A 113,973-nucleotide genomic window follows, 5' to 3' on the forward strand; every position below is an offset into this window, starting at 1 on the left:
TGACCATCACCCCGGGCTCCGTCGTCAACCAGAACAACAGCCATCAGGTCGCCATCGTCGACAGCCTCACCAACAACGGAACATGGAACGTCAACGGGTTCAACATCCCCACCACCATCACCCTCTCCGGAACCAGCACCAGCCTCACCGGTGACGGCGAAATGGTCCTATCCAACACCACACTCAACCAGGTCTCCGCGCCAGGCGCAACCCTCCTCAACGACACCAACCACACCATCCGAGGCGCAGGCAACCTCCTCCTCGACAACTCCGGAATGACCAACAACGGAACCATCCTCGCCCAGGGGTCCATCGCTCTCACCATCAACCCCGACGCCACAGGATTCTCCAACCTCGGAACCCTCCGCGCCGAAGGCACAGGCGGACTCGTCTTCGGCGACGGAACCTTTGAACTCAATGCCACCACCGTCGAGGTCCTCGACGGCTCAAAACTCCAGACCTCCAACGGAACCACCATCGCCAACGGTTCCCTCAGCACCCAGGGCACCGGCGTCATCAACCTCGAGACCGCCACCACCCTCGACAACATCACACTTGACAATGCAAGCCTGACCCGAGTCGGCAACGCTGATACCGTCACCATCGCCAACGGCCTCACCAACAACGGACGCCTCGAAGTCAACGGCTTCAACATCCCCACCACCCTGTCCTTCGACGGATCACAAACCATCAGCGGCACCGGCGAAATCGCCTACAGCAACTCCAGCCTCAACCGCCTGATCGCTTCCTCAGGCAGCACCATAACCAACGCCGCCGGGCACACCATCTCAGGCGTCATCCCCACCTTCCTCGCCAACGACGCCGGCATGATCAACCACGGCACCATCATCGTCACCACAACCTCCGGCATCACCATCGACCCCGACGCCAACGGCTTCATCAACACCGCCACCGGAACCATGGGCGGCATCGGACGCTTCACCATGACCGACGGCACACTCGACTCCGACGGCACCCTCAGCCCCGGCTTCGACGATGACAACCGTGGAACACTCAACATCATCGGCGACGTCAACACCTCAGCCACCTCCCTACTCGACCTCAGCCTCGGTCAGGAGGCCCCCGCAAACGGCTCCGACCGCCTCATCATTGATGGAAACCTCGACCTTGCCGGAACCCTCGACCTCACCTTCGTCGCAGGCTTCGCCGGGACCGCCTCGAACCCTCACCGCATCGTCACCGCCGACAGCATCACCGGCAACTTCGACTCTGTCACAATCAACAACATCGAACTCGACAGCCTCGTGACCATCATCCAGACCGCCACCACCATCGACGTCGCTCTCGACGTGCTCCTCGGCGACGCCAACCTCGACGGAACCGTCGATCTCATCGACCTCTCCATCCTCGCCACCAACTTCGGCGGGACCGGCCCCTTCCTCTTCACCGACGCCGACTTCAACTTCGACGACGCCGTCGACCTCATCGACCTCTCCATCCTCGCCGCAAACTTCGGCACCTCCATCCCCGTCCCCGAACCCACCACCGCCACCGCCCTCACCCTCCTCGCACTCACCACCACCCGCCGCCGCCGAAACGTCGCCTGACCTGGGCCGACCAACAACCTTCCGGGTGCCACTTACGGGTGGCACATTGCACGCTAGAGACGTGCTGTGTGCAGAGACCTTCACGGTGCAGAGTCTTGAGTACAGTCACCTTGGACGCAGAGACTTCGGCGGGTGGCCGGGGTCCGGCGCAGCCGGCCCCCGGATCCAGAAGCAGCAAATCCTGTTTGATTAAAGTGAACAAGCCCCCGGTGCAAGCCGGGTGGACCTTCGCTCAAAATCACACCCCACGCGGAACCAAACCTCCCCCGTGCGCATCAAACCGGCCTCGTGCAGTAAGGATGCAGAGCTTAACGAAGGCTCGCTAACGGACCACACCGCGCGCACAAAGCACCGTCGTTCACACCCCATCGGTCACGTTTGATTGACGAGCACGGCCGCTTACCCGGCGATTCCATCACAAACTCGACCGCTTCAGACCCTCTTTACGACACTCAACCCGTAAACGCAGTCGGGCCGCCATACCCAAACAGGATGTAGTACATGTCCTTGAAGAACTTAGCCAGAAAGAAGTTAAGCACGATGATCGCAATAAAAGCCGTCACAAACGAGTCCGTCGCCGCCCGACCAACCCCCTGAGCCCCCGACCCGCAATGAAAACCCTTGTAACACGAGATCAACCCGATCGTTAAGCCAAAAATCAGCGCCTTGCCCAAACCCGTGAAAATATCCCAGTTCCCAATAAAGCGTTGTGAAAAGTCCCAGTACAGCCGCGAATCAACCCCGAACCCCCACACGCACACCACGTGCCCACCAAACACCCCCATCAGGTTCGAGAACACCGTCAGCACCGGCACCATCACCACACAAGCCACCACCCGCGGGACCACCAGATAATCCACCGGGTCCGCCCCCATCACCCGGATCGCGTCGATCTGCTCCGTCACCTTCATCGACCCCAGCTCCGCCGAGATCGCACCCCCCACCCGGCCCGCGATCATCACCGCCGCCAGCACCGGCCCGATCTGCCTCAGCACCGACAGACCGATGATCCCCCCCAGCCGCGACTCCTGACCAATCGCCTCAAACTGATCAAACGCCTCGATCCCCAGCACCGCACCCACAAACAGCCCCACCAGCCCCACCACCGGGATCGAACGCGTCCCGATCGAATAGAACTGAGGCAGCAACAACCCCACACGACTCCGACCGCTAAGCCAGTGCCCCGTCCACCACCCCGCCGACAGCGAAAATCGCGTAAATGCCCCGAACTGACCCAGGTTGTACTCGACCGCAGCGCCAAATCCCGCAACGGTTCTGAGCATCAGCTAACTCTCCGGCAGGGCCCGCCAACGACGGGCTCGCTACCCCACCCACACTGACTACCGCAGCCCAACCGGACGCAACAGCCTCGAAAAAGGGTGAACAACGGGGCTCGAACCCGCGACCTCCGCGACCACAACGCGGCGCTCTAGCCAACTGAGCTATGCTCACCATCCGCCGCGGGCAAGCAACTCGCCTGCGGCCCAAAAGCATAATCCCAACCCGCCCACCCGGTCAATCAGCCACGCCCCCCCAATTCCCCCACTCAATAGGGTATTCCCCTCTGGTATCCCCGCTAATCATCTGTCAAAATCAAACTCAGCGTTTGAATCTGTCGCATCTCTCAAAGTCTCACCTCAAACGCCCGGTTTCGAGCCCACAACCCATCTCAGTCAGAGGAGTGAGTCATGAACTTGAGCGCGCGCACGACCTTATCCATCGCACTGTCCGCCTTCCTCGCCTGCCCGCTGGCGGCCGCGCCGCTGGATGACATCGCCGAAGAAACCGTCACCGGCCGACAGACCTCGCCGCCCAACTACGGCTGGGGCTACGGCTACGACATCGAGTTCGAGGACTCGGCCCTCAACATCAGCATGGACATCAAACTCGAGTTCGACGACGGCATCTCCGCAGAAACCCAGGCCGCCCTCAAAGACACATGGGAAGCTGGCATCGAGAGCACCTGGAACGACAAGTTCGACGTCATCAAGGACGGCACCTGGCGCTTCCCCATCAACGTCGAGGTCAACTGGGTCGATCCCCACCACACCGTCCGCGTCCGGCCCGGGCCAGCGACCAGTACCTCGAACACCTGGGACACCAAGGACAACGGCAACGTCGCCGCCCACGAGTTCGGCCACCTCTTCGGACTCTTCGACGAGTACGCCGGAGGCGCCCTCGACGGCGACATGACCCTCGACGGCACCTCGATCATGGGCGTCTCCCCCACCGCGACCGGCGCGCCACCCAAATCACGGCACTACCAGGGCTTCCTCGACTGGCTCTCCGCCAAGAGCCCCACCCAGACCTTCACCCTCGAACCCCACGTCCAGGGCAGCGTCGAGGTCATCGGTGCCCTGAGCAACTTCGATGTCCGAAACAACTCCGGTATGAACGCCAACGATTTCGAGATCGAACTGGGTAACGTCGAGCCCGAAGACATCGAAGGCACCTTCCCCGGCTTTGGCGACCCCGATCCCGACATCACCGACACAGGCGATGGCGTCAAGATCCGCTGGGCTGGCTCCGACATCCCCAATGGCTCGCTCGAACACTTCGGCGTCAGCCTCAAAGACGGCACCCAGGCCGAGTCCGCCAAGGCCACCTGGACCAAAGATGGCGTGGAGATCGCTTTCAATCCGGGCACGGGCATCGACCAGTACTACGCCGCCGCCGCAGGACTCCCCGATGGCATGACCTCCACGATCCGCAACACCTCAAACCAGCCGCTGCTGGTCGCGTTCCGCCACTCCGACATCCTCGACGAGCCCCTGCTGCTGCCCGACCTCAACCAATCGCTGGAGCTCCCCTGGCTCGGCGGCGGGTTGTTCACCGAGCCGATCTTCCTTGAACCGGGACAGTTCCTCGTCGATATCTTCGACCTGGCCCAGCCCGGCGCGACCGAAGCGGGCACCGGCATCGGCCGTGCAGTGGTCAGCCAGATCCAGGTCCTCGACCCCGAAACCCTCGAACTACTCACGTTCTTCACCAATCAGGGCACCGCCGCCGCGCTCCCGCCCCAGTTCGACCTGGTGCTCGGCGACTTCAATCAGGACAACACCTACAACCAACTCGACATCGAGTTGTTGGAACTCGCCCTCAACGCCCCCCAGCTCTATCTCGATCAATCGGGCCTGTCGCCTCAGGACATCGTGACGCTCGGCGACTTCACCGGTGATGGCCTGTTCGATGTCAACGACCTACTCCTACTGCCCGACTTCCCCAATGACGACACCCTCGGCGTTCCCTCGATCTGGGGCGACCTCGACGCCAACGAACAACTCGACGAGCAAGACCTGGTCCTGCTCGCCCAGGCCATCAACAACGGCCTGATCGGGGCACCCTGGGACTTCGACCTCGATGGCGTCGCCACCCCCGCTGACACCCAGTTCTGGGTCGAAGTCATCTTCGGCACGCTGCTAGGCGACGCCAACCTCGACTTCAACGTCGATCTCATCGACCTCTCGATCCTGGCGACCCACTTCGGCCAGCCCGGTTTCTTCTTTCAGGGCGACTTCAATGGCGACCTCGTCATCGACCTGATCGACCTGTCGATCCTGGCCACCAACTTCGGCTTGGGCGGAGAGGTCATCGGCACCACGCCCGAGCCCGCCTCCGCCTCGCTGATCGGCCTCGGTCTCGCCATCGCCACCCGACGACGCCGGATCGACTGATCCGCTACGCTCCTGACACGCGCAACCCGTGAAAGGAGCTCACGATGACCCGTCTCGCCCTGATCCTCGTCGCCCTCATGGCCGTAGCAGGCTGTGAAGCCGTGAAATCCATGGATGTGAAGGACCTGATGGACCTGAGCTTTGGAGCCGATGTCGAGAAGTTCACCTTCAACACAGGCGGAGACACCCACGCTGAGGGCTTCGGCGGCTGGAAAGTCAGCTTCGACCGCGCAGGTTCCATCAAGCTCGCGCACACCCTTAGCGGGCAGAGCACCGACTTTGAGCCCTACGCCCTGACCCCGGATCAGGCCAAGACCCTCTGGGCGGTGATCGACCGCCTGCCGTTCAAGAAGCTCAGCAAATCGGCCAAGAACGTGGCGCCCGTCCCACCCGGCACGACGATGTACGCTTTTAACTGGACCATCGACGGCAAACCCCACACTGCCACGCTGCCCTCGACCGAAGCCCTGAAAAACTCAGGCGTCAACGCCATGGTCTCGGTGCTCGAACCGCTGATCCACGACGCCACCGGCATCCAGCCGACCCTGAAATAACTACCTGTCAGCCGCCTGTGAGGTGCCACCGGTTGCCGCTGCCCAGCCGCACAGGTATCGTCTTTTTACTCTGCCAGACAGGACCAGCGAAAGGACTCCGCGACATGGCACCACGATCGTGCCTCACTCTGCTTGCCGCTCTCACCCTCACCGCCATGCTCGCCGCGTGCTCGGACGGACCGATCTACGTCTACTCCGATGACGGCGTACTCCTTCCCAAGCAGGCCGGTGCCGGGCTCGTCCCGCGACTGCAGGAGAACTGGCTGATCCCCGATGTGCCGACACCGGTCGGCTTCCAGCCTGTGACATCGATGTGCTACGCCTCGTTCGACGGCAACGCCCGCACGATCACCCATGTCTACCAAGGACGGACTCATCTCTCGGACGCGGTGCGCTTCTTCCGCCAGAACCTCCGCGACCCGGCCCTCGGCTGGACCTTCGAGGGCATGGGTAGCACGGACAATGGCGTCCACATTCTCGACTACACCAAGGGCCCAGAGGCCTTGCAGGTGCGTATCCGCACGGAGAATGACCTCACAACCCTGAACATCGAGATCGTGTCGCGTGGGCTTGTCTCGGCCTACTGACCACGACTCCAAACTAGCGCTCGCGAACGAACACCCCATGGCCAAACGCCCACCCGTAGAACCCAACGACGCCAACGAGAGCCTGGAAGAATCGACACTGATTCAGCTCCGGGTCTTCTACACCCAGCACCGCAACAAGATCGCTGCGGCCCTGCTGATTGCTGCCGCCTGCTTCTTCGTGCTCTCCCTGTACCAGCAGCGTCAGCGGCAGGTTCTCGAGGATTCCTGGGGTCGCCTGGCGACTGCCACCAGCCCGGCGAGCTTCCGTACCGTCGCGGAGGACTATCCCGACAAACCGGTCGCGCAGCTCGCGCTGCTCAGTGCCGCCGACCTGCTGCTCGCAGAGGCCAGCAGTGCCCGCTCAGCCGACGCTGGTCAGGTTGACATCGAAGGCAACCTCGCCGAAGCCGCCAGGCTCTATCAGCAGGCGCTCGACAAGGCCACGCAGCCACTGATCCGCATCAACGCGCTGCTGGGGCTCGCAGCCGTCGCCGAGAGCCAGAAACAATGGGATGACGCCGAGACCTTCTACGTCCAAGCCACCGAAGCCGCTGGCGAGCGTTACCCCTTCCTCGTAAACATCTCCGAGCAACGGCTGGCGATGCTCCCCGAACTCCGTCAAGGGGTCGTCATCATCGAATCCTCGATCCTCGACGACCTTGGCATGACCGAGCCGACCAGTGAGCTCACGCCCGCGATCACGCCCGAGCCCTCCGCAACGCCGACCCTCTCGGCCCCGCCCGGGTCCCTCGCCGAGTAGACTCGGCGGACGATGCCCCCCAACCAGCCTGATGAACCCGATCAATCGCCGGACCCGATCGATCCGGCGGATTTCACCCAGTGGGAAGCCCGTGGCGGGGAATCGCACACCTACACCCTCTCCAAAAACGCCGCCCTCCGACTCGACCGCTACGTCCAGAATCGAGTCAAAGGCTTTAGCCGCAATCAGGTGCAGAAGCTCATCGCCCTCGGGGCCGTCACCGTCAACAGCAAGCAGGTCAAGCCGAGTCTGATGCTCAAAGAAGGCGACGTGGTCGAGATCAGCACCCCGCCCAAGCCCGGCGTCAACATCGAGCCCGAGCCCATCCCCCTCGATATCCTCTACGAGGACGATGACATGATCGTCATCAACAAGCAGGCCGGGATCATCGTCCACCCCGCCCGAAGCTATCTCTGCGGGACCATGCTCAACGCACTGGCCCACCACCTCATCGAGACCGGTCAGGCTCAGTCGGCGACCCTCCCGCAGCTACCTGAGGACGAATCCGATGAAGAGGAGGAGCTGACCCTGATCCCCGGCCTCTCAGCGGTCGGTGCGGATGATGCCCGCCCGGGTGTTGTCCATCGACTCGACAAGAACACCACAGGCGTCATCGTTTTCGCCAAACGCGACAGCTCCCACTGGCTGATCGCCAAGCAGTTCGAGAGCCGCACCAACCTCAAGGCGTATCTCGCCGTCGTCCACGGCTGCCCCGACCCGCATGCGGGAGCCATCGAGGAACCGATCGGCAAACACCCGACCATTCGTGAGGCCTATGCCATCCAGCAGGAACCGCGCGGCAAGCCATCGCTGACGCTCTACCGGGTGCGCGAACGATACCAGGGCTACAGCCTGGTCGAACTCGAACTCAAGACCGGGCGCACCCACCAGATCCGCGTCCATCTCTCTTACCTAGGACACCCGATCGCTGGCGACATCCTCTATGGCGGGGAACCCATCACGTCAGCCGAGATCACGACCCCGCCTATCCCGGCTGGCTACCGCCCCTACATGAACTACGCCCGAGAGAAAGACGAAGGCCGCCAGCTCGAACAAGTGGCCTCCGCCAACCCAGACTGCATCATCGCCCATCCAGCCCTTCACGCGGCACTGCTCCAGATCAAGCAGCCCGTCACCCACGAACTGATGACCTTCACGGCCCCGGTCCACGACGCGATGGCGAAGCTGATCCGCACACTCCGCCAACATCCCGAGAGCGGCCCCGTCGTGACTTCGGGCACGCACGTGGACCTGAATCAAGCTCTGCCAGACCATGGGGAATGACATCCATCCGTCCTCAGGTCTCGTCTTTGACCCCGCGCTGATTTATCATCAAGACACGCCACCGAGAGGAAACTCATGCGAGAACTAGTTCGTAGAACCGGTTTTACCCTCATTGAGTTGCTGGTGGTGATCTCGATCATCGCGATCCTCATCGGGATGCTGCTACCCTCACTCAAGAGTGCCCGAGATGCGGCCAGGGTCGTGAGCTGCCTCAACAATGAGAAGCAGCACATGATCGCGACAACGGTGTTCGCCATTGATCACAACGATCACTTTCCGTGGACAAACTGGGGAGACCACGGCGGCCCGGACACCGTGACCGATTTCCCCGCTGGCTGGCTCTACGACGGCAAGCATCGAGCCAACCCGGGTGGGGACTTCATCGAAACAGACCTCAAGCACGGCGAGCTCTTCGGTTACGTCCAGACCGCCAATCTCTGGCGTTGCCCCCAGGATGAACCGGCGCAAGACGCACCGGGCTCCCGCAAAATCACCAGTTACGTCATGAACGGAACGATCAACGGATTCGCCCGGCTCAGCGAGGGCGTCGTCCGGCTGAGTCAGTACCGCTCCGACGGCATGGTCTACTGGGAACTGGATGAGGATGCGCCGCCAGGGGCATGGAACGACGGGGCCAACTCTCCGAATGAGGGAATCACACGCAGACACCGCGGCTCGGGCACCGTGGCGGTGGTCGACGGTTCCGTCCGAACGGTATCTTGGGAAGAGTGGCTGGAACTCCAGCTCATCGCACCAGGTCCGCTGTGGAACGATCCTCGGCTGGCCGATGGCGGATTCAGCAGGTTCTACTGATCGCCCACGCGTGGTTTCCAAACCGTCTCCACATGACCATCTTCCTGATTGGCCAGACGGGCCAGCGCGAACAGCAGGTCAGAGAGACGATTGAGGTACACGACCAGTCGTGAATCAACCTGCTCCTCCTTCTGCTCGCCAAGCAACACCGTCATCCGTTCGGCCCTCCGGCAGACGGTTCGAGCGTGATGCAGACGCGCTCCGACTTCCGAACCTCCGGGAAGAATGAACTCCCGCAACTCCGGAACGGGCTGCGTAGCACGATCGATCGCTTGTTCCAGCCAGGTGACATGAGCCTGGGCAAAAGCCGGCAGCGCCGCGCGAACCGGCTCCGACGCATCCCCGGGCGTAGCCAGGTGTGCCCCGAGATCAAAAAGTTCCGATTGAACACGCGCCAGGACTTCTTCGACCAGCGGGTGCTTGCCGTGCTCGCTCGCAGCGAGGACCAGTCCCAGACAGGCATTAAGCTCATCAACCCCGCCATAGGCCTCGACACGCAGCGCCGCTTTAGGGACCCGATGGCCCCCAAACAGCGACGTCGAGCCATCATCACCCGTGCGGGTGTAGAGCTTCAAGCGTTTGCCCTCAAGAGATTTAGCATCTTCACATCACCTCACTTTTGACTGACTTTGACGCCAAGGGCCAGCTCCAGCACCTGATCGATGCTATCGACGAAAGCGAAGTTTAGGCGGCGACGCACCAGCGCGTCGATCTCTTCGAGGTCTCGCTCGTTCTGCTTGGGTAGCAGCACCCGTTTCACACCAGCCCGCTCCGCAGCGAGTGTCTTCTCCTTGATCCCGCCTACCGGCAGAACCTTGCCTCGGAGAGTGATCTCGCCGGTCATGGCCAGCCGTGCTCGGACTGGTTTATTGAGCAGAAGCGAGGCGATCGCCGTGAACATCGCTATGCCCGCAGAGGGTCCATCCTTCGGGATCGCGCCCGCAGGGACATGGATGTGAAGGTCAGTCTCAGCCAACTCACTCAGGTCGTAACCCATCGAAGCCGCGCGGGTTCGGAACAGCGACAACGCGGCCGTCGCCGACTCCTTCATCACGTCCCCGATCTGACCGGTCAGTTGCATCACGCCCTTGCCCGGATACGAGGTCGCCTCGATGTAGAGCACCTCCCCGCCAACAGGCGTGTAGGCAAGGCCGGTCGCCACGCCCGGAGGCTTGGCCCTGTCATCAGCCTCACGGACATAACGCTCGGGCCCCAGAGCCTGTCGGATCAGCTTTTCGGACACGATCTTAGCGCTCGACTTAGCCTTGCTTTTCCTGGCCCTCGACTTTCGTTTCGCCGGAGCCGAGGCGATGTCCGCAGCGACTCCCCGGCAGACCGAGGCGATCTGGCGATCGAGATCGCGGACGCCCGCCTCGCGGGTGTAGTGCTCGATGAGGTGGCGAATCGATCCGGCGTTCCACCGGCACAATGAAGGCTTAAGCCCGTGCTCCTTGAGCTGACGCGGGACCAGATACTTCCGTGCGATGGCCACCTTGTCGTGGTCGGTGTACCCGGGGATGTCGATCACCTCCAGCCGGTCGTGCAAAGCTGGCGGGACATGGCCCATATAGTTCGCCGTCGCGATAAACAGCACGCCCGAGAGGTCGAACGGTACATCCAGATAGCGATCGACAAACGCGTTGTTCTGTCGAGGGTCGAGCAGCTCCAGCAATGCCGATGCGGGGTCGCCACGGAAATCCGCACCAAGTTTGTCGACCTCGTCGAGCATCAGCACCGGGTTGTTGGTGCCCGCCCTGCGGATCGCCTGGATGATCCGGCCAGGCATCGCGCCCACATATGTCCGTCTGTGCCCGCGGATCTCGGATTCGTCGCGCACCCCGCCCAGTGACATCCGGGCAAACTTCCGCCCCATCGCGTCGGCAATGGATTGGCCAAGACTCGTCTTGCCCACACCAGGCGGGCCGACGAGACACAAAATCGGTCCCCGGCTCTGCGGGTTGAGCTTGCGCACGGCCAGAAACTCGATTAGCCGCCGCTTGACCTTGTCCAGATCAAAGTGGTCACGATCAAGAATCGAGCGCGCATGCACCAGGTCGAGGCTGTCTACGCTCGACTTCTGCCAGGGCAGGTCGGCGATCAACTCGAGGTACGACGTGATCACGGCGTACTCGGGGCTCGCGGGCGGGATTGCTTCGAGCCGATTCAGCTCTCGCGTCGCCTCAGACATGACGTCCTCGGGCGGACCAGCCTCCTCCAGCTGCTCGCGCAGCCTGTCAATGAGCTGCTCGCTCTCGCCCCCGTCCTCACCCAGCTCCCGCTGCATCGCCTTGATCTGCTCGCGCAGGTAATACTTCCGCTGGGTGTCGCCGATGGCGGTCTCGACATCATCCTGGATCTTCTGCTGCAACTCAGCCAGCTGCAGACGTGATGCGACGTGGTGATGCATCGCCCGGACGCGCTTGGCGATGTCCGTCAGCTCCAGCATGTCCTGCTTCTGGTCCACCGCCAGGTCAATGTTCGCCGCCAGGAAGTCAGCGAGATTCCCGGGGTCCTCGATGTTCAGCAGCACCGTCATGGCCTGCTCAGGGACGTTGGGCGACAGCTCGATCAGCTGACGAGCCTGCTCGCGCAACTGTGCCATCGCCGCATCAAAGCCCTTGCCGCCACCCGGTTTCTCCGTGGGCTTCTCGACATTAGCACGCAGGTACGGTGCCTTCTTGGTCGCCTTTTTGATGCGAACCCGCTTGAGCCCGTGGACGATGATCGACAGGTTCTCATCCGGCTGACGCACCAGCTTGAGCACCATCGCTGCGGTGCCCATCTCGTAAAGATCATCGACGCCGGGCTCGTCCTCGCTCTCCTCACGCTGGGTGAAGAGCCCGATGAACTTACTTGTCGATAGCGACTCATCCAGCAGCTTGCGCGAGCTGTCGCGACCGATCGATATGGGCGTGATCGTCCCAGGAAACACCACCGTGCCACGAAGCGGAAGGATCGGCAGCTCGCCGGGGATCTCGGGCGTCCCGGTGGCCGACTGCACGGCCCCCGCAGCACCGTTGCCTTCGACCTTGATCGCTCGCGCCTGCCGACGCGTGACCGCACGCTTCTTGGCAATCGGATTGCTTCGCTTCGACTTCTTCCGCGCAGGTTTTTTCTTGACCTGCGCCTTCTTTCGCACGGCAGGCTTCTTCTTCGTTCGCGATTCGCCGCGTTTCTTGGACTTCTTTACGCTCGCCACGGTTCCTCTTACTTCAAGTCAGATCCCCGGCCTGTCGGTCACTCCGACGCTGGCGGATCGGTTGGTTTGATCTCGACGCCGGGCTGCCGAATCAGCGGCAGCACCACATGCAGCAGGCCATGGTCATAGACCCGCCGCATCCCAGTTACCTTCATCCGCAACCCCACCTCAATCACACGGTGGAACGGACCATAATCGATCTCCATCGTCTCGATGCGCGCCTCACGCCCCGATGCGGATGCTGGCTGAGGGCACCGCCGCTCACCACGGATCGAAACCCGTCCGTCAGCGACCGCGATCTCGATCGTCGTCGGGTCCACGCCAGCGAGGTCCAAACAGACGTGGAGCTCACTGGGTGTACGAAACACATTGATCGCTGGCGACCACGAAGCATCAAACGAGCACGCCTCATCGCCGCGAAACCAGCTTGTCTCGACCAGGTCATCCATGGCGTTCCTCAACCTGCCTATGTTAAGGCCAACCGCCTCACCCTGCCGCCACAATGGCCCGAATCGATCCACGGTGGTCGTCTCAACGCAACCGGCCTACTATGAAGCATTCGCACCCATACCCTCCACGGAGTCAGCAGATGACCATGGCCGACACTCGCCCCGCCCAGACCGCCGATGCCATGCCCGACGTGCAGGGGGCTCGTGATGAGCGGAACATTTCCATCAATCGTGTCGGCGTTAAGGGTGTGCGCTACCCGATCACACTCCTCGACCGCAAAACAGGCGGCGAGCAGCACACCGTCGCCCAGGTCAACATGTACGTCGCCCTCCCGGCATCGCAGAAGGGCACACACATGTCACGCTTCCTTGAAGTCCTCAACAAGCACCACACCGCCATCCGATCCGATGACGTCATGGCGATGTGCCGCGAGATGAAGGAGCGCCTCAACGCCGAAGAAGCCCATCTCGAACTCTCCTTCCCATACTTCATCGACAAGCCCGCCCCCGTCTCCGGTCAGGTCGGCAAGATCGATGTCGAGGTCACGTTCTCCTGCTCCTCGACGACCATCGCCGATGACTTTGTCCTGGGCGTCAAGGTTCCCGCAACCAGTCTCTGCCCCTGCTCAAAGGAGATCTCGAAATATGGAGCCCACAACCAGCGATGCGAGATGACCGTCGAGGTCCGCGTCGCCGAAGATGCCATTGTATGGGTCGAAGACCTCGTCGCCGTCGCCGAACAGTCCGCTTCAACCCAAGTATTCTCGGTGCTCAAGCGTCCCGATGAAAAGTTCGTAACCGAAGCCGCCTACGACAACCCCAAGTTCGTCGAGGACATCGTTCGGGACCTTGCCATCGCGCTCGAACAAGACGACCGCGTGACCTGGTATCGCGTCGACTCAGAGAACTTCGAGTCCATCCACAATCACAACGCCTTCGCCGTGATCGAACGCGACAAGCGATAGCTCGCCGCCAGGCAGGTGCCTATTCCGCCCGGTCGCCACGCAGGAACTCGAAGTACGCCGAGTCGCCCGAGAGCATCAGCGTCGTGCCCTGACCCAGCGACTTGCGATAACTCTCCAATGTCCGCAGGAAGCTATAGAACTCCGGGTCGCGGCCGTAAGCCTCAGCGTAAATCCGTGTCGCCTCAGCGTCTGCCTGGCCGCGAATAATCTCGGCATCGCGCTGCGCCATCGAACGGATCTGCGCCATATCACGCTGGGTCTCGCCCTTGATCCGCGACGCCTCACCCTCACCCTCGGAACGGAACTGCTGAGCGACTCGTTGCCGCTCACTGATCATCCGGTCAAACACCCGGTTCTCAACGGACGTGACGTAGTTGACGCGCTTGATACGAACATCCACCAACTCGATGCCGTACTGCCCCATCCCACGCATAGCCTCGGTCAGGATCTCACGCTCGAGCTCCTCGCGACCCATCGCCGCCGAGTCCGGTGCAGGGGTCTGCTCGACTTCCACGGCCAGATCCTCAGCATCCAGGTCACCCGCCCAGCTCGACGACCTCACGATCTGCGGAAGATTCGTGCTCGAGATCGCGTCACGGACCACCGAATCGATCACGTCATCGAGTCGCGACTGCGCTCCCGACTCATCCCGCACCGATTGAAGAAACAGCAACGGGTCCACAATCCGCCAGCGTGCCGTCGTATCGATCTTGATGAACTGACGCTCGCGTGTCGTGATCTGATTTGGATCGCCATCCCACGCCAGGATTCGCTTGTCGAATCGGCGAACCTCCTGAATAAACGGCCACTTGAAGTGCAGCCCCGCCTCGGTAATCGGCTGCCCTACCGGCCGGCCAAACTGCAGGATGACCGCCTGCTCGGTCTCGTCCAGCGTGTACGCCGCCGACGCGCCAACCACAACAACGATCAGGATCACCAACAAAACTAATGACAACAAAGCATTCTGCATCATCGACCTCCCCTTGTTCCAGACACGCCCGTCGAACCCGCCTCAGGCGTCAGATTCAGCAACGGCAACGGACCGCTCTGGCCTCCCTCCATCACGAACACACGACCCACCGTGGGCAACACCTCATCGATCATCTCGAGGTACATTCGCCGACGCGTGACATCCGGTGCTTTCTCATAAGCCTCCAGCAGAGCCACGAAACGATCGGCCTCGCCGGTCGCCGCGTTCACGCGCTCGGCCTGATAACCCTCCGCCTCCGCGACGAGCTGCAGCGCCTCGCCCTTCGCACGGGCGATGACCTGATTGCGCGCCCGCTCGGCTTCGTTGATCAGCCGCTCACGCTCCTGCTGGGCCGCGTTGACGTCATCAAACGACGGCTTGACCCGCTCAGGCGGAAGCACGTCCTGCAACTCCACCGCCGTGATCGTCAGCCCGATGTCATACCCCGACAAAGACCGCGAGAGCTCCTCACGCATCCTGTTGGCAATCGATACACGCCCCACCGTCAACGCATCCGACGCCAGCCGATTACCGACGATCCGTCGCATCATCGCTTCCGACAGGTCCCTCAGCGTCTCAACCGGCGAGCGGACCGAGTGCAGATACTTCACCGGGTCCGAGATCCGGTACTGGACCACCCATTCCACATCAATCACGTTCAGGTCGCCGGTGAGCATCACCGACACCGCGCGGTCGCTGTCGGTCTTGTTGAATCGCGACTGCTGCCCGGCCTGCTGCGTGCTAAAGCCAAACTCCTCTTTCTGCACACGCTCGGTCTGCACGAACGTCGCCGTCTCGACCCCAAAAGGCAGCTTGAAGTTCAACCCGGGGTCCGCGACACGGACCACCTGACCGAACCGCTTGACCACCGCACGCCCCTCGGGCTCGACGGTATAGATCGACGACCAGATGCCCCCCAGGACGATCAGCACGACGATGACGATCGGCACCACCCCCGCCGCATAACGATTCCACAACAGCGCCAGCACCTCAGCCGGATCGATCTCAGGCGGGCCACCACGATTCGAGGGCGTTACCACAGGCAGGTCTCCAAAAAGTTAATCATCCCAGCAGTCTAGCCATTTCGAGCCTCCCGTCACTGCGCGAGACACCCGCCTTTGTCCCGGAACCGCGCCACATCACCCGCCCCGCTATCGTGTCCTTCTATGCAGACACCGGTCGCAGGCCCAACCAGACGCCCCCTCTGGCGCAACCTCAACTTCACCCTGATGTGGACCAGCACCGCCGCCTCGGGCTTCGGCGACCAGATCGTCATGCGCACCGCATGGGTCCTCCTCGGCGGGCTCACCGCCACCGCCGACTCCACCTCCCTCAAAGCCGGTGTCCACTTCTTCTTCTTTATCCCCTACCTCCTGCTGAGCCTCCCGGCGGGCTGGCTCGCCGACCGCGTGCCCCGCAAGTGGATCATGTTCGCCTGCGACCAGACTCGCGGGCTCGCCGTGCTCCTGGCCTTCTACATGCTCATGGGCGCAACAGGCCCCGCCCACGTCGATGAGTCCTACCACCTGCGCATCATCCTCATCCTGCTGCTCGCCGGTTCCTGCGCCGCCACGTTCAACCCCGCCCGCAACGCCGTCATCCCCGAGATCATCCCACGCACCCAACTCCAACCCGCCAACGCCGTGATCCTCGGCATCAACGTCGTCGCCTCGATGTGCGGGGTCCTCATCTTCAAGGCCATGACCTCCGCCGACGACATCGAGACCGTCCGCACCGGTCTCAAACTCTCCGCCTGCTTCTATTTTGTATCCGGCTGGTTCTTTGCCTTCCTCAAACCCATCACGCATCACCACGCCGTCGAAAAACCACCGAGCCACACGATGCGCGCTGCGGTCACCTATACCCGCCGACACCGCCGGCTGATCGTGCTCATCATCTTCAACATGCTCCTCTGGTCCGCCGCCGCACTCATCAACAGCTCGATCCCCGGCATCGCCCGCACCCACCACAACTACGATGGTGACAGACTCCTGAGCTTCGAGGCCTTCGTCTCCGCCGCCGTCGGATTTGGCATGCTCGCCGGGGCCATCCTCATCGGTACCCTAGGCCGCCGACGCGAATCCACGTCGACCCTCACACTCGCCACCGCCGGTGCCGGACTCTCCGCCGCCCTCCTGGCCACCGTTCCCGTCGTCTGGGCCTCGGTCTTCTTCGCTTTCCTCGTCGGCGTCTTCGGCAACATCGCCATCGTCACCTCCATCACCACCATCCAGTGCCTCACCCCCAACTACATCCGCGGCCGCATCATGGGTCTCACCGCCCTGTCCAACACCTTCATCAGCGTCCTCACCTACTGCATCATCTGGCGACTCCCCGATACCGACTCCATCGTCGTCATCGCCGTCGCCATCATGGGCCTGCTCATGATCCTGGTCGGGGCCATCGGCTTCTACCGACACCTCACCTCCGGCCCCATGGACGACGCCACCTCCAATGCCCTCTGGCGCTTCTGCCGGTTCTACATCCTCATCTATCACCGCTGCCGATGGGTCGGTAAACACCACGTCCCCTCCTCGGGCAAACTCATCCTCGCCGCCAACCACACCACCGGACTCGACCCGCTCACCATGCAGGGCCCGCTGCTCCGCCCGATCCGCTGGGTCATGCTCACCTCATACCTCTTCTGGCCCCTCAACCCCCTCTGGCGCGCCGCCCGACCCATCGCCCTCGAGCTAGGCGGGACCAACACCGCCAAGATCCGCACGATCGTTGCCACGCTCAACGATGAAGACGCCATGATCGGCATCTTCCCCGAAGGTGCCCTCCAGCGAACCGTCCGCGAACTCAAACCCCTCCAACCCGGCATCGTGATGATGCAGCGCCGCTCCGGCGCACCGATCGTCCCGATCTACATCCACGGCACACCCCTCAAGCACGCCATGGCCTGGCATTTCCTCTGGCCTGGCCGGGTCACCGTCGTCTACGGCCGCCCGTGGCTCCCGCCCGAAAACCTCAGCTCCGAGGACTTCCTCAAAGAACTCACCGACCGGATGAACGAACTCCAGGACCTCGTTCCCACCGCCCTCGACATCCCCTCGAACGCCTGACCATCGCCACCCTCATCCGCTAAACTCACGCACGGTTCAACCTCCACGCTTACCCACGGAGACTCTCTCATGGCACGCCCCGTGACCCTCTTCACCGGCCAGTGGGCCGACCTCCCCTTCGAAACCATGTGCGACAAGGCTGCCGGCTTCGGCTACGACGGCCTCGAACTCGCCTGCTGGGGCGACCATTTCGACGTCACCCAGGCCGCCGCCTCCGACGACTACTGCAAAGGCCGCTGGGACATCCTCAGCAAGTACGACCTCACCGCCTTCGCTGTCTCCAACCACCTCGTCGGCCAGGCCGTCTGCGACATCATCGACCAGCGCCACCAGGCCATCCTCCCCGAGAGCATCTGGGGCGATGGCGATCCCGAAGGCGTCCGCCAACGCGCCGCCCAACAGATGATCCTCACCGCTCAGGCCGCCCGACGGTTCCTCGACAACAAGCCTGGTGGACCCGGTCACTTCCCCGCCGTCGTCAACGGCTTCACCGGCTCCTCCATCTGGCACAGCATCTACGCTTTCCCGCCAACCTCCCAGGACTACTGGAACGCCGGCTTCGAGGACTTCGCCAGACGCTGGACCCCTATCCTCGACGCCTTTGAGAAGGCCAACGTCAACTTCGCCCTCGAAGTCCACCCCACCGAGATCGCCTTCGACCTCGCCACCTCGACTCGCGCGCTCGAAGCCGTCAACCACCACCGCCGCTTCGGCTTCAACTACGACCCCTCCCACCTCGGGTACCAGGGCGTCGACTACATCCGCTTCATCCGCGAGTTCTCCGACCGCATCTACCACGTCCACATGAAAGACGCCTGGTGGGGCCATGGCGACGGCACCGTCGGTGTCTTCGGCGGGCACACCACCTTCGCCGACCCCCGCCGCTTCTGGGACTTCCGCTCACTCGGCCGTGGCGACATCGACTTTGAAGGCATCATCGTTGCCCTCAACGACATCGGCTACGCCGGACCGCTCTCCGTCGAGTGGGAAGACGCCCGCATGGACCGCGAGCACGGCGCCGCCGAAGCCTGCGACTTCGTTCGCGCTGTCGATTTCCCCACCTCCGACCTCATGTTCGACGCCCAGTTTGACCGCTAGGAAACCACCTCCGTGACCCCATCCCTCTGGCTACTGCTGGCTCAGGCTCAATCCCAGGCTCCCGCCGCCGCGGCCTCGGGCAACAACACCCTCATCGGCTGGGGCGTCCTGCTCATCGCCATCGGCTTTGGCCTTGTGGTTCTCGAGTTCTTCGTCCCCTCCGCAGGCGTCCTCGCCATCATCGCCTCCACCTCGATCGTCGTCGGCATCGTCCTGCTCTTCCTGCAGGACACCACCATCGGACTGCTCGCCACCCTCTGCGCCCTGGTCCTGCTCCCCATCGTCCTCGCCACCGGCCTCAAGATCTTGCCCCACACGCCCATCTTCCGCTGGCTCACCCTCGACGACCCGAAACCAGAACAGGCCGACGCCACCAAACAGGCTACCCTAATCGGCCACGAGGGCGTCGCCCTCAAAGACCTCCGCCCCATCGGAACCTGCCTCATCGACGACCAACGCATCGAATGCCTCGCCCAAGGCGGGGTCATCGAAGCCGGCTCACGAGTCCGCGTCGTCTCCCACGACCGCTTCCAGACCAAAGTCACACCAATCGGCTAACCCGCCCTCAGCCCTGATGAAGCCGCAGCAGCTTGCTGCCATCCATCATCAGATTTCTTGCACCATCACGATCAAGTCGGCCAAATCGCTCGCCGATGCTCGCTCCACAACCTACGGGCAAACACCTAGACGCATGCCCTTTCTGGAGCAGGAACCATGAAGTTAACCATCGGACGCAAACTCGCCCTCGGATTCGCCGTTGTCACCTTGATAGGCGTCGCCGTCGGCGTCACCGCACAACTCTCCCTGAGCAACTTGGACAAGAACGCCGCCAAGCTCTCTGAGATGATCGGGGACAGCCAGGTCGGCACCTCCTCACAGACAACCCTCCTCAGCCTCCGCATGGCCGTCAAGGACTTCCTGCTCTCAAACAGCGACGAAGACCATGAACGCTACAAGACCTATCGCGACGAGTTCCTCTCCCTCTACCAGCAATCCGATGAAAACTTCCAGAACCCCGATCGACGCGCCCAACTCGCCGAGATCCAGGCCAAGTTCGCCCAGTACGACCAGACCTTCCTCCAGGTCACCGACATCATCAATCAACGCAACACACTCCGCGATGATGTCCTGCTCCCTACAGGCAAACGCCTCCGCACCAGCCTCCAGGCTTACGAGCACAAACTCCGCGACCGCGGGAACCATCAACACGCTGTCGATGCCGCCGACGCCACCGTCACCCTCATGCTCGCTCGCCTCTACGGCCAACTCTACACCTACACGACCGATCAGGCAGCCCTGTCCCGCGCGCGAGCAGAACTCCGGAGCTTCAGCGATCAACTCCTCGCATTACGCCAAGGCGCCTCGACATCAGACATCGGGACACTCGATCAGATCGCCTCAGACCTCAAGACCTACGAAACAAGCCTCGTCAAAGCCGACAAGCTCGTCAAGCAGCGCAATCAACTCGTCCTCCACACACTCGACGTGCTCGGCCCCCAGATCCACGGCCACTGGCAGACCATCGTCGAGTCTCTTGTCGCCGATACCCACGCCATCGAAACCCTGACCTCGCAGACGACCAGCCGCGATATCACTGTCGTCAACGCCGCCATCATCTTCGACGTGATCCTCGCCGCCTTGCTCGCCTTCTTTATCACCCGCAGCATCACAAGACCCATGAACAAAACCGCCGCCGTGATGATGAACATCGCCGAAGGCGACGGCGACCTCACCGTCCGGCTCGACGACAAACGCCAGGACGAGCTGGGCGACCTCGCCCGCGGCTTCAACCGCTTCGCCATGAAAGTCCACGACCTCGTCGCCTCCGTCCAGGGTGCCTCCCACGAAGTCGCCTCCGCCTCCACCGAGATCTCCGCCACCTCCGATCACATCTCCCAGGGACTCACCGACCAGCAGCGGCAGGTCTCCCTTATCGCCGCCGCCGCCGAAGAGATGTCCACCTCCGTCAGCGAAGTCGCCAACCGCGCCTCCGAATCACTCGGCAAAGCCAAGGACGCCGGCGACATGGCCACCCGAGGCGGGGACGTCGTCAAGCAAACCATCGAGGACATGCAGGAGATCGCTCAGGCCGTCAAAGCCACCGCCTCCTGCGTCGAAGACCTAGGCAAACGCTCCGAGCAGATCGGCGAGATCATCGAAGTCATCAATGACATCGCCGACCAGACCAACCTGCTCGCCCTCAACGCAGCCATCGAAGCCGCCCGGGCCGGCGAGCACGGCAGAGGCTTCGCCGTCGTCGCCGATGAGGTCCGCAAACTCGCCGACCGCACCACCAAGGCCACCGAAGAGATCGCCCAGTCCATCGAAGCGATCCAGTCGGGCACCAACCAGGCCGTCGAACGCATGCAATCCGGCACAGAACGCGTCTCCACAGGCGTCGAACGCGCCGGAGAAGCCGGACGCAGCCTCGAAGCCATCGTCTCCGGCTCCCAGGAGGTCTATAGCCTCGTCGAGTCCATCGCGACCTCATCCCGCGAGCAGTCCACGGCGTCCGAGTCCGTGACCTCCTCCGTCTCTGAAATCTCAACCGTCATCGCCAGCTCCGCTGAGGGTTCGCGAGAAGCTTCCGAGGCCATCACAATGCTCTCCCGCAAGGCCGAGCAGCTCTCCGCCCTCATCAGCAAGTTCAAGCTCCACGCCGATGACCGCCGCAAGAACGAAGGCATCGTCCCCAAGGACATCCAGGACAAACGCCTCGACGTCAAGAAGCATGGCATCGAACTCATGCACCGCCAGGGACTCGACCCCTCCAGCATCGAACATTAAACCTGTCCCATCCCCGCAGACCGGGCCTGACCTCACCGTCAGCCCGGTTTTTTAAGCGCCCAACGCCTCGATACGCTCCGCCGCCGTCGCCAACTTCTCGATACGCACCCCGAAGTTCTCGCCCACCTTCACCGCCTCCCCATCACCAACCTTCTTGTTGTTCACAAGCAGCGCCAACGACCCATCAGCCGACTTGTCCAACTCAAGAATCGCACCCGGCCCCAGCGACAAAATGTCATCCAGCGGAAAACGCTTGCGACCAATCTCGACAATAAAAGGCACCTTCAGCCGCAACAACGTCTTCACATCTGTAGCCATAACCAAGTTATCGGCATCCTCCCCATCGCCACCCCAAAACCAGCCCCAGACCCCGAAGTCCTATCTCAGCTACGCCTGAGCCCCAAACGCCCGCTCCGCCACATCCACCGCCTTGGCCAGCGCCGCCGCCTTATTCACCGTCTCCTGATGCTCCGCGTCAGCATCCGAATCCGCCACGATCCCGCCACCGGCCTGCAAATGCACCCGCCACGTCCCCGCCTCAGCCCCAGGCAGCACCACCATCGTCCGCAGCGCAATCGCCATATCGAGATTCCCCAGCAGGTCCGCGTACCCCACCGCCCCGCCGTAAGGCCCCCGCCGCGTCGGCTCCAGCTCATCAATCACCTGCATCGCCCGGATCTTCGGCGCCCCGCTCACCGTCCCCACCGGAAGCGTCGTCCGCAGCGCATCCCACGCCGTCAGATCACGCCGCAACTCACCCTCCACCGTCGAACTGATATGCATCACATGGCTGTACCGCTCAACCTCCATCAGCCGCATCAGCTCCACCGACCCCGACCGCGCCACACGACCCACATCATTCCGCCCCAGGTCCACCAGCATGATGTGCTCCGCCCGATCCTTCGGATCAGCCAGCAACTCACGCTCCAGCACCTGATCCTCCTCTGCCGTCACGCCACGCTTCCGCGTCCCCGCCAGGGGCCGATTCACGATCCGCCCCTCATGCACACGACACAGAATCTCCGGGCTCGAACCCACCAGCATCCCGCCCTCGATCTGCAGATAGAACATGTAAGGCGACGGATTCACCACCCGCAGCGCCCGGTAAACCTCAAACGGGTCCACCGACGTCACACGCTCAAAACGCTGACTCGGCACCACCTGAAACACATCCCCCGCCAGCACATATTCCTTGACCCGCTCCACCGCAGCTTGATACCCGCCTACCCCCAACGTCGAAACCGGCAACTCACTAGGCGGAGACGCTAGATCAATCCCCGCCTCCGCCAGCTTCAAGTGATCCCGACCCTCCGGATGCGCCTCACTGATCAGCCCCGCCATCGCCCGCAGATACGCCACCGCCCGGTCATACGCAGCCCCAACCTCTTCCTCTCGCTCAAGATCCACATGCGTGATCAGCGTCGCCGTCTTCTGAACCTGGTCAAACGCAATCACATCCAGATAAAGCTGCAGATGGAGGTCCGCCAGACCACGATCATCCGCTGGAGCATCCGCCAGCTTCTCCGGCTCCGCATACCGAACCGTGTCGTACCCCACATAACCCACCCAACCCCCGCAGAAATCCGGCAGACCCCCGACCGCCTGCGCCCGCATCCGCCCCGACCGCGCAGACACCTCCGCCAACGGGTCCTCGCAAGTGAAACGCTCGCTCTCCCCACCCTCCGTATGCCAACGCACCTCCACCTCGTGCCCCCGCGCGATCAGCTCCGCAGCAGGACGCGCCCCCAAATAACTAAACCGCCCCACCCGGTCACCATCCACCACCGACTCGAACAAAAAACTCGGCGCGTCCCGCGCATCCGGCGCTACTAACCGGCGATACGCGAGCACTGGCGTCAACAAGTCACTCAGCACCCGCATCGCCACCGGCACGTACCGACAACCCGAGGCCCGGGCCGCCTCCATCAGCCCCGCCAGCTCAGACTCGCTCGGTATCGTCTGCGGCATCGTTGACCACAACGCACTCAGGCGTCGCGTCGCTCCTCACCCGGCCCGAACATCGACGCCGACACGCCGGCCTTCTTCTTCTCGATGTACTTCTTCACCCACGTCTCCCAGCTCCGACCCGTCGCCGGATCTCGACCCGTCAACGCAATCGACTTCACCGCCGAGTACGCCACCACCTCACGAACACCATCAGGCAGCATCACCCGCAGTTCCCCCGCATCACGCCGACGGTCAAACAGATAACCCTCCACCGTCCGGCCGTCCGACAGCGCCAGCGTCACATCCCCCCGATAATCGAACGCATGGTCTACCGCGTCCGCCAACTCGAGCTCATCCGCCGGCTCAAACCGCCGACCCTCAAGTCCTGCCTCAGTCACAACATTCGTCTCCTGTGTCATGCACACTAGCGTAACCTATGCGATAGCCTAACGACGGCCAGAGCCCCGATCCGCCCAACGCCCCTCAAACGGAGCCTGCTGATGAATATCGAGAAGTTCCTCGGGCACCACGGCATCAACGCCAACCCCTTCGCCGCCGAAGAAGCCTCACTCGACCCCGTCCTCGATCGAATGATCGACGGCACCCCCATGCACCCCGACTACGCCAAAATCCTCGGCCGCCTCGACAAGCCCTCCTCCGCCGTCGTCTTCGGCGAAAAAGGCTCCGGCAAGACCGCCATCCGACGCATGATCGAACGCCACATCGCACGACACAATCAGGCCCAGGAGCACGACCGCGTCCTCCTGGTCCCCTACGACGACCTCAACCCCATCCTCGACCACATGACACGCCTCTACCGCGGCGACGAGCAAGCCATGCTCGACCACTTCGGACTCGCCGATCACCAGGACGCCATCCTCGGCAGAGCCGTCACACGGTTCCTCGACGCACTCCTCGCCCCGGACAGCGAAAACGCCGCCGACGCCCCCCTCCCCACCGACACCTGGACTCGTCTCCGAAAAACCGGACGCGACCAACGCGCCGATCTCCTGATCCTGGCCGCCTACTACGACCAGCCCGCCTCCGGCTCATCCGCAGCACGATTCAACACCCTCCGCAAACGACTACGCCTCGGCTGGAAAACGCCCCACCAGGCCACCCTCCAGGCCGGCATCCTCCTGCTCATCGCCGGAGCACTCCTGGCCATCGGCAGCGCCCTCGAACTCGGCAACCCCATCGCTCTGGTTCCCGCCACGGGCGTATCGCTCGCCACAGGAATCGCCCTCATCGCCCTCTGGACCTGGAAACGCGCCACCCTCTGGACCCGCTGCCGACACATCGCCAAGGAACTCCGGCCCATCGACCGCTCCGTCGAGGAACTCATGGCCATGCTCGGCAAAGTCTCACCCGCCGACCTCGCCCGACAACCCCTCACTCGAAAGCCCCTCCCCATCGACGGCCCCAAGCACGCCGATGACGGCCGCTACCGCCTGACCAAGCGACTCATCGACGCCCTCGAACTCCTCGACTACCGCGGGATCCTCGTCCTCATGGACCGTGTCGATGAACCCACCGTCATCTCCGGTAACCCCACCCGCATGAGACCCCTCATCTGGCCCATATTCGACAACAAGTTCTTCCAGCAGCCAGGCGTCGGCCTCAAACTCCTCCTGCCCATCGAGCTCCGGCACCTCCTCTTCCGCGAGTCCCAGGAGTTCTTCCAGGAAGCCCGCCTCGACAAACAGGGCCTCGTCGACCGCCTCTCATGGACCGGCGCCACCCTCTACGACCTCTGCTCTTCCCGACTCCGTGCCTGCCAGCCCTCAGGCGGGGGTGGGGGGACCGACTTCTACCTCGTCAACCTTTTCGACGAGGACGTCACCACGCCCATGCTCGTCGACGCCCTCGACCAGATGCACCAGCCCCGCGATGCCTTCAAGTTCGTTTATGACGTCATCCAGGAACACTGCCGCCGCGTCCCCGAAGATGAGGAAAACTTCCGCATCCCCCGACTCACCCTCGACAACGCCCGCCAACGCCAAGCCCAGCGCGTTCAGGACCTCTATCGCGGCCTCAGCCCCGCCTGACGACCGAAAACTCGACGAAACTTCAAGCCACAAGCCCGGTAACGTCGATTCACCAATCAAATGAACGGCGAACATGCGAACATTGATCACTTGCAGGCACCCCAACCACTGGACACACACCCACGAGGCCTCTACGCTATGCGCTGTGGAGAGTATCTTCGGCCTGCAACACGCTCACCCCAGAGCGTCCCCGAAGCCAGCAATCTCTTTCCCACTAAACTATGACAACACTTTCAGCAGCATCCCGCAGGTAATCTCCGCCTCAGACTGAGGCTTAATGTTGGGTCCGCCGCGTGAGCGGACCCGGCCTTCGCGGTGTTGAAACTCAAAGAAGGAGTGATTTCGATGTCACTGACCAAGAACTGGACCACAGCAACTCTCGCCGCGAGCGCTCTAGCTTTCGGCCTCACCACCACAGCCGTCGCTCAGGACGATGCCGAAGGCCCCGCTATCAACTCCGGCGCCATCAGCCTCGATCTTGGCATCGATACCACCAGTGCCTACTACTTCCGTGGTATCGCCCAAGAAAACAAGGGACTCATCCTCCAGCCGTGGGCGACCATCACCGTCGATCTCTACGAAGACGATCAGATCAACGTCGCTGGCTATGTCGGCACCTGGAACTCGGTGCACTCACACCAGCCCGGCGGCACCGATAGCTGGTACGAAGCTGACGTCATCGTCGGTGTGTCCGTCGGCCTGCCCGCTGGCTTCACCGTCGATCTCGCCTACATCAACCTTTACAACCCCCGTGGCGGAGCCAGCTTCGCTCAGGAAATCGACCTGACCGTCGCCTACGACGACTCCGAGTTCCTCGACGAACTCGCCCTCAACCCCTACGCCACCATCGCCTGGGAGTTCTCCGGCGGATCCGACGGCGTCTCCGGTGAAGGCACCTACCTCGAACTCGGTATCGAGCCCTCCCTCACCGTCCTTGAGAGCGAAGACTACCCCGTCTCCCTCTCACTCCCGGTCACCGCTGGTTTTAGCCTCAACAACTACTACCAGGATGGCGGCGGCAACGATCCGTTCTTCGGATTCGTCAGCGTGGGTATCGCCGCCTCAACATCCCTTAGTTTTGTCCCCGCCGAGTACGGTGACTGGTCAGCCTCCCTCGGCTTCGACCTGCTTCTCCTCGGCGACGAAGCCAACGACGTTGGCCGTGGTGTCACCGGCTCAAGCCTGGTCGTCCCCATCGTCTACGCCGGCATCAGCATGAGCTACTAAACCTCATGCCCGAGACTTCGGCGTAAGCCGAATCATCTCAACAACACACAAGACCCCGGCCACAAGCCGGGGTCTTGTTCTTTATAACCCCACACCACAATACTCAACCCAAAACCGCACTCAACGCACCCACCAACGCGTCCACCTCATCCCCCGTCGTCCCCGGCCCCACACTCACCCGCACCGCCCCCTCAGGCAGCAACCCCAGCGCCCCATGCACCCCTGGACTACAATGCAGTCCATCCCGCACCGCAATCCCAAACGAACTGTCCAACACACCCGCCAACGTCCCAGCCTCCATCCCCTCCGCCACGAAACTCACCACCCCCACGCAACCCTCACTCGACACCGGACCCAACACCCTCACCCCACCGATCCCCCGCAGACCCGCCACCAGTCGATCCCGCAACGCCCGCTCTCGATCCCACCGCCCCGCAACCCCCTCTGCCTCAACGATCTCGATAGCTGCCAGCAACCCCGCCAATCCGATCGTGTTCGCCGTCCCCGCCTCTAGCCTCTCCGGCAGCCCCTCAGGCTGTACAGTCGATATCGAATCCCCGCCCGTCCCGCCACTCCGCACCGCCCGCACCCGACCCGTTGCCCGCTCGCTCAGACACAACACCCCCGTCCCCGTCGGACCACCCAGCCCCTTGTGCCCCGAGAACGCCAGCAGATCAGCCCCCAGCCCCCCCATCTCAATCGGCACCACCCCTGCCGTCTGCGCCGCATCAACACACAACAACACATCACGACCCACCAGCCCCGCCGCCACCTCCTCAACCGGCTGCACGGTCCCCAGCACGTTCGACGCATGACTCATCACCACCAGCCGCGTCTCCTCTCGCACCGCCCCCAACACCTCCGATGCCGAAACAAACCCCTCCGCATCAAACTCCACCGCCGTCAACTCAACCCGCCCCGCCCGCCTCAACGTCTCCAACGGCCGCATCACCGAGTTGTGCTCCAACGCCGTCGTCACCACATGAAACCGCCCCTCAAGCCCCGCCGCCATCCCCACAATCGCCAGGTTAAGCGCGTCCGTCCCGTTCTGACCAAACACCACCCGCGACGGATCACCCACCCCCATCAACCGACTGATCGCCCCCCGTGCCCCCGACACCACCCGCCCCGCCGACACCGCCAGCCGATGCCCCGATCGCCCCGGATTCCCCGCCCCCTCACGCGCAAACCGCACCATCGCATCAAGCACCGCCTCCGACTTCGGCCAGCTCGTCGCAGCATGATCCAGATAAACTAGCGGGCGCTCCGCATCGGCCATAACTACACCGACGCCAACCCCTGCACCCTCCGCCACGCCGACAACTGACCCAGATGCGTCGCCTCATGCACCAGCATCACATAACCTAGCAGATCACTCACCTTCGCAAACCGAGTCGCCCAACGCTCAATCGGCATCGCTCGCTGCAACGCCGCCGCATCCGCGGCCTCCAACGCCGCCGTCACCTCCACATGCCCCGTCACAAACCTCGCCACCAGCTCCGCCGGATCGCCATAAACCGACGCATCCGCCTCCGGCTTCGACTGCATCCCAAACCGATGCCCCTTCGGGTCCTCAGGCGTACCGCCCCGAAGCAGCGTCACTAACACCCCGTGATACAACGACAAATGCGCCAGAATCCACGCCGGATGGTTCATCCCCGGACCTGGCTGCTTCACCCACTGATCCCCCTCAAGATCCGCCACTAGACGCTGCGCATAATCCCCATTCGCCGACCACCCGATCACCAGACTCTGCTTAAAACCAACCAACACATCCGCATCAGACATCACGTCACCCTTCGATCATCAGAACAATGGTGCAAAACCCGAAGCCCGCCGCCACGCCGACAACTGACCCACATGCATCGCCTCATGCATCGTCATCATAAACGTCACCATCCCGCCAATCGTCGGCATCCGGTCTCGCGCAAACTCAACCGGATTCTCACCCGCCAACTGCTCCGCCGTCACCTTCCCCGCCGCGTCCACCACCTCATCACCGATCGACTCATAAAGACTCAGCAATGCCTCCGCCGACGGATAAGCACTCAACTCCGACACAGGCGTACTACCCATCCCAAACAGCTTCGTGTACGACTCAGGACACTTCTTCTCCCGACCCAGCATCTTCAACATCCCATCACTCGCATAACAGCAGTGCCCCACAATCCACGCCGGCGGGTTGATCCCACTCGGCATTTCAGCGAATCGCTCCGCCGGAATCGTAGTCGCCAACTGCTTCATCATCCCCCGATTCATCTGATACGTCCCGATCACTTCCTGCTGCATCAACTCACTCCTCAAGAAAACAACACATCACCATCCAGCCCGACATCACCCACCCAGATAACGAGCATACAACGCCCGCGCCACCCCCGTTTGTTCCGTCCCCTTGATGAGCGCCCGACCGTCCGCAAACACCGTCAGCTCATACTCGCGATCACCCTCCTTCAACACCGCCCGCACCACAAACGTCGTCGCCTCAGCCCGACCATGCTCACGCAGCCGCTGCGCGCACGCCTCAAGATCAAGCCGCACCCCCTCCCGCGCCGGACTCACCTGCACCGCATGACGCCCACACAACACCACCGCCCCCGACTCACCCTGCCCCTCCAAAAACCGATACCGCCCCCCACGCCCATCAACCCCCTCCTCAAGCGCAGCTACATCCACCTGCCGGAAACGATTCGTACTCAAATCTACATGCAGCATCGTCCGCATCACCGATCCCCACTGCCCCGTCAGAATCTTGATCGTCTCCGCCGCCTGCACACTCGCCACCACCCCCACCACCGGCCCCAGCACCCCCGCCGTATCGCACGTCGCCGTCGACCCAGGCGGAGGCAACTCCGGAAAGATCGCCTCCAGATCAGGCCCCGCCACCCCCGCCACCTCCCACGCCCGATCCTCACCCCTCGTCCGAGGAAGCACCGGATACACCGCACCCGTCATCCCCACCGCTCCCCCATACAGATAAGCCACACCATGCTTCATCGCGACATCATTTAGCAAATACCGCGTCTCAAAGTTATCCAGCCCATCCACGATCACATCCACCCCACGCCCCTCACCCACCAGCCCCAGCAGCCGCTCCACATTCCCCGCCGTCACATCCGCCACCACACCCTCCACACGCACCGACCCGTTGATCGCGCCCAGCCGCCGCCGCGCCGCCTCCGCCTTAGGCAGCCCCTCCGCCGCATCCGCCTCATCAAACAGCACCTGCCGCTGCAGGTTCGTCACCTCCACCACATCCCGATCAATCACCACCACCTCACCCACACCCGCCCGCACCAACCACTCCGCCGACAGACACCCCAGCGCCCCGCACCCCACCACCACCACCCTCGAACCCGACAGCCGCCCCTGCCCCGCCTCACGCACACCCCCCAGCAGCATCTGCCGGTGATAACGCCATAGATCGTCCGTCGACTTCACGAACACATCCTATCCCCATAAAAAAACGCCGACCCAAAGGCCGGCGTCTCGAAATCTCAATCTACTCAGCCACCCAACGCAAGGGGGAGTGGGGGGGGGTCACCAGGCGAAGTGGGAGAACGCCTTGTTCGCGTCCGCCATCCGGTGCACCTGATCCCGCTTGTTCATCGCCTGACCCTCGCCACGCGAAGCGTCCAGCAGTTCCCGACCAAGACGCAGGTGCATCGGGCGACCCTTGCCAGCCCGCGCCGCATCAATGATCCAGCGAAACGCCAAACTCTGCTGACGCTTGCGATTCACCTGCATCGGCACCTGATAGTTCGAACCACCCACACGCTTCGACCGAACCTCCACCGAAGGCTTCACATTGCTGATCGCCTTATGGAACACGTCGATCGCCGTCGGCTCACCCTTGGTCTGCTTCTCGATCTCATCCAACGCGCCATACACCACACGCATCGCTACGGCCTTCTTGCCGTCGAGCATGATGCAGTTGATGAACCGCGACAACACCTTGTCCCCGTATCGAGGATCAGGACTAAGCTGCTTCTCAGACGCCGTAAAACGACCCATGGAGACCTCTAATATCGAGTTGCAAATCGGCTTACTTGCCGGTCTTCTTCACACCGTACTTCGAACGACCACGCTTGCGGCCATCCACACCAAGACAGTCAAGCGCACCACGCACAACGTGGTAACGAACACCAGGAAGGTCACGAACACGACCACCACGCACCAGCACAATCGAGTGCTCCTGCAGGTTGTGTCCCTCGCCACCGATGTACGCCGTCACTTCCTTGCCATTCGACAACCGCACACGAGCCACCTTACGCAGCGCCGAGTTAGGCTTCTTTGGCGTAACCGTCTTCACCTGCAAACAAACACCACGACGCTGCGGACTCTGATCCAGGTCCTTCACCTTCGACTTGTAAGCCGGGTCGCGTCGGGGATTGCGGATCAACTGATTGATCGTGGGCATAAGCTCATCTCATCGTCTGGGGCCAACCCGTCGCGGTCGGCCGAGCCCAAAACTATAACAAGACACGACCCCAACCCGCAAACCACAGCCTCCCTCAACCCCCAGAAACAGCAAAAAACACCGGTTAACGCCCTCTAACCCCCATGGCAGCTTGCAGTTGCGCCTCCAGACCCGAAGCCGCCACACCCACCCCGTGCGCCTCAACCAACGCCGCATCATCCCCCGCACCCACGCCCCCAGCCTCCAACACCCCCCTCACCGCCTCTGCCCACACCCCCGCACCCGATCCCCAAGCCACCACCCGCGTCCCCACGCCCGACCCCGGCACCCGATCAAGCCCCCCCACCCGATCCGAAACCACCATCGGCCGCCGCAGGCACAAACCCAGCGGAACCATCAACTCGCCCGCCCCGTCAAACGCCGGATGCACCACCGCATCCGCCGCACGAACCAGATCAGCCAACCGCCCAGGCGTACCCACCAGACGAACAGAATCCCGCACCCCCAACCTTGCCACCCGCTCATTCAACCCGTAACCCACCCACGTCGCCAGCACCAGCACCACCGGCAACCCCGCCCGCACAAGCCGCTCATGCGCCGCCAGCACCGTCGCCAACCCATCCTCATCAGGCCGCAGCGACGCGAACACCACCACCTTCTGATCCGCCCCAATCCCCAGCGACTCACGAAGCCGACCCACCCGCCGACCCGCCTCATCACCATCCACCAGCTCCAGCTCCAGCGGGGCCGCCAGACTCGCACTCGGCACCGCCGGACCATAAGCCGACGACGCCACCTGCGCCCACAGATCATCATCCATCGCCACCACACGCTTACTCGCCTGCGCCCGCAGCGCCGCCCGCTCCACCGACAACAACGCATGAATCCCCGGAAACAAGGCCCGCCGCAGTCCACGCCCCGGCCGCACCCCACGCTCACGCTTCAACCCCACACGCCACAGACTCCGCGTCGGCACCATCACATCCGCCGACACCAGCGTCGTCACCGACAACGACACATCAAAGCGCTCCCGCGCCATCACGCCCCGCGCCCACCGCGTAAACCGCACCAACGCCACACTCTCAGGCCCCCGCCGCTTCCGCTCCATCACCACCACCCGATCACCCATCGGCGAATCACCCGCCGCCCAACCCGCCACCACACAAACCTCATGCCCGCGAGCCTCCAACGCCATCGCCACCGACCGCAGGTCCCCCAACCGCCACCACGGATAACCCCCCCACGTTGGCGTCACCCACAAAATCCGCATCCACAATCCTTCCTGCAACCAGCAGCCCTCGAAAGAGTAACCACAAAGCCAGCCGCGTTGTGTCAACGCGGCCACCAACACCCAAACCCATCCACTAACCTATCCCCATGCCCAACATCACCGTCCTCATCTGCTGCGCCAACGCCGCCGACACCCTCGAAGACGCCTGCCGCTCCGCCGCATGGGCCGATGAACTCCTCATCATCGATTCCGGCTCAACCGACAACACCGAGCAGATCGCCAGACAACACGCCACCCGCTACATCCAGGAACCCTGGCGCGGCTTCGGCGAACAGAAAATCTTCGGCGCCGCCCAGGCCCGCAACGACTGGGTCTTCATCCTCGACCACGATGAACAAATCGACACTCAACTCGCCACCACCCTCCAGAACCTCACCGACGCCGAACTCGACGCCATCGACGTCGCCCACGTCCCCAGAAAAAACTACATCTACAACCGACACGCCCGCGCCTGGGACCCCGACCACCAAACCCGCCTCATCCACCGCCACCGCGCCCGCTGGAACGATGACGTCCTTCACGACTCCTGCCTGCCCTCAACCCCAAACCGAGAAAAGCATCTCACCGGCGCGTTGCTCCACAAACGAACCTCCTCCGCCGGCTTCGAGGACTACTTCTCCGGCCGCCGGCTCGACGCAAGACTCCTCCTCGTCGCAAGACAGCAATACGAACAAGGCAAACGCGCCACACCCCTCGACATCCTCCTCCGCCCGTGGATGACGTTTCTAAAACTCATGCTCCTAAAGGGAGGGCTCCTCGACGGAACCTTTGGCGTCCTCGTCGCCCAAAAAACCGCTCTCACCACCCAACTCAAATACGCCGCCCTCTGGGCCGTCCAAAACGGACACGACACACAAAACCCCGACCGCTCCAAATCCATCTAACCAACACCAATACCACCATCACCTCGACCGACCCAAGCTTGTCAAGAGCCGGGTGCCACGCACCTTCAGGTGCGTGCTCCATCAACCTTCCCGCCCCTCAAACACTCAGCGACCCGCCGCCACTATCTCCCCCTCCAACCGCTCCACATGCCGCTCCATCGAACACACCCCCGCCACCGCTGCAGCCGCCTCCGCGCACCCCCGCCTCACCCCCTCATCACACAACTCATCCATCGCCCGCACCAACCCCGCCACATCATCGGCATCATCCACCACCCGACCACGCCACCGACCATCCGCCAACCCCTCGATCGCCCCCGGCTCCACCAGATCACAAGCCCCGTTCGTCCGCGTCGTGATCACAGGCGTACCCGCCAGCAACGCCTCCGCCACCACCTTGCTCGCCGGATCGTAATAACTCGGCAGCACCACAACATCCGCCCCCGCATACACCTCTCCCATCGCCCGACTCTCACCCACCAACCGCACCCGCCCTCCCACACCACACCGCTCCACCCACGCTCGCAAGCCCCGCTCCTCCGGACACACCATCACCAACACCGCCCGCTCATCCTTCACCAACTTCATCGCCGCCACCAACGGCCAACCCCCCTTCCGACGCACCGCATGCGCCGGAAACACAAACACCACCTCACCCTCCCCCACACCCCACACCGCTCGAACGCGCTCCCGATCACCCTCGCCCATCACAGGTCGCTGCGCAGCGTTGGGGATCACCACCACCCGCTCCTCATCCACACCACCCGCCACCAACTGCTCCCGCATAAAACGACTCAGCGCGACAAACCGCTTCACCCCCGAGTCCCCAAGCGTCTCCGCCTCCGCCGCCCGCATCGCCCGCTGCTTCGGGCTCATCACCAGCCCCAGCCGCCGACCCAGCCGCCCCACACCTCCCGCCTGCCAACGCAGCGCCGCACGATGCAAAAACCGATACACCCCCGCCCGCGGCTCCACCACCGCCGCCGACGCCAGCGTCGTCACCGACAACGACCCCTCATACCCACCTCCCTTAATTAACCCCGCCACAAAACCCCGGTACCGCCACACCTCCGACCCCCTCTTGAGCTTCTGCATCCCCGCCGATTCGATCCGCACCCCCTCGATCGCCGCCCCCTCCATCACCACGCCCGCCGCCAGCGTCACCTCATGCCCTCGATCCCGCAAGCCCTCCACCACCTGCTGCGTCGATCGCTCCGCACCACCCTTCCCCGGATCAAAACGCTCAATCGTCACCAGAATCTTCACGCCTGATCCCCCTCAACCCTCAACACCCCCGCCGCCGCCTCAAACACCTCCTCCACTGTGATCGCCCCCATCGTCCCCCCAGCAAACCCATCCCCTATCCGCCGCCGATCCCGCGCAATCACATGCACATCCCGATCAAACGGAATCACCGTCCACTCCGGCCCCGTCGGACCAAACAACGTCACCACCGACGTCCCCACCGCCGCCGCCACATGCCGCGGGCCCGTGTCATTCGTCACCAGCAACGCCGCCCGCTCCATCAGCGCCTTGAGCAAACCCACCGACAACCGACCCGTCACATCCACCACCCCCGTCTCCGACGACGCCACCACCTCCCCCGCAATCCCCCGCTCCCCAGGCGACCCACTCACCAACACCACCACCCCAAACGTCTCCGCCAACCGATCCGCCAGCGCCCCATACCGCTCCGCAGGCCACCGCTTCATCACCTTGCTCGCCCCAGGATTCAACACCACCACCCGATCCCCCGCACCCACACCAAGCGCCTCCAGCCGCTCCCCCATCTCTCTCCGCTGCGCCTCAGTCACCACCAACCTCATCGCCGACATCCCCTCACCGCCACCACCAAGCCTCCGCACCAGCCTCAAGTAGTAATCCACCGCCGGCTCCGCTGCCCACTTCCCACCCTCTCGTCTCGCCTCCGCTCGATCCGTCAACAGCCACCCTCTCCCATCCCGCGCATACCCGATCCGTCGCGGAATCCCCGCCAGCCACACCACCAGCGCACTCCGAAAACTGTTCGGCAGCAGCAGCACCGCATCAAAACCCAGCCCCCGCAACCAGCACGCCTCCGCCCACAACCCCATCCCCGACCACCGACCAAGCCACCGATCCACACCCGCCAGCGGCTTGAACAACCCCCGCAACCCCCGAGGCGGATAACCCACCACCTCCCACTCATCCTCCGAAAACACCCCACGCAACTCCGACAGCGCCACCGTCGCCATCACACCATCCCCCAGCCACGTCGGAAAATAAACCAGCAACCGCTTCCGGCCAGACCGACCCATCACGATGACCGCTCGTGCATCAACAACGCCACGATCGCACCCAGCTGAACCATCACACCCATCCACGCCCACCGCCAGAACAACTCGCTATCACCCGCCGCCATCCACAACGCCCCGATCACACACACCACCGCCACCACCTCCAACAACATCGCCACCAGATGCAAAGGCGACACCCCCGTCTTCACCACCCGCTGACTCCGCAGCTCACCCAGAATCTGCTTGAGCAAACGCCCCTCTGCCGTCACCTCCCCACGCCCCTCAACCCGACCGTCTTTCTCAACCTCCTCACGCTTGGCCTCATCCTTCTTCGCCTCGACACGCGGCTCCAACTCCACCTCCTCAACCTTCGGCCGCGACACCGACGGCAACACCGTCGTCACCGCACCACCCTCCCGCGGCTTCGCTCGCTCCGGCGCCTCCACACCCGCCGCCCGCGCCGCCGTCTCCAGATCCTCCTGCGTCAACGGCTCCTCCCTCGCCCGCTGAATCCGTGCGATCGCCGCCACGTCCCAACGCCGACCCCCTTGCTCCGCCTTATGAATCTCCTCCTGCACCTCCGGCTTACGCTGCTGAGCCACTATCCGCACCGCCTCCACCAACGACCCCGACCGGTACGCCGCCATCACCCCCGAACCCGCTGGCGGAACCACACCCTCCGACGCCGCATCCAACAAAATCGTCCGCACCCCACGAGCCAACCCCGCCTCAATCTGATCCTCCTCCACACCAATCAACCAACTCCGACCCATATCGATATTCAGGTCCACCGCCAGCTGCTCAACCGATCCCGACAACGCCTCCGCCACCTTCACCTTCCGCTTGCGACCCGCCACCACCGCCGCCGGATAACGACACACCTGATCAATCCGCGCCCCGTTCGCCGCGTCCTCGATCAACCGACCGATCTCCGCATCACGACGCCCCTCATCCGCCGTCTCAGGTGCCAGCATCACCACCCGATACCCCAGCCCACAGATCGACGCCACCGCCGACGCCGCCCCCTTCGCCAACACAATCCGACCCTCCTCCGCCAACCGCTCATCAGCCAGAATCGCACCGTCCCGCGCTAAGAAAACCGCTGCTCGCATCCCCACACAATACCCGCAGCCAACTCACCCCGCCCCCACCAGCCGCCCACGGATCGCCTCATCCGTCTTCTCCACCGCCTTCGCCAAATCATCATTCACCACAAAAACGTCATAAACCCCGCTCGACTTCGCATCCCGGATCTCCCGCGTCGCCTCCGCAAAACGCCGCTGGATCTTCTCCTCCGACTCCCGCTTGCGCTCCCGCAGCCGCGTCAACAACGCCTCCTCACTCGGCGGCTCAACAAAAATCGCCAACGCCTCCGGGTAATGACCTTTCACCTGAATCGCCCCCTGCACATCAATCTCCACCAGGATCAAACGTCCCTCACCCAACGCCGCCTCCACCGGGCCCTTAGGCGTCCCGTAGCAGTTCCCAAAAACCTCCGCCCATTCCAACAACTCACCCGCCTCCACCGCCCGACGAAAATCATCGTGACTCACAAACCGGTAATCCGCGCCATCCTTCACCGTCTGCTCACGAGTCGTTAGCGACACGCTCCACTCCGCACCCAAGCCCTCCCGCATCGCCCGCGCAATCGTCGTCTTACCCACCCCACTCGGTCCCGACAAAATCACCAGCAAGCCTCGTGTTTCAGCCACACTCAAACCTTCACCACACCCGTCGCCCGACACACCAGCAGCAGACACGCCATCCGCACCGCTAAACCATGCGTCACCTGCTCCAGAATAGCCGACCGCGGACCATCCGCGACCCCACTCTCGATCTCCAGCCCTCGATTCATCGGACCCGGATGCATCACCACCGCACGATCACCCAGCCGCCGTGCCCGCGCCACCGTCAACCCATACAACGCCTGATACTCCCGCGTCGACGGAAACGCCGGACCACTCAATCGCTCAAACTGCACCCGCAGCATGTTCACCACATCCACCCCGCCCAGCACCGCATCCAGATCATGCGACACCTCCACCCCCTCACCGGCCAGCCCACTCGGCAGCAAGGTGGGGGGGGCCACCAGCACCACTTCCGCCCCCAGCGTCCTCAGTGCATGCAGATTCGACCGCGCCACCCGGCTGTGCGCAATATCCCCCACAATCGCCACCCGCAGCCCCGACAAATCAAAATCAGACCGCCCAAAACGCTGCGCAATCGTGAACGCATCCAGCAACCCCTGCGTCGGATGCTCATGCTGACCATCCCCCGCATTGATCACCGCACAACCCACCGCACCCGCGATCTTCGCCGACGCCCCGCTCCGACCATGCCGACACACAATCACGTCCACCCCCATCGCCTCGATGTTCCGCGCCGTATCCACCAGCGTCTCCCCCTTCGAAACACTCGACCCCTTCGCCGAGAAATCCAGCACATCCGCCGACAACCGACTCGCCGCCAGACTGAAACTCGCCCGCGTCCGCGTCGAATCCTCAAAAAACAGATTCGCCACCACGCACCCCCGCAAGTCCTGACGCTTCCACAAACTCCGCCGCGACACCTCCCCAAACCCCGCCGCCGTCCCCAGCACCGCCACCAGCTCCCCCCGCGTCAAACCCTCCAGCCCCAGCACATGACGACGCCCCCACCCCTCAACCACCCCCGACATCATCGAACCCTGCTGCTCCATCCCCCGATCCTACAACAACCCAACACCCTCCACCCACCCTATCCCTCTCACCCATGAGCCGGGTGCCACGGGTCATCGAGCCGCAGGCGAGTGACCCGTGCCCAAACGCCCATCACCGCCCATCCCCTCTCAACCAACCCACCCCCAATCACCAACCCCAGCGCGACACGAGCCGCGGGCGCAAGACCGCGGGCAAAACCCCGTACACCCACTCAGGTACTCTGCTCCACGCACACGCAACGATCAAAGATTCCGTTCTCAAGATCCTCTACGGAAATCGCAAAAAACAACCGCCCACAGTCTCCCCAGGTCCAGTTTGGGGTCGAGTATTCCGTGTCAATCTGAAACAACAACCGCCAACGGTCCGCGTAACGCTGAAAAACGCTGACCATCTCCTCCTGTGTCAAGCCGACCAGCTCCTCCTGCAGCCTATCACCCTCACCAAGATTGGCAGCTTCGAGGAGGACATCACTCAAGGGCTGCAAACCCAAAGCGCGCCCTAGAAGCCAATGACGCGAGTTTTTCTGATCCCGTGGGTAGCCCGTCAGCCTCTCCAGGAGACTCTGAAGGATCTCATTGATGGCTTGTATCTGCTCTACGTCTTGCTGATCAGCCTGGCCAAAATCCACCAACTGACCATCCGAACCAGGAAAATACAAAGTCCAGATCTTCCTAAATCCAAGTGCACGACACGGGCTGGGCTCATCATCAGGGTGCTGGGCCTGATCCTCAATACGTTTAAGCTCATCCACTCGTACATCGTGATACCGAACAGCATAGGTGTCGGGCCCGTCCGGACCCGAAAGACCAAGATTGAACTCTAGATCCTCCCCGTACACATCCTTGAAGAAATACAACCAACCCCGACCCGGTAGCCCCCCTCGAACCCCGGTCTGCGCCACCTCCTCAAGATTGATCTGCGCCAGAAAAACCAAGGCTCGACCGTCTTCCGTCTCCGGCCACTCGAATCCCTCCGGCACATCGGGAGTCCCGCTGAAACGACTCGCTCCGATCGCCAAGCGATCCAGCGACTCCAACCGCGACTCAACAGCCACAGCTTCCTCTAGTGTTCCTTCCAACGCCATGGCCATGGCTTCAGGAAGCTCCCGAAGCAACGCACACGCTTCATCCCGGGTCATCACATGGTCTCCAGAGAAAATCGTCGTAACTGCTACTTGGTGCAAGCTAAAGCAGATTACAAGAGCTAGCGATCAGAGCACAAGAACTACCGCCCCACCCCCACCGCACTCGACCGCACCCGCTCCACATCCGGATCACGCTCCACCAGCCCCGCATCCGCCACCACACTCAAATCCACCATCTCCTCCGACAATGTCTGACCCAGCTCATCCTTCACCCGCGCCTTGAGCCGATACTCACCCACCGTCAGATTCGCCGGCAGCCGGATCAGCTGCACCACAAAAAAATCCCGCCGACGATTCCGCGACGTGTCCACGATCGACACCGGCTCCTGACGCCACACCATCAACCCATCCCGCCGCTCATACAACCGGATCTCCTGCGTCACCCGCGTCTGATACATCCCCGCCACGCTGTCCACCTCGCTCCTGAAACCATCCAGCTCCAGATACACAATCATCGGGTTCTCACGACCCGCCAGCAGCTTCCGGCTCGCCAGCGGCTCATAAACCCCGTAACCCGACACCGACCGGCACACCTCCATCCGCGTGATCTCGATCGGTCGATCCTCCGCACCCCGAAGCTCATGCGCCAGATAATCCAGGTCCAGCAGATGATCCTCCGCCGCCTGCCGCTCCGCCTCCAGCAGCACCCGACGCAGCCGCTCAATCTGCGCCCGTTGCTGACGACTCAACCCCTCAAGACCCTCCGCAGACACCGCCGCGTTCGGCTCCGCCACCATCCGCGCCGAGTCCGACAGCGCCCGCAACATAGGGTTCTGCCGCGACTCGTAAGTATTTTCTGGCCGCGCATGGGCGCTCAATGGAGCGTCGTTCGAGGCCGTTTGGTCACGTTTGATTGACGAGTTCGGTTCGATTTCGATCGAAACCGGCTCAAAAACCGCCGTTCTCACCACAGTTTCGCCAACCGCTGGCGTTGCCCGCCTTTCCCCCACCTGATCCACCCAAACCACCTCCGGCGGCGGAACCCAGTCCTCCTCATCACGCACCGACACCGCCCCAACCGCCCGCGACCCCTGCCGGTCCACCGCCAACCGCTGCCGCTCGATCACCGACTGCTGCTCATTAAAAGCCGCCAACTCCTCATCCGTCGGCACCTCCCGTGACACCCCAGGCGAACCAGCCCCCGCGCAGCCCGAGAGCAGCACAACCAACATCAGCAAAACAAAGTGTTTATATCCACGCATGATGCCTCCTTGCATCGACCACGAGGGCAACGAAACCAGGCCCAAGCACTCGGCTGACTCAGACCCACAGGCGTTCCACGCCCTTACTTAGACACATCGGCCAGCCGCACACACAGGGTTTCGAGATTACGCCGTGCACTCCCAAATCCCGACTTCGACCGCGCATCCGATTCCACCGCCCGATCAAACAACCGCCCCACCGCTTCAGGGTCCAACCGCCCCGCCGCCTCCAGAAACACCCGCGACCGCGGACCCCACAACTTAAGACGCTTCGCAATCTCCCCGGCACCCACCCGACGAGCAGTTAAACGCTGCGCCAGACTCAGCTTACGAACCCCATCCGCCACGAAATACGTCACCAACACCTCCGGCTGCCCCGCCAGGTCAATCAACTCCGTTATCCCCTCCAATGCATGGTGCGCACGCCCCGACACCAAACTCGCCAGCGCCGCATCCTGCACCGCCCACGCCTGCTCCTCACTCGTCCGACCCACCGCACGCTCCACATCCCCAGGGAGAATCGTCTCCCCCTCCACCATCGCCGCCAGCTTCCCAAGCTCCATATCCAGCCGCGACAACGCCACCCCCATCCGCTCCACCAACAACGCCCCCGCCGCCGGGCTGATCGCCACCCCGTGCTGGGCCTTCGACCGCTTCACCACCCACCCCGCCGCCTCCCGAACACTCAGCGGGTCACACCCCACGATCGCCCCCACCTTCGCGATCCGCTTGTCCAGATTCCCCTTCCGCCACACCGGGCTCCGCAGCACCAGCGTCGCGTGCTCAGGCGGGGACTCGGCGTAACGCTCCAGCGCCTGCCGATGCTCCTTCACAAACGCCTCCGCCTCCTCCACCACCACCAGTTTGTGGCTCTGCATCAGCCCAAACGTCCGCAACTCGTCAAACACCTCCGCCAGCGTCGCCGAGCGGCCATCAAAGATCATCGGGTCGGCCTCCCCGTGCTCATCCCGCAGCGCCCGCATCAGCTCGTGGAGATACAACTGCTGCAGCAACCGCTCCTTGCCATGCAGCACCACGATCCGCTGGGTTGTATCGAGTTTCACACGGGATGTGCTTTTCTTAGGCGGCATTAGGAAATTATCCCAGGAACCACGTAGCCAGGAACAGAGCAAAGAAGAACCCGCACAGGTCCGTAATCGTCGTCAGAATAGGCCCCGACGCCATCGCCGGGTCGATCTTGAACCCCTTGAGGATCAGCGGGACCGACCCCCCGATCGCCACCGCGATCACCGTATTCATCGCCAGCGCCGCACCCACCACCACTCCGATCCACACAAACTGATCGCCCCGCATCGCGTAGGCAATACACCCAAGAAAAACACCGAGCAGGATGCCGTTGATCGCACCCACGATCACTTCCTTCCAGAGCGTGCGCAACACCTCATTGGTCTTCACCAGCCCCAGCGCCAGCTCACGCATCGAGATCGCTACCGCCTGATTGCCCGAACAGCCCGACATATCCGAGAGGATGGGCAGGAAGATCGCCAACGCCGTCACTTTCGCAATCGTCGGCTCGTAAAACGCGACCACCGAGGCGGCAATAAGGTTCAGGAAGATGTTGGGGGTGAGAAACGCCAGCCGCCGCGCCGCCCGCGACCAGGTCGGCATCGAGCGCGATTCCTCACCCGCGATGATCCCGCCGAAACGCAGCAACGCCTGACTCGATGCCTCACCCACCGCCTCCTCCACCGCAGCCCTGCGCACAACACCCACCAGCTTGTTGTTCCCATCCACCACCGGTGCCGCCTGAAAGTAGTTGCCGTCGAAAAACTGCTCAAGGCTCGGAAGATCATCTGAATCATGCACAAACACCGGCGTGCTGATCATGATCTGCTCGATCTTCGTCTCCCCCGTGGTCAGCACCAGGTCACGCAACCGCACCACACCTCGCAGTTCTCCGCCCGCCCCGATGATGTACACATACTGGACGTCGTATTCCTGATAACTCGCCGCGTTGGTCCGTAGGTCATCCACCACCTCAGAGACCGACATCGTCTGGAAAAACGCGAGGTACTCCGCCGCCATGAGCCCACCCGCCGTGTCCGGGTCGTAGCTGGTGAGCCTGCGGACCTCCTGGGCGTCATCCGGGTCGAGCCTGGCTAGAATCGCCTCGACCTCATCGTCCCCAAGCTCTGCCATCAGGTCGGCCTGAGCATCCGACGGCAGCGGGTCCACCATCTCGGCGGCCTTCTCCGCCGAGACCGAGGAGAGCAGGTCGGAGGCCTGCGTGACACTGAGTTCCTCAACCAGATACGCCCCACACTCGGTGGGCACCAGGTTGATCAGCCGCGAGCGATCATCCTCATCCAGACGCGAGATCGCGCGAGCCATCTCCCCCGCTGGCTGGTCATAGACAAAGCGCTGCAACGCCTCGACATCGCCAGAATCGACCAACTGAGCAAGCTCAACCGACGGATCGATCGGCTCGGACGCCTGCGGATCGACAACGGGTTGCTCGGTCTGGGGGTCGGTCATAGGTCTTCCTTAGGGAAGATTGTACGCTCAAAGCGGCAGACCATCGGTAAGCCAAAACGTATCGCACATACCCCCTGCCCGTCTTACTGCATGTTGCGATCAGGTTTCGACGCCCACCGGCGAGAAGTCCACGTTGGCGTAGTACCCGGCGGCCCGACGGACGCGATCGATTTGCCCCGCCGTCAGAAGCTCACGGCCACGCCCGGCCCGCCCGACATTAAACCGCGTTTCCGACGGCTTGAGCCCGCTGAGCACCTCATCCACCCGAGCGGATTCATAGCCCACGTCAAGAAAATCAAGCGCTTCGCGGATCGCCGTAGGCGTGTCGCCCACCAGGTCGTCGTAGTTGATCCAATGCGTGGCAATCGCTCCCTGACCTCGAGTCTCGACCCAGGTCGCAAAGAACCGGAGGTACCACGCCAGATGCAGGTCCATCACCGCGTCGATCTGCGCCACCGGGTCGAGGGCGCGGATCGCGGTGGCCAGACCCGAGCGATCAGGCCTGTCCGAGAGGTCCTTGATGATGTGATCACGGGCGCTCACGATGACATCAAACAGGTTGCGCGTCTGGATGATCGGCGTGATGTTGAAAGCATGCAGCAACGCGACGTTAGCCGGCGTCGCGCAAAGGTGGAGCTTGGCGACGCCGGTCCGCAGCAGGCAATCCCGAGCGAGCTGGGGCAAATAGAGGTCCTGCTCAGGATTATCAAAGCTGTAAACCACCTGGGTCTGAGGGCGATCCAGGATGCGGGCGATCGCGTTGAACAGCAGCGTTGACCCGGTCTTGGGATTCGCCGCGATCAGCACCTCACGGTTGGGCGGCAGGCCCGAGCGCAGCGCTTCACCGATCGCCTTGAGCTGAGCCTCCTGATAGAAGGCCTGCTGGAACATCTGGAAGACTTGCTGGGGTCCGACCGTGTTGCTCGCCGTGGTCATGTGAGGGATTCCCTTGGGCTATACCAAGGTTATCGGCCCATCAAACGCTGCGCGGGCACGAAAAAACCCGGCCACGGGGCCGGGTTGATCGGTTCTGTTCAACCTGCATCAACGACGCAGGGCGAGCGGCTTACTCTTTATCTTCAGCAGGGGCCTCGGGCTCGGCCTGCTCAGCGGGGGCGGCCTCTGCCTTGGGCTCATCGGCCTTCTTTCCCTTGCGCAGGGCGGCGGCGACTTCCATCCGCTTGTTGGCCTGGTCGCGGCGACGCGAGTAGCGGCCGGTGACCTGCGGGCCATCCTCATCGCCCACGAGCTGCAGCACACAGAGCTGCGTACCGTCACCGATGCGATGCTTGTCGAGACGAACGATCCGGGTGTACCCGCCAGCGCGGTCAGCGTAACGGGGAGCGATCTCATCGAAGATCGTCTTGACGACCTTGGGCCCGCCCACCAGCTCGCCGTACTTGTTGCGGACCAGACCCTCGTCCTCTTCCGAGCGGACCATGATGCGGTCGCGGCCGAGCATGGCGATGACCCGACGGCGCGAGGCCAGGTCGCCCTTCTTCGCCGCGGAGATGATCTTCTCGACCAGCGGTTTCACGCTCTTGGCCTTGGGGAGTGTCGTGGTGATCTGCCCGTGGGTGAGCAGCGAGACGGCCATGTTGCGCCACATCGCTTTGCGGTGGGCGGTGTTGCGGCCGAGCTTCTTGCCTGCCATACCGTGTCTCATCTTGGTTCTCCTTTTTGGGGGCCTGGGCGAGAGACATCGCCGAGGCCGTTCCACTCCCGCTGATGAGCGGGGCAAGGGTCCCGACGCGGGACCTGAGGGCTTCGATGGCCCTGCTATGTAAAAAGAGACGCCCGCGTTAACGGGCGTCTCTCGTGAATGTCATCATCAGGATGCTGTCGCAGCAGGAATACCACCAACGACCTGCTGGCGGACCTCAGACGGGATATCCATCCCGAGTTCGAGGCCGAGGTCGGAGAGCTTGCGCTTGACCTCACGCAGCGAGGTACGCCCAAACGACCGGACCTTGAGCAGGTCCGACTCGGTGTGCGCAACCAGGTCGGCGACGATATCGACCTTGGCCGATTCGAGGCAGTTGCTGGCGCGGACCGAGAGGTCCAACTCGGTGACGGGCATCTGGAGCTTGCGGACCAGTTCCTCGTCGATCCGGGCAGCGGCGGCGGCCGACTCGCTGGCCACGGTGTCGCCAATCTCGAAATACTGAACGAAAGGGTTGAGGTGCTTGCGGAGAATCTTGGCGGCCTCGACCAGCGCCATCTCAGGCGTGACGGTGCCGTTGGTCCAGATCTCCAGCGTGAGCTTGTCGTAGTTAGTCTTCTGACCCACGCGGGTGTCTTCGACCTTGTAGCGGACGCGAGTCACCGGCGAGAACACGGCATCCACAGGAATCACGCCGACTTCCTGCTCGTCGGTATCGGTGTACTGCTCGGACGCGGGAACGTAGCCACGGCCCTTCTCGACCCGCATCTCCATGTCGAAGTCGATCTGCTTGGTCAGCGTCGCCAGCACCAGGTCCTTATTGTGGATGGTGACATTGAGGTCGGCGTCGATCAGCTCGCAGGTCACCTCGCCGGGGCCTTCGGCCTGCAGACGCATGGCCCGGGCCTCTTCGCCTTCGAGGGACACCACAATGTCCTTGATGTTGAGGATGACGTCGGTGACATCTTCCTGCACACCCTCGAGTGAGGTGAACTCGTGGGGGGCACCCTTGATCTTCACGGCGGTCACCGCAGCGCCCTCGAGTGACGAGAGCAGAATTCTGCGGAGGCTGTTGCCGATGGTGGTTCCAAAACCACGCTCGAACGGTTCGATCGAGAACCGGCCGTAACGCTCGGTGTTGACATCGTGGTCGGCGACCACACGGTGAGGCAGTTCGAGACCACGCCAGCGGATGCGCATCGATGGCTCCATTTCTATCCAGCAGGACCTTGGGGGAGGCAAGGTTTCGGATTCACGCTGGCCGAGGGTCTGCTGGGAACCTGAGGCCGCTTCTCTTCCGAAACCGGGAAGACGTTTGGATTGATGATTTAGACCCGGCGCTTCTTGCAGGGGCGGCAGCCGTTGTGCGGGATCGGGGTGTGATCCTCGACAGCGGAGATGCGGAGCCCTGCGGACTGGAGCGCGGTGATGGCGGATTCACGACCGGAGCCAGCCCCGCGCACGCGGACCTCGACCTCGGACATGCCCATCTTGCGGGCAGCCGACGCGGCCTCTTCACCAGCCCGGGTGGCGGCGAACGGCGTGGACTTACGTGAGCCCTTGAAACCAACGGTCCCAGCCGAGGCCCAGCAGAGGGTCTCGCCGTTGACGTCGGTGATGGTCACCTGCGTGTTGTTGAACGTGGCCTTGACGTGGACGATGCCCTTGGTCACGCCACGCCGTACTTTTTTGCTCTTTGCCATGGTCTTCCTTGAAGTTTCGTGCGTCGCCAACTCTCCGGCCGCGCCGGCGGGCGACTGACTTCGGTGGGTGGGTGCCTGCTCCGGAACGATTCCGGGTCAGGGCTTACTTCATGCCCTTGACGCCCTTCTTGCCGGCGACGGTGCGACGGCGGCCCTTGCGGGTCCGGGCGTTGGTCTGTGTCCGCTGCCCACGAACCGGAAGACCCCGGCGATGACGATCGCCGCGGTACGAGCGGATGTCGCGGAGACGGCCGATGTTCTGGGCCACCTGACGACGCAGAGCACCCTCGACAACGTAGTTCGCCTCGATGATGCCGGCGATCGCGGCGAGCTGATCCTCATTGAGGGTGTTGGCCTTGACCGTGCCGTCGATGCCAGCTTCCTTGAGGATCAACTCCGTGTGGTGCGGGCCCACGCCGTAGATGTACCGCAAGGCATAACGGATCTGCTTGTTGTCGGGAATGTCGGTGCCTGCGAGTCGGGGCATCGTGGTGCTCCTGGGTGCTGATGCGTGGGCTTAGCCCTGACGCTGCTTGTGCTTGGGGTTGATGCAGATCACGCGCACGACGCCCTTGCGTCGGATGATCTTGCAGTTCTCACAGATGCGGCGGATGCTGGAACGGACCTTCATCTCGAAATCCTTAGCTCTCAGTGTCGGTAAGTAATCCGACCCTTAGTCAGGTCGTAGGGACTGATGTCAACCGTCACCCGGTCGCCGGGGAGAATGCGGATGTAAAACTTGCGCATCTTGCCGGAGATGTGGGCGATAATCTCGTGATTGTTCTCCAGCTTCACGCGGAACATGGCGTTCGGCATGGCGTCGAGCACCTCGCCGTCGAGCTGGATGGTTTCTTCCTTCGGCACTCAATCGCCTAAAACACTGGGTAACAACTGGTTCCAAGGCCGGCACCGGCCCTGAAGGGACGATTCCCCTGAGGGAAGTCGAGCCGCGTAGTGTAGCAAAGAGATCCAAGTCAAGCGAATTCACCCGGTCATCGACCGTCGGTGAGGACATCCGCGCCATTCTCGGTCACGGCGACGGTGTGCTCGTAGTGAGCGGCCGGCTTGCGGTCCGCCGTCACCACGGTCCAACCATCGGACAGGGTCACCACGTCGGCGGTACCGAGATTGCACATCGGCTCAATCGCCAGCACCATCCCCGGCTTCAACAGAAAGTCATTTTGCAGCAGATGGTTATTGACGAAGTTGGGCACTTTCGGGTCTTCGTGCAGCTTACGACCGATGCCGTGGCCGACGAAATCCTGGACCACGCCGTAGCCCCGCGACTCGGCGTATCCCTGCATCAGCTTGGCGACCTGCGACCAGGAACGCCCCGGGCGGGCGTTCTCGATGGCGATCTGGAGGACGTGCTGAGTCGCCGTACAAAGGTCACGGACCTCGGGGGCGACATTCCCGACGAGAATAGTCGTGGCCGAGTCCCCGCACCAGCCATCGAGATTGACCCCGCAGTCGACGCCGACGATATCGCCATCCTGAATGACCCGCTCGTCAGAAGCGATCCCGTGGACGACTTCTTCGTTGACCGAGATGCACAGCGTCGCCGGGAAAGGTGTTGGTCCGGGGTAGCCGCGAAAAAGACCTTTTGCTCCAGCGTCATCGATGACCTTCTGCGCCGCATCGTCGATCTGCTGGGTTGTGGCACCGGGCTGACATATCTCGACACACCGATCCAGCACACGCCGGACAACGCGACCTGCATCGCGCATCTTCTTGATCTGGTCTGGCGTCTTAAGCGTGATCGGCATGGTCGCGCGGCCTTAGCGTCGGGCTTGCCTCTTGAGGTGAACGGAAAACTCGCCCGTGATTACTGGCAGTTCTGGCGGAATGTTAGCGGTCGTGCGCTCAGAGCGGGTGCGTTCAGCTCGCCGTGCCGCGGGTGCCGCGGATCTTCGGGCTGCGGCGTCCTCCGGAGCGAGGCGATCCCGACCCGCCGGAGGTGGACTGACTGAGGAAGCCCTCGTAGTTGCGCATCAGCAGGGTCGCCTCGATCCGCTGAACAAAGTCGAGCATCACCGAGACGACGATCAGCAGGCCTGTCCCGCCGAGGTACTGCGTCACGATAAATGGAATCTCGAAGACCCCCGCCACCACGGTCGGGATGACCGCAATCACGGCGAGGAAGCCCGCTCCGACGTAGGTGATCCGCTCCATCACGGTTTCGAGGTACTCAGCGGTTCGCGGGCCGGGGCGGAGGCCGGGGATGAAGCTGCCCGAGTCGCGCAGCTGCGTCGCCATCTCCTTGGGCTGGAACTGCACCGTCGTCCAGAAGTAGGCGAAGAAGAAGATCAGCCCGATGAACGAGAGGGTATAGAGGTAGCCCGTGTGCGCAATAAAGTCGGCGGAGAAGTGGTACCAGATCTGATTGACCGTGTTGGCAAACCAACCCCACGACGACAGGGACTCGCCTTCTGCGGGCACGACCCGTTCAGGTATCAAGAGGTTCTCGATCGGTGGCAGCAAGATGGTGGGGAAGATCATCAGCGAGCTGGCGAAGATGATCGGCATCACTCCGCCGTGGTTCACACGCAGCGGGAGGTAGCTGCGCTGCCCGCCATAGACCTTCCGGCCACGCGTATGCTTAGCCTGCTGGACCGGGATCCGCCGCTGAGCCTGCGTGATAACGATCGCACCAGCGACGACGACGATGAACGAAACGAGCAGGAAGACAATCGTGTCGAAGCCGTAGCCGTCGCCGGTCGTCGAGAAGTTGTTGGCGATCAGGCCGACGGCACCCGGAATACCCGCGATGATGCCAGCGGTGATGATCAGCGAGATGCCGTTTCCGATGCCGTACTTGTCAATCTGCTCGCCAAGCCACATCAGGAAGATCGTGCCCGCAGTCAGGCCGACGACGCCGCAGCCCCAGAACAGGAAGGTGCCCGAGTATTCAGCGTAGACCAGGCCATTGCCCTGGATGAAACGCATCCAGAACACCGCCTGCACCAGACAGAGGCCGACGGCGGCGTAGCGGGTGTATTCCTGGATCTTCTGCCGACCGGTCGGGCCCTGCTTCTGGAGTTCCTTGAAGGACTCGACGGAAGCCGTCAGTAACTGAAAGATAATCGCCGCCGAGATGTACGGCATAATCCCTAGGCCGAAGATGGTCGATTGCCCGAGGGCTCCGCCGGTGAAGATGCCGACGAACGAGATCAGATTACCGACCGCTCCACCCTGGGAGTTCTCGGCCCAGGTCTTGAGCGCGTCCTGATTGACACCGGGCAGGGGAATGAAGAAGCCGATGCGGTAGATCGCGAGCATCCCGAGGGTGAACGCGATCTTCCAGCGGAGTTCGGGGATCTTCCAGATGTTGGCGAGGGTGCGGAGCATCCGGTGGTGGCCGACCTTCCTTGATCAGGGCTGGCGGAGCCGCTGGTTTATTCGCCGTCTGCGGGTGATGGGGCGGGACGCCCCGTATCGACGGTGACCGATCCGCCGGCCTTCGTGATCTTGTCCGTGGCGGCCTGGGTGAACTTGGCCGCCGTGATGTTGAGCTTCTTGGTGATCTCACCGTCAGCGAGAATCTTAACCGGCAGCTTGGTGTTGCGGATCAGGCCGACCTTGACCAGCGTCTCGGGGCTGACCGATTCGCCGTCCTCAAAGCGCGCGTCGATGGAACGCAGGTTCACGGTCGCGAAGTGCTTACGAAACGCCGCGTTGGTGAAGCCTCGCTTGGCCATCCGGCGGAAGAACGGCATCTGACCACCCTCGCGGTGAGCGGGTGACGAGAATCCCGAGCGGCTGCCCGCGCCGTTGTGGCCTCGGCCAGAGGTCTTGCCGTGACCGGAACCGACGCCGCGACCAATGCGCTTGCGTGACTTGTGGGCTCCGACGATCTCGGTGATGTCATGAATCATCATGGCGGGGGTCCGTTTCTTCCGGCCTCAGCCGGCGATCAATCGCGTGGTGGACGGCGGGTGCCGGTTACTCGCTCTTGGTTTCCTCAGAGCTGTCGTTATCCGCGGGTGCTTCGGGCTCTGCCTGCTCGGCAGCGGGCGCCTCGGCTTTGGGTTCCTCGACCTTGGGTTCCTCAGCAGGTGCTTCGGCAGCAGCCTTGGGCTGAGCGGGTTCCGGAGCAGCGGGCGTGTGGACAATATTAGCCGCGGCCGCCTGGGCCTTGGCCTCGGCACGCTGCATGGCGAGCTTGCCGGACTCGATCATCTCATCGACGGTCGACATCTCGATGGTCACGCCGCGCACGCCAGCGATCTCGGCACGGGTCCGAAGACCACGCAGGCCCTCGATGACCGCTTTGGCCAGGTTCTTCTTGTTGGTTGATCCGTAAGACTTGGTCAGGCAGTCCTGCACGCCAGCCATCTCGAGCACGGCACGAACGGTTCCGCCGGCAATAACGCCGGTACCCGGAGCCGCAGGGATCAGTCGGACCTTCGAGGACAGGTAGCGCCCGGTGGTCGGGTGCGGGAGCGTTCCACCCTTGACCTGAACTTTGAAGAGCTGCTTGCGAGCGTCCTTCTGGGCTTTCTCAATAGCCGCGGGGACACCCGGGGCCTTGCCGTAGCCGATACCGACGGAACCCTTGCGGTCCCCGACGACAACCAGCGCAGCGAAGCTGAATCGCCGGCCGCCCTTCACGACGGTCGCGGTTCGGAAGATGCCGACCGTGGTCGACTCGAGTGTCTGTCCTGCTTGTTCGATGACTTCAGCCATGGCGGGTCGTTTCCTGCCGGGGGGTGGCGGCGATGATTAGAACTTAAGGCCCGCTTCGCGGGCGCTGTCGGCCAGGGCCTTCACACGCCCGTGGTACCTGTATCCGTTACGGTCAAACTGAATAGCGTTGATGCCAGCAGACTTCGCCTTCTCGGCGATGGCCTTGCCGACGGCCTTGGCACCCTCGACGTTCCCGCCAGCGGTCTTCTCGACCACCGAGCTGGCCGACGCCAGAGTCTTGCCGGCCATGTCGTCGATGAGCTGAGCATAGATATGCTTCGAGCTGCGGAAGATCGACAATCGGGGCGTCTCGATCGTGCCGAGCACACGCTTGCGCACTCCCGCCTTCCGGCGTGTGCGACGCTGATTTTTTACATTGATCTGACTGGGATTCATCGGGTGAGCTCCTGGCGATGGCCTTAGTTGCCGAACGCCTTGCCGGCCTTACGGATGATCTGCTCGCCGGCGTAACGGACGCCCTTGCCGTTGTACGGCTCGGGCTTGCGGTGCGAGCGGATCGCTGCTGCGGTCTGCCCGACAAGCATCTTGTCGGGGCCGGTGATGGTGAGTTTCTGGGCCTCGACGGCGACATCCACGCCATCCGGGATCTTGACGACGCGCGTGTCCGCGTAGCCCAGCTTGAGATTGACCTGACGGCCCTGGACCTGCGCGTTCCAGCCGACGCCGACGATCTCGAGCTGCTTGGTGTAACCCTTAGTCACACCCTCGATCATGTTGGCGATCAAGGCTCGGGTCAGACCGTGCATCGCCTTAGCGAGTCGCGTGTCATCACGACGCTCGACGATCACGTTCTTGGCGTCATCGTCAATGCGAACGCTCACCTCCGGGCGGTGATCGTAGCTGAGCTTCTTGCCCGAGGCCTCGACCGTCACGGTGTTACCGCTGATCGACACCTTGGCGCCGCCTTCGATGGGAACTGGTTTTTTACCGATGCGTGACATCTCGTAATCTCGCGTTGGGTCGGCTTACTCGACGGTGCAGATCAGTTCGCCGCCGACGTTCTCGGTTCGGGCCTCGCGGTCCGAGAGAACGCCCTTCGGCGTGGTGAGGATGGCGATACCCAGACCCGCGAGCGGACGGGGGAGGTCGTCTACCTTGCTATAGACGCGGCATCCGGGTTTCGACTCCCGCTTGAGCAGATTGATCAACTGCTCGCCACGGGGGCCGTACTTAAGCTCGATGCGGAGGATGCCCTGACGGCCGTCCTCGATGACATCGAAACGGTTGATGTAGCCCTCGTCACGGAGCACGCGGGCGATGCCGCGGCAGACGTTGGAGTTGCGGCAGTCAACGCGCGGGTGTTTGGCCCGGGCCGCGTTTCGGACTCGCGTGAGCATGTCGGCGATGGTGTCGCTTAGAGACATCTGAGTTCTCCGGGGCCGCGCTTCGCTGGGTGATGCGGCCCTGATGGTTCCTTGTGCTTACCAGGAGGCCTTACGCATGCCGGGGATCTTGCCCTCAAGGGCCAGTTCCCGAAGGACGATGCGCGAGATACGGAACTTGCGGTATACACCCCGGGATCGACCGGTGAGAGCACACAAGTTGCGCACCCGGGTGGGGCTCGCGTTGCGTGGGAGCTGCTGCAGGCCGATGTAATCCTTGTCGGCCTTTAGCTGACGCCTGCGCTCCGCGTACTTGGCCACCGTGGCCTTGACCTTGTTGTTCCGAACGACGGTTGATTTTGACGACATATCAGCTTCCTGCTCGGTTATTTATTCTCGGGCTTGATGAACGGCCAACCGAGTTCTTCGAGCAGGAAGCGCGACTTGGTGTCGTCAGACTGCTCAAAGACCATCGTGATGTGCATGCCGTGGGTGAACTGGGCAGAAGTCATGTCCACCTCAGGGAAAATCGCCTGCTCGGTGATGCCGAACGAGTAGTTGCCGCGACCATCAAACGACTTGGCCTTGAGGCCACGGAAGTCCTTGATACGAGGGATCGACAGCGTGATCAAACGATCGAGGAACTCCCACATCCGGTCGCCACGCAATGTCACCATTGCACCGACCTCGTAACCCGCTCGCAGCTTGAAGTTCGAGACCGACTTCTTGGCCTTACGCATCACTGGCTTCTGACCTGCGACCGTCTCCAGCGTCAGGAGCACCTGCTCTTTAGCCTTCGGGTTGATCTTAGTGCCCTCAAGCTGCTTGCCCAGACCCACATTAAGGATGATCTTCTGGAGCTTGGGGGTCGCCATGACGTTCTTAATGCCAAACTGCTCACGCAGCTTCGGGGCGATCTCATCGCCAAAGCGCTGCTTGAGCCGCGGTGCGAGGCCGGCTGGTGCCGAGGCCTTCATCGCCGCCGGGTCGAGGGTTTCTTTGATCTTGTTCTTCGCCATGGCGAGTTCCTGTTCGTGCTTTCGCTTACTTGGCCTTGGCCTTGCGGAGTTCCGGACCAATCTGCTCGCCATTGCGTGCAGCAACGCGGACCTTCGAGCCGTCATCACGGGTCTCGAAACGTACCCGCGTCGGCTTGCCATCAGCAATCGGCGAGACGTTGGAGATGTGAATCGGCATCTCACGGCTGACCACCCCGCCACGCGGGTTCGCCTGCGTCGGCTTGAGGTGCTTCTTGCGGACGTTCACGCCCTCGACCAACACCTGGTCCGTCTCGGTGAGCACACGCAGGATCTTCTTAGGACGAAGGTCCCGGGTCTTGTTCACCACGCGACCCTCAGCATCGTGTTGGCGAATCCACGCGCCGTTGCCGGCGGTGACAATCACCATGTCGCCTGATCGGATGTGCCTGGCCATGCTTAAGTCCTCGTATCGCCGCCCCAACGGGCGTCCTTGTTCCTGGTATCCCGAATCGTCTTACACAACCTCGGAGGCGAGGGAGACGATCTTCATGTACTGCTGCTCGCGAAGCTCTCGGGCCACCGCACCAAAGATGCGTGTCCCACGAGGCTCGCCCTTCTCGTCAATCAGAACGATCGCGTTCTTGTCAAACCGCACGTAGCTGCCATCAATCCGGCGGACCGGGTAGTTCGTCCGGACCACCACGCCCCTGACGATCGTGCCCTGCTTCATGTCGCTGCCGGGCAGCGACTTCTTCACCGAGCAAACCACCTTGTCGCCCAGCGACGCGGTCTTGAGGGTCTTGCGACCACGGCCGGTGGACCCGCCGAGCACGCGGATCACATAAGCGATCTTCGCTCCGGTGTTGTCTGCCACGTCGACACGTGATTCGGCCTGGATCATGATCGTTGCTCCCGAGCCTCACGATGGAGGCTCCTGATGGCGTTCTGCTTGGGTTACTCGGTTACAGCAGCGGACTGCAGGATCTTGTGCAGACGCCAGCTCTTGGTCTTGGAATACGGCCGACACGGCGCGATCTCGACGCGGTCGCCCACTTTCGAGGTGTTGCCCTCATCGTGGACATGGAAGCGGAGCTGCCGGTGGATGTACTTGCCGTACTTGGGGTGACGGACCTGGAAGTCGACCTCGACGGTCCGGGTCTTGTTCCGCTTGTCGCCAGTCACCACACCGATCTTTGTGCCGGCGAGCTGACGTTGGGGTTGTTCTGTCGTCGTGGTCACGTTCGTGTCCTCAGGCTTGTGCGGTCTGTGCGTTGGCGCGGGTGGTCTGCTCGGTCATCAGTCGGGCGATGTCCTTCTTGAGAACCGAGAACTGTCTGGGGTTCTCCAGCTTCTCGGTCACTGCCTTCGTCCGGAGATCAAAGACCTCGCGGCGGAGACGCTGGATCTCGTGGACGATCTCGGCGTCATTAAGTTCGCGGATTTCACTGGGCTTCATGGTCATGTGTCCTGTGCTCTTAGACCGCGGGGCGGCGCTCAACAAAGCGGCAGCGGAACGGCATCTTGTGGGCCACACGGGTAAACGCCGCGCGGGCCAGGTCCTTGGGAACACCGGTGATCTCGTAAAGGATCGTCCCGGGCTTCACGCACGCGGCCCAGTATTCTGGCTCCGCTTTGCCCTTACCCATGCGTGTCTCGAGAGGCTTCTTCGAGATGGGCTTGTCGGGAAAGACCCGCACAAACAGCTTGCCCTCGCGGGAGACGTACTGCCTGGCGGCAATACGACCGGCCTCGATCTGCCGTGCCGTGAGCCAGCCACCTTCGGTGACCTGCAGGCCGAACTCGCCGAAGGCAACGTGGTTGCCCCGTGAGGCGACACCGCGCAGCTTGCCTCGCTGCTGCTTGCGGAACTTGACTCGTTTTGGCATCAGGGGCATGGGTTATCCCTCTGGGTCCTTGGTGTTCTAACGGTTTAGTGACGGCCTCGGGCACGCGGTCGAGCCCCTGCGGCCTTCGACTCGATCTGATCTTCGGAAACCTCGGAGTACGGGCCGTTGTAGACCCACACCTTGATACCGAGGGTACCGTACGTCGTGAGACTCTGGGCAAAGCCATAGTCGATGTTCGCCTGAAGCGTCGAGAGCGGGATCGCACCGAGACGGATGTCCTCGGTACGGCTCATCTCGTGACCACCAAGACGCCCGCCAATCTTGATCTTGACGCCCTTGGCACCTGCGTTCATCGCCGCTTCGGCCTTCATCTTGATGACACGGCGGAAACCCGCTCGCTTGGCGAGCTGCTCCGCGATGCTCATCGCGACGAGCTGCGCGTTCTTATCAGGGTTGTTCACTTCGATGCAGTTGATCGATACGTTTCGCCCGGTCAGACCCTGCAACTCAGAGGTCAGCCGCTCGATCTCGGCACCCTTGGGGCCAATGACCAGACCGGGCCGAGCCGTCTTGATGACGATCTTCAACTCTTCGCGAGTACGCTCAATATGAATGTCACTGACCGCAGCAAAAGGCGGGGTCTGGTTCAGCACACGATCGCAGTACCTGCGGATCTTCTGGTCTTCGACCAGCAGCTCGCCGTAGAGCGCCTTGGGGGCGTACCAGCGGCTCCGATGGGGCTCGGTGATGCCGACGCGGAAGCCGAATGGATGAACTTTTTGTCCCATGATTTAGATCTTCCTGTGGCTCAGGCCTGGGGCTGCTCGTCGACAGTGACGGTGATGTGGGAGGTACGCTTCAAAATGGCGTGGGCGCGACCGCGGTCCTTCGGCTGGAAACGCTTCATCGTTGGCCCGCCATCGACCTTCGCAATGGTCACGACCAGACTCCGCGTGTCAGCCTCGGCCGCATCGGCATTGGCGATCGCCGCATTCAAAGCCGCTTTGACCATCACCGCCCCACGCTTGGTGGACATGGTGAGCATGGTCAGCGCCTCGTCGATCGGCCGACCCTTGATCAGGTCCGTGACAAGCTTCGCCTTCTTGGGGCTGATGCGTGCGCCGCGATGGATGTTGGTGTAGGGCATCGTAAGGTTCACTCTCTGGATCAAACTCGACCCGCCGCACGCTGGGCCTTGGTGCCCGCGGTGTGACTCTTGAAGGTCCGCGTCAGGCTGAACTCGCCGAGCTTATGCCCGACCATATCTTCGGTCACAAACACCGAGTTGAAGACCTTGCCGTTGTGCACCATGAACGTGTGACCGACAAACTCGGGCACAATGGTGCAGGCGCGGGCCCAGGTCTTGATGGGCTCGTGCTTGCCCATCTGGGTCTGCTGCTCAACCTTCCGGTAGAGCTTGAAGTCAACGTATGGGCCTTTTTTCAGCGATCGTGCCATAGGGGTGTTTCTTTCGCTCGGGGTCGCTTACTTGAGCTTCAACTGGCCGTAACGCTTGGACACGCGACGACGCAGGATGCGCTTGTTGGAGTTCTTGCCATGCTTACGAGTCCGGCCGCCCTTGGACAGCACGCCGGTCTTCGACGCCGGCGGGCGGTTGCCCTTTGACTTGCCGTCACCACCGCCAAGCGGGTGATCGTGGTGGTTGCGGGCCACACCGCGCGTCTTGGGCCGACGCCCCAGATGTCGGGCACGACCGGCTTTACCAAGTTCAACACGGTTGTGGTCGGTGTTGCCCACCTGACCGATTGTCGCACGCGCATCAACCGGAACCTGACGGATTTCACCCGACGGCATCACGATCGTCGCCCACGAACCCTCACGGTTGGAGAGTCGGGCATACGTCCCCGCCGAACGACAGAGCTGGGCGCCACGACCGCGAATCAGTTCAATCGAGTGAATCAGCAGACCCGTTGGGATCTTGCTCAGCGGCATGTTGTTGCCGACCTTCGGCTCAGCACCCTCATTCGAGGAGATGACCGTGTCGCCATCCTTCAAGCCGATCGGAGCCAGGATGTATCGCTTCTCACCGTCGGCGTACTCAAGCAAAGCAATGTTCGCCGAACGATTCGGGTCGTACTCAATCCCCACCACCGTCGCCTGGATGCCGTCCTTGTCGCGACGGGCAAAATCGATCTTGCGGTAACGCTGCTTATGCCCGCCGCCACGGCACTGCACCGTGATCTTGCCGTGATGGTTACGGCCGCCCTTCTTGGGCTTGGGCGACAGGAGCGACTTCTCTGGCGACTTCTTGGTCACCTCGGAATAGAGGTTGACCGAAGCATTACGCCGGCCGTTGGTCGTCTTCTTATAGATGCGAATGGCCATGGTGTTCTCTCAGCCAAGCGTGCCGATGCCCCGAAGGGAATCAGAACAACTCGATGCGCTGACCTTCCTCGACCTGGACGGTCGCTCGCTTCCAGTCGGGACGCTTGGTGTATCCGTGCCGCGTCCTGCGGATGTCGCCCTTGCGGATCTGCGTTGCGACCCTCACCACCTTGACATCAAACAGGCTCTCGATCGCCTTCTTGATCTCCGGCTTACGGGCATCACGGGCAACCTCAAAGGTGTACCGGTTACGCTCGTTGCTCTCCCAACTGGTCTTCTCAGTGACAAGCGGACGCTTGACGATGTGAATGGGATCACGCATCGGTGGCACCCTCCGACTGCTGGGCGACGAGCTGGGTCTTGACCCGCTCAAGATAGTTCACGAACGCGTCCTTCTCCGCCACCAAATAACGGTGTGTAAGAAGGTCAAACACGTTGAGACGATCAATGTGAGTCAGGCTGACCGACGGCAGGTTCCGGGCCGACCGAGCACCCGGGCCGGTCGTCGAAGCCATCGCCACCAGGCAGGAACGATCGATCTTCATCGCCTCCAGCATCCCCGCAAACGCCTTGGTCGAGGGCTTGTCGAAGTCGAGCTTGTCGACCAGACGGATCTCGCCATCGATGGCCTTGGCCAGGATCGCGTTGCGGTTCGCCAGGCGACGCATCTTGACCGGCATGCCCTGACGCCACGACTTCGGCGACTTCGCCTTCGAGTGACCGCCACCCTTGAACAGGTTGGCTCGCACGGCACCGTGGCGGGCGTTGCCCGTCCCCTTCTGCTTGTAAATCTTTCGCGTGGAACCCTCGACCTGGCTGCGACCCTTGGTCGCCGACGTGCCCAGCCGCTTGTTCGCATGAATCCGCACATACGCCTGCTTGAGCAGGTCATGCCGGAGTTCACCACCCAGCAATGCCTCGTCCACCTTGACGGTGCCGAGTGATTCGCCGGTCTGGGAGAGAACTGGTAGTTCGATCATGGCTTTACCTCGCGGTCCCTTGAACGCCCCTTAGGCGTGGGTCCTGTTCGCCGGGACTTATGCCGAAAAACTCGGCTGCCGGACTCGGCCTCTATCACTCGGCTTGTCGCCGAAACGTAGTATCCACCTGGACTTACGCCTCGAGCTGCTTGGCCTTCCGCTTAAACAGCCGCTTGGCCTCGCGAACCATCAGCAGACCCGACTTCGGGCCCGGCACAGGTCCCTTGACCAGCAGCAGATTACGCTCCTTGTCAATGCCAATCACGGGCAGGCTACGCACCGTCACCCGTTCATTCCCCATCCGCCCGGCCATCCGGATGCCCTTCTTGGGCTTACCCGTGCCGAGGTTACTCGACCGGCCACCGATCGAACCCGGCGAACGATGCTTACGCTCCACGCCGTGACTCGCCTCTTGGCCACGGAATCGGTGACGCTTCATCACACCCGCCGTGCCCTTACCCTTCGAGGTGCCGATCACATCGACAAACTTAATCGCCTCAAACGCCTCAACGGTCACCGACTCACCCAACTCAACACCCTCAACAGGGCCGTCAAACCGGACTTCACGGTGAAAACGCATCGGGCCTGAACCGGCATTCGCGTCGTGCCCGATCATCGGGATCGTCGAACGCCGGGGACGAAGGTCTTCAAAAGCAAGCTGAACGGCCGCGTAGCCGTCCACTTCTTCCGTCTTGATCTGGCTGATCAGGCATGGCCCCGCCTCGATCACGGTGACAGGGACGTTCCGTCCCTCCCCGTCGTAGTACCGGGTCATGCCGACTTTTCTGCCAAGGATTGCTGTGGGCATCGTGTCAACCTCTCAGGGAGCTCTTTCGAGCGGGTCTTGGCCAAAGCCAGAGGACCATGCCCTGTTTGATTGCCTCGTGGTCAAACCACAAGACGGTTTATGGCTTCAAGGCTCAGGCCTTGATCTTGACGAACACGCCGGCGGGAACAACCAACCGGTTCAGAGCCTCGACCGTGCGAGCGTTCGGCTCGCTGATGTCGATGATCCGCTTGTGCGTGCGGATCTCAAACTGCTCGCGGCTCTTCTTATCAATATGAGGGCCACGGAGCACGGTGTATCGCTCGATCCGCGTCGGCAGCGGGACTGGCCCGGCAACCCTCGCGTTGGTCCGCTTGGCGTGGTCAACGATCTCCCGGGCCGAGGCGTCCAGGGCCTGGTGGTCGTAGGCTTCCATGCGAATTCGGATCTTACCAGCGGTCATGATCACTCCAACATCTGCGAAAACACCTCACGATGAGGCGAGCCGCACAGTGTAGCCCCGGCAGAAAGGCTGTCAACTTCTAGGCTCCGCATCCCCAACCCCTCAACACACCCACACGACCCCACCTCAGGCCGACCGCGTCGCCTCGTCCAGCACGTGCTCCTCGACGTAGATCGGCACCTCCGTCGCCACCCCGATCGCCAAAGCATCACTCGGCCGCGAATCCACATCCACCGCCCGTTCGCCCTGCCGTAAGTTCAGGCGAGCAAAGTACGTACCCTCTTTCAGGTCATTGATCGTCACCGACTCCACCGTGCTCCCGGTCGCCTCAATCACCGCCGCCAGCAACTCATGCGTCTGAGGCCGAGGCGGCAAAGCCCCCATCAGCCGCCGCTCGATCGCCCGAGCCTCCGCCAACCCGATCAGGATCGCGAACACCCGCAGACCATCGACCTCCCGCAGTTCCACGATATGCGTGTCCGCCGTCTCGCGGATCAGGATTTTCGAGAGCTCCATCCGAACCGCCATCGAGCCATATCCCTTCAATACTCATCACCCCACCCAAGTATATCGCTCGAGTCCCGCTGGATCGCCGCTTCGCAAAAAACTCAATCCAGCCACCCCACCATCAGCCCGCAAGAACCAGCCGGGCGTGGAACCCGCCATCCTGATACGTCGCCCCCGACCCCTCCGGCAGCGTCAACGCCTGGCTAACGATCGAAACCGCCCTCTTGCGCACCACCCGCTGAATCAACACCTCATTCTCCTCGGGCTCCAAGCTGCACGTGCTGTAAACCACCGCCCCGCCCGGCTGACACAAGTCCAGCGCCCGCAGCAGCAATCGTTGCTGCAACCCCCGCAGGTCCTCCACCGTCTTCTGCGTGAACCGGTACCGAGCCTCAAGACGCCGGGCCAACACCGCCGTATTCGAGCACGGCACATCCGCCAGCACCAGATCAAACCGCTGCCCCTCCAGCGCCCGATCATCCACCACCCGCAGCCGATCACGCTTCGCCGCCAGCGTCATCAGCGACTCCCGCCGCTGTTGATGGGGCTCATACGCCCAAACCTCCGCCCCGGGGTGCACCCCCAGCGCCTGCAGCGACTTAGTCCCCCGACCGGCACACAGGTCCAGCACTCGTCTGGGGTTCAGGTCAGACGTCCCCGCCACCGCCTTAGCCGCAGCCGGGTCCTGCACCCGCCACCCCGGATGCTCAGACAGCACACTCCCCAACGCCGACATCGCCCCCGTCCACACCACAAACCCCCCCAGCCGATGCGGGGTCATCCACTCACGCCCCTCCGCCTCACCTCCCGGAACCGCCACAATCGTTGGCGGAATCTCAAGACTCTGCCACAACAGCCGCTCCACAACATCCCCATGGTGCTTACGCCACCGATGCACCAAATCTCGCCGCAGACTAAAGGCCGCCGACGCATGACCCACCGCATCCTCAGTAGGCTCAGGCAGCACCGGCCACGGACTCAGCAACGCCTTGCCTCGCCCGATCGGCACATGCCGCGCACTCAAGACCGCTTCATCAACCACCTCCGCCTGCTCCCGCCAGGCCGACACCTTCCTCAGCACCGCATTCGCTAACCCCGCCGCACCCGGCCGGATCAGCTTCTTCGCGATATCGACATACGCCATCACCACTGCGGGCCGTGGCGTCCCATCCTGAAACACCAACTCAAAAGCGCCCGCCAGCAACAACGCCCTCATCAACGGCTCGAGCTTGAACAGCGGCTTGCTGCACACAGGCTCCAGAAGCGCCTCCAGCGTCAACCACCGCCGCACCACACCCTGCCGCAGCGCATGACCTGTACCACTCGATACACCCTCCGAAACCGCCCCTGACCCCGGATGAAGATCAGGAAAATCCTCCGCTAGCCCCGCCAGCAACCTGATCACCGCGATACGCGACCGATCCCGCGACCCAACACGCTCAAGCGTTGATAGCTCAACCACCGGCACGCTGCGTCGAAGTTGACTCGGAAGAAGTCGGCTCGAGTCCAAGAGCCTTACGCACCTCGTCGAGAAGCTGATCCACTTTAAACGGCTTGAACATCACCGAAGCCAACCCCTCCTGACTCGCCCGCACAATCGAATGATGTGGGTCATATCCAAACCCCGTCATCAACACCACCGGCAACCCATCACGCGACCGCTGCGCCGCCGCGAAAATCTCATACCCATTGCGATAAGGCATCCGGATATCCGACACCACCAGGTCGTACTGATCCTGCTCGAGCCGGCAACACGCCTCGTAACCATCCTTGCAGATCTCAACAGAACACCCCTGCCGAACCAGGATGTCGCGGATCGTCTCGCGAATATTCCGCTCGTCGTCAGCGACAAGAATCTTCCGCCCCGCAAAACGAGGGTCCACTTCGACATGCTTCCCATCACCCGAACCCAGCACCACACCAGGCCCCGCCGCCGCCTGCTTGATCGAATCACGCATCGACTGCACGTGCTCGATGATGCGACCTAGCCGCTCACGCATCGTGTCGTCGCCGATGTACTCCTCCATCAGCGTCTGCGCCTCGGTCACCACATCATTCAGAGGAGCCGTCAGACCCTGCACCACCGAGTCCGTCACCAGACCCGACGTGTTGCACCGCTCAATCAGCAGCAGGTCCAGCATGTGCAGCGCCTGCGCAATCGGACGAGCAAAAATCTCCGCAAACTGCCGGTCATCCTCCGTAAATGCCCCCACCGTCTCTGACTCGACGTTGTACACCCCGATCACCCGGTCATCGAGCATCAACGGGACCGTCAGCGAACTCTTCGAGTGCTCCAGACCCACCACATACCGCGGGTCCTTCTCCGTGTCGTGACAGATGTACGACCGGCCCGTCGCCGCCACAAAACCCGAAATCCCATTGCCCTCAGGCTGGGCGTACAGATCAATCTCCAACGCATCAGGCGGCAAACCCTCCGCGATCACCACCTCCAGCTTGTTCGACCGACGATCCAGCAAACGAATCGCGAAATGATCAAAGTGCATCAAGTCCTTCGAGTACTTGATGATCTTCTCCTGCAGCAGCTTGAGTCGCTCCGAAGGCGACAGCTTCGTCACCGCCTCACGATCGATCCGCGACAACTCTCGACCCGACGCGTCGATCGCGTCAATCTTGCTCTGGATCCGCCGACCCGAGGTCGCGTCCCACACCACCCCGACCACCTGACGGATATGACCCTCTTCATCCGGCACGCCCGAGCAGATCATCTCGAAGTACTGCTCGCCGACCTGAAACGTGAACTTCTTCGACCGCGGCTGCACCGCATCCGCCACCGGCGAACTCTGCGCCGTGAAAATCGTCAACGCCTGCAAACCGATCCGCTTCGCCTGCTCGAACACATCAGGGCGAAACGTCCGCATCTTCCGATTGCACCACGAACTCCGACCCTGGCGATCAACAACCAACACCCCCTCACCAATCGTGTTGAGCACCAGCGACGCACGATCCTCAACCAACGCCCGCTCCAACGGCAGAAAATCACCCACCGCCGCAAACACCGCGTCGTACTGACCGGTCTTGAGCGCGTCAATCGCATCCGTCACATCATCAATCCGATGAATGTCCAGCGACTCACCAAGATTGGCCAGCGCCGGCTCTTCGATCGAAAGGCCGTCACCAAGGACCAGAATTCTGGGACGCTCACTCATAGACAGCAGGCTCGCAGGCGGGGACAACCCAAAGTCTAGCCCCAGTTCGCCCAGAGAAAAGCGAGAAACCACTTTCCTCACAAGGAAATCGACTTAAACCCGCCTGTCAATCACTCGGTCAGCCAGTCCCCGCAACGCCCCCTTCGCCGAACTGTCCGATAAGAGCGCCAACCCCGCTTCCACACCCTCATCCAGCAACCCCTGAGCCTCCTCACGAGCCGTTTCCAACGCACCAGCCCGGATGATCCGGTTTCTGATCCGTTCAAGCAGGTCATCCGCGTCGTCTGGGCAAGCTGTGCCAACCTGCCCAAGCTCCTCCACCAACCCCCGCCGCTCAACCGCGTCCAGACCCTCCAGCGTGATAATCACCGGCAGCGTCAACTTCCCCTTCCGCAGATCAACCCCCAAGGTCTTGCCCACCTGCTCCGTATCCCCCGCGATGTCCAGCACATCGTCCGCCACCTGAAACGCCACCCCCAGACTCTCGCCAAACCGCCACAACGGACCCGCCACCCCGCCATCATCACGCCCAGGCGTCCCCGCCTCCTCACGCCACAAAGCCGCACCCAGCCAACAGCACAACCCGCACAAACTGCCCGTCTTCCGCCGAATAATCTCCAGATACGTCCGCCGATCCAGCTCCAGATTCTGCCGATTCTCCAGTTGGAGCAACTCCCCCTCACACACCGTATTCGTCACCCTTCCCACCGCTCGACTGATCCATGGCTGGTCAAGTGACGAACACAGGTGATAAGCATGACTGATCAGATAATCGCCCAGCATGACCGCGGCCTCGTTGCCGCGAAGATGATTGATCGTCGCCCCCCGACGCCTCAGATCAGCCTCATCCAGGATGTCGTCGTGCACCAGCGTCGCCATGTGCACCATCTCCACCACCGTCGCCGCCACCCGATGAGCCTCCGTCAACGACCGACCATCCGGCGAACTCGCGTACCCCGACAGCAACACCAGCGACGGCCGCAGCATCTTCCCCCGATACCGCTGCACATAAGCCGACAGCCAGTTGACGCACTCAAGCTCGCTGGCCAGCTCCGCCTCAAAACGGCTGGCCACACCCGCAAGCTCCTCATCCAGTCTGGCTCTCAGGTCGGGGTCCGTAGCGGTCAGCACAGCAGCCTCGCCGGTCAAAGGTCCAAACGCCCCCTGTCATCCGCAGGCAGGGGAAAAGTCTCGGCTTACACTCTAAGAATAGGTACTCTATCCCTTTCAGGTCTGCCTCTGAGTCTCGGATAAAGGGTTGTGCAAAGCAGCATGGCTGAAAGCAAACGCGCCAACATCGATTCCATGGTCGGCCGGCTGGTCGTCGAAAAGGGCCTCGCCAGCTCCGCCGACGTCCAGAAATGCATCGAAATGCAGCGGGCCGCCAACGACGGCTCCGACCCTCGCCACGCCAGCCTCGCCCACTTCCTCGTCTCCGAAGGCGTTGTCACCAAAAGACAGATCGAACGCCTCCGACCCATGCTCGAAGAGAGCAAATCAGACCAGCAGATCCCCGGATACGAACTCCTCGGACGCCTCGGGGCCGGGGCCATGGCGACCGTCTACAAAGCACGCCAGCTCAGCCTCGACCGACTCGTCGCCATCAAAGTCCTCCCCCGCAAGCACACCAACAACCCCCAGTTCGTCGAACGCTTCTACGCCGAAGGCCGCGCCGCCGCCAAACTCAATAACCCCAACATCGTCCAGGCCATCGACGTCGGCAAGGCCGGCGAATACCACTACTTCGTCATGGAATATGTCGAAGGCTCCACCGTCTACGACGAACTCACCGACAAAGGCAACATCTCCGAAGAAAACGCCCTGCCCATCGCACTCGCCGTCGCCAAAGCCCTCGAACACGCCCACGAAGCCGGCTTCATCCACCGCGACGTCAAACCCAAGAACATCATGCTCACCCCCGATGGCAAGGTGAAACTCGCCGACATGGGGCTCGCCCGAGCCGTCTCCGACCGCGAAGCCGCCGAAGCCGAGGCCGGCAAAGCCTACGGCACCCCCTACTACATCTCGCCCGAACAGATCCGCGGCGAACGCGATGTCGATTTCCGTGCCGACATCTACGGCTTCGGCGCCACCCTCTACCACATGGTCACTGGACAAGTCCCCTTCGACGGCCCCAACCCCTCCGCCGTCATGCACCAGCACCTCAAAGCCGAACTCGTCCCCCCCGATCACCTCAACCCAAGAATCTCAACAGGCCTCGGCGAAATCATCGAAGTCTGCATGGCAAAAGACCCCAACAAACGATACGCCACCACCAAAGACCTCCTCGACGACCTCACCGCCATCAGCAAAGGCGAACCCCCTCTCCACGCCCGCAAACTCTTCGACATGTCCTCCCTCTCCGTCCTCGCCGGTAAGGCCATCGAACCCTCACAACTCGTCGAACTCAATGAGGCCTCAAAAAACACCATGACCCCGGTGCTGCTCCTCGCCGCCATCGGCTGGGCCGTCGCCGGCGGACTGCTCCTCGCCCTCCTGCTCTCCCTGGCCTAGAGCCACGAAGACTTCAGGAAAGCCTGCAGTCCACCCACAAAAACCACATCAATCCCGGAATCACGGATGACTTCCTCCGCCCCCTCGGTTCTACCCCCGTGAAGACCTCACCGACCAACAACCGCCCCGCCCTCGGCCTGCTCGTGCTCATCGCCGCCGCAACCTGCCTAGCCTCGATCCTGAGCCTGGCCGCCAGCACCGACGCCACCCTCCACCCCGAGTTCTGGCTGCCCCCGGACCAACACCAAACACAAGACGCCGAACGCCCCACACTCATCGTCTTCTCCGCCGATTGGTGCGGGCCCTGCACAACCTTCAAACGACGGGCCCTCACCCGCCCCGAGGTCCAGCAGGCCATGACAGGCCGCCTCAACGCCATCCACGCCGACCTCACCGCCCCGGATAGCTCAGCCCGCGCCGCCGAAGTTCTCGCCAACCAATACGACATCACCGTTCTCCCCACCACCCTCCTGATCGGAACCGATGGCACCGTCATCCGCCGCCTCACAGGCGGGCTCGACGCCCATCATTTTCTCCAATGGCTCGAAGAAGCCCTGGCCACCCCCGCCAACAGCCGATAGAAACATCACAAGAAGACCCGACCTATCCGCCAAATGGACCATCATTAAAGGAACGCCCATGACCTCTCCCCTCCAATCCATCGTCGCCCAGGGAACTCGCCTCTGGCTGGACTCGATCGATCCCGACGAGATCACCCGCAACAAAGCCCTCGGGGCCTCCGGCGCCACCTCCAACCCCATCATCGTCGCCGACCTGATCAAGACCGGCCGCTTTGACGACAGCCTCAACACCTTCTTCGAGCAACCCAACCTCTCCGATGAAGATGTCGCCTGGGCCGTCACCGACAAACTCGTCAAACAGGCCATGGACCAGTTCCACGATGTCTGGAAGTCAACCAGCGGCAACGACGGCTGGGTCAGCTTCGAACTCGACCCCCTCCTCGAAGACACCGAGACCACCCTATCCTTCGACCAACGCGTCGCCCGCTACATCGAGCTCGGCAAAAAATGGTCCAAAGGCCACGACAACCGCATGATCAAGGTCCCCGCCACCGACGCCGGCATCGCCGCCCTCGAAGAACTCGCCGCCGCTGGCATCACCCTCAACGTCACGCTCATCTTCTCCAAACGCCAGTACCACGCAGCACGCGAAGCCGTCTGGCGCGGAGCCCAACGACGCCCAGGCGGACTCGACACCTTCAAGTCCGTCTACTCCATCTTCATCTCCCGCGTCGATGTCTACACCGAAAAACACGCCCCCACCCTCTCCTCCCAGGCCCAAGGCCAGGTCGGACTCGTCAACGCCAAACGACTCTGGCATGACAACCAAGCCTTCTGGTCCGACAAGAGCCTCAAACTCGATCAGGAAATCATCTTCGCCTCCACCGGCACCAAAAAGAAAGAAGACCCCGCCGACAAGTACGTCGGCGCCCTCGTCGGCTCCGATATCCAGACCAATCCCCCCGCCACAAACGCCGCCGTCGATAAACTCGGCAAAACCTACACCCGCACCGTTGACCAGATGCCCCCCCAGGCCGTCCTCGACGACATCGACGCCAAAGTCGATGATGATCACCTCGAACAGACCCTCCTCAACGAAGGCACCGCCAAGTTCGCCGATCCACACAAGCAGCTCATCGCCCTGATCGCCGAAAAACGCGGGGCATTAACCCAGGCCTGACCCCCCAACACCACCGCAATCCCGTCTCCTCCCACACCGGCGGCTTGACCGCCTTCCGGGGGGCCTTGATACTGCCAAGACGTTGTACCGTCCCAGGATCAAGAGGGGCAGCCACCCAGGCACCCCCAAGCCCCCACGCCCCGGAGACCCCCCAGCGATGCGTGTTGCGACTTTCCCCACCCTGCTGGTGTTCCTACTCGCCCTCTCACTCCCCGGCCTCACCGGTTGTGCGAGCACCAAACCACTCCCCAACGCGCCCCAACGCGTCGGACTCGTCGTCGAACCCGCCGACGCCGCCGCTCTCGGCTTCAGCGTCAACTGGGCTCAGCACCTCAGCGTCCCCGACTCAAACGACATCGTTGAAACCGCCCTTCTCGACGACCTCATGCTCGTCGTCGAGCACCCCGGCAACATTGTCAACGCCATCGAAATCGATTCCGGCAAAGTCCGATGGCGCAGCGCCGTCGGCGTAGGCGACGGACGACTCTTCAAGCCCATGGCATTCGAAGATCGCATCCTCATCAACTCCGTCAAAAGCCTCTATATCGTCTCCGCCGACTCCGGCAACGTCATCGACCGAGTTGAACTCGCCCACGTTGTCCAGACCCAACCCACCCTCCACAACGAACTCGCCCTCTTCGGTGCCGTCAACGGTAGGATCTTCGCCCACCAGATCCGCTCCGGATTTCCCAAGTGGGAATACGGCATGAGTGCATCGATCTCCGCTCCCATCGCCGTGCAAGGCGATCAACTCGCCGTCGCCGACGACAACGGCACCTCCGCACTCCTCGACGTCGACACCGGTGCCGTCAACTGGCGACGAAAATCCTACGACCGCATCTCCACCCAACCCCTCCTCACCGAAAACTTCGCCGGCTTCGGCTCGCACGACCGCTCCTTCTACTGCCTCGACCGCTCCACAGGCGACGACCTCTGGATCTTCCGCAGCGAACGTGCCCTCCTCCGACCCGCTGCCTTCCTGGGCAACAACGTCTATCTCCCCGTCGATGGCCGCGGACTCTTCTGCATCGACCCCAGCACCGGCGAGAGCAACTGGCTCTTCGACCGCGTCGCCACACCCCTCGGCATCCACGACAACCGCCTCCTCGCCTACACCCGGACCGCTCTCCTGCAAATCGATGTCCGAACCGGTGCCGTCGTCGCCGAAGCTCCCACCCGCCGACTCGCCGCCGTCGTCCAACTCCCGGACAACGCACTCGTCCTGGTCTCACCCACCGGCCGCGTCCTCCGCATCAACCCACAAAACTAACAACCCACCAGGGAACGACCATGATCGACCTCATCAAGGTCAACAGCGCCCTGCTCTCGGTCTCCGACAAAACCGACCTGGTCCCCTTCGCCCACCAGCTCGTCAAACACGGCGTCAAACTCATCTCCACAGGCGGAACCGCCAAAGCCCTCAAAGAAGCCGGACTCGCCGTCCGACTCGTCGAGGAACTCACCGGCTTCCCCGAAATGATGGGCGGACGCGTTAAAACCCTCCACCCCAACGTCCATGGCGGACTCCTTGCCCTCCGCGATCAACCCGATCACACCCAAGCCATGCAAGAGCACCACATCGAACCCATCGACATGGTCGTCATCAACCTCTACCCCTTCGAAAAAACCATCCAGCAACCCGACTGCTCACGCATCCAAGGCATCGAGCAGATCGACATAGGCGGGCCCTCCATGATCCGCAGCGCCGCCAAAAACCACCCCTTCGTCGTCTGCATCTCCAACCGAAAACAGTACGACCCCGTCAGCAACCAACTCGACGAACACGATGGCGCGACCACCCTCGCCCTCCGACAGGAACTCGCCGCCGCCGCCTTCAAACGAACCTCCGAATACGACAAAACCATCGCCACTTGGCTCGCCGGCTGAAAGAAACCTACCCCAGCGCCGCCCCCACCTCGTCACGCATCCGCTCCGCCGCCCCATGCACCCCCGCCACCCAGTCCGCCCCCTCTCCCGCATAGATCACCGAACGACTCGCCGTCACCAGCACCCCGCGCCCCTCCACCGTCGCATACCGCCGAAGTGACGACGCATCCCCACCCTGCGCCCCATACCCAGGCAGCAAAAACACCTGCCGCGGCATCAGCCCGCGCAGCGCCTCCGCATCCTCCACCTTCGTCGCACCCACCACCGCTCCCAACAGACTCAGCCCACTGGCTGAACTCACATGCTCCGCCCCCAACCGATCCACCATCCGCGCCAGGTGCTCAGCGACCGTCCCCCCCGACACCAAACGCTCCCCCTGAACCTCATCCGACCCCGGATTCGACGTCCGCACCAGCACAAACAGCCCTGCCCCCTCTCGCGCCGCCACCTCGACAAAAGGCGACAACGTATCCGCCCCCAGATAACCGTTCACCGTCAGCGCATCAGCATGGGACCCCGCCCCCAGCAGCGCCTCCGCGTAATGCGTCGCCGAGATCGCGATGTCACCACGCTTCGCATCGTTGATCGTGAGCAACCCCCGCTCCCGCGCCCCAGCCAGCACCTCCTCCAGCAACCGCACACCCCGCCAGCCATAACGCTCAAAACACGCCGACTGCGGTTTCACCGCCGCCGCCACACCCGCCACCCCGTCAAGCACCCCCATACAGAACGTGCGCACCGCGTCGATCGGATCATCCGCTCGCACCGGTAGCCTCTCGAGCACCGGATCCAGACCCACACACACCGGCGACCCCGTGCGCTCCACAGCCAACATCAACCGATCAGCAAACGACGCCATCAAAGCTGCCCTCCAGGCGTCGAACCCTCACGCCTCAGCAATACGATAAACAACGGACCGCCCAACAACGCCGTGAATATCCCGATCGGAAGCGCCCCCAAACCCTGACCAAAACTCAGCCCCGCCAACGCCAAACCGGAACTCAACGTATCCGCCAACAAAATAAGCGTCACCCCCAGCACCGCCGCCGCCGGCACCAGACCCGCATGACCATAACCCACCAGCAGCCGCGCCAGATGCGGGGCCACCAACCCCACAAACGCCACCGGACCCGCCAGCGTCACCGCAAGACCCGCCAGCACCGCCGACATCAAAAACAACTCCACCCGCAACCCACTCAACCCTACCCCCAGCGACCGCGCCTCCGATTCACTCAGCGTCGCGATATCCAGCCGCGACGCCCCCCACCACAAACGCACGCCGCACAACCCCGTCACACCCGCCAGCACTGCCACCGTCAACCGATCCGCCCACGGATCCAGGTAACCCATCACCCACCGCGCCAGGTCATCACGCACCGGCCCCGGACCCACCAGATGATTCAGCAACATCAGCAACGCCCCGCAGATCGTCGATACCACCACACCCACCAGCAGCAACGTCAACGGATCCAGCACACCCCGACGCCGACCCGCCAGCAGCACCAGCGCCATCGCACCCGACGCCCCAGCCGCAGCCGCCACCGCCCGATGCGTCACCACAAAGCCCAGCCGCGTCTCCGCCAACCCCTGCACCAACACACCTAACGCAGCCCCCGACGCCAACCCCAGAATGTAAGGCTCCGCCAACGGATTCCGCAGCAACACCTGCAAACCCACCCCACTCAGACCCAGCGCCGCCCCCACCACCGCGCCCACCGCAATGATGTCCAGCCGCGCCGTCAGAATCGCCGCCTGCTCAGGCAAACCCAGCATCGACGACCCAATTAACAACCTCGCCGCACAAGCCACCACCAAAGCCAACCCAAGCAGCAGCCACGCCCGCACCGGATGCTCAGCCATCAGGTGCCCCCTCATCCGCCACACCCGCCTCAAACGCCTCCGGGTGCAACACCCGCGCCATCTCCTCCACCACACCCACCAACCCCGTCGAGGGCAGCAACACCTCCCGCTGCGCAAACAGATACACCGCCCCATCCCGACCCGCTGGCGTCTCCGCACGCACCCACGGCACCAACCGCGCATCGTCCTCCGTCAACGCCGAAGCCCCCGGCAGCAACAGAAACACCACCTCCGGCGACGTCGTGTGCAACAACTCAAAATCCAGCGCCTGATAAGTCGCCCCCCGCTCACCCAACGCATTCCGCCCGCCCGCCATCACCAACATCTGATCCAGCACCGTCCCCGGACCCGACGCCGCCACCGGCTCGACCCCAAACACCAGCAACACTCGCCGACGCTCAAGCCCCGCCACCGCCGAACGCACCCGCTCCAGCCGCCCCTCAAGCTCTGCCCGCAGCGCCGCCGCCTCCGTCTCAAGACCGAGCACCCCACCAACCGTCACACGCTCCTCTACCGCCTCAGACGCCCCCACTGGAAGCGGGGAAGGAGCCAGCAGGTCCATCACTTCCTCAACCCGATTCGGATAAGCAAAACCATGAACCCGGCAGCCCAGCCGTTCCGCGATCCCCGACAGCCGCTCCGCCTGGCCACCCATCAACCCCATGTGCACCAGGTCCGTCGGCCGCGACGCGATCAACCGCTCCCGATCAATCGCCGCCATGCTCCCCAGCACCGGCAAGCCCTCCGGCGAAGCCGTGTCATACTCCGACACCGCCACCAGCCGATCCCCCGCACCCAGATCAACAATCATCCGACTCAGCGCCGGAGCCAGACTCGCAATCCGCTGCTCCTGCCCCCATACATCGCCTCCGAAAAGAAGAGTGAGCAGCACAAACCCCAAAGGGTGCCACACGGCGCGCCGAAGGCGTGCTATCTGTTCCTCAACGCAACGAGGCACCTCACCCCGCACCCGAACCCCCCTCACCCGCCAACGACACATGCGCCGCCGGAGCCGCAGGCCCCGACGCGGGCGCCACATCACTCACAGGCGTCCCGTCATACAACTGCCGAAGCGTCAGATACACCCACGTCAGACCCGCGTACACATACGCACACAACGCCGCTGGCAAAAGAAGTAACACCCCAAACACCCAGTACCACAACCACTCCGACGCCGCCGTACTCGACTCACCAGAAATCAAATATTCCGGCGGCAAACCACTGAAATAACTCAGCAACCACACCGCCCCCCACAACCCCGAGCCCAGCAACACCATCAGCAACCCTCCGCCTACAGCACCAAACACCACCAGCAGCAACACCGCACCCAGATAAGACACCGGCCGGCCCAAACCAAACGCGTAGACCCGCGATAGCGTGTCATACCCATCCGTCACCTCCACACTCAGCGACGGATAAAACAACGGACCCGCCAACGCCAGCCCCGCCAGGATCACCGCCGCGAACAACGCCAGCAGCAGCGCCGGACCCGCCAACACGACCCCCACCCAATCCAGCAGCGGCACCCGCAACATCCACCCCGCCAACACCAACGGAATCACCAGCAACCCCGCCAACGCCACCGGCAAGACAGGCGTGATCGTGTACCACGCAAACCGCCGCGCCACCACACCCACCGCCACGCCGATCCCCTGCTTCTCAACCCGACCCCACCGCTGCGCCGCCAACCGGCACAACACCCCACCAAAAAACGCCTTGTTCAAATAACACACCACACCCCAGATCACCCAAGCCCAAACATGGTCATCAAAAAAACGAATCGGCACGAGCAGATGCTTGAGCGCGTTCAAAATATGACCATCCGCACCTGGCAGCGTCTCTCGACCCACGATCAGAAAACCAATCAACGCCACCGACACCACATGCACCAGCAACGCCACATACGCCGTCGCCCACATCTCAAAACGCAGCGCCACCGCCCACGCCCGCGCCAACCGCAGCAGCGGCATCGCCTCGACCCACGACACACTCTCGACTCGCACGCGATAACTCAACGCTGGACTCCGTAAGTTGCAGACCCGCATCATGGCGAGTCGCACAGCCGAGGCAAGTGCGGGGTAGAGAGGAGGGCAGTCAAACCCCGAACCGAAATCGACTCGCGACCACTTCGTGCGCACAAAGCAGCGTCGTTTCGACACGTTTGGACGCGTTTGATTGACGAGTTCGTCAGAAACTGTACCGATCCAGCACCCGTTTGAGCAGGTTTTCCATCCGATCCGCCACCCCCTGATACACCATCGCCTCCCGCCCGATTGGATCATCAATGTCCCCCTCAGGATCCAGAAGTCCAGCCCTGTCACGGACTTCCGGCGCAATCGTCAGCAATCCCTCCAGATGCCCCCGCGTCATCGTCAGAATCAGGTCCGCATCCCGCACCAGCTCAGGCGTCAACGCCCGCGACACATGGCCAGATAAGTCCAGACCACGCAACGACATAGCATCCACCGCCTCATCACTCGCCGGCGAACCCCCAGCCGTCATGATCCCCGCCGAAATCACCCGCAACCCCGCATCATCCAGCCGCTCCACCTCCACCTTATGCTTCCGCGCCAACAAATCCTTCGCCAACGCCTCCGCCATCGGCGACCGGCACGTGTTCCCCGTGCACACCAGCAACAGCGTCTTCACTCGTGGATTCGCCTCGGGCATGGCGTAAGTATAGACCCTCAAAGACTTTCAGGTATCCCTCGGCTCGACCTGAGTCGCCACCGCCTTCAAAAAACCATCCAGGTAATCCCTGATAAACAGCATCACACCCTGGCTCGTCGTCTCGTGATTCACCCCCCAGATCGCCACCCGCAGGTCAGCGAAATCCGGGTCCATCTGCAGAATCACCTGATCCGGCAGGATCGACGCGTCCCCCTCCATCTGCTGAGCAAAATACGCCGAAAGCGCATTAACCCCTGGCCCACCAACACTAATGGTCGCCCGCGTGTGCAACGCCTCGTCATTGAGGTACAGCGCATCGGTACACACCATCGGCCGCAGGTTCTCCTCCAGCCGCTCCTCGTGCTCCTCCACCCACGTCTCGATCTCGCTCATGATCTGATAAGCGAGCGCACGATCCGCCTCCTCCGCACGCAGGTGCGCCCCCACAACAATCAGCACGACCCGGGTGAGGTCGAATGGCACAGGATCGGGGTTGGATTCCGGTGCGGGCTCGGGTGTCGGTTCGGTCATGCACCCTCCGGGCGGAAGGGGGTCCATCGATCGCCCCACCCTGGTCGGTAGCCTAGCACAGCAGCTCCGCCAACATGCCCTTCTGGGCGTGCAGCCGGTTGTGCGCCTGCGGGATCGCCCGGCTCCGGGGCCCGTCGAAGACCTCCGCGGTGATCTCCTCCCCGCGGTAGGCGGGCATGCAGTGCAGCACGATCGCGTGGTCAGCAGCGTGGGCCAGGAGGCCGCCGTTGACCTGATAGCCGTAAAAAATCTTCTTGCGGGCTTCCTTCTCCTCCTCCTGACCCATCGACGTGAAGGTGTCGGTGTAGACGACATCGACCCCGCGGACAGCCTCGGCGGGGTCCTCGGTCAACAAGGGCTTGAGCCCGTCGGCGGCGAGCTGAACGACGAACGCCTCGTCGAACCCGTAACCCGACGGCGCGGCCAGGCGGAAGGTCATACCGAGCTTGGCGCAGACAGCCGCGAGCGAGCGAGCGACATTGTTGCCGTCGCCGACGTAGGCGACTGACCGGCCAGCGGGGTTGTCGCCGAACTCGTCGATGATGGTCAGTGCGTCAGCGAGGGCCTGAGCGGGGTGAGCGAGGTCCGAGAGCATGTTGACGACCGAAACGCCCGAGGAATCGGCCATGGCTTCGAGGTCTTCGTGCTTGAAAACCCGTGCGCCAATGAGATCGACCATCCCGCCCAGCACCCGGGCGACATCTCCCACCGGCTCGCGGTTGCCGAGCCCGACTTCGTGCTGTCCGAGCACAGCGGGGTGCCCGCCAAGGTCGATGACGGCCTGCTCAAAGCTGACGCGGGTACGCAGACTCGGCTTCTGGAAGAGCAAAGCCATGGTGAGGTTGGCCATGGGCAGGCCGGTGGCAACGCCTCGCTTGCCACGCAGATCGCGGGCTTTGGCGAGCATCGTCTTGATCCGGTCGGCGGAGGTTTCGGCTATAGAAAGAAAGTGTTTCATGGCTGGGGTACTGCTTCTTCGAGGACAATCTCGGTGCCGATGCCGCGGTCGGTGTAGACCTCGAGTAAGAGGGCGTGGGGGATGCGGCCATCGATGATGTGGGCCTTGCGGACCCCGCCTTCGAGAGCCACGAGGCTGGCTTCGACCTTCGGGAGCATGCCCGCGCTGATGACGCCTGACTCGATCAGCCCTTCGATCTCTGATCGAGAGAGGTGGGTGGCGAGGTCGTCGGGGTTCTCCGAGCGGCGGATGCCGTGGGTGTCGGAGACGAGAACGAGCTTCTCGGCTTTGGTGGCGGCGGCGACGTAGCCTGCGACGGAGTCGGCGTTGATGTTGAGTTTGCCGCCCGCCCGGTCGCGAGCGATGGGCGCGATGACGGGGATGTAGTCGCCCTCGATAAGGGCTCTAAGCAGCTCATCGTTGACATGGGTGACCTGACCGACAAGGCCGATGTCGATTTTTCGCCCGCCCTCGGCTTCGAGCATCAGGCGTTCGGCAAAGACCACGCAGCTCGAGAGGCTGTGGAGCCCCATCCCGGGGGCGCGATCGTGGCGGAGGCGTTCGACCATGAGCCGGTTGATCTGCTCGACGAGGACGTGCTCGGCGATGGCGAGGGTTCGTTCATCGGTGTATCGGCGTCCCTGGACGAACTGGGCTTCGAGTCCAGCGGCGCGCATGGCCTCGGTAATGCCCTTGCCCCCGCCGTGGACGAGGATGGGGCGCATGCCGACGGTCCACATGAAGCTGACATCGTCGAGCAGGCGGTTGAGGGTCTCGGGCTCGTCCATGATCGACCCGCCAACTTTGATGACAACGATCTTGTCTTTGAAGTCGCGGATGTACTGGTGGGCTTCGACCAGTGCTTCGGCTTTTCGGATGGCTTGGTCCAACGGGTCGCTCCGGGGGGAAACTTTCTAAAATAACGGTCACAGGGGGTGTGGACAAGGCGGCGGAGCGTGACGCGGAGGTGCGGGTGGCGGTAAACTGGGGTGATGAAACGATGTTTGATGTTGTTAGCAGGGGTCGCGCTGCTGGGGGGCTGCTCGGCCTGGGATGCAACGGACACGAAGGTGGCGGAGTTGCCGCAGGCGCGGGCGATGCTGCCGCTGGGGGTTGATGACGGCGGGTCGCGTGCATCGTGGTCGACGACGCGGCTGATCTATCCCGGAGGGCGGGTTCGGCACCCGGTGAACTATTTTGATGACATCGGGCCGACGGATCACGATCCGATGAACGCGTCGTCGAGCGAGGGGATGCTGCGGCGGGCGATGGCGGGCGAAGAGCCAGCCCTGTGGAGTGCTGAGCAGGCGCTGGACACGGTGCTGCAGCCGGCTTCGTTTGGTGTTGATGTGGCGATGCTGCCGGTGCGGGCTTTGTTCTACCGGCCGTGGGAGCTGGCGGTCAGTCCAGCGGAACGGTAGCTGGGTCACTTACTCAGCGGCTTCTGCGGCGGCGACCTCGATTTGGCGTTCGACCAGTTCGCTGGCGCGTGGCGTGCGCAGGAGCACGCGTTGGCCTTCTTCGATGCCCTCGACGATCTGGACCATCGTGTCGTTGGCCTGTCCGATGCTGACAGGGGTGGCTTCGACGCGCCCATCGCCAGTGGGCGTGTAGACGTGGTATCCGCCGCCCTCGGCGTGGACGGCCTGGATGGGGACAGTCAGGGCATCGTCGATGCGACCGGTGAAGATCTCGCCTGAGAGTCGCATGGCCGGTTTGAGACTGGCGTCGAAGCCTTCGGGGAGGTTGATACGGACCTTGTATTCACGGAGATCGGGGTTGAGCCATCCGCCGGAGTCGGCGGTGACGCCGATGACCGAAACCTCGCCGTCGACCGGGCTGTTGGGGCGAGCGTCAATGTTCACAACGGCTTTCTGGCCGATCTTCACCTGGGGCAGGAGGGCCTCGTGGACTTTAAGGACGGCGGTCATGCGGTTGATGTCGGGGAGGAAGATGATGGTTTCGTTATTGCGGACTTCTCTGCCGACAGCCATCGGATCGCCACGTCGCCAAGAGTCACCAACGGAGCTGGCGTAGACCACGAGTCCGGGTGCGGGGGCTTTGATCACGGTCTTCTCGAGTTGGTCGCGGGTTTCGGCGAGTCCCTGTTCGCGGAGTTCGAGGGTGCGCTGTTTACTGCGGACATCGGATTCGTAGCGAGCCATCCTGGCTTCGTTTTTGGCGATGACTCTTTCGAGTTCGGCTTCGGCCTGCTCGACAGCGGTCTGCTTTTCCTGCTGTTGCTTGACAAACTCGAAGTTCTCGTAGATTTCGATGGCGAGTTTGGCGGATTCGAGGGCTTCGCGGGCCTCGATCTCGGCGATCTCGTCGTCATCCTTCTCGTTTTCGCTGATGAACTTTTCTTCAAAGAGTTGGACGCTAAGCTCAAGGTCTCGAGCGGCGCGGATGACGTTTCGTTCTGCTTTATCAAGGGCGAGCTGAAGATCTCGCTGCTTCTGAACGACATCGCCCTGCCGCCACTTCTCGATGTCGAGTTTCGCCGTCGCGAGTTTGACCTCTGCGTCTTTTCTGGCTGAATCGGCTTCGTTGCGCTGGATTTCGAGTTCGCGGTCGGCGGTGGTCAGGTCGAGTCGTGCGGATTCGACGTCGAGTTCCTGAGATTCGAGGCGATCACGGATTTCTCGGTCATCGAGTTTGACGAGGATGTCGCCCTCGACCGCACGGGTTCCCTCGTCGACGATGAAGGTGATGGCGGGTCGTCCGTTGACCAGGTTTCTGATCTCGATGCGTTCCTGGGATTCGAGTTCGCCGGTGGCGACGACGGTGAGGTCGAGGGGTTGGATGCGAACGTCGAACCAGTCATCTGAATCGCCCGATCGAGAGGAGGCGTCCCCGGCGGCTCCAGTCACGGCGAGCACGACGCCGATGAGCATGAGTGCGATGACGATGGCTCCGCCGGTGAACCACCATCGATTGTTGTTCTGAGTAGTGGATTCCATGGTCTTAGCCTCCGGTGGTTTGACTGGGGGTCTGGGTGTTGCGGGATGAGGTTCCCTGGAGGTCGATCTCGAGGCTCTGGGATTGCATCGGCAGGAGGCTGCCTGGTGCGAGCCAACTGCCATCCGAGGCGACGCGCATCTGTCCCGAGTTGAGGAGGTACTCGAGCACGCTGGTGCGAAGGTTCGAGGCGGCCTGGTCGCGGGCGTTCTCAGCGGAGAGGAGGTCTTCGGTGGCTTCGATCACGCTTCGGGGGCCGAGGGTTCGTTCGCGGAGTTTGACGCCTTGGAGACGACGTTCGTTGAGCTGGACGCCCCGAGTCTGGAGTTCGAGGGTGAACCGGGCCTGTTCGATGCCACGGATGGCATCGCGGACCTGGAGGAGGACGCGATCGCGTTCGACGCGGTAGTTGCGCTCGGATTGTTCGAGGTTGACCAGGGCTCTTCGGTAGCCGGCTTGTTCGATGCGGCGATCGATCGGCGCTCCGAACTGGAGGCCGAGGGTGTAGCGGCCTTCACCAAGATCGACGTCGCCGCCTGGGAAGTTGCGGTCGTTCTCGGTGGCTGCGGAGACCGAGGCGTCGAGGTCGAAGTCGGGGAGGAGCTGGTTGCGGGCGACACGGAGTCCGCGGCGGGCATCATCGACGCGGTCACGTTCGGTCTGGAGGTCGAGACGATTCTCGATGGCGGTGTTGATGGAGCTGGTGACTTCGAGCACCGGCTCGGGGACCAGAACATCGTTGGGAATGAGCACGACGGGCTGGTCGAGGGGGATGCCCAGGCGCAGCTTGAGCTGGTCGATGGCGGTGGCGTAGCGTTCTTCGTTGTTGAGGACATTGGAACGGTTGCTCAGCACGGTCTGCTGGGCGTCTTCGGCTTCGAAAGCGGCTTCACGGCCGGCTTCAGCGAGGGCCTGAAAGCGGGCGGCGAGGCGTTCGTTGGAGCGGAGCTGCCGGCGGGCGTTGTCGATCTGCTGCTGCTGGAAGATGAGGTCGAAGTAGGTGTTGGAGAGGTCGACGAGGAGTTCGCGGCGGAAGCGTTCGAAGCGGCGGACGGCGTAGACGAGGTCGCGCTCGGCCTGGACCCGGCTTTCCTGGGCGACTTTGCCGGCTCCGCGGAGGAGAGGGAGGTCGAGTTCGAGTCCGACCTCTGCGGATTGGGATTGCTGGGGTTCGGTGTTGGAGGATTCTTCGCGGAGGAGGTTGGTGTAGTTCACCAAGGCGGTCGCGGCGATCTCTCCGCCATAGGGCAGGCGTCGGGTGGCGCGGAACTCGTTGATGAGGCTCAGGGCCTGTTCGTTGTCTCCGCCTTCGGGTGTTCCGGAGATGCGGGCCGTGGTGGTGTTGAAGAACCGGGGCCCCCAGAGGTGGCGTTCGATAATGAGGTCGAGCGTCTGGAGGAAGAGGAGTTCTTTTTCGCGGCGGTATTCGGGGGCGTTCACGATCGCGTAGGCGAGGAGACCTTCGAGGTCGAGACGGAGGGCGTTTTCTTCGGGGTCGAGGGGTGAGTCGAACTCGGCGTAGATGAGTTCGTCGCCGGTGCGCATTTCCTGGTTGGAGGGTGTCGCGGGGAGTTGGGCGGCGGTGGTGTTGGTGGTGGGCGGGATGCGATCGTCCTGCGAGGCGGTCTTGCGTTCTCGGCCCGAGCCGATGTCCTCGATAGGCCCGCCGGAGGAGGCTCTGCTGCCGAGAGTTTGGCTCTGTTCGTCGCGGATGAGTTCGGCGAGGTGCCGGTCGAGGCCTTCGAGGGACCCGTAGCCGGTGCAGGCGGCCAGCAAGAGGCAGACCGAGAGAACGGCGGCTGATGAGATTCCGCACCACCCCTGGCGCAGAGTCAACTTCATACTCATGCCAATAGTCTAGCCGAGTTAGGGGGCGTGGCGGGAGGTTGTTGGGGCGACATAGGGGATTCATGGAGCTAGAGTTAAGGGATGAGTAAGACATCATCCAGAAGTGGTCCCCGGCTTGAGGTGGTGGAGCCGATCGGCAAGCGTGTACTAATCCGCAAGGATGAGGACCGGAAGCAGACGAAATCGGGGATTCACCTGCCTGACAAGATCGAGATCCCGACGCTGACGGGGCGTGTGGTGACGGTTTCGGTTGAGTTGACGGACGATCCGAACTATCCGATTGACCAGTACGACAAGGTGCTGTTTAACCCCAAGGAGGCGATCCCGGTTGATTTTGAGGGGGACAACCGGCTGTTTGTGGTTCCGATCGAGAACATCGTGGCGGTGTTTCGCAAGGCGGAGTGAGGTTTTGGGTTCGGGATCGTGCGAGGCGGCGATGCTCTATGATTGATGGGGTGAAGCGGACTTATCCAGACCAGATCACGATGGGTCCGGTGGCGGCGTTTGATTGTGCGGTGTCGCTGCCGGGGTCAAAGAGCCTGACCAACCGGGCGTTGTTGCTGGCAGCGTTGTCGGATGGGCCTTGTTATCTGACAAACGTGTTGTTTGCGGATGACACGGAGCGGATGCTCGATGGGCTGGTAGCGTTGGGGTTCAAGGTCGAGGTGCAGCAGCAGGCGGCGGTGGTGGTGGAGGGGTGTGCGGGGAAGATTCCGGCTGCTGAGGCGGAGTTGAAGCTGGGGAATGCAGGGACGGCGGTTCGGTTTCTCACGGCTGCGTTGTGTCTGGGGGAGGGACGGTATGGGGTGGATGGGGTCCAGAGGATGAGGGAGCGTCCGATTGGACAACTGGTGGAGCCGTTGCGGGAGCTTGGGGCGGAGATCGGGTACCGGATGGCGAAGGGCTGCCCGCCTCTGGAGGTTCGAGGTCGGGGGCTACAGGGTGGTGAGCTTGTGTTGTCGCCTACGTTGTCGTCGCAATACATCACGGCACTTCTGCAGGTCGGGGTTTACTGCCGGGAGGGTCTGCGGCTGAGGCTAGATGGGCCGATCACGAGTCGGCCTTATATTGAGATGACGCTGGGGCTGCTGCGGCATTTTGGGGTGCCGGTGGAGGCCAGTGAGGACCTGAGGCGGATTGATATCGAGGCGGAGTGGGTGCGGGGGACGGATTACGCGATCGAGCCGGATGCTTCATCGGCGAGTTATTTCTGGGCGGCGGCGGCGGTGGTTCCGGGCAGCCGTTGCACGGTGCTGGGGCTGGGTCGTGAGAGCCTGCAGGGGGACGCGCGGTTTGCGGAGGAGGTGCTGGAGCGGATCGGGGCTGTAGTGGAGGTTGAGGAGGATCGGACGACGGTGGCGGCGCCAGCGGATGGGGTGCTCCGGGGGATCGATATCGATCTGAATGCGATGCCTGATGCGGCCATGACGCTGGCGGCGATTGCGCCGGTGCTGGAGGGCCGGACAGTGATCCGGGGGATCGGGAACTGGCGTGTGAAAGAGACGGATCGGCTCGCGGCGATGCGGACGGAGTTGACGAAGGTGGGGGCGGCGGTGGCGATCGAGGGTGATGATCTGGTGATCGATCCGCCTGCGGATGGGCGGATCCGGCTGGCGGCGATCGATACCTATGACGACCATCGGATGGCGATGACGTTTGCGGTGCTGGGGTTAGCTCGGGAAGGGATCACGATCAACGATCCTGGTTGTGTGGCTAAGACGCTGCCTGATTTCTTTGAACGGCTCGGGGCGCTGCGCGGTGGCGCAGTGTCGGGGGCGTAAGCGACAGGGAGGTCTTCGTGCTCAAGGGTCCGTTCTGGACGAGTTGCCGGGATCTGCTGCGGTACCGGAAAGCGGTAGTGCTGGTGCTGGTGACGACGGTGCTGTCGGGGGCTTTTTTTGGGGCAGGTCTGTCGATGGTGCTGCCGGTGTTTCTGCTGTTTTTTGGTGGGGAAGAGAATGCCGCCTCGGGAGTCAACCCGCTGGCTGAGCGGGTGGAGGGTCTTACGGAAGTCGGGTGGGTTCCGACGAGCCTGCATGGGGTGATTCGAGCGGTGGCGGATCGGATCCCGGAGGACCCGTTGCTGGCTTTCGGGCTGGTGATGGGGGTGCTGCTAACGATGACCGTGTTGGCGAACGTGCTGCGATTTATCCAGCAACTGACGGTGAGTACGATCGCCGAGCGGCTAGCTGAGAGTTACCGGGATCGGCTTTACGGGCGGCTGATTCATGCGCCGACGGAGCGGTTCATGCGTTCGGGGGCCTCGGATCATGTGAGCAAGATCTGGATTGATGTGCGGCTGCTGGTCAACGCACACGTGTCGATCTTCGGGAAGGGTGCGGCGGAGTTGTTCCGAGGCTTGGGGATCTTGGTCTGGGCGTTTGCGATCGACCCGGTGCTGTCGGGAGCTTCGTTGCTGGTGGCACCCCTTGCGGCGGTGGTGATTCAGAAGCTGGGCAAGCGGATTCGGAGGCGGTCACGAGATGCGCTGAGCAACCAAGGCCTAGCGATGGCGAGGCTGAACGAAACCATGGCTGGTTTGCAGACGATCAAGGTGTACACGGCGGAGGGTTACGAGCGGCGGCGTTTTCGACAGCTCAACCGGGTGTTGTTTGGTCAGTTGCTGGCGATCCGTAAGACGAGGGACCTGGCGTCGGCGTTGGTGGAGGTCATCTCGACGGTCGGTGTGGTGATCGCGGCGACGTTGGCGGCCTGGTACATCCTGCGTCGAGGGGCGGACCCGAGTGCGAGTATTACGGTGCTGGTGCTGCTGGGTGGTGCGGCGGCGAGCCTCAAGCCGGTAACAACACTCAACAACGTGATCCGGCAGGCGGAACCGGCGGCGCAACGGATCCTGGAGGCGCTGGCTTTTGAGCCGGAACCGACGTTGTTTGACAAAGAAGGCAAGTTCATGCGGCTGGAGCGGCATGTACGGTCGGTGGTGTTTGATGATGTTGTCTACCGGTACCCCGAGGCGGAGAGTGATGCGTTGCGAGGCGTGAGTCTGGTGGTGGAGGCGGGTCGGAAAGTGGCGATCGTGGGCGGGAATGGGGCGGGCAAATCCACGCTGGTGGCGTTGATCCCGCGGCTGATCGAGCCGGGGAGCGGGCGGGTGCTGGTGGATGACGAGGACCTGTCGGGCGTGACGTTGCGGTCGCTGAGGCGGCAGATCGCGGTGGTTGCGCAGAAGACGGTGCTGTTCCAAGGGACGATCGCGGCGAACATTGCTTATGGGAGTGGGCATCGGAAACTGGCGGAGATCGAGTCGGCGGCGCGGGCGGCGTTGGCTCACGAGTTTATTTCGTCGCTGCCCGATGGCTATGACACCCTCTTGGGTGAGGGCGGGACGGGACTGTCGGGGGGACAGGCGCAGCGGCTGGCGATCGCGCGAGCGGTGCTGCGTGATCCGGCGATCCTGATCCTGGACGAGGCGACGAGTCAGATCGACGCGGACTCGGAGACCAAGATCAACCTGGCGATCGAGTCGTTCTCGAAGGGGCGGACGACGTTTGTGATCGCTCATCGGATGTCGACGGTCGTGAATGCGGACCAGATTGTGGTGATGGACGCTGGCCAGATCGCAGATGTGGGGACGCACCAGGAGCTGCTGGGGCGGTGCGGGGTGTACCAAAAACTGACGCAGACCCAGTTGAGTCCTGGACTTGCGTAGTTATTGCAAAGTCGGGGAATCAGATGGCCGTGTTGATCGTTGTGGAGAAAGTCTGGTTGCCCGGGGTCGAGGGCGGCTAGAATGTAGCAGCGTTCCAGAACCTGATCCTTTTGCATGGAGAATCGGATATGAGCTTTTTCAAACGAATCACGGCGGTGGTGTGTGGTCTGACTCTTTCGCTGAGCACGCTGGCGATTGCTGGCCCGACGGTGGGCGAAGCTGCGCCAGCGTTCGAGTTGAAGGATGTGCAGACGGGAGAAGTGGTCTCGCTGGAGGCTCATCGTGGCCAGGTGGTGGTGGTGGTGTTCCAGAGCATCCACTGCCCATGGGACCGGATGCGTGAGGATGGCGGGTACCAGCGGTACTTGAGCCCGCTATCGGAGAAGTATGCCGAGAAGGGCGTACAGTTTGTGGCGATCAACTCGAACAGCACCGAGAGTGTGGACGAGGTGGCGTCGTATGCCAAGGAGCACGCGATGCCTTATCCGATCCTGAAAGACCCGGGCAACAAGGTCGCTGATTTGTATGCGGCCCAGACCACGCCTCACACCTATGTGATCGATCGTGAGGGTGTGCTGCGATACATGGGCGGGATTGAGAAGACCCCGCTGACGCCTGGCGATTGTGGCAAGATGGACGAGAACTACCTGGTGCCGGTGCTTGATGCGGTGCTGGCTGGTGAGGAGGCTCCTCACACGGTCACCCGGAGCAAGGGCTGCTCGATCAAGCGTGGGTAATCTCCCTGTTTGATGAGCTTCTGTCATTCACATGATTGTGTGCAAGGCCGTGGCAACCGCCACGGCCTTGTTTTTTTAGCGATTGAGGAGGAGTCGGCTGAGCCCGGTGGCGGGCATGTCGTCGGGGCGATCGAGCGTCGCGAGGTTGCGTTGGTTGAGCACTGCATCGGCTGCGTCATATCCGCTGCGGACGGCACCTTCCATGGTCGCGGGCCAGCCGGTATCGACCCAGTCGCCGGCGAGCAGGAGGTTGGCGTTGGGGCCTGTGACAGAGGGGCGTAGGTGGACGAGTTGCGGGCTGGCGGTGAAGGTCGCGACTTTTTCCTTGATGACTCGGCCGTGGATCACTGGGTGCTGAGGATGACCGGGGAGGGCGTCGCGGATTTCTCGCTCGGCGATGGTAAGGATCTCGTCGGCGGAGAGGGACACGAGGTCGTGGGCCCCGCTCTTGAGGGCGTGAAGGTGCTGGACCGGGTCGTGGTGTGACGTGGTGGCGTCGGGCGGGAGTTCGGTGATGCCTTTGTTGAAGACCCAGTCGATCGGGCGATCGGGGGTGACCAGATGCGGGAGCTTGGTGATGGGGCCGGACGAGATGTCGAAGAAGAGGTGGATCGCGACGATAGGTGAGAAGGTCCACTGGTCGAGGTTGCGTAGGCGCGGATCGCGGTCGGCAAGGTCGGGGTCGATGAGTTTGGCGAGACGGTCGGGAGGGAGGGTCGTGATGACGGTGGGTGCGTGGAGGGTGCGGCCGTCGGTGGTTTCGACGGCGGTGACGCAGCCCTCGGTGTTGTGGAGCAGGCGCTTGGCAGAGGTGCCGAGTTCGACGCTCCCGCCTGCCGCTTTGATGCTGTTTTCGAGGGGTTGGTAGAGGTCGATGAGGGGGATGCGGGGAAGCCCGACGCCTACGGATTGGGGACTGGCCAGGAAGCCTTCCTGGAAGACCTTGAGGGCGAGTTCGGCGTCGACGTTCTCGGGAATTTCGTTGCAGGCGCTGATGATGATGACATCCCAGAAGCGGCGGCGGGCGGAATCGGGCTGCTTCCAGGCTTTGAGGAGTGAGGCGATGTCGGTGCCACGGAAGCGACGGCGGCCGGAGGCCCCCATGGCGAGCATACGCGACATTCCTCGGGCGATGGCGAACTTGTCGCCAAGCGACATGCCTCGCATCGAGAGGAAGGACCTTGTGAGGTGGAACGGGGCGGGGAGAGGATCAACGCGGAGGGTGTCGATGGCGTTGCGGCCATCGGAGAAGTGGATGTTGTAGTGCCATTCAATGACGTCGGTGAGGCCAAGACGGTTGTAGAGGTCGAGGATGTGGGTGCAGGCGGGCATGACCGCGTGCTGGCACTGGTCGAGGACGAGGTCGGTGGCGGGATCCACGAACGATGAGGCTCGTCCGCCGAGGCGTTTGCGGGTTTCGATAAGGTGGACGGACAGACCCCGTTCAGCCAGTCGGAGGGCTGCGGCCATGCCTGCGAGGCCAGCGCCGAGGATGAGGACATCGTGATTTGCTGGGGTGTTGGGGGTCACGGGCCTGCGAGTCTAGCCGCGGATGGCGTGCCAGAGGTGAGCCCGGGCGGCGATGGAGAGTTTCTCGAAGTTTCCCAGTCGGACACGGCTGCGGAGGACACGGCCTGGGTCGGCGGCGATGCGATCGAGGATCCCGCGATAGATGCGGGCCATCGCCCATGACGTCGAGCGACAGTCGGGTGCGAGGTGGCTTTCGAGCGAGGCGGACATGGCGTAGTGCGTGCGGGCACGTTCGATCTGGAAAACCATCATGCGCTCGAACTCGGGAGTGCTGACGCCTTGGTGTAGGTCTTGGGGGTTGACGGCGAAGCGGCGGAGGTCCTCCATGGGGAGGTAGATGCGTCCACGATTGGCGTCTTCGGCCTGGTCACGAAGGATGTTGGTGAGTTGGAAGGCGATCCCGCGGTATTCGGCGAGTTTATTGATCTGGAGGTCGCCATCGTGGCCCCAGATCGCAACGCAGATCAGGCCGACGACCGAGGCGACGTTGTAGCAGTAGCCGTAGAGTTCGTCGAAGGTTTCGTAGCGTGTGGTGGTGAGGTCGGCGAGCTGACCATCAAGCATGGCGTCGATGTGTTCCACCTGGACGGGGTGGTGCCGGACGACGTGTCGGAACGCCCGCCAGACAGGCTCATCGTCGATGCGGTCGGAAGGATCGGCGAAGACCTCGTGGGTCTTTATGCGGAAGGCTTCGATGCGAGCACGGCGTTCTGGGACATCGGTGGCAGCAGCGTCGTCGGCGAGGTCGTCGCAGGCGCGCATCAGGGCGTAGATGGCGTAGACGGCGGAGCGTCTGGGTTCGGGGGTGAGTCGGAGTCCGTAGTAGAAGTTGCGCGCGTGCTTGCGGGTGATCTCGGCACAGACGCGGAGGGCGGAGCGGACATCGGGCTCGAGCTCGGCTAGCGTCGGCGTATCGGCGGGTCGGGATGAGGTGATTCCCGGCAGCGTCATGCGGTTCCCTTCTTGATCGAAACTATTCAACCCCAGGGCAGGAAACGGCTCAGGCTGGCGCGGGAGACGAGCCAGGCCTTGCGGGATTTCGAGAGGGCTGGTCGGTTGGTGAGGGTGTCGTAGCCTTCGGTCTCGATCATGCGGAGGATCGACTCGCCGCCCCAGGAGAAGAGCTTGATAGCGGGTCGGATATCCCGGTCGAGGTGAGGCCAGAGCTGGCGGCCTTGTTTGAAGAGGGGCCAGGTGCGGGAGACGAGGTCGCGCATCATGGGGCGGTAGGTCTTGAGGCAGGCACGAACGCCTGCGTTGGCTCCGCCGCCGGAGCAGGCGCAGCGTTGGCCGTGGCCGTCGACGGCGTCGTGTTCGTGGTGATGGTGATGGCCTTCGTGGTCATGGACGTGGTGGTGATGATCGTGCTTGTGTGGTTCGCCGTTCTCGTCCAGCCCGCCATCGAGTCGGACGGACTTGATGATGAAAGGCATGCCGACGTGGTGCTTGGCGGCGATGTCGGCGGGGAGGTAGACGCGATCACGCTGAATGATGTCGCGCCGGACGTCCTGCCAGAAGTTGGCTAGTTGGAGGGCGGTGCAGGTGGCGTCGGAGAGCTCGTCGAGTTTGGGGTCGTCGTAGCCGGCGATTCGCAGAACGAGGCGGCCAACGGGGTTGGCGCTGCGGGAGCAGTAGTCGACGAGTTGCTCCCAGGATTGGTAGCGGGTGACTTCCTGATCCTGGAGGAAGGCATCGATGAGGTCATCGAAGGGTTTCCGCGGGAGGTTGCGGGACTCGATGGTGCGGGCCAGGGCGATGAAGACGGGGTGGCGAGGTGAACCGGCGTAGCAGGCATCGAGCTCGTCGCGCCACCAAGCGAGGAGTTCACGGGAGCGTTCGGGGCTGCCGGTCTCGTCGCCAAGGTCATCGGCCCAGCGGCAGAAGGCGTAGACGCGGCCGAAGTCGTCGCGATAACGTTCTGGGACCATCCGGCTGAGGACGGAGAAGTTCTCGTAGTGGGTGAGCGCGAGTTGGCGCGTGTAGTCGCTGGCTTCCTCAACGGTCATGTTGGGGCTGCCCTGGGGGCCGAATCGTGCGAGGTCCTGGATCACGACGCTGGTCATGCATGGATTCTACCCGGTTCCTGGGTCCGTTAATCAAGAATGTCGGAGGGTTCGGGGTGAGGGATGGGGCACCCGATAGATGGGAAGGAGCCCCGATTTGCCCTCAAAGCCCTTTTCAACCCTGGCCTCCGCGTCGCCGGTGATCGGTCTGGATGCCCGTACGCTCACGCGGCAGCCGCTTCGGGGGATTGGAGTGAGTACGGCCCGGTTGTATGCCCGGCTGACGGCTTTGCGTCCTGACTGGCGATTTATCGCCTTTCATCAGACGCCACGCCCCCCTGCCGGCGAGCGGCTGGAGGCCGAGAATCTGGGTTGGCAGAGGATCGATGTGCCGGGTGATCGTCTGGATGCGTGGACGCAGCTTCGGCTTCCCTGGCAGGCGCTGCGAGAGAAAGTGGACCTGCTGCATTGCCCGGCGAACTGGTGCCCCATATGGCAGCCGGTGCCGATGCTGGTGACTGTGCACGACCTGATCCCGTTGACGAGTAGTCAGCGAGCTGATCGTGAGCCGGTGATCCGGTTTCGGTTGGCATTGGAGGCGGCGAAGCGGGCTTCGGGGATCCTGACTCCTTCGAGCTATGTCGCGGGTGAGATTGAGAGACGGCTGCCGATAGTCAAGGGGCATGTCACTGTGGTGCCGTGGGGTGCGGATGCGGTGCGGGGCGTCGATCCTGATCCCGAGCATGTTCGGCTTGAGCCTGCGGGGATTGGTCAGCGGTTTGTGTTGCACCTGGCGGCACCGGACCTGCGGAAGAACACGCGGCGGGTGATCGAGGCGTGGTCGTTGCTACCTTCGTCAGTTCGATCGGAGGTGGCGTTGGTGCTGGTGGGGATGCGAGGGTCGTTCCGCGACGAGATGCTGGGGCTCACCCGGAGGCTGGGGGTCGAAACGAGTGTGCGGTTCCTGGAGCCGGTTGAGCGTGCACGGCTCGAATCGTTGATGCGTGAGGCTGAGGTGCTCGCTTATCCGTCGCTGAGTGAGGGGTTTGGGCTTCCTGTCATTGAGGCGTTTGCTCGTGAGACGGCAGTGCTCAGCTCGGATGTGACGTCGATCCCCGAGGTGGCGGGTGATGCAGCGGAGTTGGTCGATCCTCGGAACACCATGGCAATTCGCAACGGACTGGAGCGATTGCTGACGCAGCCGCATCGGCGTCGGTTTCTGGTGAACGCTGGGCGTGAGCGGGTGAAAGCGTTTCGGTGGGATGACGCTGCGATCAAGCTGGCGGGTGTGATTGAGCACACGCTGGGAATGGATCATGGCCTGCGGATGGCGGCATGAGGCTTGAGGAGCGGGTGATGACGAAGACGGATGTGCTGATACTCTCGGAGTTGGCGCCGTGGCCGCTGGACCATGGCGGGCGACTACGGGTGGCGTATCTGGCACCGGCATTAGCTCGGCTGGGGCTCCGCGTCGTGGTGGCGAGTCCGGAGGCACTGCCTGTGGAGGCACCCTCGTCACTTCGATCGCTTTGTGTTGACTGGCCAGCGTGCGTGGACGAATCGGATCAGCGTGCTTTCATCCAGAACTGGTCGGGGCCTTTGCGCGGACTGCGGCGGCGACTCGCAAGGCATCAGGGTATTGATACGGCTCGGTACGCGGGGGCGTTGGAGCTTGTTCGGCGGCTGCGACCTCGCGCGGTGATCGGTGTGGGTCAGCACGCTCCGGTGATGCTCAAGGGGCTGCCAAAGGACGTGAGCAGGGTGTGGTACGCGGCGGACGATGTGGTGGCGTTCCTGCTGTCCTGCATGGGCCGGGAGTCTCTGGATCGCTGGCCATCACGGTTGTATGGGGCTGCGCTGCACACGGGTCTGGAGGTCGCGTTTGGTGGGTTGGATGCGATCGTCGGGGTTTCGGATCAGGATCAGCGGTGGCTGTCAGTGTTGGGGCGGCCGGGCGTCGGTCGGGTGATTGCCAATGGGGTTGATCTTGATGTGTTTTGCCCGGCTGCGGAAACCGCGATTGAGGCGAACACGGCTGTGTTCTGGGGGCGGCTGGATTTTGAGCCGAATGTGGATGGGCTGATCTGGTTTGTTGATCGGGTGTGGCCGGGGTTGGTGAGACGTCATCCAGGGGCGAGGTTTCGTGTGATCGGGCGGGGGATGCATCGGTCACTGGAGCGTCTGCGCACGGCAGAGGGCGTCGAGTGGGTTGGTGCAGTGGATGACGTACGAGATGACGCGCGGTCTTCTGCTGTGACGGTGCTGCCGATGCGGTGTGGCGGCGGGATCAAGAACAAGTTGCTGGAGGCCTTGGCGATGGGGCGACCGGTGGTGTGCACCTCGCGGGCGCTGACGGGGCTTGCGGAGGATCACCGGATGCCGCCAGTACGGCTGGGAGATGATGCACTGTCGATGGTGAGCGCGATTGAGCAGTTGTGGGCAAACCCGGCTTCGGCGGCGCGACTGGGACGATCGGCCAGAGCATGGGCCGAGCGTCATGCGAGTTGGGATCAGGCGGCTCGTGCGTTTGCCGGGCTGCTGGATGATTGCGATCGGCGTGCGGGGCAACCGTCTGGGGTTGATCCACGTAGGCTGGATCGGGCTGCCTAGATTCACCAGGCGTTACAGGCTGACATCTTGCAGAAGACATGAGGGCTGAGCTGTGTTTCCTGTTGTGGGGGTCCGGATACCCCCCGATGAGATTCTCGAGGCGCGTTGTGTGTCTCGGGAGATCGCCGTGGCCTGGACGACCATGCATTTTGCAGTCGGGATGCTCGCGGGCGGAGCTGCGGGTGTAGCGGTCGCTGCGCTCCGAGGTCGAGGATCGCGCTGGGTTCCTGCGGCGATGACATTCGGGGGTCTATGGGCGCTGGCCCCTGATCTGCCTCGCGTGTTTCGGGAGGATTTCCCGTGGCTGCCGATGGCCTCAGTTTTGGGCAGTAAGGAACTGGAGCGGCAGCTTCATGCTTATGGCGATGTGTTTGTGTTGCACGCCCGGCTGGATGCGCAGCCAAATGAGTACGCGCTGCACGGTCTGATCCTCATCCTGCTGCTTTATAACGCGGCGCTGTTGTGGCAGTTGTTCTACCCGCCTCGGCCTTTGCTGCGAATGAGCGAGCGACGGAGCAAACGACGACGATCGTCACGATCGGTTTCACGGCGTCCAGTGCTCAGTGAGCATCTCGAGGACGGGAGCGATGCTGCTGAGCCTGCGGAGCCAGCCGTGATCGGGCGGATTGACCCGAGACAGGCAGCCGTCTCGACGCAGCGGCGATAAGTCTCACACGAATCAGTTGAGCATGGGGAGCATGTTCTCGACGCCTGGGATGTTGAGGTCGGCGGTCGCCTTCTGGATCTCGTTCTTGATCATGGCCTGGGCTTTGGCCATGGCGTCGTTGATGGCCTGACGGGTGAGGTCTTCGAGCATCGCGCGGTCGCTGTCGGAAGTTGTAGCGAGCGCGGTGGGACTGAATCGGACCTCCAGGACCTTGAGATGGCCGTTGACCGTGACACGGACGATCCCGCCTGCGGCTTCGGCCTCGACGGACTTCTCGCCCAGCTCGATCTTCAGGCGTTCGACACGCTCTTTGAGTTCGTCCTTGCGAGCCATGAGGCTGCCCAGTTCCTTCATCATTTTCATCTGCTCAAACATCGGGGTCCTCAGTGGGGTTGCTGCCATCCGCCGATTTCTCTGTCGGCTCGGGTGGAGGCTGCTGGTGGCGGTGGATGTTCATGATCGTGGCATCGGGGAAGACTTCGAGTGCGAGCTTGACGGCGGGGCTTGAGAGCGCGTCCTGCACGTCGGCTTGCCGGGGTCGTGTGGCGTTCGTTTCGGAACGAGCGTCGTGTGCAGCGGGCTTGGGCTTGTCGTAGCGGAGTTCGATGGGCTGGCCAGCGGCGGCGGAGATGAGGTGGACGAGCTTCTGACGGTTGGACGGGTTTTCGACAAAGCGGATCGCTTCGCGCTTGCTGGGGCGGGGGGCGATGGTGGCGATGTTCCCACGCAGCGTGAGGAGGTCGAGGTGGTCAATCCATGCGAGCGAGCTGGTCTCTTCGGCGGCTTCCTGGACTTTTGCCCACACCGAGCCAACGTCGCTGGGATCAGCGGCGGGTGTGATGACGGGGCCCGCGGGGGTTGGGGTGGTTGACCCAGCAGCAGGGCTGGATGATGGTGCTGAGGCTAGCGTGCGGTGTGGATCAGCTAACGCGCGAGGCGGAGCTTTTTTTTTTCGGCCGCCGTGGTGTCGCCAGCGAGGATGCCAGCAACATCGGCCATCTTCTCGGCGAGGGCCATGCGGACAAGGGTGGCGTCGAGCAGCGCCCGGGGGTTGGCGCTGGAGCGGGCGTGCCGCTGGAGGTTGTCGGCGAGCATCAGGAGGTAGACGAGTCCATCGGTATCGAATCGCGCGGACAGCTCAGCGGAGGTTTCACGGCCCTCGGCGGGGAGTTCAACCAGCTCACTTTCTGACCCGCACGCAGCGATGAGCATGAGTTGGCGGAGGCGTTCGATGATCGCGTCGATGGTCTGGTCCTGGCTGACGCCACGGTTAAGCAGATCGGCACCGGATTCCAGAGTACGGGCGACGTCACCCTCTGCCATCGCGAGGATCAGACCGTCGATGAGTTCGGCCTCGGGAAGCCCGAGGAGTTCTTCGAGTGCGGAGACGGTGAGTTTGCCGTCGCTGGCGGCGATGACGCGATCGAGGAGGGAGAGGGCGTCGCGCATTGAGCCGTTGCCGAGGCGAGCCACCCGCCAGAGCAAGTCGTCATCAGCCTTGATCTTCTCGGCTTTGACAATGGCCTTGAGGTGATCGGCTATGCGTGAAGCCGGGATGGAGGGGAAGTCGAATCGCTGGCAGCGCGACTGGATGGTCGCGGGGACTTTGTGAGGCTCGGTCGTGCAGAGGATGAACTTCACATGCTCCGGTGGCTCTTCCATGGTCTTGAGCAGTGCGTTGAATGCCTGCTGTGTGAGCATGTGGACTTCGTCGATGATGTAGATCTTGAATCTGGCTGCGCCGGTGGGCGCAAGACCGGCACCGGTGATCAGTTCGCGGGCTTCTTCGACGCGGTTGTTGGAGGCACCGTCGATCTCGATGACATTGAGGTCATCGCCACGCATGATCGCATCGGCCATGCGGTGCTGAACGTCGTCTTCGGGATAATCGACGGCATCGAGTTTGGGGGCGTCGGGCATGGACGCAGGGGCGTTGAGGGCGCGGGCGAAGAGGCGGGCCATGGAGGTCTTGCCGACGCCCCGGGTTCCGCAGAAAAGATAGGCGTGGGCGACGCGATCACGCTCGATGGCGTTGCGGAGGGTGCGCGCGACGGCGTCCTGGCCGACGACGTCGGCGAAGGCCTGAGAGCGGTAGCGTCGTGCCAGAACCGTGTAGGCCATGTCGGGCTGCTCATCTCCGAAGTCCGCATCGACCAATCGACCCGACAGGCGGTCAGGACACCGACGGCACCGGGCAGACGACGCTTAGGGCTGCTCCGGTCAAGGCCTGACCCGGTTCACGAGACCACCCGTGCATCGGGCCCGACCGCCTGTCCGATCGACGGGTCGAGCGAACCCGTTAGGGTAGAGGACGCTCGGGCGTCGGGCAAACGGCTTGCCGAGTCCTCGATAGAGCTTATCCTCTATCTTATTCAGACCTCTCTGCGCGGACCCCTCATGATTATTTATATCCTCCGCGGTTTGTTCATCTTGCTGGCGACGACGGTCACGGCGTTGTATGTGCTGCCGTTCCAGGTTGAGCAACAGACCAGCGTAGGGCTGGTGATTTTGCTTCTGGCGGGGACCGTCATCCTTTGCGGGAGCATCATTGCGATCGATGCAGGGGTCAAAGAGAAGAACCTGTCAGCGATCTCGGGTGTATTTCTGGGCATTGTGGTGGGGTTGCTGGCGACGTACGCGGCAACGTTTCTGGTGGACTTGATCCCGGTGCTGGTGGAGTTCAAAGAGCCCGAAGCGGTCGAGCGACTGCTCCGGGGCGTGAAGGTCTTGCTGGGGGTGATCTTCTGTTATCTGGGGATCACGCTGGTGCTGCAGACGAAGGACGATTTTCGGTTCATCATCCCGTATGTCGAGTTTGCCAAGGAACTGCGCGGCTCGCGACCGACGGTCCTGGATACCTCGGTGATCGTGGATGGTCGGATTGTGGACATCATCGAGACGCATGTGCTGCAGGGGTCGCTGATCATCCCCAAGTTCGTGCTCCATGAGCTGCAGCAGATCGCTGATTCGGCTGACAAGCTCAAGCGAGCCCGGGGGCGGCGGGGGTTGGAGACGCTGCAGAAACTGCAGGAGCGACCACTGGTCGATGTACGGATTGAGGACCGGGACGCGGAGGGATCGGGTGTGGATCAGAAGCTGATCAGCCTGGCTCAGCACCTGCGGGCTCGGGTGATGACCAACGACTACAACCTCAATAAGATCGCCCAGCTCCGCGGGGTGGAGGTCATCAACCTCAATGATCTGGCCAAGGCGCTGCGGCCGGTCGCACTGCCTGGCGAGCATCTGGAGGTGAAAGTCGTCAAGCCGGGCGAAAACCCCACGCAGGGTGTGGGCTATCTCGATGACGGCACGATGGTGGTCGTGGAGAACGGCCGGGCCCACCTCAACGAGCGGATTGATCTCGTGGTGACCTCGACGCTCCAGACATCAGCGGGCCGGATGATTTTTGGGCGGTTCGCGTCGGAGCAGGATGACGAGGGGGCGAGTGACTCTGAGGCTGTTCCTCTCTCAGAGCCGGTGCGGAGTGGGATGGACGATGGGGGTAAGGCGAGGGTCTCGAGGCGGAATCCGCGGCGGGGATAAGTCTCTGCTCAGCGAAGCTGAATAATCACCGTGAGTTTAAACCCCAAGCGCCTTGGCCATCGTCGTGCCCAGGTCGGCGGGGGATTCGGCGATGTGGCAGCCGGCGTCGCGGAGGGCGTTGAGTTTGCTGTCGGCTCCGCCTTCGCCGCCGGAGATGATGGCCCCTGCGTGGCCCATGCGGCGGCCGGGCGGAGCAGTGCGGCCAGCGATGAATGCTGTGACGGGTTTGGTGACGTGGTTCTTGATGTAGTCGGCGGCGGCTTCTTCGTCGGTCCCGCCGATCTCGCCGATGAGCACGACGCCGTCGGTCTGGCCATCGGCATTGAACTGGACGAGGCAGTCGATGAAGTTCATGCCGCGGACCGGGTCCCCACCGATGCCGACGCAGGTGGTCTGGCCGATGCCGAGGTTTGAGGTCTGCCAGACGGCCTCGTAGGTCAGGGTGCCTGATCGGGAGATGATGCCGACGCTGCGGTGGGCTTCGGCGTCCTCGGGTCGCTTGTGGATGTAGCCGGGCATGATGCCGATTTTGCACTGACCTGGGGTGATGACGCCGGGGCAGTTGGGGCCGATCAGCCGGGTCTGGCGATACTGCGGCTGGGCGAGGATGCGCTTGACCTTCATCATATCGACGACCGGAACGCCCTCGGTGATGCAGACGATGAGCTGGATGCCGGCGTCGGCGGCTTCGAGAATAGCGTCGGCGGCGAACGGGGGCGGGACGAAGATCATGGTCGCGTTGGCGTCGGTGGCCTCGACGGCCTCGTAGACGGTGTTGAAGATCGGCAGCCCGTTGGGGTCGGACTGCCCGCCTTTGTTGGGGGTCACGCCCCCCACCATCTTGGTGCCGTAGTCGAGGCAGCCCTTGGTGTGGAAGGAGCCGGCCGAGCCCGTGATCCCCTGGCAGATCACCCGCGTATTACTATCGACAAGAATGCTCATGGGGCAGGGAGGATACCCTTAGCCGTCGATGAGGACAAAGAAGGCTGAAAGATCCATGCAGATTGATCCGAATCTTCGGCGGTGCGGGTGGGCTCATGCCGAGCCTGAGCTGAGCTATCACGATCTGGAATGGGGGCGGGCTGTCCACGAGGATCGGCATCTGTTCGAGATGCTGATTCTTGAGGGGGCACAGGCTGGGCTGAGCTGGCGGACGATTCTTCTGAAAAGGATGCATTACCGGAAGGTGTTCGCGGGCTTCGAGCCTGCCAAAGTCGCTCGATTCAACGATTCGAAACTGGAGAAGCTGCTGCTGGATGCGGGCATTGTCCGCAACCGACTCAAGGTCTTCGCTGCCAGGACCAATGCTCGAGTCTTTCTCGAAATCCAGGAAGAGCACCGAAGTTTTGATCGCTACCTGTGGGGCTGGGTGGATCGCAAGCCTGTCATGACCCGTTGGACGAGCTATCGTGATTGCCCGGCAAAGACGCCGTTATCCGATGCGATCAGTAAGGACCTGAAGAAACGAGGGATGACATTTGTCGGCTCGACGATCATCTACGCCTACCTCCAAGCCGTCGGCGTGGTAGATGACCATGAGGCGGGCTGCTGGTGTGCGGGGACATAATCAAAAGCTAAAACGACACCGGCGGAATAAATCTCAGGATCTGGATCGGGTTCGTGCTGCTTCGAAGAAAAGAGGTTGGGTAATCCGCGGAACGGCGGGTCTCCTCAGGAAAGTAAGCGAGTTCGTAATCAGAGCCCTCTTGCCTCAGGATCATGGCGAAACGTGTCCCGATGAGGTCCTCATCCCATCCGTTCGTATAGACGGTCTCTAACCGGGAGAACGTCTCGCCCTGCTCCCAGTTGATCACTTGGTAGCGAGCTGCCTGCCAGTTGGTGGTGCCGATCCGTATCTCGTCAGGTCCGAGGACAACGGGCCAGCGATCAGTCCTGGCCCAAGGGCCAAGAATGCCAGATGCATCGGCATCTATGGGGATCGCCGTGTACTCAGGCCAGTCAGGAGGTGGTCGAACGCCAAACCAGGCTGGCTCGTTGGCCCCGAGTTGTTGGTCCGAGGCCAGCGGTTCTAGCCGGAGCCGGGCTTGAGGGTCGATGGCAAACCGCAGGTCGAGTTGCTCGCCAATGGTAAAGCGTGGCGGGCTGCTCGAGAGGGTCGTTTCGGCGAGGACGCGTGTTAGGATAACTGCGCTATCACCGACTCGATCCGTGCCGAGTCGTTCAAGGATCAGTTTGGCGATCTGATTTTCGATCGGGTCGTATGCGGTAATGAGCTCGATCCGATCCGCTCGGATCACCGCTCCGCCGTAACGGAAAGCTGGGTAGCTGTTCGAGATGAGTTCGAACTCGTTGCTGGGTACACGAGGCCGAGCCGGGCCGTAGTAGCCCTCTGCTGGGATCAGTTCAGTGGACTGATGTGATCCGGGTGAGAACAAGCCTGTGGACCACACCCCACCAACGAGCAGAATAAGACCTATGAGGATCGCGCTTGCCAGTGTGCCGGTCCCCTTGGTGGCAGCGAGAAGAACGCCGGTCTGGGCTATGCCCATCAAGCCGATCTTGATCAGAGAGGCACTAGGCTGGGCTACCCCAGCGGCATATGCCGGTGCGAGGCCCTGAGTTAGGGCGGCGAGAGAAGCAACCGCCACGCCCTCCTGCCGCAGCGTCGCGCGGAGCCGGTCGAGAGCATTCTGGATCCGACGGCTCATAGTCCCAGCATGTATGCCAGCCTGCCGAGCAAGCTCGGCCTGCGAACGGCCGACAAGGAAATGGGAAACGAGGATCTCGCGGTCGGGCTCGTTGAGGGCTTCGAGGGCCGCATCTAGTTTTGGTTCCAGTTCGCGCCAGATCAGGTTGACGTCCGGCTCGTCACGCGTTGCCGAGGATTCGGTCTGGTGGAGCTTTTGTTCGGCTCGGCGTCGTGCACCGAGACGTCGAACGTGGTCTATCGCGGTCCTGCGGGCGCAAGCATGTAGCCAAGCTGCGACGTTCGATCGTACCTTGCTGGCCCGCTGAGCGAGTTTAAGGAAGGTCTCTTGAGTGGCGTCCTCGGCATCTGCACGATTGACAAGCACTCGCTGACAAGTACTGAGGACCATGGCCTCATAGCGGGCGATGATTGCTTCAAACGCCTGGGGGTCGCCATTCCGGGCATAGGCCCGCAACGCCTTGAGGTCGTCAGTCCAGAGGCTTAGAGCCTGCGCTTGTGTGGTCACAGTAGGTCTCCTTACCCTTAGACGGGGCTCAGGACGCCGCGCTGCGCTACCGGCAAGAAAATCTATCGCCAGTCGTCATCACCCGGACGCTGGAGGGGACGGTCGTCGTCATCCTCATAGGCATCGGTATCGCCCCCAGGCCGTCCGCCGAACTCGACGGTGATGGAGGATCGGATCCCGCCTCGGCCGTGCCAGTCGGTTCGCAGCTCGATCCAGCGTGGGCTCATCGTCTTGCGGAGGTCATCGGCGATCTTATTGGTGACCGCCTCGTAGAAAATGCCCTCATTGCGGAACGCCTGAAGGTAGAGCTTGAGGCTCTTTAGCTCGACGCAGGTCTGGTCCGGGACGTAGCGGAGGCTGACGATGCCGAAGTCCGGATGGCCGGTTTTCGGGCAGAGACTGGTGAACTCCTCGGCGACGTGCTCGATGACGTAGTCACGATCGGGGGAGGGGTTAGGGAAACACTCAAGGAGTTTGGTATCGGGCATGGCGGAAGGATACCGCCCTCGACTGATTCTGGCATGGCAAGTGGACCGGCCAAGGGGTATCCTCCCTCGCATGTCAGAAACCAGCCCAATCAGCGAAGAGGACGTGCGGCAGGTCGCCAAGCTCAGCCGTCTGAGCCTCAGTGATGAGCAGGTGCACACGATGACCGGCCAACTCGGGGCGATCCTGGGTTACATCCAGAAACTCAGTGAGTTGGACGTCGAGGGCGTGGAGCCGTTGTCTCACCCCCTGGATCTAACCAACGCGCTCCGCGAGGATGTGGAAACGCCAGGGCTGAGCAATGACCAGGCTTTGGCGAACGCGCCAGCGGCAGACCCGCCTTACTTCCAGGTGCCGAAAGTGCTTGGTGACGGATCGAGTGCCTGATTATGAAGAGCGTGAAGAGAACCCATGGCCTTTGATCCGACCGCAACCACCCTGGATGAGACCCGGCAGCGGATCGCTGATCGGTCGGTTTCTGCCACCGAGGTGATGCAGTCGTATCTCGATCGGATCGAGACCCACGACAGCGAGTTGGGCACCTACGAGGAAGTCTGGGCTAATCGTGCTCTTGACCGAGCCGATGCGGTTGATCGTGGCGAGGTCACTGGCCCACTGGCGGGGGTACCAATCGCTATCAAGGCGCTGTTTTGCACGGAGAACGGGACGACCACGGCGTCATCAAGGATGCTCGATGGCTACCGCTCGCCCTTCACCGCGACGTGTATCGCTCGACTCGAATCTGCTGGCGCTGTGATCGTCGGTAAGACGCGGATGGATGAGTTCGCCATGGGCTCATCGGGTGAGACCAGCTATCTCGGACCGACGCGCAATCCGTGGGACCCACAGCGCGTGCCCGGCGGGTCGTCCAGCGGGAGTGCGGCGGCGATGGCGGCGGATCTCTGCGCTGGAGCCATCGGCAGCGATACAGGTGGCTCGATCCGCCAGCCAGCAGCGCTATGCAACGTCGTGGGACTCAAGCCGACCTACGGGCGGGTCTCACGATGGGGGATGGTCGCTTTTGCTTCGAGTCTGGATCAGGCGGGCCCGCTGACACACTCGGTTAAGGACGCCGCCCTGCTGCTCTCGGCAATGTCCGGGGCCGACGCTCGCGATTCAACCTGTGCCGATGTGCCCGTGCCCGGTGATCTGGCGGAGGTGGATGTGTCGCCGGGGCCGATTCGACTGGGCCTGCCCAAACAGTATTTCGGCACCGGGAACACGTCGGATGTCGAGGCTGCGATGGATCGGGCGCGAGCCATTTATCAGCAAGAAGGCGTCGATCTGATCGAGATCGACCTGCCCCACACCGACTACGGCATCCCGGTGTATTACATCGTGGCCACGGCAGAGGCATCGTCGAACCTCGCACGCTACGACGGGATTCACTACGGGCACCGGAGTCAGGCGACCGACGACCTCGTAGAGTTGTATGCCGCAAGCCGCTCGGAAGGCTTCGGGGATGAAGTCAAGCGTCGGATCATGCTCGGGACTTATTCACTCGCGAGTGGGTATTACGACGCTTACTACAACCGGGCCTTGAAGGTACGCCGTCTGATTCGCCAGGACTTCGATCGAGCGTTCGAGCAATGCGATGCGGTGCTCTGCCCGACGACGCCCGGTCCCGCGTTCAAACTCGGTGCCAAGACCGATGATCCGCTGGCGATGTATCTGAACGACATCTACACCGTCAACGCTCCTCTAGCGGGCCTGCCAGCACTCAGCATGCCCGGCGGAATGGATCAATCAGAGGGCAAGGTGCTGCCGATCGGCGTACAGCTCATCGGCCAACCATTCGACGAGGCCAGGCTGCTTCGCATTGCCAGGCTCTTTGAGCGCAACACCGATTTCAACCACCAGCGGCCAGCTCTCTCAACCACTCACTCGGCCTGAGCCGAGAACTAACCGGAGCAGACATGCCCAAGAGCAAGATGACCCTCGGCGTGGACCTTGGCGGAACTAACATCCAGGCAGGTCTGCTGGATGCAGAGGGGAAGCTACTGGCCCGTGACAGCACCAAGACCAAGGCCGAAGAAGGGGCAGAAGCGGTGCTCGGTCGTGTCGTCAAGCTCTGCGACGGCATCATCGATAAGGCCAAAGTCAGTAAGGGTGATGTTGCTGGGATGGGTATTGGGGCTCCGGGCGCGCTCGATATCGCGAACGGTGTCGTGCTTGAGGCTGTCAATCTCCGCTGGCGCGATTTCCCACTGGCCAAGAAGCTCGGCGAACTGGCGGGTGTCCCGGTGCTGGTTGATAACGACGTCAACGTCGGGGCCTGGGGCGAGTACCACGAGGGCGCTGGCAAGACCGGCAAGGACATGCTCGCCGTCTTCGTGGGGACCGGGATCGGGGGCGGACTGATCCTCAACGGCAAGCTGTTCCACGGCCACTACTTCACGGCGGGCGAGATCGGCCATACTACGGTCGCTGCCCACGCCAGCATCGGCCGGCGGACCGTCGAGAACCTGGCGAGCCGAAACTCCATCGTGCTGCTGCTGGCCAAGCTGATCGGGGCCAATCACCCCTCTTGGCTCGTCGAAGCCACGGGCGGTGATCTGGCAAAGGTGAGGTCCAAGCTACTGTCACAGGCCGTGAAGCAGGATGACCCCTTGACACTTGAGGTCATTGGCTATGCCGCAGAGGTCGTGGGGATCGCCATCGCCAACACGGTGACGATGCTCAGCCTCCCTCAGGTGGTGGTCGGTGGCGGACTGACCGAAGCGCTTGGCAACATGTGGATTAAGCGGATCAGCGATGCGTTTGATCGGCATGTTTTCCCGCCCCAGCTTCGAGACTGCAAGATCGTGGCGAGCAAACTAGGCGATGACGCGGGGGTCATCGGGGCAGCCCTGCTAGCCCGTGAGCTGCCCTGAGCCAGCTGAAACCAAAAAAATGTCAAATGGGGTAAACCTTGGGCTTGATAGACCTGCCCAGAACCACTAGATTGACACTTGTCAACTGAACATTGCCCATCTTACTTAACTTGCTTTCTCCCCTCCGCCCCGTTGCTGCTCTGCGGCAGCGGGGTTTTTTGATAGAAAACCGCGATAAAAATACATCTTGATATTAAAAAGTATCAGTCTGCACTGACCAAGGTCTTGACCCAGACTTTCCGGGTGCGAGGCCCGTCGAACTCACAGAACCAGATGCCCTGCCAGGTCCCGAGGCCGAGTCGTCCATCACGGATGATCACGGTCACGCTGGAGCCCATCATCGAGGCTTTGACGTGGGAGGCGGAGTTGCCCTCGCTGTGGCGGTAGAACGGCTGCGACCACGGCACCATGCGATCAAGCTGCCCAATCATGTCGTGTACGACATCAGGATCGGCGTTCTCGTTGATCGTCACCCCGGCGGTCGTGTGTGGGATGTAGACCACCACCGTGCCCGAGTCAATTCCAGAGTCATCGACGACGCGCTGCACCTCGCGGGTCAACTCAACCATCTGGTCGCGGGATTTGGTCTCAAGCGTGAGAGTCGTCATCCCCTCAGACTAGCGGATTCGTGACAACCGCTACTGCGTCGCGGCGGGTCGATCGATGGCGACCTTCATCATCGTCGGAAGCAGGTAGTTAGCTCCCCGGTATGAGAACACCTGACCGGAGACGATGAAGCTGATCTCGTGACCCCGCTGGGCCAGATAGTCTTCCATGTCCTCCCGGAGTGCACAGGGCTGAACGATCATCGGCAGCAGTGACTTGTCAGCATGCTGGGAATCAAACACAAACAGCAGGTGCGCACCATCACCGGAAGTCCGCAGGTGACCACGCCGACCGATGATGAAAGAGCCATCTCGCATCAGCGGCGGAGCGTCTTCCCCCGGTGCCAGCCCGAGGACAGAACGGTCGATGTCCACCGCCGTCACCGGCATGGTGACCGTACCTTCACCAGCCTCGCCAGAACGGGCAGGGGCGACACGCGCCGACTGGCTACGGCGCTCGAGCATCCTATCGACGACCTCCTGAGACTCGATGCGATCGGCGGCTGGCTGAGCCTGTGCAGGCTCGGGCTGTGTCTGGGCGATGCCCGTGGCAACACTCAGTCCGCCAGCCAGCACCGCCGCGGCGATGATGCCTCGCCAGGGTCGGATGGTTCGTTGATGGTCGGTTCCGTATCGTTTCATGGCTTGGGTCCTCGGGTGGCGTCCTGCTCCCTGACACCTCTTTATTCTACGGTCACACTCTTGGCCAGGTTGCGTGGCTTGTCCACATCGTGCCCGCGGAGCACTGCGGCGTGGTAGGCCAGAAGCTGCAGCGGGATCACAGTCACCAGCGGCTGCAGCGGCTCGCTGACATCCGGCACCTCAAAGACGAAGTCGGCGTACTTGCGGATGTTCTGGTCACCCTCGGTGGCGACCGCAAGGATCCGCCCGCCTCGGGCTCGGACCTCCTCGATGTTCGAGACCACTTTGTCGTACTGCGACCCACGCGTGGCCACGAAGACGACCGGCATCCCCTTGTCGATCAGAGCGATGGGGCCGTGTTTCATCTCCGCAGCGGGCATGCCTTCCGCGTGGATGTAGGAGATCTCTTTGAGCTTGAGTGCACCCTCCAGAGCCACCGGGTAGTTGAACCCCCGGCCAAGGAACAGCCAGTTGTCACGATCCACCACCTGCTCGACCACACCCCGGATGTGGTCGGACTGCTCGGTGACCCGTGCGATGTGATCGGGCACGCGGGATAGCTCACCGAGGTACCTCGCGACCTCACTCTCAGAGAGATAGCGTCGGCGTCCAAGATAAAGACTCAGCAGCGTCAACACGGCAACCTGGCCCAGAAAAGCCTTGGTCGAAGCGACACCAATCTCAGGGCCAACGTGGAGATAGACCCCAGCGTCGGTTTCGCGGGCGATCGTCGAGCCGACAGCGTTCACCACGCCGAGCGCCATCGCGCCTCGGTCGCGTGCTTCGCGGAGCGCGGCCAGCGTGTCGGCGGTCTCTCCCGACTGGCTGATGGGAACGATGATCGTGCCATCCTCGATGATCGGGTTTCGGTAACGAAACTCCGAAGCGTACTGAGCCCGCGAAGGGATCTTGGCCAGGTCTTCCATGAGATACTCGCCGATGAGACCGGCGTGAAAAGCTGTTCCCTGACCAGTCAGAATCATCCGCCGCACCCGAGTGATCGCTCTGGCCTGCTCGGCCAGCCCGCCGAGCACGACACGGCCCTCCCGCAGGTCGATCCGTCCCCGCAGACAGGTTCGCAGCGTCTCAGGCTGCTCCATGATCTCCTTGATCATGTAGTGCGGGTAACTACCCAGCTCGATCTGTTCGAGGTCCATCTCCAACTCGGAGACCTCCGAACTCACCGGCACGTTGTCGATGGTGGTGGTCCTGAAATCAACTGACCACGGTCCCTGCGCCGAGTCCTGCTTATCGTTGGGTCCGGCGCAGAGTCGGACCACCTGATAATCATCAAGCGTCACGACTTGCGTCGTGTGCGCGACGATCGCCGAGGGGTCCGAGGCCAGGATGTAGCTACGGTCGGCGATGCCAACGATCAGTGGGGAACCTTTGCGGGCTCCTACCAGCGTGTGTGGTTCGGCCGAGCAGATCACGCCAATGGCGTAAGCACCCGTTACCTCGCGCAGCGCTGTCTGAACCGCCCGCTCGAGATCATTTTCGTAAACCTCAGCAATCAGCTTGGCCAGCACCTCGGTGTCGGTCTGGCTGGTGAACGTGTGCCCCTTGCCTTCGAGATAGGTCCGCAGCGTGCGGTAGTTCTCAATGATCCCGTTGTGGACCAGCGCGATCGTGTGACCCTCGTGCGTGACCCCAACGTGTGGATGGGCGTTGACCTCGGATGGCTCGCCGTGGGTGGCCCAACGCGTGTGCGCAATACCGAGAGTTCCCGCGAGCCCACCGGCTTGGGCGAGCGTTTCTTCGAGCACCGATACACGCCCGACACTCCGCGCTAAGCGGACCCCATCGAGCCCACCGATCGCAACGCCTGCCGAGTCATAGCCACGGTATTCAAGCCGCTTAAGGCCTTCGACCAGCAGCGATGACGCCTGGTGAGAACCAACGTATGCAACGATTCCACACATCAATAAGGCTCCATATCCACCGAGGTTTATCGGCGAGTTGGCCGTGCAACATCGCACAGAGGTCTCAAGACAGCAGTCCATATCGACCGGCTGAGGCTATTACGATGCCCGGGATAGATCGGATCGATGAATCGTGCGGTCTGTGACGTTTAGGAGCCCTGGCGGAACCGATTATCCATCCGGGTGATCTGGCGTGCCCCGGGAAGCTCCGGGTACATCACCGCGGCGAGCATCATCTGGCCGTACTTCCGCCACAACTCATCTGAGGTGAGGTCCGTATCAGCCTTATAGAACTCAACGGTGATCGTCGGGATCTCCTGGTCGACACCAAGCCACGAGCCGAGTGAACCCGGCCGGCTCCCGAGCTTGTTGACCGGCAGTTGGCTCGTCGCGGCAAGTACTTCGGCGAGCGGCAGTGTCGTGGTCTCCGGTCCGTCGTAGTCGATGCACTCCAGCGGCTGATGCAGGGTGATGACCCGCGCCGGGCGGGGCAGCGATTTGAACAGATCGTAGAGCGCACGGCTTTCGGGCTCCGACAAGGGACGAATGCCGTGACGGTCGCGCTCGGTCGAGTGATTGCGAGCAGGGAAGTTGCGGTTCAGGTCAATTCCGTTGTTGTTAAAGCGCCTGCCCCTGGCCAGTCCATCCGGGTTGGCGTTGGAGACGATCACAACCCGCCTGCCTTCGAGCATCTCGGGATTCGCCTTGAGCACGGCGGCCATCTGACGCACCAGCGGGACACCCGCAGGCTCACTCCCATGAATCCCAGCGATGAAGACGATCAACTCCCGACCGTTACCCAGCTCGTGACACTCAATCCCTCGCCCTTCCAGCGAGCGGCCGATCACCTGATAGCGCTCATGGATTCCGGACACGGGCTTTGGCTCCAGGAGACGCGGATGGGCGGAGTGCGCACAACCGGTGAGTGTGGCGAACAGGAGCAACATCACAAGACCAGCAGGATGAATCATCAGGATCCTCCGAAGCGTTTAACCCAGGGGTGTGCAGGCCTCTTCGGCCCCAACGCCAGCATTCTCAGCCTCATGCTCGGCTACTGCAACCACGCCGGCCCCATCTTCTGCGTAAAAGCGATCCAGAACCGCATGCCAATCGGCCAAAGAACTCACGGCAATGAACCCCTGCTTGATCGCCTCACCCTCTGGGTGATGCCGCGAGAACTTGATGCCGAACTTGCGCATCATCCGTGAAGCCTGCTGCTCGCCATGCAACTCCAGACTCAGTTGGAAGTGACGCAGCAGCACAGACCGCTGTTCAGCGATCCCGGGTGGTCTTGACGCTTCGGCCTCATTCCCGGCCATCAACGCCCGCGCCTGCCTGAACAGCCAGGGGTTGCCGATGCATCCGCGAGCCACGCTGACCCAGTCCACCCCGGTCTGCTCAATCATCCGGAAGATATCCCGTGCGTTCCAGATATCCCCGGACCCGCCAATCGTGAAGCGACCCACCCGGTTCATCGTTCCCGAATAGTGCCTCGTCAAATCCGCCAGAAAAGCCCAGCGAGCCGGGCCAAGGTACTTCTGCTCCACTGTCCTGCCGTGAACGGTCGCGCCCGCAAAATCGTTCGCGATGGCCGACTCGAAGACCCGGTAGAATCGCTCGGCGGCCTCAGGCGAATCGTCTGAGCCTCTGCGGAGCTTGACGGTCAACGGGATTTCATCGGGAACGACCTGCCGGACCGCCTTGAGGATCGCCACAGCCGTCTGCGTATCCGAGAGCAGATGCCCACCACGAGCCTTCTTCTTGATCTTCTTGACCGGGCAGGCGAGATTGATGTCCACAGCGTCGTAGCCCAGATGAACAAGGATCTGTGCCCCCCGGGCGATATCTTCCGGAGCAGATCCCATAAGCTGTCCGGTGATCGGGTGGTCATCGTCCCTTAGCTCAGCGGCCCGGAGCCCCTGACCGCCAGCGACGAGAAAGTGATCGAGCATCGCCTCGGTCACACAATGCGGGCAGCCGTGATCGCGAGCCACCAGCCGCATCGCTGCGTCGGAGTAGCCCGCCAGCCCCGCCTGATAAAACGGGGCATCGATCTGAAGACTGCCGAGACGCATCATGACCCACAACTATAAGCCGTTTCTCCCCCTAATCCTCATTCTGACCCTCACCGCCAGCGTCCCGGGCTGCCAGGGCACAGCAGACCTCCTCGCGAGTGCTCAGACTGAGGAGCTCGCCCAGCTCCGCTACCCCGAAGAAGCTCAGTATGGCCCCGACCTCGATATCCAGCTCGAGCAGCATGGCCGCAACCTCACGGTCATCAACCTGGAGCCTCTGAGATTCCGCAGCATCCAGCTCTGGCTCAATGCTGAGTACGCCCGACCGATTGACCAGATTCGTATCGGCGAGAACACCTTCTCCCTGCGTCGCTGGATCAATCGCTACGGCGAAACCTACCCGACCGGCTCTTTCCTGGCCCCCGATCAACGCGTGCCCATCGCCCTCGCCGAGGTCTACGACCCCTCAACCAACCTGCGTCACAAGCTCGTGGTCCGGCCTATCGCGACCGAGCAACTCCAGGGCTCCACGCAGACCGGTATCGAGTAGTCTCGCCGAACGTCACCAACCCAACAGGAGCTGCCCGTGCAGATGATCAATGACAAGGCCGCGCTCTACCGATTCGCTCGCAAGCAGTCCTGCAGGGTGCCCAAGCTCGGCATGACCCTCGACATCTCGCGGATGGGCTTCTCCGAGAAGGTCTGGACCGACATGGCCGGACCGATGCGCGAAGCCTTTGATGCGATGGAAAAACTCGAGGCCGGCGAGATTGCCAATCCCGATGAGAACCGGATGGTCGGCCACTACTGGCTCCGCGCCCCGCACCTGGCACCCGAAAAAATCCTCGCCGAAGCCATCCAGCACACCATCAATGATGTCGCGTCGTTCACCGAGTCCGTCCACAAAAAACAGATCATCCCGGAGAAGGCCGCGAGGTTCACCGAAGTCCTAGTCATCGGCATCGGTGGGTCCGCACTCGGCCCGCAACTCATCGCCGATGCGCTCGCTGGTAAACGCAATAAACTCAACCCACACTTCCTCGACAACACCGACCCCGATGGCATCGAACGCACCCTCGCTGGCCTCAAGAGCCGACTCAAATCGACGCTCGCCATCGTGATCTCCAAGTCCGGCGGAACTCCCGAAACCCGCAACGGAATGCTGCTGGCCAAAGCCGCCTACGAGGCACAGAGCCTTAGCTTTGCCAGGCACGCGATCGCCATCACTGGCGAAGGCTCCAAGCTCGACCAGACCGCCAGTTCCGAGGGCTGGATCAAGCGATTCCCCATGTGGGATTGGGTCGGCGGACGCACCAGCCTCATGTCCGCCGTCGGACTCGTTCCCATGGCCCTGCAGGGCATCAACATCCGGCTGTTTCTCGACGGCGCGGCCGTGATGGACGAGGCCACCCGGACCCGTGACATCAACAAAAATCCGGCCGCCCGGCTCGCACTGATGTGGCACGTGGCCACCGGCGGGCAGGGCGAGAGACAGATGGTGATGCTTCCCTACAAGGATCGGCTGGTGCTTATGTCGAAGTATCTCCAGCAACTGGTGATGGAGTCTCTCGGCAAGTCCGAAACCCTCGACGGCCAACCGACCAAACAAGGCATTACCGTCCTCGGCAACAAGGGCTCGACCGACCAGCACGCCTATGTCCAGCAACTCCGCGATGGGCTCGATGACTTCTTCGCGACCTTCATCCTCGTGCTCCAGGACTACACCACGCCCGGCAAACACGAGGACACTGAGGTCGAGCCCGGCATCACGGCGGGCGATTACCTCCGGGGCTTCTACCAGGGAACCCGGACCGCCCTATACGAATCCGGGCGCCCCTCGATGACGCTGACGCTCGACAAGCTCGACGTCAAATCACTCGGCGCTCTGATCGCGCTCTTCGAGCGAGCCGTCGGCTATTACGCCACCCTGGTCAACATCAACGCCTACCACCAGCCGGGCGTCGAGGCTGGCAAGAAGGCCGCCGCGATCGTCCTCGACCTCCAGAAACTCGCCGTAAATCACCTCAAGAAAAAAGGCAGCGACGGCATGACCGTCGAGGCGCTTGCCGAAGCCATCGATCGCACCGACGCCATCGAAGACCTCAACCTCATCCTCGAACACCTCGCCGCCAACAAACGACAGGTCCGTCGCGTCCGTACCAGCACCTACGCACCCATTACCTGAACAACACCTCGATGGAGAGGAACACGATGAAGATTTTTCTGCTGTCCGCAGCATGGCTGATGCTCGCCGCCTGCCCATTGTTTGCGCAGGATGCGCCATCCATGAAAGATGGTGATGTTCGCATCCTGCGTCACACGGTCTGGAGTGAGATCCCGCCTGCCGGTGTCGATGCCGATGGCATCCGCCGCAATCTCGCCGTAGGCGACACCGTCGAGTTCAAGGCCCTGAGCCTCTCAGTCCTCGACACCACCCCTGCAGGCGAGCCGATGGAAGATGGCAGCCCCGCCACCGAAACCGATCGCGTCACCCTGCTGCTCGAAGACGCCGACGGCAAGCTGATCACCACCGTTGACGAAGGAGCTGTTCTCCATCGCGGATCACTCTACGTCGCGATCGTCGCTGTCTATCTCAAGGAGAATGAACTGGGTCGAGGTCTTACGGTGATCGAAATCGCAACCCTCGACTCACTCCCCGAGCAAGTCGCCCAGGCCAAGCACGCCAACGGGGCCGAGCAACGCCTCCGGATCCGCCACGACATCAACCGGCTGACTCTCCACCACAGCGCTACACCTCTCAAACCCGAAGATGATCTAGGGGCCAAGCTCGAAGCCATGCAACGCTGGGGAGCCAGCCAACGCAACTGGTGGGATGTCCCCTACCACTACATCATTGATCTTGACGGCACCGTCTATGAGGGCCGTGATCCTCAGTACCTTGGCGACACCAACACCCGCTACGACACCGCAGGCCACTTCCTCATTAACTGCTACGGCAACTACAACGAGATGGAGCCCAACGAAGCACAACTCCAGACCATCGTCGATCTCATGGCCTGGGCCGCCATTGAATACGGCGTCGATCCCTCAGAGATCTACGGCCACCGCGACATGGCAAGCACCAGTTGCCCCGGCGATAATCTTCAGAAGCTCATCGACGACGGCACGCTCGAAGCCCGCGTGCACGCACGCATCGATCGAGGTCAGCCCACGCTGCAGTGGGTCGGGCCTGATCATCTTGGAGACCTGGGAGTCGAAGTCGAGACCCCCGCGCCTTAACCTGTTGATCGAGACAGATACGACCCATCCGCCGTCGAGACCCGGATCTCTTCGCCCGCGTCGATGAAAGGTGGAACCCGTGTCGTGAGACCCGTCTCGCAGGTCGCTGGCTTGAGCTGATTGGTCGCCGTCGCTCCCTTGATCCCCGGTTCGGTCTCAGTCACCGTCAACACCACGACCGTAGGGGGCTCCACCGCCGCAGGGACCCCATCGATCGACAGAATCGTCGCCAGCGTATTGGGCCGCAGGTAAAGCATCACATCACCCAGAGCGGTCTCTGGCACCGTGATCTGGTCGAATGTCGTGGGATTCATGAATACCGCGCCATCCGTATCGGTGTACAGGTATTCAAGGTCCGATCGGTCCAGCGTGATGGTCTCAATGTCATCCGCAGGATTAAAACGCTTCTCGACATGCTTACCTGTCATAATGTCCTTGATCTTGATCTGAACAAACGCTCGCAGGTTCCCCGGCGTCCGGTGCTCGATCGAGGTCACGACGCACGACTTGCCATCCATCTTCACGCCCTGCCCGGGCCGACATTCACCAGCCTTCATAGCCTTATTCCTTGTCTGTATAGAGACCCGACCCGTGCCGGGGAGGACGCAAAGCATATCCTGCCACCTACCCTTTGCACGCTCGCCCGACCCGACTCGATCCGATACCCTGATCCCTCCAGGCCCTCGTAGCTCAGCTGGATAGAGCACGGCTTTCCTAAAGCTGAGGTCGCAGGTTCGAATCCTGCCGGGGGCATTTCATATCTCTGACCCGCGAGAAAATGGGAGCGGCAGGATTCGAACCCGCGACCGAGCGATTATGAGTCGCCTGCTCTAACCACTGAGCTACGCTCCCTGAAACGGCGAGTATAGTCACTCCCGACGGGAGCCCCACACCTCCAACGCTCCCCAACGGAGACCTGCCGTGCGCCAACTTCTCGCCATCCTGTCACTGATCACTCTAATCCTCACGGCCTGTGGGCCCACAACGCTGGTCGTCGGCATCACCCCCGGCGATCAAACCCTCACCGAAACCATCGTTGTCGATGAACCCGCCCGCCGAACCAAGATCGCCATGATTGACGTCAGCGGCGTCATCGTCAACGCCCGCAACAACAGCCTGCTCCAGCAAGGCGAGAACCCCGTCGCTGCTCTCCACGAGAAACTCGAACGCGCACGAAACGACGATCAAGTCGACGCCGTGCTGCTTCGGATCAACTCCCCAGGCGGGTCTGTCACCGCCAGCGAGGCCATGCATCACGAGATCAGACGATTCAAAGCCAGCTCCGGCAAACCCATCGTCGTCATCATGATGGATGTCGCCGCCAGCGGGGGCTACTACATCGCCTGCGCCGCAGACCGCATCGTCGCCTACCCATCCACCGTCACCGGAAGCATCGGCGTCATCATGCAGACCGTCAGCCTCAAACCCGCACTCGACCGATGGGGAATCGAAGCCACAACGCTCCGCAGCGGGGCCATCAAAGGCGCAGGCTCGCCGATTGACGTACTCACCGACGACCAGAAAGCTATCTTCCAGCAGATGATCGACACCTACCACCAGCAGTTCGTCAGCGTCGTCGATGCTGGCCGAACCTCGCTCGACCGTGCCACCATCGAGAAACTCGCCGATGGACGCGTCTACACCGGAAGACAAGCCGCCGATCTCGGCCTGATCGACGCTGTAGGCGATCTCTACCACGCTTTCGATCTCGCCAAACGCATGGCCCAACTCGAACAAGCCGACCTCGTCCTCTACCACCGCCCTCTCGATTACGTCGCTGGCCCTTACGCCTCGACGAAAACCCCGCCAACACCAGCCCAAACCACCATCAACCTGTTCTCACTTGACCTTGGTGGTGCCAACGGTATCGACGCCACCGGAGCCCCGGTCGTCTTCGGCTACCTCTGGACGGTAGATCGCTTGAACTAAAACTAATACGTTCTGCTTCCTAACCTGCCGGGTGCAACCGCAGAGATGGTCATTCATCCTCCGTTGGCATCAAGCAGCCTCCGCAGACTCGCCAGCGTGTCGGCCTCTCCCGGCTTCTTATCCTTCCGCCACCGCAGCATCCGGGGGAAACGAAGTGCAACCCCGCCGCGATGTCGACTGGAAGTCTGAATCCCCTCAAACGCGATCTCAAACACCAACTCCGGCTCCACGACATGCACCGGCCCCCGCCGACCAATCGAATGCTTCCTCACCCATCGCGTGATCTCATCGATCTCCTGATTCGTCAATCCCGAGTAAGCCTTAGTCACCGCAACCAGTTCACCCCCATCATCCCACACCGCAAACGTGTAATCCGAGAACACCCCCGCACGCTCCCCATGACCCCGCTGGGCATAGACCATCACCGCATCGATCGTATGAGGCGTCACCTTCCACTTCCACCAACTGCCCGCCTTCCGACCACTGACATAAAGCGAGTCACGCTTCTTGAGCATCAACCCCTCAACGCCACGCTCGCGTGACGACCCACGCAGCTCCGCCAGCTCTTCCCACGACCCGAAGCTCACCAACTCTGACAACTCAACCACTGGCGTCTCAAGCCCCGCCACGACCTGCTCCAAACCACGCCGCCGCTCATCAAACAACCGGCCGCGCCAATCCTCACCACCCCACTGCAATAGGTCATACGCCAGAAAAATCACCGGCACCTCCGGCCCAAAGAGCGTCGGCCGCACATCAACCCGGTTCAGCCGCTTCTGCAGCGAGGCAAACCCCAAAGGTTTCGCGTTCTCAAAATCCCAGGCAAGCAGCTCGCCATCCAGAACCGTCCCCTCCGGCAGCAGTCGCCCCGCATCAACCAACTCCGGAAACGACCGCTCAATCGATTCCTCACCCCGCGACCACAAACCTACACGCCCCTGCCTGTGGAGCAGCTGAGCTCTGATACCGTCCCATTTCCACTCAGCCGCTAACTCCCCGGGCTGACCCAACACCGAGGGATCGCCGTCATGCGCCGTCGCCAGGCAAAACGGATAAGGTCGCAACGCATCCAACGCCTCATCACCCTCGACGATCATCCTGTACGTCGATGCGGTCGGCTCCCACGCCCCGGTCAACCGATGCGCCACCACCTCTGGCTCCGCACCGACCGCCGCAGCAAACCCCCGAACAACCAGCCGCTGCGCGACCCCGAGCCGTAACGAGCCACCCAGCAACTTGTGGAACACGAAACGCTGCCAGGGGTCCAGCCGATCCCAGGCCTCGTTGATCAATCGCTTTCGCATCGCGTCATCACTCGCTGGCAACGGCAGCAGATAACGCTCGACTAACTCGTGCAAAGCTGGCGGATCAGCACATTCAGGCGGATCGAGCAGCAGCGAGATCGTCTCGCTCAGATCACCCACCATGCCCCGACACTCCCCCACCAACCATGCCGGCAACCCACATCGCTCTGTTGCCGCTTCCTGCAACAACCGGTACGACACCGCCCGTTTGATCTTCCGACCAGAAAGAAAGTAGA

120 protein-coding genes, 3 tRNA genes, 1 other RNA gene and 1 pseudogene (1 of these 125 only partly in view) are annotated in these 113,973 nt (G+C 62.5%); 38 read left to right on the forward strand and 87 right to left on the reverse strand.

Going from position 1 to position 113,973, the window contains the following annotated elements:
• Window positions 1-1,568 (forward strand): hypothetical protein (locus RIG82_03480; protein ID MEQ9459997.1); only part of this gene is annotated, 1,568 nt, incomplete at its 5' end.
• Between the two features lie 452 nt (window positions 1,569-2,020).
• On the opposite strand, the gene RIG82_03485 is transcribed toward RIG82_03480, so the two are convergent.
• Both RIG82_03485 and RIG82_03490 read right to left on the reverse strand, forming a co-directional pair.
• Complete coding sequence (locus RIG82_03485; GenBank protein ID MEQ9459998.1) at window positions 2,021-2,851, reverse strand: ABC transporter permease; 831 nt, start codon at window positions 2,849-2,851, stop codon at window positions 2,021-2,023.
• A 95-nt stretch (window positions 2,852-2,946) separates the two neighbouring features.
• Window positions 2,947-3,020, reverse strand: a tRNA-His gene (locus tag RIG82_03490).
• Between the two features lie 236 nt (window positions 3,021-3,256).
• Here RIG82_03490 and RIG82_03495 point away from each other — a divergent pair.
• The 6 genes from RIG82_03495 to RIG82_03520 all read left to right on the forward strand — a co-directional run bounded on the left by RIG82_03495 (window position 3,257) and on the right by RIG82_03520 (window position 9,240).
• Complete coding sequence (locus RIG82_03495; protein ID MEQ9459999.1) at window positions 3,257-5,242, forward strand: hypothetical protein; 1,986 nt, start codon at window positions 3,257-3,259, stop codon at window positions 5,240-5,242.
• A 44-nt stretch (window positions 5,243-5,286) separates the two neighbouring features.
• A complete protein-coding gene (locus tag RIG82_03500; GenBank protein ID MEQ9460000.1) occupies window positions 5,287-5,796 on the forward strand; it encodes a hypothetical protein in 510 nt (169 codons plus the stop codon).
• A 104-nt stretch (window positions 5,797-5,900) separates the two neighbouring features.
• Window positions 5,901-6,383 carry a hypothetical protein gene (locus tag RIG82_03505; GenBank protein MEQ9460001.1) on the forward strand — a complete coding sequence of 161 codons (483 nt, stop codon included), beginning with the start codon at window positions 5,901-5,903 and terminating at the stop codon, window positions 6,381-6,383.
• A 37-nt stretch (window positions 6,384-6,420) separates the two neighbouring features.
• On the forward strand, window positions 6,421-7,143 hold the full coding sequence (locus tag RIG82_03510) for a hypothetical protein (GenBank protein ID MEQ9460002.1): 723 nt from the start codon (window positions 6,421-6,423) through the stop codon (window positions 7,141-7,143).
• Between the two features lie 12 nt (window positions 7,144-7,155).
• Window positions 7,156-8,427, forward strand: a complete 1,272-nt coding sequence (locus RIG82_03515; GenBank protein MEQ9460003.1) for an RluA family pseudouridine synthase — start codon at window positions 7,156-7,158, stop codon at window positions 8,425-8,427.
• 75 nt (window positions 8,428-8,502) lie between these two features.
• A complete protein-coding gene (locus tag RIG82_03520; GenBank protein ID MEQ9460004.1) occupies window positions 8,503-9,240 on the forward strand; it encodes a prepilin-type N-terminal cleavage/methylation domain-containing protein in 738 nt (245 codons plus the stop codon).
• On the opposite strand, the gene RIG82_03525 is transcribed toward RIG82_03520, so the two are convergent.
• From RIG82_03525 to RIG82_03535, 3 genes are all read right to left on the reverse strand, one after another.
• Entirely contained in the window at window positions 9,234-9,815 is a 582-nt protein-coding gene (locus tag RIG82_03525) for a cob(I)yrinic acid a,c-diamide adenosyltransferase (protein MEQ9460005.1), read from the reverse strand. The genes RIG82_03520 and RIG82_03525 overlap by 7 nt on opposite strands.
• Window positions 9,816-9,853: 38 nt before the next feature.
• Window positions 9,854-12,379, reverse strand: coding sequence for an endopeptidase La (gene lon, locus RIG82_03530; protein ID MEQ9460006.1), 2,526 nt, complete (start codon window positions 12,377-12,379; stop codon window positions 9,854-9,856).
• A gap of 98 nt (window positions 12,380-12,477) precedes the next feature.
• Complete coding sequence (locus RIG82_03535) at window positions 12,478-12,888, reverse strand: Hsp20/alpha crystallin family protein (protein MEQ9460007.1); 411 nt, start codon at window positions 12,886-12,888, stop codon at window positions 12,478-12,480.
• Window positions 12,889-13,028: 140 nt separating this feature from the next.
• On the opposite strand from RIG82_03535, the gene folE2 reads away from it, so the two are divergent.
• Window positions 13,029-13,853 carry a GTP cyclohydrolase FolE2 gene (folE2, locus tag RIG82_03540; protein ID MEQ9460008.1) on the forward strand — a complete coding sequence of 275 codons (825 nt, stop codon included), beginning with the start codon at window positions 13,029-13,031 and terminating at the stop codon, window positions 13,851-13,853.
• Window positions 13,854-13,872: 19 nt separating this feature from the next.
• Here the strand turns inward: folE2 and hflC are convergent, their stop codons facing one another.
• Together hflC and hflK are read right to left on the reverse strand one after the other, a co-directional pair.
• Entirely contained in the window at window positions 13,873-14,826 is a 954-nt protein-coding gene (gene hflC, locus RIG82_03545; protein ID MEQ9460009.1) for a protease modulator HflC, read from the reverse strand.
• Entirely contained in the window at window positions 14,823-15,863 is a 1,041-nt protein-coding gene (hflK, locus tag RIG82_03550; protein MEQ9460010.1) for an FtsH protease activity modulator HflK, read from the reverse strand. The genes hflC and hflK overlap by 4 nt, the downstream gene beginning before the upstream one ends.
• A gap of 126 nt (window positions 15,864-15,989) precedes the next feature.
• Here hflK and RIG82_03555 point away from each other — a divergent pair, with 126 nt between their 5' ends.
• From RIG82_03555 to RIG82_03570, 4 genes are all read left to right on the forward strand, one after another.
• Window positions 15,990-17,891 carry an MFS transporter gene (locus tag RIG82_03555; GenBank protein ID MEQ9460011.1) on the forward strand — a complete coding sequence of 634 codons (1,902 nt, stop codon included), beginning with the start codon at window positions 15,990-15,992 and terminating at the stop codon, window positions 17,889-17,891.
• 69 nt (window positions 17,892-17,960) lie between these two features.
• Window positions 17,961-18,989 (forward strand): sugar phosphate isomerase/epimerase, encoded by a 1,029-nt coding sequence (locus RIG82_03560; protein MEQ9460012.1) that lies wholly within the window; start codon window positions 17,961-17,963, stop codon window positions 18,987-18,989.
• Between the two features lie 12 nt (window positions 18,990-19,001).
• Window positions 19,002-19,547 carry an NfeD family protein gene (locus RIG82_03565; GenBank protein MEQ9460013.1) on the forward strand — a complete coding sequence of 182 codons (546 nt, stop codon included), beginning with the start codon at window positions 19,002-19,004 and terminating at the stop codon, window positions 19,545-19,547.
• 156 nt (window positions 19,548-19,703) lie between these two features.
• Window positions 19,704-21,776 (forward strand): methyl-accepting chemotaxis protein, encoded by a 2,073-nt coding sequence (locus RIG82_03570; GenBank protein ID MEQ9460014.1) that lies wholly within the window; start codon window positions 19,704-19,706, stop codon window positions 21,774-21,776.
• Window positions 21,777-21,827: 51 nt separating this feature from the next.
• Here RIG82_03570 and RIG82_03575 read toward each other — a convergent pair whose 3' ends face one another.
• The 3 genes from RIG82_03575 to RIG82_03585 form a co-directional block, all read right to left on the reverse strand.
• Entirely contained in the window at window positions 21,828-22,094 is a 267-nt protein-coding gene (locus tag RIG82_03575) for a FliM/FliN family flagellar motor switch protein (protein ID MEQ9460015.1), read from the reverse strand.
• A gap of 69 nt (window positions 22,095-22,163) precedes the next feature.
• The gene (gene trpE, locus RIG82_03580; protein MEQ9460016.1) at window positions 22,164-23,744 is read right to left on the reverse strand and encodes an anthranilate synthase component I; all 1,581 of its coding nucleotides are present in this window, start codon (window positions 23,742-23,744) and stop codon (window positions 22,164-22,166) included.
• A gap of 17 nt (window positions 23,745-23,761) precedes the next feature.
• The gene (locus RIG82_03585; protein ID MEQ9460017.1) at window positions 23,762-24,142 is read right to left on the reverse strand and encodes a hypothetical protein; all 381 of its coding nucleotides are present in this window, start codon (window positions 24,140-24,142) and stop codon (window positions 23,762-23,764) included.
• 81 nt (window positions 24,143-24,223) lie between these two features.
• Here RIG82_03585 and RIG82_03590 point away from each other — a divergent pair, with 81 nt between their 5' ends.
• On the forward strand, window positions 24,224-25,771 hold the full coding sequence (locus RIG82_03590; protein MEQ9460018.1) for a hypothetical protein: 1,548 nt from the start codon (window positions 24,224-24,226) through the stop codon (window positions 25,769-25,771).
• Window positions 25,772-26,116: 345 nt separating this feature from the next.
• Complete coding sequence (locus tag RIG82_03595; GenBank protein MEQ9460019.1) at window positions 26,117-26,998, forward strand: hypothetical protein; 882 nt, start codon at window positions 26,117-26,119, stop codon at window positions 26,996-26,998.
• 103 nt (window positions 26,999-27,101) lie between these two features.
• Here the strand turns inward: RIG82_03595 and RIG82_03600 are convergent, their stop codons facing one another.
• The 7 genes from RIG82_03600 to RIG82_03630 form a co-directional block, all read right to left on the reverse strand.
• A complete protein-coding gene (locus RIG82_03600; GenBank protein ID MEQ9460020.1) occupies window positions 27,102-28,277 on the reverse strand; it encodes an aminotransferase class V-fold PLP-dependent enzyme in 1,176 nt (391 codons plus the stop codon).
• A 2-nt stretch (window positions 28,278-28,279) separates the two neighbouring features.
• Window positions 28,280-28,786 (reverse strand): DinB family protein, encoded by a 507-nt coding sequence (locus RIG82_03605; protein ID MEQ9460021.1) that lies wholly within the window; start codon window positions 28,784-28,786, stop codon window positions 28,280-28,282.
• Between the two features lie 18 nt (window positions 28,787-28,804).
• Window positions 28,805-29,287, reverse strand: a complete 483-nt coding sequence (locus RIG82_03610) for a DinB family protein (protein ID MEQ9460022.1) — start codon at window positions 29,285-29,287, stop codon at window positions 28,805-28,807.
• A gap of 45 nt (window positions 29,288-29,332) precedes the next feature.
• Window positions 29,333-30,436: a ThiF family adenylyltransferase gene (locus RIG82_03615; protein ID MEQ9460023.1), complete on the reverse strand. Its 1,104-nt coding sequence runs from the start codon at window positions 30,434-30,436 to the stop codon at window positions 29,333-29,335.
• A 99-nt stretch (window positions 30,437-30,535) separates the two neighbouring features.
• Window positions 30,536-31,009: a 30S ribosomal protein S7 gene (gene rpsG, locus RIG82_03620; GenBank protein MEQ9460024.1), complete on the reverse strand. Its 474-nt coding sequence runs from the start codon at window positions 31,007-31,009 to the stop codon at window positions 30,536-30,538.
• A 31-nt stretch (window positions 31,010-31,040) separates the two neighbouring features.
• Window positions 31,041-31,415: a 30S ribosomal protein S12 gene (rpsL, locus tag RIG82_03625; protein ID MEQ9460025.1), complete on the reverse strand. Its 375-nt coding sequence runs from the start codon at window positions 31,413-31,415 to the stop codon at window positions 31,041-31,043.
• Between the two features lie 124 nt (window positions 31,416-31,539).
• Entirely contained in the window at window positions 31,540-32,685 is a 1,146-nt protein-coding gene (locus RIG82_03630) for a hypothetical protein (GenBank protein MEQ9460026.1), read from the reverse strand.
• A gap of 107 nt (window positions 32,686-32,792) precedes the next feature.
• Between RIG82_03630 and RIG82_03635 the strand changes: the two genes are divergently transcribed.
• Complete coding sequence (locus tag RIG82_03635; protein ID MEQ9460027.1) at window positions 32,793-33,590, forward strand: glycosyltransferase family 2 protein; 798 nt, start codon at window positions 32,793-32,795, stop codon at window positions 33,588-33,590.
• 105 nt (window positions 33,591-33,695) lie between these two features.
• On the opposite strand, the gene RIG82_03640 is transcribed toward RIG82_03635, so the two are convergent.
• The 42 genes and pseudogenes from RIG82_03640 to RIG82_03845 form a co-directional block, all read right to left on the reverse strand.
• A complete protein-coding gene (locus RIG82_03640; protein ID MEQ9460028.1) occupies window positions 33,696-34,856 on the reverse strand; it encodes a glycosyltransferase family 4 protein in 1,161 nt (386 codons plus the stop codon).
• Window positions 34,853-35,887: a glycosyltransferase family 9 protein gene (locus RIG82_03645; protein ID MEQ9460029.1), complete on the reverse strand. Its 1,035-nt coding sequence runs from the start codon at window positions 35,885-35,887 to the stop codon at window positions 34,853-34,855. Before RIG82_03645 ends, RIG82_03640 begins: the two co-directional genes overlap by 4 nt.
• Window positions 35,887-36,978 (reverse strand): hypothetical protein, encoded by a 1,092-nt coding sequence (locus RIG82_03650; protein MEQ9460030.1) that lies wholly within the window; start codon window positions 36,976-36,978, stop codon window positions 35,887-35,889. The genes RIG82_03645 and RIG82_03650 overlap by 1 nt, the downstream gene beginning before the upstream one ends.
• A 24-nt stretch (window positions 36,979-37,002) precedes the next feature.
• Window positions 37,003-37,578: a guanylate kinase gene (gene gmk, locus RIG82_03655; protein MEQ9460031.1), complete on the reverse strand. Its 576-nt coding sequence runs from the start codon at window positions 37,576-37,578 to the stop codon at window positions 37,003-37,005.
• Window positions 37,579-37,580: 2 nt separating this feature from the next.
• Window positions 37,581-38,564 (reverse strand): aspartate carbamoyltransferase catalytic subunit, encoded by a 984-nt coding sequence (locus tag RIG82_03660; GenBank protein MEQ9460032.1) that lies wholly within the window; start codon window positions 38,562-38,564, stop codon window positions 37,581-37,583.
• Window positions 38,565-38,776: 212 nt separating this feature from the next.
• A complete protein-coding gene (locus RIG82_03665; protein MEQ9460033.1) occupies window positions 38,777-39,703 on the reverse strand; it encodes a YwqG family protein in 927 nt (308 codons plus the stop codon).
• Window positions 39,704-39,789: 86 nt separating this feature from the next.
• Window positions 39,790-40,911 (reverse strand): hypothetical protein, encoded by a 1,122-nt coding sequence (locus RIG82_03670; GenBank protein MEQ9460034.1) that lies wholly within the window; start codon window positions 40,909-40,911, stop codon window positions 39,790-39,792.
• Between the two features lie 83 nt (window positions 40,912-40,994).
• Window positions 40,995-42,002 carry a DNA polymerase III subunit delta gene (holA, locus tag RIG82_03675; GenBank protein MEQ9460035.1) on the reverse strand — a complete coding sequence of 336 codons (1,008 nt, stop codon included), beginning with the start codon at window positions 42,000-42,002 and terminating at the stop codon, window positions 40,995-40,997.
• 7 nt (window positions 42,003-42,009) lie between these two features.
• Entirely contained in the window at window positions 42,010-43,407 is a 1,398-nt protein-coding gene (gene mgtE / locus RIG82_03680) for a magnesium transporter (protein ID MEQ9460036.1), read from the reverse strand.
• A gap of 99 nt (window positions 43,408-43,506) precedes the next feature.
• A complete protein-coding gene (locus RIG82_03685) occupies window positions 43,507-44,343 on the reverse strand; it encodes a hypothetical protein (protein MEQ9460037.1) in 837 nt (278 codons plus the stop codon).
• Window positions 44,344-44,473: 130 nt separating this feature from the next.
• Window positions 44,474-45,073 (reverse strand): 50S ribosomal protein L17, encoded by a 600-nt coding sequence (rplQ, locus tag RIG82_03690; GenBank protein MEQ9460038.1) that lies wholly within the window; start codon window positions 45,071-45,073, stop codon window positions 44,474-44,476.
• A gap of 165 nt (window positions 45,074-45,238) precedes the next feature.
• Window positions 45,239-46,270: a DNA-directed RNA polymerase subunit alpha gene (locus RIG82_03695; protein MEQ9460039.1), complete on the reverse strand. Its 1,032-nt coding sequence runs from the start codon at window positions 46,268-46,270 to the stop codon at window positions 45,239-45,241.
• 128 nt (window positions 46,271-46,398) lie between these two features.
• Complete coding sequence (rpsK, locus tag RIG82_03700) at window positions 46,399-46,773, reverse strand: 30S ribosomal protein S11 (protein ID MEQ9460040.1); 375 nt, start codon at window positions 46,771-46,773, stop codon at window positions 46,399-46,401.
• Window positions 46,774-46,876: 103 nt separating this feature from the next.
• Window positions 46,877-47,260, reverse strand: a complete 384-nt coding sequence (rpsM, locus tag RIG82_03705) for a 30S ribosomal protein S13 (protein ID MEQ9460041.1) — start codon at window positions 47,258-47,260, stop codon at window positions 46,877-46,879.
• A 30-nt stretch (window positions 47,261-47,290) separates the two neighbouring features.
• Window positions 47,291-47,404, reverse strand: coding sequence for a 50S ribosomal protein L36 (gene rpmJ, locus RIG82_03710; protein ID MEQ9460042.1), 114 nt, complete (start codon window positions 47,402-47,404; stop codon window positions 47,291-47,293).
• Between the two features lie 17 nt (window positions 47,405-47,421).
• Window positions 47,422-47,637 (reverse strand): translation initiation factor IF-1, encoded by a 216-nt coding sequence (gene infA, locus RIG82_03715; GenBank protein MEQ9460043.1) that lies wholly within the window; start codon window positions 47,635-47,637, stop codon window positions 47,422-47,424.
• A 128-nt stretch (window positions 47,638-47,765) separates the two neighbouring features.
• Window positions 47,766-48,539, reverse strand: coding sequence for a type I methionyl aminopeptidase (gene map / locus RIG82_03720; GenBank protein ID MEQ9460044.1), 774 nt, complete (start codon window positions 48,537-48,539; stop codon window positions 47,766-47,768).
• 112 nt (window positions 48,540-48,651) lie between these two features.
• A complete protein-coding gene (secY, locus tag RIG82_03725; GenBank protein ID MEQ9460045.1) occupies window positions 48,652-50,121 on the reverse strand; it encodes a preprotein translocase subunit SecY in 1,470 nt (489 codons plus the stop codon).
• 47 nt (window positions 50,122-50,168) lie between these two features.
• On the reverse strand, window positions 50,169-50,651 hold the full coding sequence (gene rplO / locus RIG82_03730) for a 50S ribosomal protein L15 (GenBank protein ID MEQ9460046.1): 483 nt from the start codon (window positions 50,649-50,651) through the stop codon (window positions 50,169-50,171).
• Window positions 50,652-50,946: 295 nt separating this feature from the next.
• Window positions 50,947-51,459 (reverse strand): annotated as a pseudogene (gene rpsE, locus RIG82_03735) (30S ribosomal protein S5).
• A 36-nt stretch (window positions 51,460-51,495) separates the two neighbouring features.
• Complete coding sequence (gene rplR, locus RIG82_03740; protein MEQ9460047.1) at window positions 51,496-51,840, reverse strand: 50S ribosomal protein L18; 345 nt, start codon at window positions 51,838-51,840, stop codon at window positions 51,496-51,498.
• A 38-nt stretch (window positions 51,841-51,878) separates the two neighbouring features.
• A complete protein-coding gene (gene rplF / locus RIG82_03745) occupies window positions 51,879-52,421 on the reverse strand; it encodes a 50S ribosomal protein L6 (protein MEQ9460048.1) in 543 nt (180 codons plus the stop codon).
• Window positions 52,422-52,445: 24 nt separating this feature from the next.
• Window positions 52,446-52,844 (reverse strand): 30S ribosomal protein S8, encoded by a 399-nt coding sequence (gene rpsH / locus RIG82_03750; GenBank protein ID MEQ9460049.1) that lies wholly within the window; start codon window positions 52,842-52,844, stop codon window positions 52,446-52,448.
• A 57-nt stretch (window positions 52,845-52,901) separates the two neighbouring features.
• On the reverse strand, window positions 52,902-53,171 hold the full coding sequence (rpsN, locus tag RIG82_03755; GenBank protein MEQ9460050.1) for a 30S ribosomal protein S14: 270 nt from the start codon (window positions 53,169-53,171) through the stop codon (window positions 52,902-52,904).
• Between the two features lie 17 nt (window positions 53,172-53,188).
• On the reverse strand, window positions 53,189-53,821 hold the full coding sequence (gene rplE / locus RIG82_03760; protein MEQ9460051.1) for a 50S ribosomal protein L5: 633 nt from the start codon (window positions 53,819-53,821) through the stop codon (window positions 53,189-53,191).
• Between the two features lie 25 nt (window positions 53,822-53,846).
• Entirely contained in the window at window positions 53,847-54,236 is a 390-nt protein-coding gene (gene rplX / locus RIG82_03765; GenBank protein MEQ9460052.1) for a 50S ribosomal protein L24, read from the reverse strand.
• A 60-nt stretch (window positions 54,237-54,296) separates the two neighbouring features.
• Complete coding sequence (rplN, locus tag RIG82_03770; protein ID MEQ9460053.1) at window positions 54,297-54,683, reverse strand: 50S ribosomal protein L14; 387 nt, start codon at window positions 54,681-54,683, stop codon at window positions 54,297-54,299.
• A 53-nt stretch (window positions 54,684-54,736) separates the two neighbouring features.
• Window positions 54,737-55,021 (reverse strand): 30S ribosomal protein S17, encoded by a 285-nt coding sequence (rpsQ, locus tag RIG82_03775; protein MEQ9460054.1) that lies wholly within the window; start codon window positions 55,019-55,021, stop codon window positions 54,737-54,739.
• Window positions 55,022-55,031: 10 nt separating this feature from the next.
• Complete coding sequence (gene rpmC / locus RIG82_03780; protein ID MEQ9460055.1) at window positions 55,032-55,238, reverse strand: 50S ribosomal protein L29; 207 nt, start codon at window positions 55,236-55,238, stop codon at window positions 55,032-55,034.
• A 19-nt stretch (window positions 55,239-55,257) separates the two neighbouring features.
• Window positions 55,258-55,677, reverse strand: coding sequence for a 50S ribosomal protein L16 (gene rplP, locus RIG82_03785; GenBank protein MEQ9460056.1), 420 nt, complete (start codon window positions 55,675-55,677; stop codon window positions 55,258-55,260).
• A 35-nt stretch (window positions 55,678-55,712) separates the two neighbouring features.
• Entirely contained in the window at window positions 55,713-56,417 is a 705-nt protein-coding gene (gene rpsC, locus RIG82_03790; protein MEQ9460057.1) for a 30S ribosomal protein S3, read from the reverse strand.
• Between the two features lie 20 nt (window positions 56,418-56,437).
• Entirely contained in the window at window positions 56,438-56,776 is a 339-nt protein-coding gene (gene rplV / locus RIG82_03795; protein MEQ9460058.1) for a 50S ribosomal protein L22, read from the reverse strand.
• A gap of 20 nt (window positions 56,777-56,796) precedes the next feature.
• Window positions 56,797-57,087, reverse strand: coding sequence for a 30S ribosomal protein S19 (gene rpsS, locus RIG82_03800; GenBank protein MEQ9460059.1), 291 nt, complete (start codon window positions 57,085-57,087; stop codon window positions 56,797-56,799).
• A 27-nt stretch (window positions 57,088-57,114) separates the two neighbouring features.
• The gene (rplB, locus tag RIG82_03805) at window positions 57,115-57,975 is read right to left on the reverse strand and encodes a 50S ribosomal protein L2 (protein MEQ9460060.1); all 861 of its coding nucleotides are present in this window, start codon (window positions 57,973-57,975) and stop codon (window positions 57,115-57,117) included.
• 40 nt (window positions 57,976-58,015) lie between these two features.
• Window positions 58,016-58,297 carry a 50S ribosomal protein L23 gene (rplW, locus tag RIG82_03810; protein MEQ9460061.1) on the reverse strand — a complete coding sequence of 94 codons (282 nt, stop codon included), beginning with the start codon at window positions 58,295-58,297 and terminating at the stop codon, window positions 58,016-58,018.
• Window positions 58,290-58,955 (reverse strand): 50S ribosomal protein L4, encoded by a 666-nt coding sequence (rplD, locus tag RIG82_03815; GenBank protein ID MEQ9460062.1) that lies wholly within the window; start codon window positions 58,953-58,955, stop codon window positions 58,290-58,292. The genes rplW and rplD overlap by 8 nt, the downstream gene beginning before the upstream one ends.
• Window positions 58,956-59,088: 133 nt before the next feature.
• Window positions 59,089-59,763: a 50S ribosomal protein L3 gene (gene rplC, locus RIG82_03820; protein MEQ9460063.1), complete on the reverse strand. Its 675-nt coding sequence runs from the start codon at window positions 59,761-59,763 to the stop codon at window positions 59,089-59,091.
• Between the two features lie 112 nt (window positions 59,764-59,875).
• Window positions 59,876-60,184 (reverse strand): 30S ribosomal protein S10, encoded by a 309-nt coding sequence (rpsJ, locus tag RIG82_03825; protein ID MEQ9460064.1) that lies wholly within the window; start codon window positions 60,182-60,184, stop codon window positions 59,876-59,878.
• Between the two features lie 126 nt (window positions 60,185-60,310).
• A complete protein-coding gene (locus RIG82_03830; protein MEQ9460065.1) occupies window positions 60,311-60,712 on the reverse strand; it encodes a bifunctional nuclease family protein in 402 nt (133 codons plus the stop codon).
• A gap of 100 nt (window positions 60,713-60,812) precedes the next feature.
• Window positions 60,813-62,153 (reverse strand): transcription antitermination factor NusB, encoded by a 1,341-nt coding sequence (locus RIG82_03835; GenBank protein ID MEQ9460066.1) that lies wholly within the window; start codon window positions 62,151-62,153, stop codon window positions 60,813-60,815.
• Entirely contained in the window at window positions 62,146-63,858 is a 1,713-nt protein-coding gene (locus RIG82_03840) for a response regulator (GenBank protein ID MEQ9460067.1), read from the reverse strand. Before RIG82_03840 ends, RIG82_03835 begins: the two co-directional genes overlap by 8 nt.
• Window positions 63,859-63,951: 93 nt before the next feature.
• Window positions 63,952-65,007, reverse strand: coding sequence for a polyprenyl synthetase family protein (locus RIG82_03845; GenBank protein ID MEQ9460068.1), 1,056 nt, complete (start codon window positions 65,005-65,007; stop codon window positions 63,952-63,954).
• A 123-nt stretch (window positions 65,008-65,130) separates the two neighbouring features.
• Between RIG82_03845 and RIG82_03850 the strand changes: the two genes are divergently transcribed.
• From RIG82_03850 to RIG82_03870, 5 genes are all read left to right on the forward strand, one after another.
• Entirely contained in the window at window positions 65,131-66,372 is a 1,242-nt protein-coding gene (locus tag RIG82_03850) for a serine/threonine-protein kinase (GenBank protein MEQ9460069.1), read from the forward strand.
• A 98-nt stretch (window positions 66,373-66,470) separates the two neighbouring features.
• The gene (locus RIG82_03855) at window positions 66,471-66,953 is read left to right on the forward strand and encodes a thioredoxin fold domain-containing protein (GenBank protein MEQ9460070.1); all 483 of its coding nucleotides are present in this window, start codon (window positions 66,471-66,473) and stop codon (window positions 66,951-66,953) included.
• Window positions 66,954-67,011: 58 nt separating this feature from the next.
• Window positions 67,012-68,073: a transaldolase family protein gene (locus tag RIG82_03860; protein MEQ9460071.1), complete on the forward strand. Its 1,062-nt coding sequence runs from the start codon at window positions 67,012-67,014 to the stop codon at window positions 68,071-68,073.
• 157 nt (window positions 68,074-68,230) lie between these two features.
• Window positions 68,231-69,343: a PQQ-binding-like beta-propeller repeat protein gene (locus RIG82_03865; protein ID MEQ9460072.1), complete on the forward strand. Its 1,113-nt coding sequence runs from the start codon at window positions 68,231-68,233 to the stop codon at window positions 69,341-69,343.
• Between the two features lie 20 nt (window positions 69,344-69,363).
• The gene (locus tag RIG82_03870) at window positions 69,364-69,960 is read left to right on the forward strand and encodes an IMP cyclohydrolase (GenBank protein MEQ9460073.1); all 597 of its coding nucleotides are present in this window, start codon (window positions 69,364-69,366) and stop codon (window positions 69,958-69,960) included.
• A gap of 7 nt (window positions 69,961-69,967) precedes the next feature.
• Here RIG82_03870 and pyrF read toward each other — a convergent pair whose 3' ends face one another.
• The 8 genes from pyrF to argB form a co-directional block, all read right to left on the reverse strand.
• Window positions 69,968-70,819, reverse strand: coding sequence for an orotidine-5'-phosphate decarboxylase (gene pyrF, locus RIG82_03875; GenBank protein ID MEQ9460074.1), 852 nt, complete (start codon window positions 70,817-70,819; stop codon window positions 69,968-69,970).
• The gene (locus tag RIG82_03880) at window positions 70,819-71,820 is read right to left on the reverse strand and encodes an iron ABC transporter permease (GenBank protein MEQ9460075.1); all 1,002 of its coding nucleotides are present in this window, start codon (window positions 71,818-71,820) and stop codon (window positions 70,819-70,821) included. Before RIG82_03880 ends, pyrF begins: the two co-directional genes overlap by 1 nt.
• The gene (locus tag RIG82_03885; GenBank protein ID MEQ9460076.1) at window positions 71,813-72,712 is read right to left on the reverse strand and encodes an ABC transporter substrate-binding protein; all 900 of its coding nucleotides are present in this window, start codon (window positions 72,710-72,712) and stop codon (window positions 71,813-71,815) included. The genes RIG82_03880 and RIG82_03885 overlap by 8 nt, the downstream gene beginning before the upstream one ends.
• A 67-nt stretch (window positions 72,713-72,779) precedes the next feature.
• The gene (locus tag RIG82_03890; protein MEQ9460077.1) at window positions 72,780-73,835 is read right to left on the reverse strand and encodes a hypothetical protein; all 1,056 of its coding nucleotides are present in this window, start codon (window positions 73,833-73,835) and stop codon (window positions 72,780-72,782) included.
• 172 nt (window positions 73,836-74,007) lie between these two features.
• Window positions 74,008-74,490, reverse strand: coding sequence for a low molecular weight protein arginine phosphatase (locus tag RIG82_03895; GenBank protein MEQ9460078.1), 483 nt, complete (start codon window positions 74,488-74,490; stop codon window positions 74,008-74,010).
• A gap of 27 nt (window positions 74,491-74,517) precedes the next feature.
• Window positions 74,518-75,021: a hypothetical protein gene (locus tag RIG82_03900; protein ID MEQ9460079.1), complete on the reverse strand. Its 504-nt coding sequence runs from the start codon at window positions 75,019-75,021 to the stop codon at window positions 74,518-74,520.
• Window positions 75,022-75,073: 52 nt separating this feature from the next.
• The gene (gene argF / locus RIG82_03905) at window positions 75,074-75,979 is read right to left on the reverse strand and encodes an ornithine carbamoyltransferase (protein ID MEQ9460080.1); all 906 of its coding nucleotides are present in this window, start codon (window positions 75,977-75,979) and stop codon (window positions 75,074-75,076) included.
• On the reverse strand, window positions 75,976-76,869 hold the full coding sequence (argB, locus tag RIG82_03910) for an acetylglutamate kinase (protein ID MEQ9460081.1): 894 nt from the start codon (window positions 76,867-76,869) through the stop codon (window positions 75,976-75,978). The genes argF and argB overlap by 4 nt, the downstream gene beginning before the upstream one ends.
• 102 nt (window positions 76,870-76,971) lie before the next feature.
• Between argB and RIG82_03915 the strand changes: the two genes are divergently transcribed.
• Window positions 76,972-77,400 carry a hypothetical protein gene (locus tag RIG82_03915; GenBank protein ID MEQ9460082.1) on the forward strand — a complete coding sequence of 143 codons (429 nt, stop codon included), beginning with the start codon at window positions 76,972-76,974 and terminating at the stop codon, window positions 77,398-77,400.
• A gap of 9 nt (window positions 77,401-77,409) precedes the next feature.
• On the opposite strand, the gene RIG82_03920 is transcribed toward RIG82_03915, so the two are convergent.
• Window positions 77,410-78,939, reverse strand: coding sequence for an efflux RND transporter periplasmic adaptor subunit (locus RIG82_03920; GenBank protein ID MEQ9460083.1), 1,530 nt, complete (start codon window positions 78,937-78,939; stop codon window positions 77,410-77,412).
• Between the two features lie 4 nt (window positions 78,940-78,943).
• Window positions 78,944-80,785: a TolC family protein gene (locus RIG82_03925; protein ID MEQ9460084.1), complete on the reverse strand. Its 1,842-nt coding sequence runs from the start codon at window positions 80,783-80,785 to the stop codon at window positions 78,944-78,946.
• A gap of 81 nt (window positions 80,786-80,866) precedes the next feature.
• On the opposite strand from RIG82_03925, the gene RIG82_03930 reads away from it, so the two are divergent.
• The 4 genes from RIG82_03930 to RIG82_03945 all read left to right on the forward strand — a co-directional run bounded on the left by RIG82_03930 (window position 80,867) and on the right by RIG82_03945 (window position 85,192).
• Complete coding sequence (locus RIG82_03930; GenBank protein MEQ9460085.1) at window positions 80,867-81,190, forward strand: co-chaperone GroES; 324 nt, start codon at window positions 80,867-80,869, stop codon at window positions 81,188-81,190.
• Window positions 81,191-81,240: 50 nt separating this feature from the next.
• Entirely contained in the window at window positions 81,241-82,566 is a 1,326-nt protein-coding gene (gene aroA / locus RIG82_03935) for a 3-phosphoshikimate 1-carboxyvinyltransferase (GenBank protein MEQ9460086.1), read from the forward strand.
• Between the two features lie 17 nt (window positions 82,567-82,583).
• Window positions 82,584-84,455: an ABC transporter ATP-binding protein gene (locus tag RIG82_03940; protein MEQ9460087.1), complete on the forward strand. Its 1,872-nt coding sequence runs from the start codon at window positions 82,584-82,586 to the stop codon at window positions 84,453-84,455.
• A 128-nt stretch (window positions 84,456-84,583) separates the two neighbouring features.
• On the forward strand, window positions 84,584-85,192 hold the full coding sequence (locus tag RIG82_03945; protein ID MEQ9460088.1) for a redoxin domain-containing protein: 609 nt from the start codon (window positions 84,584-84,586) through the stop codon (window positions 85,190-85,192).
• Between the two features lie 75 nt (window positions 85,193-85,267).
• On the opposite strand, the gene hpnE is transcribed toward RIG82_03945, so the two are convergent.
• The 3 genes from hpnE to RIG82_03960 are packed head-to-tail and all read right to left on the reverse strand — an operon-like array spanning window position 85,268 to window position 88,785.
• Window positions 85,268-86,722 (reverse strand): hydroxysqualene dehydroxylase HpnE, encoded by a 1,455-nt coding sequence (hpnE, locus tag RIG82_03950; GenBank protein ID MEQ9460089.1) that lies wholly within the window; start codon window positions 86,720-86,722, stop codon window positions 85,268-85,270.
• Between the two features lie 12 nt (window positions 86,723-86,734).
• Complete coding sequence (locus tag RIG82_03955) at window positions 86,735-87,673, reverse strand: phytoene/squalene synthase family protein (GenBank protein ID MEQ9460090.1); 939 nt, start codon at window positions 87,671-87,673, stop codon at window positions 86,735-86,737.
• 26 nt (window positions 87,674-87,699) lie between these two features.
• Window positions 87,700-88,785, reverse strand: a complete 1,086-nt coding sequence (locus RIG82_03960; GenBank protein ID MEQ9460091.1) for a squalene/phytoene synthase family protein — start codon at window positions 88,783-88,785, stop codon at window positions 87,700-87,702.
• A 97-nt stretch (window positions 88,786-88,882) separates the two neighbouring features.
• Here RIG82_03960 and RIG82_03965 point away from each other — a divergent pair, with 97 nt between their 5' ends.
• The 3 genes from RIG82_03965 (at window position 88,883) to RIG82_03975 (ending at window position 92,002) form a co-directional block, all read left to right on the forward strand.
• Window positions 88,883-90,064 (forward strand): glycosyltransferase family 1 protein, encoded by a 1,182-nt coding sequence (locus RIG82_03965; protein ID MEQ9460092.1) that lies wholly within the window; start codon window positions 88,883-88,885, stop codon window positions 90,062-90,064.
• A 17-nt stretch (window positions 90,065-90,081) separates the two neighbouring features.
• A complete protein-coding gene (locus tag RIG82_03970; protein MEQ9460093.1) occupies window positions 90,082-91,335 on the forward strand; it encodes a glycosyltransferase family 4 protein in 1,254 nt (417 codons plus the stop codon).
• Between the two features lie 127 nt (window positions 91,336-91,462).
• Window positions 91,463-92,002 (forward strand): hypothetical protein, encoded by a 540-nt coding sequence (locus RIG82_03975; GenBank protein MEQ9460094.1) that lies wholly within the window; start codon window positions 91,463-91,465, stop codon window positions 92,000-92,002.
• 12 nt (window positions 92,003-92,014) lie between these two features.
• Here the strand turns inward: RIG82_03975 and RIG82_03980 are convergent, their stop codons facing one another.
• From RIG82_03980 to ffs, 4 genes are all read right to left on the reverse strand, one after another.
• A complete protein-coding gene (locus tag RIG82_03980; GenBank protein ID MEQ9460095.1) occupies window positions 92,015-92,377 on the reverse strand; it encodes a YbaB/EbfC family nucleoid-associated protein in 363 nt (120 codons plus the stop codon).
• On the reverse strand, window positions 92,370-92,807 hold the full coding sequence (locus RIG82_03985; GenBank protein MEQ9460096.1) for a hypothetical protein: 438 nt from the start codon (window positions 92,805-92,807) through the stop codon (window positions 92,370-92,372). The genes RIG82_03980 and RIG82_03985 overlap by 8 nt, the downstream gene beginning before the upstream one ends.
• 119 nt (window positions 92,808-92,926) lie before the next feature.
• The gene (gene dnaX / locus RIG82_03990; protein MEQ9460097.1) at window positions 92,927-94,123 is read right to left on the reverse strand and encodes a DNA polymerase III subunit gamma/tau; all 1,197 of its coding nucleotides are present in this window, start codon (window positions 94,121-94,123) and stop codon (window positions 92,927-92,929) included.
• A 47-nt stretch (window positions 94,124-94,170) separates the two neighbouring features.
• Window positions 94,171-94,270: signal recognition particle sRNA small type (ffs, locus tag RIG82_03995), an RNA gene on the reverse strand.
• Window positions 94,271-94,423: 153 nt separating this feature from the next.
• On the opposite strand from ffs, the gene RIG82_04000 reads away from it, so the two are divergent.
• On the forward strand, window positions 94,424-95,545 hold the full coding sequence (locus RIG82_04000) for a hypothetical protein (GenBank protein ID MEQ9460098.1): 1,122 nt from the start codon (window positions 94,424-94,426) through the stop codon (window positions 95,543-95,545).
• 36 nt (window positions 95,546-95,581) lie between these two features.
• Here the strand turns inward: RIG82_04000 and sucD are convergent, their stop codons facing one another.
• Window positions 95,582-96,487: a succinate--CoA ligase subunit alpha gene (gene sucD / locus RIG82_04005; protein MEQ9460099.1), complete on the reverse strand. Its 906-nt coding sequence runs from the start codon at window positions 96,485-96,487 to the stop codon at window positions 95,582-95,584.
• Between the two features lie 28 nt (window positions 96,488-96,515).
• Between sucD and RIG82_04010 the strand changes: the two genes are divergently transcribed.
• Entirely contained in the window at window positions 96,516-97,112 is a 597-nt protein-coding gene (locus tag RIG82_04010; GenBank protein ID MEQ9460100.1) for a DNA-3-methyladenine glycosylase I, read from the forward strand.
• Window positions 97,113-97,119: 7 nt separating this feature from the next.
• Here the strand turns inward: RIG82_04010 and RIG82_04015 are convergent, their stop codons facing one another.
• Both RIG82_04015 and queF read right to left on the reverse strand, forming a co-directional pair.
• Window positions 97,120-98,721 (reverse strand): sigma-70 family RNA polymerase sigma factor, encoded by a 1,602-nt coding sequence (locus RIG82_04015; protein MEQ9460101.1) that lies wholly within the window; start codon window positions 98,719-98,721, stop codon window positions 97,120-97,122.
• 62 nt (window positions 98,722-98,783) lie between these two features.
• Window positions 98,784-99,209 (reverse strand): preQ(1) synthase, encoded by a 426-nt coding sequence (queF, locus tag RIG82_04020; GenBank protein MEQ9460102.1) that lies wholly within the window; start codon window positions 99,207-99,209, stop codon window positions 98,784-98,786.
• A gap of 70 nt (window positions 99,210-99,279) precedes the next feature.
• On the opposite strand from queF, the gene gatC reads away from it, so the two are divergent.
• The 3 genes from gatC to RIG82_04035 are packed head-to-tail and all read left to right on the forward strand — an operon-like array spanning window position 99,280 to window position 102,080.
• Window positions 99,280-99,594 carry an Asp-tRNA(Asn)/Glu-tRNA(Gln) amidotransferase subunit GatC gene (gatC, locus tag RIG82_04025; GenBank protein MEQ9460103.1) on the forward strand — a complete coding sequence of 105 codons (315 nt, stop codon included), beginning with the start codon at window positions 99,280-99,282 and terminating at the stop codon, window positions 99,592-99,594.
• 24 nt (window positions 99,595-99,618) lie between these two features.
• Entirely contained in the window at window positions 99,619-101,100 is a 1,482-nt protein-coding gene (gatA, locus tag RIG82_04030) for an Asp-tRNA(Asn)/Glu-tRNA(Gln) amidotransferase subunit GatA (GenBank protein MEQ9460104.1), read from the forward strand.
• Between the two features lie 23 nt (window positions 101,101-101,123).
• Window positions 101,124-102,080 carry an ROK family protein gene (locus RIG82_04035; protein MEQ9460105.1) on the forward strand — a complete coding sequence of 319 codons (957 nt, stop codon included), beginning with the start codon at window positions 101,124-101,126 and terminating at the stop codon, window positions 102,078-102,080.
• Between the two features lie 203 nt (window positions 102,081-102,283).
• On the opposite strand, the gene RIG82_04040 is transcribed toward RIG82_04035, so the two are convergent.
• The 5 genes from RIG82_04040 to RIG82_04060 all read right to left on the reverse strand — a co-directional run bounded on the left by RIG82_04040 (window position 102,284) and on the right by RIG82_04060 (window position 107,327).
• Window positions 102,284-102,688: a secondary thiamine-phosphate synthase enzyme YjbQ gene (locus RIG82_04040; GenBank protein ID MEQ9460106.1), complete on the reverse strand. Its 405-nt coding sequence runs from the start codon at window positions 102,686-102,688 to the stop codon at window positions 102,284-102,286.
• A gap of 30 nt (window positions 102,689-102,718) precedes the next feature.
• Window positions 102,719-103,327, reverse strand: coding sequence for a hypothetical protein (locus tag RIG82_04045; protein ID MEQ9460107.1), 609 nt, complete (start codon window positions 103,325-103,327; stop codon window positions 102,719-102,721).
• Between the two features lie 41 nt (window positions 103,328-103,368).
• A complete protein-coding gene (gene glmS, locus RIG82_04050; GenBank protein MEQ9460108.1) occupies window positions 103,369-105,249 on the reverse strand; it encodes a glutamine--fructose-6-phosphate transaminase (isomerizing) in 1,881 nt (626 codons plus the stop codon).
• Between the two features lie 149 nt (window positions 105,250-105,398).
• A complete protein-coding gene (locus tag RIG82_04055) occupies window positions 105,399-106,220 on the reverse strand; it encodes a DUF2817 domain-containing protein (GenBank protein MEQ9460109.1) in 822 nt (273 codons plus the stop codon).
• An 18-nt stretch (window positions 106,221-106,238) separates the two neighbouring features.
• Entirely contained in the window at window positions 106,239-107,327 is a 1,089-nt protein-coding gene (locus RIG82_04060; GenBank protein ID MEQ9460110.1) for a tRNA-dihydrouridine synthase, read from the reverse strand.
• Here RIG82_04060 and RIG82_04065 point away from each other — a divergent pair.
• From RIG82_04065 to RIG82_04075, 3 genes are read left to right on the forward strand one after another with little or no spacing between them, the layout of a single operon-like run.
• Window positions 107,326-107,814, forward strand: a complete 489-nt coding sequence (locus tag RIG82_04065) for a hypothetical protein (GenBank protein MEQ9460111.1) — start codon at window positions 107,326-107,328, stop codon at window positions 107,812-107,814. The two genes, RIG82_04060 and RIG82_04065, sit on opposite strands and share 2 nt — an antisense overlap.
• A gap of 42 nt (window positions 107,815-107,856) precedes the next feature.
• Complete coding sequence (locus tag RIG82_04070; protein MEQ9460112.1) at window positions 107,857-109,449, forward strand: glucose-6-phosphate isomerase; 1,593 nt, start codon at window positions 107,857-107,859, stop codon at window positions 109,447-109,449.
• A 26-nt stretch (window positions 109,450-109,475) separates the two neighbouring features.
• Entirely contained in the window at window positions 109,476-110,504 is a 1,029-nt protein-coding gene (locus tag RIG82_04075) for a peptidoglycan recognition family protein (protein ID MEQ9460113.1), read from the forward strand.
• On the opposite strand, the gene efp is transcribed toward RIG82_04075, so the two are convergent.
• Complete coding sequence (gene efp, locus RIG82_04080; protein MEQ9460114.1) at window positions 110,501-111,061, reverse strand: elongation factor P; 561 nt, start codon at window positions 111,059-111,061, stop codon at window positions 110,501-110,503. The genes RIG82_04075 and efp overlap by 4 nt on opposite strands.
• Window positions 111,062-111,183: 122 nt before the next feature.
• Here efp and RIG82_04085 point away from each other — a divergent pair.
• Window positions 111,184-111,257: transfer RNA gene (locus tag RIG82_04085), tRNA-Arg, on the forward strand.
• Window positions 111,258-111,283: 26 nt separating this feature from the next.
• Here the strand turns inward: RIG82_04085 and RIG82_04090 are convergent.
• Window positions 111,284-111,356: transfer RNA gene (locus tag RIG82_04090), tRNA-Ile, on the reverse strand.
• A gap of 69 nt (window positions 111,357-111,425) precedes the next feature.
• Between RIG82_04090 and sppA the strand changes: the two genes are divergently transcribed.
• Window positions 111,426-112,433 (forward strand): signal peptide peptidase SppA, encoded by a 1,008-nt coding sequence (sppA, locus tag RIG82_04095; protein MEQ9460115.1) that lies wholly within the window; start codon window positions 111,426-111,428, stop codon window positions 112,431-112,433.
• Between the two features lie 53 nt (window positions 112,434-112,486).
• On the opposite strand, the gene RIG82_04100 is transcribed toward sppA, so the two are convergent.
• On the reverse strand, window positions 112,487-113,973 hold the 3' portion of the coding sequence (locus RIG82_04100; protein ID MEQ9460116.1) for an ATP-dependent DNA ligase. 118 nt of this gene lie beyond the right edge of the window; 1,487 of the gene's 1,605 nt are visible here — the last part of the coding sequence; the start codon falls outside the window, past its right edge; the stop codon is at window positions 112,487-112,489.

The organism is Phycisphaeraceae bacterium (genome assembly GCA_040222855.1).
Lineage (GTDB): Bacteria > Planctomycetota > Phycisphaerae > Phycisphaerales > Phycisphaeraceae > Mucisphaera.

Excerpts from the sequence above, each read along its gene's own strand:
- RIG82_03560 (MEQ9460012.1), top strand. The coding sequence starts at position 17,961 with ATGGCACGCCCCGTGACCCTCTTCACCGGCCAGTGGGCCGACCTCCCC.
- rpsK (MEQ9460040.1), bottom strand. The coding sequence starts at position 46,773 with ATGGCAAAGAGCAAAAAAGTACGGCGTGGCGTGACCAAGGGCATCGTC.
- RIG82_03575 (MEQ9460015.1), bottom strand. The coding sequence starts at position 22,094 with ATGGCTACAGATGTGAAGACGTTGTTGCGGCTGAAGGTGCCTTTTATT.
- rplV (MEQ9460058.1), bottom strand. The coding sequence starts at position 56,776 with ATGCCCTACACCAACATCCATCGCGGCGCACGCATCAGCCCCAAGAAG.
- secY (MEQ9460045.1), bottom strand. The coding sequence starts at position 50,121 with ATGCTCCGCACCCTCGCCAACATCTGGAAGATCCCCGAACTCCGCTGG.
- RIG82_04010 (MEQ9460100.1), top strand. The coding sequence starts at position 96,516 with ATGAGGACAAAGAAGGCTGAAAGATCCATGCAGATTGATCCGAATCTT.
- RIG82_03495 (MEQ9459999.1), top strand. The coding sequence starts at position 3,257 with ATGAACTTGAGCGCGCGCACGACCTTATCCATCGCACTGTCCGCCTTC.
- rpsJ (MEQ9460064.1), bottom strand. The coding sequence starts at position 60,184 with ATGACCGCTGGTAAGATCCGAATTCGCATGGAAGCCTACGACCACCAG.
- RIG82_04060 (MEQ9460110.1), bottom strand. The coding sequence starts at position 107,327 with ATGATGCGTCTCGGCAGTCTTCAGATCGATGCCCCGTTTTATCAGGCG.
- RIG82_03645 (MEQ9460029.1), bottom strand. The coding sequence starts at position 35,887 with ATGGGTCGGTCTGGCCGGAAGCGGTTGCTGGTTTATTTTCCGACGTGG.
- rplX (MEQ9460052.1), bottom strand. The coding sequence starts at position 54,236 with ATGGCCAGGCACATCCGATCAGGCGACATGGTGATTGTCACCGCCGGC.
- rpsS (MEQ9460059.1), bottom strand. The coding sequence starts at position 57,087 with ATGGCACGATCGCTGAAAAAAGGCCCATACGTTGACTTCAAGCTCTAC.
- trpE (MEQ9460016.1), bottom strand. The coding sequence starts at position 23,744 with ATGCCGCAGACGATACCGAGCGAGTCTGAGCTGGCGGGGCTGATGGAG.
- RIG82_03590 (MEQ9460018.1), top strand. The coding sequence starts at position 24,224 with ATGAATATCGAGAAGTTCCTCGGGCACCACGGCATCAACGCCAACCCC.
- argF (MEQ9460080.1), bottom strand. The coding sequence starts at position 75,979 with ATGAAACACTTTCTTTCTATAGCCGAAACCTCCGCCGACCGGATCAAG.
- rplW (MEQ9460061.1), bottom strand. The coding sequence starts at position 58,297 with ATGCGTGATCCCATTCACATCGTCAAGCGTCCGCTTGTCACTGAGAAG.
- RIG82_03920 (MEQ9460083.1), bottom strand. The coding sequence starts at position 78,939 with ATGGAATCCACTACTCAGAACAACAATCGATGGTGGTTCACCGGCGGA.
- RIG82_03585 (MEQ9460017.1), bottom strand. The coding sequence starts at position 24,142 with ATGACACAGGAGACGAATGTTGTGACTGAGGCAGGACTTGAGGGTCGG.
- rpsM (MEQ9460041.1), bottom strand. The coding sequence starts at position 47,260 with ATGCCCCGACTCGCAGGCACCGACATTCCCGACAACAAGCAGATCCGT.
- efp (MEQ9460114.1), bottom strand. The coding sequence starts at position 111,061 with ATGAAGGCTGGTGAATGTCGGCCCGGGCAGGGCGTGAAGATGGATGGC.
- RIG82_03945 (MEQ9460088.1), top strand. The coding sequence starts at position 84,584 with ATGAGCTTTTTCAAACGAATCACGGCGGTGGTGTGTGGTCTGACTCTT.
- RIG82_04065 (MEQ9460111.1), top strand. The coding sequence starts at position 107,326 with ATGACCCACAACTATAAGCCGTTTCTCCCCCTAATCCTCATTCTGACC.
- mgtE (MEQ9460036.1), bottom strand. The coding sequence starts at position 43,407 with ATGACCGACCCCCAGACCGAGCAACCCGTTGTCGATCCGCAGGCGTCC.
- RIG82_03535 (MEQ9460007.1), bottom strand. The coding sequence starts at position 12,888 with ATGGATGACCTGGTCGAGACAAGCTGGTTTCGCGGCGATGAGGCGTGC.
- rplN (MEQ9460053.1), bottom strand. The coding sequence starts at position 54,683 with ATGATCCAGGCCGAATCACGTGTCGACGTGGCAGACAACACCGGAGCG.
- RIG82_03695 (MEQ9460039.1), bottom strand. The coding sequence starts at position 46,270 with ATGCGCATCCGCTGGCGTGGTCTCGAACTGCCTCACCGTGTGGTCGCC.
- RIG82_04070 (MEQ9460112.1), top strand. The coding sequence starts at position 107,857 with ATGATCAATGACAAGGCCGCGCTCTACCGATTCGCTCGCAAGCAGTCC.
- RIG82_03605 (MEQ9460021.1), bottom strand. The coding sequence starts at position 28,786 with ATGTCTGATGCGGATGTGTTGGTTGGTTTTAAGCAGAGTCTGGTGATC.
- map (MEQ9460044.1), bottom strand. The coding sequence starts at position 48,539 with ATGCCGATCACGCTTAAGACGCCAGACCAGATCAAGAAGATGCGCGAT.
- RIG82_03600 (MEQ9460020.1), bottom strand. The coding sequence starts at position 28,277 with ATGGCCGATGCGGAGCGCCCGCTAGTTTATCTGGATCATGCTGCGACG.
- RIG82_03830 (MEQ9460065.1), bottom strand. The coding sequence starts at position 60,712 with ATGGCGGTTCGGATGGAGCTCTCGAAAATCCTGATCCGCGAGACGGCG.
- RIG82_03650 (MEQ9460030.1), bottom strand. The coding sequence starts at position 36,978 with ATGCGAGCAGCGGTTTTCTTAGCGCGGGACGGTGCGATTCTGGCTGAT.
- rpsN (MEQ9460050.1), bottom strand. The coding sequence starts at position 53,171 with ATGTCGTCAAAATCAACCGTCGTTCGGAACAACAAGGTCAAGGCCACG.
- rpsL (MEQ9460025.1), bottom strand. The coding sequence starts at position 31,415 with ATGCCCACGATCAATCAGTTGATCCGCAATCCCCGACGCGACCCGGCT.
- RIG82_03685 (MEQ9460037.1), bottom strand. The coding sequence starts at position 44,343 with ATGACCACGGCGAGCAACACGGTCGGACCCCAGCAAGTCTTCCAGATG.
- RIG82_03960 (MEQ9460091.1), bottom strand. The coding sequence starts at position 88,785 with ATGACCAGCGTCGTGATCCAGGACCTCGCACGATTCGGCCCCCAGGGC.
- rplF (MEQ9460048.1), bottom strand. The coding sequence starts at position 52,421 with ATGTCACGCATCGGTAAAAAACCAGTTCCCATCGAAGGCGGCGCCAAG.
- rplD (MEQ9460062.1), bottom strand. The coding sequence starts at position 58,955 with ATGATCGAACTACCAGTTCTCTCCCAGACCGGCGAATCACTCGGCACC.
- folE2 (MEQ9460008.1), top strand. The coding sequence starts at position 13,029 with ATGACCATGGCCGACACTCGCCCCGCCCAGACCGCCGATGCCATGCCC.
- rplC (MEQ9460063.1), bottom strand. The coding sequence starts at position 59,763 with ATGCCCACAGCAATCCTTGGCAGAAAAGTCGGCATGACCCGGTACTAC.
- RIG82_03570 (MEQ9460014.1), top strand. The coding sequence starts at position 19,704 with ATGAAGTTAACCATCGGACGCAAACTCGCCCTCGGATTCGCCGTTGTC.
- RIG82_04075 (MEQ9460113.1), top strand. The coding sequence starts at position 109,476 with ATGAAGATTTTTCTGCTGTCCGCAGCATGGCTGATGCTCGCCGCCTGC.
- dnaX (MEQ9460097.1), bottom strand. The coding sequence starts at position 94,123 with ATGGCCTACACGGTTCTGGCACGACGCTACCGCTCTCAGGCCTTCGCC.
- RIG82_03895 (MEQ9460078.1), bottom strand. The coding sequence starts at position 74,490 with ATGCCCGAGGCGAATCCACGAGTGAAGACGCTGTTGCTGGTGTGCACG.
- RIG82_03520 (MEQ9460004.1), top strand. The coding sequence starts at position 8,503 with ATGCGAGAACTAGTTCGTAGAACCGGTTTTACCCTCATTGAGTTGCTG.
- RIG82_04045 (MEQ9460107.1), bottom strand. The coding sequence starts at position 103,327 with ATGAAACGATACGGAACCGACCATCAACGAACCATCCGACCCTGGCGA.
- RIG82_04040 (MEQ9460106.1), bottom strand. The coding sequence starts at position 102,688 with ATGACGACTCTCACGCTTGAGACCAAATCCCGCGACCAGATGGTTGAG.
- RIG82_03505 (MEQ9460001.1), top strand. The coding sequence starts at position 5,901 with ATGGCACCACGATCGTGCCTCACTCTGCTTGCCGCTCTCACCCTCACC.
- RIG82_03930 (MEQ9460085.1), top strand. The coding sequence starts at position 80,867 with ATGAGTAAGACATCATCCAGAAGTGGTCCCCGGCTTGAGGTGGTGGAG.
- RIG82_03900 (MEQ9460079.1), bottom strand. The coding sequence starts at position 75,021 with ATGACCGAACCGACACCCGAGCCCGCACCGGAATCCAACCCCGATCCT.
- queF (MEQ9460102.1), bottom strand. The coding sequence starts at position 99,209 with ATGCCCGATACCAAACTCCTTGAGTGTTTCCCTAACCCCTCCCCCGAT.
- RIG82_03610 (MEQ9460022.1), bottom strand. The coding sequence starts at position 29,287 with ATGCAGCAGGAAGTGATCGGGACGTATCAGATGAATCGGGGGATGATG.
- RIG82_03865 (MEQ9460072.1), top strand. The coding sequence starts at position 68,231 with ATGCGTGTTGCGACTTTCCCCACCCTGCTGGTGTTCCTACTCGCCCTC.
- hflC (MEQ9460009.1), bottom strand. The coding sequence starts at position 14,826 with ATGATGCAGAATGCTTTGTTGTCATTAGTTTTGTTGGTGATCCTGATC.
- RIG82_04035 (MEQ9460105.1), top strand. The coding sequence starts at position 101,124 with ATGCCCAAGAGCAAGATGACCCTCGGCGTGGACCTTGGCGGAACTAAC.
- RIG82_03925 (MEQ9460084.1), bottom strand. The coding sequence starts at position 80,785 with ATGAGTATGAAGTTGACTCTGCGCCAGGGGTGGTGCGGAATCTCATCA.
- holA (MEQ9460035.1), bottom strand. The coding sequence starts at position 42,002 with ATGCCGCCTAAGAAAAGCACATCCCGTGTGAAACTCGATACAACCCAG.
- rpsC (MEQ9460057.1), bottom strand. The coding sequence starts at position 56,417 with ATGGGACAAAAAGTTCATCCATTCGGCTTCCGCGTCGGCATCACCGAG.
- RIG82_03635 (MEQ9460027.1), top strand. The coding sequence starts at position 32,793 with ATGCCCAACATCACCGTCCTCATCTGCTGCGCCAACGCCGCCGACACC.
- RIG82_03665 (MEQ9460033.1), bottom strand. The coding sequence starts at position 39,703 with ATGACCCGGGATGAAGCGTGTGCGTTGCTTCGGGAGCTTCCTGAAGCC.
- RIG82_03485 (MEQ9459998.1), bottom strand. The coding sequence starts at position 2,851 with ATGCTCAGAACCGTTGCGGGATTTGGCGCTGCGGTCGAGTACAACCTG.
- RIG82_03500 (MEQ9460000.1), top strand. The coding sequence starts at position 5,287 with ATGACCCGTCTCGCCCTGATCCTCGTCGCCCTCATGGCCGTAGCAGGC.
- RIG82_03670 (MEQ9460034.1), bottom strand. The coding sequence starts at position 40,911 with ATGCGTGGATATAAACACTTTGTTTTGCTGATGTTGGTTGTGCTGCTC.
- RIG82_03555 (MEQ9460011.1), top strand. The coding sequence starts at position 15,990 with ATGCAGACACCGGTCGCAGGCCCAACCAGACGCCCCCTCTGGCGCAAC.
- rpsH (MEQ9460049.1), bottom strand. The coding sequence starts at position 52,844 with ATGTCTCTAAGCGACACCATCGCCGACATGCTCACGCGAGTCCGAAAC.
- rpmJ (MEQ9460042.1), bottom strand. The coding sequence starts at position 47,404 with ATGAAGGTCCGTTCCAGCATCCGCCGCATCTGTGAGAACTGCAAGATC.
- rplB (MEQ9460060.1), bottom strand. The coding sequence starts at position 57,975 with ATGGCCATTCGCATCTATAAGAAGACGACCAACGGCCGGCGTAATGCT.
- RIG82_03850 (MEQ9460069.1), top strand. The coding sequence starts at position 65,131 with ATGGCTGAAAGCAAACGCGCCAACATCGATTCCATGGTCGGCCGGCTG.
- RIG82_03660 (MEQ9460032.1), bottom strand. The coding sequence starts at position 38,564 with ATGGAGCAGCAGGGTTCGATGATGTCGGGGGTGGTTGAGGGGTGGGGG.
- rplP (MEQ9460056.1), bottom strand. The coding sequence starts at position 55,677 with ATGCCCCTGATGCCAAAACGAGTCAAGTTCCGCAAGCAGCAGCGAGGC.
- rplO (MEQ9460046.1), bottom strand. The coding sequence starts at position 50,651 with ATGATGATTCATGACATCACCGAGATCGTCGGAGCCCACAAGTCACGC.
- RIG82_03955 (MEQ9460090.1), bottom strand. The coding sequence starts at position 87,673 with ATGACGCTGCCGGGAATCACCTCATCCCGACCCGCCGATACGCCGACG.
- rpmC (MEQ9460055.1), bottom strand. The coding sequence starts at position 55,238 with ATGAAGCCCAGTGAAATCCGCGAACTTAATGACGCCGAGATCGTCCAC.
- RIG82_03880 (MEQ9460075.1), bottom strand. The coding sequence starts at position 71,820 with ATGGCTGAGCATCCGGTGCGGGCGTGGCTGCTGCTTGGGTTGGCTTTG.
- RIG82_03630 (MEQ9460026.1), bottom strand. The coding sequence starts at position 32,685 with ATGCGGATTTTGTGGGTGACGCCAACGTGGGGGGGTTATCCGTGGTGG.
- rpsG (MEQ9460024.1), bottom strand. The coding sequence starts at position 31,009 with ATGGGTCGTTTTACGGCGTCTGAGAAGCAGCTTAGTCCTGATCCTCGA.
- RIG82_03860 (MEQ9460071.1), top strand. The coding sequence starts at position 67,012 with ATGACCTCTCCCCTCCAATCCATCGTCGCCCAGGGAACTCGCCTCTGG.
- rplE (MEQ9460051.1), bottom strand. The coding sequence starts at position 53,821 with ATGGCGAAGAACAAGATCAAAGAAACCCTCGACCCGGCGGCGATGAAG.
- gatC (MEQ9460103.1), top strand. The coding sequence starts at position 99,280 with ATGTCAGAAACCAGCCCAATCAGCGAAGAGGACGTGCGGCAGGTCGCC.
- RIG82_03515 (MEQ9460003.1), top strand. The coding sequence starts at position 7,156 with ATGCCCCCCAACCAGCCTGATGAACCCGATCAATCGCCGGACCCGATC.
- glmS (MEQ9460108.1), bottom strand. The coding sequence starts at position 105,249 with ATGTGTGGAATCGTTGCATACGTTGGTTCTCACCAGGCGTCATCGCTG.
- RIG82_03840 (MEQ9460067.1), bottom strand. The coding sequence starts at position 63,858 with ATGAGTGAGCGTCCCAGAATTCTGGTCCTTGGTGACGGCCTTTCGATC.
- pyrF (MEQ9460074.1), bottom strand. The coding sequence starts at position 70,819 with ATGGCGTCGTTTGCTGATCGGTTGATGTTGGCTGTGGAGCGCACGGGG.
- RIG82_03970 (MEQ9460093.1), top strand. The coding sequence starts at position 90,082 with ATGACGAAGACGGATGTGCTGATACTCTCGGAGTTGGCGCCGTGGCCG.
- gatA (MEQ9460104.1), top strand. The coding sequence starts at position 99,619 with ATGGCCTTTGATCCGACCGCAACCACCCTGGATGAGACCCGGCAGCGG.
- rplQ (MEQ9460038.1), bottom strand. The coding sequence starts at position 45,073 with ATGAGACACGGTATGGCAGGCAAGAAGCTCGGCCGCAACACCGCCCAC.
- RIG82_03510 (MEQ9460002.1), top strand. The coding sequence starts at position 6,421 with ATGGCCAAACGCCCACCCGTAGAACCCAACGACGCCAACGAGAGCCTG.
- RIG82_03915 (MEQ9460082.1), top strand. The coding sequence starts at position 76,972 with ATGAAACGATGTTTGATGTTGTTAGCAGGGGTCGCGCTGCTGGGGGGC.
- RIG82_03595 (MEQ9460019.1), top strand. The coding sequence starts at position 26,117 with ATGTCACTGACCAAGAACTGGACCACAGCAACTCTCGCCGCGAGCGCT.
- RIG82_03870 (MEQ9460073.1), top strand. The coding sequence starts at position 69,364 with ATGATCGACCTCATCAAGGTCAACAGCGCCCTGCTCTCGGTCTCCGAC.
- RIG82_04055 (MEQ9460109.1), bottom strand. The coding sequence starts at position 106,220 with ATGATTCATCCTGCTGGTCTTGTGATGTTGCTCCTGTTCGCCACACTC.
- sucD (MEQ9460099.1), bottom strand. The coding sequence starts at position 96,487 with ATGAGCATTCTTGTCGATAGTAATACGCGGGTGATCTGCCAGGGGATC.
- RIG82_03980 (MEQ9460095.1), bottom strand. The coding sequence starts at position 92,377 with ATGTTTGAGCAGATGAAAATGATGAAGGAACTGGGCAGCCTCATGGCT.